At 65.2% G+C, this 93,047-nt stretch carries 77 protein-coding genes, 1 tRNA gene and 1 pseudogene; 39 read left to right on the top strand and 40 right to left on the bottom strand.

All coding sequences use genetic code 11. The annotated features are described in order from the left end of the window. Positions 1 to 44: 44 nt before the first annotated feature. The 4 genes from BN1263_RS04415 to BN1263_RS04430 form a co-directional block, all read right to left on the bottom strand. Positions 45 to 2,237: a TonB-dependent siderophore receptor gene (locus tag BN1263_RS04415; protein ID WP_058979820.1), complete on the bottom strand. Its 2,193-nt coding sequence runs from the start codon at positions 2,235 to 2,237 to the stop codon at positions 45 to 47. Between the two features lie 321 nt (positions 2,238 to 2,558). Further along, on the bottom strand, positions 2,559 to 4,247 hold the full coding sequence (gene mqo / locus BN1263_RS04420) for a malate dehydrogenase (quinone) (protein WP_058979822.1): 1,689 nt from the start codon (positions 4,245 to 4,247) through the stop codon (positions 2,559 to 2,561). Positions 4,248 to 4,475: 228 nt separating this feature from the next. Further along, the gene (locus BN1263_RS04425; protein ID WP_049397619.1) at positions 4,476 to 4,922 is read right to left on the bottom strand and encodes a GNAT family N-acetyltransferase; all 447 of its coding nucleotides are present in this window, start codon (positions 4,920 to 4,922) and stop codon (positions 4,476 to 4,478) included. Positions 4,923 to 5,091: 169 nt separating this feature from the next. Then, positions 5,092 to 5,997 (bottom strand): LysR family transcriptional regulator ArgP, encoded by a 906-nt coding sequence (locus tag BN1263_RS04430; RefSeq protein ID WP_058979824.1) that lies wholly within the window; start codon positions 5,995 to 5,997, stop codon positions 5,092 to 5,094. A gap of 138 nt (positions 5,998 to 6,135) precedes the next feature. Here BN1263_RS04430 and BN1263_RS04435 point away from each other — a divergent pair, with 138 nt between their 5' ends. Continuing rightward, positions 6,136 to 6,771, top strand: a complete 636-nt coding sequence (locus BN1263_RS04435; RefSeq protein ID WP_019659326.1) for a LysE/ArgO family amino acid transporter — start codon at positions 6,136 to 6,138, stop codon at positions 6,769 to 6,771. A 168-nt stretch (positions 6,772 to 6,939) separates the two neighbouring features. Beyond that, entirely contained in the window at positions 6,940 to 8,922 is a 1,983-nt protein-coding gene (locus BN1263_RS04440; RefSeq protein ID WP_058979826.1) for an alpha/beta hydrolase family protein, read from the top strand. 58 nt (positions 8,923 to 8,980) lie between these two features. Here BN1263_RS04440 and BN1263_RS04445 read toward each other — a convergent pair whose 3' ends face one another. Both BN1263_RS04445 and BN1263_RS04450 read right to left on the bottom strand, forming a co-directional pair. Then, complete coding sequence (locus BN1263_RS04445) at positions 8,981 to 10,735, bottom strand: peptide MFS transporter (protein ID WP_058979828.1); 1,755 nt, start codon at positions 10,733 to 10,735, stop codon at positions 8,981 to 8,983. A 79-nt stretch (positions 10,736 to 10,814) separates the two neighbouring features. Beyond that, on the bottom strand, positions 10,815 to 11,987 hold the full coding sequence (locus BN1263_RS04450; RefSeq protein WP_058979830.1) for an acetyltransferase domain-containing protein: 1,173 nt from the start codon (positions 11,985 to 11,987) through the stop codon (positions 10,815 to 10,817). A 173-nt stretch (positions 11,988 to 12,160) separates the two neighbouring features. Between BN1263_RS04450 and BN1263_RS04455 the strand changes: the two genes are divergently transcribed. From BN1263_RS04455 to BN1263_RS04465, 3 genes are all read left to right on the top strand, one after another. Further along, a complete protein-coding gene (locus BN1263_RS04455; protein ID WP_049435318.1) occupies positions 12,161 to 14,125 on the top strand; it encodes an OPT family oligopeptide transporter in 1,965 nt (654 codons plus the stop codon). A gap of 207 nt (positions 14,126 to 14,332) precedes the next feature. After that, positions 14,333 to 16,411: a S9 family peptidase gene (locus BN1263_RS04460; RefSeq protein WP_058979831.1), complete on the top strand. Its 2,079-nt coding sequence runs from the start codon at positions 14,333 to 14,335 to the stop codon at positions 16,409 to 16,411. Positions 16,412 to 16,551: 140 nt separating this feature from the next. Further along, positions 16,552 to 17,796, top strand: coding sequence for a DUF819 family protein (locus BN1263_RS04465; RefSeq protein WP_019659320.1), 1,245 nt, complete (start codon positions 16,552 to 16,554; stop codon positions 17,794 to 17,796). Positions 17,797 to 18,019: 223 nt separating this feature from the next. Here BN1263_RS04465 and BN1263_RS04470 read toward each other — a convergent pair whose 3' ends face one another. From BN1263_RS04470 to BN1263_RS04490, 5 genes are read right to left on the bottom strand one after another with little or no spacing between them, the layout of a single operon-like run. After that, the gene (locus BN1263_RS04470) at positions 18,020 to 18,499 is read right to left on the bottom strand and encodes a hypothetical protein (protein ID WP_058979833.1); all 480 of its coding nucleotides are present in this window, start codon (positions 18,497 to 18,499) and stop codon (positions 18,020 to 18,022) included. A 45-nt stretch (positions 18,500 to 18,544) separates the two neighbouring features. Further along, on the bottom strand, positions 18,545 to 18,805 hold the full coding sequence (gene minE, locus BN1263_RS04475; protein WP_005408532.1) for a cell division topological specificity factor MinE: 261 nt from the start codon (positions 18,803 to 18,805) through the stop codon (positions 18,545 to 18,547). Positions 18,806 to 18,807: 2 nt separating this feature from the next. Next, positions 18,808 to 19,617 carry a septum site-determining protein MinD gene (gene minD, locus BN1263_RS04480; protein ID WP_019659318.1) on the bottom strand — a complete coding sequence of 270 codons (810 nt, stop codon included), beginning with the start codon at positions 19,615 to 19,617 and terminating at the stop codon, positions 18,808 to 18,810. A gap of 37 nt (positions 19,618 to 19,654) precedes the next feature. Then, the gene (minC, locus tag BN1263_RS04485; RefSeq protein ID WP_058979835.1) at positions 19,655 to 20,500 is read right to left on the bottom strand and encodes a septum site-determining protein MinC; all 846 of its coding nucleotides are present in this window, start codon (positions 20,498 to 20,500) and stop codon (positions 19,655 to 19,657) included. After that, entirely contained in the window at positions 20,446 to 21,042 is a 597-nt protein-coding gene (locus tag BN1263_RS04490; protein WP_019659316.1) for a GNAT family N-acetyltransferase, read from the bottom strand. Before BN1263_RS04490 ends, minC begins: the two co-directional genes overlap by 55 nt. 151 nt (positions 21,043 to 21,193) lie before the next feature. Here BN1263_RS04490 and BN1263_RS04495 point away from each other — a divergent pair, with 151 nt between their 5' ends. The 4 genes from BN1263_RS04495 (at position 21,194) to BN1263_RS04510 (ending at position 24,821) form a co-directional block, all read left to right on the top strand. After that, a complete protein-coding gene (locus tag BN1263_RS04495; protein ID WP_019659315.1) occupies positions 21,194 to 22,396 on the top strand; it encodes a sensor histidine kinase in 1,203 nt (400 codons plus the stop codon). Continuing rightward, positions 22,396 to 23,037, top strand: a complete 642-nt coding sequence (locus BN1263_RS04500; RefSeq protein WP_021203109.1) for a response regulator — start codon at positions 22,396 to 22,398, stop codon at positions 23,035 to 23,037. Before BN1263_RS04495 ends, BN1263_RS04500 begins: the two co-directional genes overlap by 1 nt. Before the next feature lie 234 nt (positions 23,038 to 23,271). Beyond that, on the top strand, positions 23,272 to 24,345 hold the full coding sequence (locus BN1263_RS04505; protein WP_021203110.1) for a polyketide cyclase: 1,074 nt from the start codon (positions 23,272 to 23,274) through the stop codon (positions 24,343 to 24,345). Between the two features lie 104 nt (positions 24,346 to 24,449). Beyond that, positions 24,450 to 24,821: a DUF423 domain-containing protein gene (locus BN1263_RS04510; protein WP_019659313.1), complete on the top strand. Its 372-nt coding sequence runs from the start codon at positions 24,450 to 24,452 to the stop codon at positions 24,819 to 24,821. 383 nt (positions 24,822 to 25,204) lie between these two features. On the opposite strand, the gene BN1263_RS04515 is transcribed toward BN1263_RS04510, so the two are convergent. From BN1263_RS04515 to BN1263_RS04535, 5 genes are read right to left on the bottom strand one after another with little or no spacing between them, the layout of a single operon-like run. Next, positions 25,205 to 26,014, bottom strand: a complete 810-nt coding sequence (locus tag BN1263_RS04515; RefSeq protein ID WP_058979837.1) for a M15 family metallopeptidase — start codon at positions 26,012 to 26,014, stop codon at positions 25,205 to 25,207. A gap of 9 nt (positions 26,015 to 26,023) precedes the next feature. Beyond that, positions 26,024 to 26,617 (bottom strand): PH domain-containing protein, encoded by a 594-nt coding sequence (locus BN1263_RS04520; RefSeq protein ID WP_058979839.1) that lies wholly within the window; start codon positions 26,615 to 26,617, stop codon positions 26,024 to 26,026. A 3-nt stretch (positions 26,618 to 26,620) separates the two neighbouring features. Continuing rightward, the gene (locus BN1263_RS04525) at positions 26,621 to 26,800 is read right to left on the bottom strand and encodes a DUF4177 domain-containing protein (RefSeq protein ID WP_019659310.1); all 180 of its coding nucleotides are present in this window, start codon (positions 26,798 to 26,800) and stop codon (positions 26,621 to 26,623) included. Further along, positions 26,797 to 26,976, bottom strand: coding sequence for a type II toxin-antitoxin system antitoxin (locus BN1263_RS04530; RefSeq protein WP_058979841.1), 180 nt, complete (start codon positions 26,974 to 26,976; stop codon positions 26,797 to 26,799). The genes BN1263_RS04525 and BN1263_RS04530 overlap by 4 nt, the downstream gene beginning before the upstream one ends. A 45-nt stretch (positions 26,977 to 27,021) precedes the next feature. Beyond that, positions 27,022 to 27,903 carry an SPFH domain-containing protein gene (locus BN1263_RS04535; RefSeq protein WP_058979843.1) on the bottom strand — a complete coding sequence of 294 codons (882 nt, stop codon included), beginning with the start codon at positions 27,901 to 27,903 and terminating at the stop codon, positions 27,022 to 27,024. Between the two features lie 137 nt (positions 27,904 to 28,040). Between BN1263_RS04535 and purT the strand changes: the two genes are divergently transcribed. Continuing rightward, entirely contained in the window at positions 28,041 to 29,228 is a 1,188-nt protein-coding gene (purT, locus tag BN1263_RS04540; RefSeq protein ID WP_058979845.1) for a formate-dependent phosphoribosylglycinamide formyltransferase, read from the top strand. A gap of 72 nt (positions 29,229 to 29,300) precedes the next feature. Here purT and BN1263_RS04545 read toward each other — a convergent pair whose 3' ends face one another. Both BN1263_RS04545 and BN1263_RS04550 read right to left on the bottom strand, forming a co-directional pair. Next, on the bottom strand, positions 29,301 to 30,515 hold the full coding sequence (locus BN1263_RS04545) for an endonuclease/exonuclease/phosphatase family protein (RefSeq protein WP_058979846.1): 1,215 nt from the start codon (positions 30,513 to 30,515) through the stop codon (positions 29,301 to 29,303). A gap of 38 nt (positions 30,516 to 30,553) precedes the next feature. Continuing rightward, positions 30,554 to 31,309: an arginyltransferase gene (locus tag BN1263_RS04550; protein WP_058979849.1), complete on the bottom strand. Its 756-nt coding sequence runs from the start codon at positions 31,307 to 31,309 to the stop codon at positions 30,554 to 30,556. A 156-nt stretch (positions 31,310 to 31,465) separates the two neighbouring features. Between BN1263_RS04550 and BN1263_RS04555 the strand changes: the two genes are divergently transcribed. Further along, positions 31,466 to 32,026, top strand: a complete 561-nt coding sequence (locus BN1263_RS04555) for an EF-hand domain-containing protein (protein ID WP_058979851.1) — start codon at positions 31,466 to 31,468, stop codon at positions 32,024 to 32,026. 52 nt (positions 32,027 to 32,078) lie between these two features. Here BN1263_RS04555 and BN1263_RS04560 read toward each other — a convergent pair whose 3' ends face one another. The 4 genes from BN1263_RS04560 to BN1263_RS04575 all read right to left on the bottom strand — a co-directional run bounded on the left by BN1263_RS04560 (position 32,079) and on the right by BN1263_RS04575 (position 35,672). Next, positions 32,079 to 33,296 carry an RNA polymerase sigma factor gene (locus BN1263_RS04560; protein ID WP_058979853.1) on the bottom strand — a complete coding sequence of 406 codons (1,218 nt, stop codon included), beginning with the start codon at positions 33,294 to 33,296 and terminating at the stop codon, positions 32,079 to 32,081. A gap of 106 nt (positions 33,297 to 33,402) precedes the next feature. Then, the gene (locus tag BN1263_RS04565) at positions 33,403 to 33,912 is read right to left on the bottom strand and encodes a pathogenicity-like protein (protein WP_049447046.1); all 510 of its coding nucleotides are present in this window, start codon (positions 33,910 to 33,912) and stop codon (positions 33,403 to 33,405) included. A gap of 4 nt (positions 33,913 to 33,916) precedes the next feature. Next, positions 33,917 to 34,816, bottom strand: coding sequence for an acyl-CoA thioesterase II (gene tesB, locus BN1263_RS04570; protein WP_032953622.1), 900 nt, complete (start codon positions 34,814 to 34,816; stop codon positions 33,917 to 33,919). Between the two features lie 79 nt (positions 34,817 to 34,895). Beyond that, entirely contained in the window at positions 34,896 to 35,672 is a 777-nt protein-coding gene (locus tag BN1263_RS04575) for an enoyl-CoA hydratase/isomerase family protein (RefSeq protein WP_019659300.1), read from the bottom strand. A 35-nt stretch (positions 35,673 to 35,707) separates the two neighbouring features. Here BN1263_RS04575 and BN1263_RS04580 point away from each other — a divergent pair, with 35 nt between their 5' ends. Further along, positions 35,708 to 36,154 carry a copper chaperone PCu(A)C gene (locus BN1263_RS04580; RefSeq protein ID WP_058979856.1) on the top strand — a complete coding sequence of 149 codons (447 nt, stop codon included), beginning with the start codon at positions 35,708 to 35,710 and terminating at the stop codon, positions 36,152 to 36,154. 72 nt (positions 36,155 to 36,226) lie between these two features. Here the strand turns inward: BN1263_RS04580 and BN1263_RS04585 are convergent, their stop codons facing one another. The 3 genes from BN1263_RS04585 to uvrA form a co-directional block, all read right to left on the bottom strand. Beyond that, entirely contained in the window at positions 36,227 to 36,952 is a 726-nt protein-coding gene (locus tag BN1263_RS04585; RefSeq protein ID WP_058979858.1) for a hypothetical protein, read from the bottom strand. Between the two features lie 90 nt (positions 36,953 to 37,042). Further along, the gene (locus tag BN1263_RS04590; RefSeq protein WP_019659297.1) at positions 37,043 to 37,450 is read right to left on the bottom strand and encodes an acyl-CoA thioesterase; all 408 of its coding nucleotides are present in this window, start codon (positions 37,448 to 37,450) and stop codon (positions 37,043 to 37,045) included. Next, positions 37,450 to 40,440 carry an excinuclease ABC subunit UvrA gene (uvrA, locus tag BN1263_RS04595; protein WP_058979860.1) on the bottom strand — a complete coding sequence of 997 codons (2,991 nt, stop codon included), beginning with the start codon at positions 40,438 to 40,440 and terminating at the stop codon, positions 37,450 to 37,452. The genes BN1263_RS04590 and uvrA overlap by 1 nt, the downstream gene beginning before the upstream one ends. Before the next feature lie 338 nt (positions 40,441 to 40,778). Between uvrA and rplU the strand changes: the two genes are divergently transcribed. The 3 genes from rplU to cgtA all read left to right on the top strand — a co-directional run bounded on the left by rplU (position 40,779) and on the right by cgtA (position 42,599). Then, a complete protein-coding gene (gene rplU / locus BN1263_RS04600; protein ID WP_005408557.1) occupies positions 40,779 to 41,087 on the top strand; it encodes a 50S ribosomal protein L21 in 309 nt (102 codons plus the stop codon). A gap of 18 nt (positions 41,088 to 41,105) precedes the next feature. Further along, on the top strand, positions 41,106 to 41,369 hold the full coding sequence (gene rpmA, locus BN1263_RS04605; RefSeq protein WP_005408558.1) for a 50S ribosomal protein L27: 264 nt from the start codon (positions 41,106 to 41,108) through the stop codon (positions 41,367 to 41,369). 177 nt (positions 41,370 to 41,546) lie between these two features. Beyond that, positions 41,547 to 42,599: an Obg family GTPase CgtA gene (cgtA, locus tag BN1263_RS04610; RefSeq protein ID WP_058979862.1), complete on the top strand. Its 1,053-nt coding sequence runs from the start codon at positions 41,547 to 41,549 to the stop codon at positions 42,597 to 42,599. Positions 42,600 to 42,766: 167 nt separating this feature from the next. Here the strand turns inward: cgtA and rpsT are convergent, their stop codons facing one another. Further along, positions 42,767 to 43,036 carry a 30S ribosomal protein S20 gene (rpsT, locus tag BN1263_RS04615; RefSeq protein ID WP_005408560.1) on the bottom strand — a complete coding sequence of 90 codons (270 nt, stop codon included), beginning with the start codon at positions 43,034 to 43,036 and terminating at the stop codon, positions 42,767 to 42,769. Between the two features lie 116 nt (positions 43,037 to 43,152). On the opposite strand from rpsT, the gene murJ reads away from it, so the two are divergent. The 7 genes from murJ to BN1263_RS04650 all read left to right on the top strand — a co-directional run bounded on the left by murJ (position 43,153) and on the right by BN1263_RS04650 (position 52,864). Then, positions 43,153 to 44,757 carry a murein biosynthesis integral membrane protein MurJ gene (gene murJ / locus BN1263_RS04620; RefSeq protein WP_144435323.1) on the top strand — a complete coding sequence of 535 codons (1,605 nt, stop codon included), beginning with the start codon at positions 43,153 to 43,155 and terminating at the stop codon, positions 44,755 to 44,757. A 75-nt stretch (positions 44,758 to 44,832) separates the two neighbouring features. After that, positions 44,833 to 45,780 carry a bifunctional riboflavin kinase/FAD synthetase gene (locus BN1263_RS04625; protein ID WP_019659293.1) on the top strand — a complete coding sequence of 316 codons (948 nt, stop codon included), beginning with the start codon at positions 44,833 to 44,835 and terminating at the stop codon, positions 45,778 to 45,780. Beyond that, positions 45,777 to 48,608, top strand: coding sequence for an isoleucine--tRNA ligase (gene ileS / locus BN1263_RS04630; protein ID WP_058979866.1), 2,832 nt, complete (start codon positions 45,777 to 45,779; stop codon positions 48,606 to 48,608). The genes BN1263_RS04625 and ileS overlap by 4 nt, the downstream gene beginning before the upstream one ends. Next, positions 48,608 to 49,132, top strand: coding sequence for a signal peptidase II (gene lspA, locus BN1263_RS04635; protein ID WP_058979868.1), 525 nt, complete (start codon positions 48,608 to 48,610; stop codon positions 49,130 to 49,132). The genes ileS and lspA overlap by 1 nt, the downstream gene beginning before the upstream one ends. Positions 49,133 to 49,159: 27 nt before the next feature. Next, positions 49,160 to 50,110, top strand: a complete 951-nt coding sequence (gene ispH / locus BN1263_RS04640) for a 4-hydroxy-3-methylbut-2-enyl diphosphate reductase (RefSeq protein ID WP_019659291.1) — start codon at positions 49,160 to 49,162, stop codon at positions 50,108 to 50,110. A 184-nt stretch (positions 50,111 to 50,294) separates the two neighbouring features. Further along, the gene (locus tag BN1263_RS04645) at positions 50,295 to 52,178 is read left to right on the top strand and encodes a M61 family metallopeptidase (RefSeq protein ID WP_058979870.1); all 1,884 of its coding nucleotides are present in this window, start codon (positions 50,295 to 50,297) and stop codon (positions 52,176 to 52,178) included. Beyond that, positions 52,175 to 52,864 (top strand): lysoplasmalogenase, encoded by a 690-nt coding sequence (locus tag BN1263_RS04650; RefSeq protein ID WP_058979872.1) that lies wholly within the window; start codon positions 52,175 to 52,177, stop codon positions 52,862 to 52,864. The genes BN1263_RS04645 and BN1263_RS04650 overlap by 4 nt, the downstream gene beginning before the upstream one ends. Positions 52,865 to 52,923: 59 nt before the next feature. On the opposite strand, the gene BN1263_RS04655 is transcribed toward BN1263_RS04650, so the two are convergent. The 5 genes from BN1263_RS04655 to BN1263_RS04675 are packed head-to-tail and all read right to left on the bottom strand — an operon-like array spanning position 52,924 to position 58,958. Continuing rightward, a complete protein-coding gene (locus tag BN1263_RS04655) occupies positions 52,924 to 53,631 on the bottom strand; it encodes a hypothetical protein (protein ID WP_058979874.1) in 708 nt (235 codons plus the stop codon). Further along, on the bottom strand, positions 53,628 to 54,584 hold the full coding sequence (locus BN1263_RS04660) for a hypothetical protein (protein WP_058979876.1): 957 nt from the start codon (positions 54,582 to 54,584) through the stop codon (positions 53,628 to 53,630). Before BN1263_RS04660 ends, BN1263_RS04655 begins: the two co-directional genes overlap by 4 nt. 47 nt (positions 54,585 to 54,631) lie before the next feature. Further along, positions 54,632 to 57,427 carry a TonB-dependent receptor plug domain-containing protein gene (locus BN1263_RS04665; protein WP_058979878.1) on the bottom strand — a complete coding sequence of 932 codons (2,796 nt, stop codon included), beginning with the start codon at positions 57,425 to 57,427 and terminating at the stop codon, positions 54,632 to 54,634. An 11-nt stretch (positions 57,428 to 57,438) separates the two neighbouring features. Next, positions 57,439 to 58,407, bottom strand: a complete 969-nt coding sequence (locus BN1263_RS04670; RefSeq protein ID WP_021202458.1) for a FecR family protein — start codon at positions 58,405 to 58,407, stop codon at positions 57,439 to 57,441. After that, positions 58,404 to 58,958 carry an RNA polymerase sigma factor gene (locus tag BN1263_RS04675; RefSeq protein WP_167692761.1) on the bottom strand — a complete coding sequence of 185 codons (555 nt, stop codon included), beginning with the start codon at positions 58,956 to 58,958 and terminating at the stop codon, positions 58,404 to 58,406. Before BN1263_RS04675 ends, BN1263_RS04670 begins: the two co-directional genes overlap by 4 nt. Positions 58,959 to 59,167: 209 nt before the next feature. Here BN1263_RS04675 and BN1263_RS04680 point away from each other — a divergent pair. The 3 genes and pseudogenes from BN1263_RS04680 to BN1263_RS04690 form a co-directional block, all read left to right on the top strand. Next, positions 59,168 to 60,629, top strand: a pseudogene (locus tag BN1263_RS04680) (autotransporter domain-containing protein); the annotation flags it as partial. 277 nt (positions 60,630 to 60,906) lie between these two features. Next, complete coding sequence (locus BN1263_RS04685) at positions 60,907 to 61,902, top strand: 2-hydroxyacid dehydrogenase (protein WP_058979879.1); 996 nt, start codon at positions 60,907 to 60,909, stop codon at positions 61,900 to 61,902. Between the two features lie 58 nt (positions 61,903 to 61,960). Then, positions 61,961 to 62,036, top strand: a tRNA-Thr gene (locus tag BN1263_RS04690). 224 nt (positions 62,037 to 62,260) lie between these two features. Here BN1263_RS04690 and BN1263_RS19985 read toward each other — a convergent pair. Then, positions 62,261 to 63,943 carry an ATP-dependent nuclease gene (locus BN1263_RS19985; RefSeq protein WP_080398777.1) on the bottom strand — a complete coding sequence of 561 codons (1,683 nt, stop codon included), beginning with the start codon at positions 63,941 to 63,943 and terminating at the stop codon, positions 62,261 to 62,263. Positions 63,944 to 64,297: 354 nt separating this feature from the next. On the opposite strand from BN1263_RS19985, the gene BN1263_RS04695 reads away from it, so the two are divergent. Further along, positions 64,298 to 65,500 carry a site-specific integrase gene (locus BN1263_RS04695; RefSeq protein WP_058979882.1) on the top strand — a complete coding sequence of 401 codons (1,203 nt, stop codon included), beginning with the start codon at positions 64,298 to 64,300 and terminating at the stop codon, positions 65,498 to 65,500. A gap of 5 nt (positions 65,501 to 65,505) precedes the next feature. Here the strand turns inward: BN1263_RS04695 and BN1263_RS04700 are convergent, their stop codons facing one another. Then, on the bottom strand, positions 65,506 to 65,847 hold the full coding sequence (locus tag BN1263_RS04700; RefSeq protein WP_058979911.1) for a helix-turn-helix domain-containing protein: 342 nt from the start codon (positions 65,845 to 65,847) through the stop codon (positions 65,506 to 65,508). Positions 65,848 to 65,996: 149 nt separating this feature from the next. Between BN1263_RS04700 and BN1263_RS04705 the strand changes: the two genes are divergently transcribed. Further along, positions 65,997 to 66,530, top strand: a complete 534-nt coding sequence (locus BN1263_RS04705; RefSeq protein ID WP_058979883.1) for a hypothetical protein — start codon at positions 65,997 to 65,999, stop codon at positions 66,528 to 66,530. Positions 66,531 to 67,264: 734 nt separating this feature from the next. Here BN1263_RS04705 and BN1263_RS04710 read toward each other — a convergent pair. Continuing rightward, positions 67,265 to 67,825: a MarR family winged helix-turn-helix transcriptional regulator gene (locus BN1263_RS04710; protein ID WP_058979885.1), complete on the bottom strand. Its 561-nt coding sequence runs from the start codon at positions 67,823 to 67,825 to the stop codon at positions 67,265 to 67,267. Positions 67,826 to 67,940: 115 nt separating this feature from the next. Between BN1263_RS04710 and BN1263_RS04715 the strand changes: the two genes are divergently transcribed. From BN1263_RS04715 to BN1263_RS04725, 3 genes are all read left to right on the top strand, one after another. Next, positions 67,941 to 68,393 carry a hypothetical protein gene (locus BN1263_RS04715; protein ID WP_058979887.1) on the top strand — a complete coding sequence of 151 codons (453 nt, stop codon included), beginning with the start codon at positions 67,941 to 67,943 and terminating at the stop codon, positions 68,391 to 68,393. Between the two features lie 292 nt (positions 68,394 to 68,685). Beyond that, positions 68,686 to 69,759, top strand: coding sequence for a bZIP transcription factor (locus BN1263_RS04720; protein ID WP_144435322.1), 1,074 nt, complete (start codon positions 68,686 to 68,688; stop codon positions 69,757 to 69,759). 1,521 nt (positions 69,760 to 71,280) lie between these two features. Further along, positions 71,281 to 72,999 carry an AAA family ATPase gene (locus BN1263_RS04725; RefSeq protein WP_058979891.1) on the top strand — a complete coding sequence of 573 codons (1,719 nt, stop codon included), beginning with the start codon at positions 71,281 to 71,283 and terminating at the stop codon, positions 72,997 to 72,999. Here BN1263_RS04725 and BN1263_RS04730 read toward each other — a convergent pair. From BN1263_RS04730 to BN1263_RS04745, 4 genes are all read right to left on the bottom strand, one after another. Further along, a complete protein-coding gene (locus BN1263_RS04730) occupies positions 72,989 to 74,488 on the bottom strand; it encodes a hypothetical protein (RefSeq protein WP_058979893.1) in 1,500 nt (499 codons plus the stop codon). The two genes, BN1263_RS04725 and BN1263_RS04730, sit on opposite strands and share 11 nt — an antisense overlap. Next, positions 74,485 to 75,594 carry a DNA methyltransferase gene (locus BN1263_RS04735; RefSeq protein WP_080398778.1) on the bottom strand — a complete coding sequence of 370 codons (1,110 nt, stop codon included), beginning with the start codon at positions 75,592 to 75,594 and terminating at the stop codon, positions 74,485 to 74,487. Before BN1263_RS04735 ends, BN1263_RS04730 begins: the two co-directional genes overlap by 4 nt. A gap of 966 nt (positions 75,595 to 76,560) precedes the next feature. After that, positions 76,561 to 76,893, bottom strand: a complete 333-nt coding sequence (locus tag BN1263_RS04740) for a hypothetical protein (protein ID WP_058979897.1) — start codon at positions 76,891 to 76,893, stop codon at positions 76,561 to 76,563. Positions 76,894 to 76,906: 13 nt separating this feature from the next. Beyond that, on the bottom strand, positions 76,907 to 77,542 hold the full coding sequence (locus BN1263_RS04745) for a GyrI-like domain-containing protein (RefSeq protein ID WP_058979899.1): 636 nt from the start codon (positions 77,540 to 77,542) through the stop codon (positions 76,907 to 76,909). Positions 77,543 to 77,858: 316 nt separating this feature from the next. Here BN1263_RS04745 and cyoA point away from each other — a divergent pair, with 316 nt between their 5' ends. The 4 genes from cyoA to cyoD are packed head-to-tail and all read left to right on the top strand — an operon-like array spanning position 77,859 to position 81,875. Beyond that, positions 77,859 to 78,899, top strand: coding sequence for a ubiquinol oxidase subunit II (gene cyoA / locus BN1263_RS04750; RefSeq protein ID WP_014646391.1), 1,041 nt, complete (start codon positions 77,859 to 77,861; stop codon positions 78,897 to 78,899). Between the two features lie 2 nt (positions 78,900 to 78,901). Continuing rightward, positions 78,902 to 80,899 carry a cytochrome o ubiquinol oxidase subunit I gene (gene cyoB, locus BN1263_RS04755; protein ID WP_058979901.1) on the top strand — a complete coding sequence of 666 codons (1,998 nt, stop codon included), beginning with the start codon at positions 78,902 to 78,904 and terminating at the stop codon, positions 80,897 to 80,899. Further along, entirely contained in the window at positions 80,896 to 81,534 is a 639-nt protein-coding gene (gene cyoC / locus BN1263_RS04760; RefSeq protein WP_019659274.1) for a cytochrome o ubiquinol oxidase subunit III, read from the top strand. The genes cyoB and cyoC overlap by 4 nt, the downstream gene beginning before the upstream one ends. Beyond that, the gene (cyoD, locus tag BN1263_RS04765) at positions 81,534 to 81,875 is read left to right on the top strand and encodes a cytochrome o ubiquinol oxidase subunit IV (protein ID WP_005415725.1); all 342 of its coding nucleotides are present in this window, start codon (positions 81,534 to 81,536) and stop codon (positions 81,873 to 81,875) included. The genes cyoC and cyoD overlap by 1 nt, the downstream gene beginning before the upstream one ends. 136 nt (positions 81,876 to 82,011) lie before the next feature. Here cyoD and BN1263_RS04770 read toward each other — a convergent pair whose 3' ends face one another. Next, positions 82,012 to 84,072 carry a putative bifunctional diguanylate cyclase/phosphodiesterase gene (locus BN1263_RS04770; protein WP_058979903.1) on the bottom strand — a complete coding sequence of 687 codons (2,061 nt, stop codon included), beginning with the start codon at positions 84,070 to 84,072 and terminating at the stop codon, positions 82,012 to 82,014. A gap of 149 nt (positions 84,073 to 84,221) precedes the next feature. Here BN1263_RS04770 and radA point away from each other — a divergent pair, with 149 nt between their 5' ends. From radA to BN1263_RS04790, 4 genes are all read left to right on the top strand, one after another. Continuing rightward, positions 84,222 to 85,598, top strand: coding sequence for a DNA repair protein RadA (gene radA, locus BN1263_RS04775; protein WP_019659272.1), 1,377 nt, complete (start codon positions 84,222 to 84,224; stop codon positions 85,596 to 85,598). Between the two features lie 112 nt (positions 85,599 to 85,710). Beyond that, on the top strand, positions 85,711 to 87,567 hold the full coding sequence (locus tag BN1263_RS04780; RefSeq protein ID WP_058979905.1) for an ATP-binding protein: 1,857 nt from the start codon (positions 85,711 to 85,713) through the stop codon (positions 87,565 to 87,567). Between the two features lie 49 nt (positions 87,568 to 87,616). Further along, positions 87,617 to 89,923, top strand: coding sequence for a tetratricopeptide repeat protein (locus BN1263_RS04785; protein ID WP_058979907.1), 2,307 nt, complete (start codon positions 87,617 to 87,619; stop codon positions 89,921 to 89,923). Positions 89,924 to 90,015: 92 nt separating this feature from the next. Beyond that, positions 90,016 to 90,480: a hypothetical protein gene (locus BN1263_RS04790; RefSeq protein ID WP_058979909.1), complete on the top strand. Its 465-nt coding sequence runs from the start codon at positions 90,016 to 90,018 to the stop codon at positions 90,478 to 90,480. A 190-nt stretch (positions 90,481 to 90,670) separates the two neighbouring features. On the opposite strand, the gene BN1263_RS04795 is transcribed toward BN1263_RS04790, so the two are convergent. Continuing rightward, on the bottom strand, positions 90,671 to 91,465 hold the full coding sequence (locus BN1263_RS04795) for a cytochrome C assembly family protein (RefSeq protein ID WP_019659268.1): 795 nt from the start codon (positions 91,463 to 91,465) through the stop codon (positions 90,671 to 90,673). 122 nt (positions 91,466 to 91,587) lie between these two features. Here BN1263_RS04795 and ffh point away from each other — a divergent pair, with 122 nt between their 5' ends. Beyond that, a complete protein-coding gene (gene ffh, locus BN1263_RS04800) occupies positions 91,588 to 92,964 on the top strand; it encodes a signal recognition particle protein (RefSeq protein WP_010483267.1) in 1,377 nt (458 codons plus the stop codon). Positions 92,965 to 93,047 lie beyond the last annotated feature (83 nt).

The raw sequence follows: 93,047 nt of genomic DNA on the forward strand, positions 1-93,047 counted from the left end.
CGACGCTACTAGGTGCCGGGCACAGCCGGCCACCCCTGCCTGCCTCAGAACTTCCAGCGCAGGCTGGCCGACACGAAGCGCGGCTCGCCGTAGTTGTTGTAGTCCAGGTTCGCCCAGTAGCTCTTGTCCAGCGCGTTGCGCACGCTCAGCGTCGCCGTCCAGTTGTCGCTGATGCGGTAGTTGGCGTTGAACTGCACCAGCATGTAGGCCGGCTGGTTCACCGTGACCGTGCCGCCCAGCGGGTAGGCAATGTTGTAGCCCTGCACCTTGCTCTGCCACTGCAGGCCGCCGCCAACGCTCAGGCGTTCCAGCGCGCCGCGCAGCTGCAGTTGGGTGTTGAGCTGCAACAGATCCTTCGGCGGGTTGGCGTACAGCAGGTCAGTGGCCGCGCGGGTGACCTTGACGTGGGTGTAGCCGGCATTGACCGTCCAGCCCGGCAGGATCTCGCCGTTGACGTCCATCTCCCAGCCGCGCGCCTTGGTGCCGTTGACGCCGATGTAGGCCGAGGTGCCATCGCTGAGCGAACCCTCCGGCACGCCCATGTCGCGCACCGCGTAGTTGTCCTGCTTGGCCTCGAACACGGCGGCATTGGCGGTCAGGCGGCCATCGAACCACTGCGTCTTGATGCCCGCTTCCAGGTTGGAGCCCTGTACCGGCGCCAACAGGTTTTCGTTGCGGTCCTTGTAGTTCTGCGGATTGAAGATCTCGGTGTAGCTGGCATAGGCCGACACGTTCGGCGTGATCTCGTAGACCAGGCCCACGTACGGAGTGACTTCATCGCTCACCTTGTACGCACCGCTGGTGCCGGTATAGGCGCCGGCAGCGTTGTACGAGCGGCTGAGAGTTTCCCACCGGCTCAGGCGTGCGCCGGCAATCAGCGACAACGGATCGGCCAGGCGGAGGCGGGTGGCCAGGTAGACGCCGCTCTGCGTGGTCTTGGCTACGCGGCGCGCGCCGGTGCGGCGGTAGGTCACTTCGGAGATGTCGCCGTTCCAGTTGTACACGTTGGGAATGTAGTAGCAGCGCTCGCCGCCGCAGCGTGCCCAGTCGTTCGGGAAGTTCAGTGCAAGCGTGTTGGTGGTGCCTTCCAGGTCCGACCACTGTGCGCCAACGGTGAGGTCGTGCTCGCGGCCGAACAGGTCGAAGCTGCCGGTCAGGTAGGCATCGACGTTGCGCCGGGTGTCCTTCGAATCACCGGCGGCCGCGCGCAGGTAGATGCCCGCGCCGGTCACCGGGTCCGGGTTGCCGGTGCCGTACAGGCGCACGTTCTGCACATTGCCGCGGGTGTAGGCGGTGTTGACCTTCAACAGCCAGTTGTCGCCGAAACGCTTTTCCAGGTTGGCGAAGGCGGTGTTGCTCTCGCGCTTCCAGTAGCTCCATTTCGGCGACAGGTTGGTCGAGCGCGGCAGGTGCGCGAAATTGCCCTGGCTGTCGAAGAACGGCACGGTGCCCCAGGTCGAGCCGGTCGGGTTGTTGTCCTGGGTCTGGTAGCCGAGGGTGAGCGTGGTGCTGTCGGTGACGTCGCCTTCTAGTACCGCCATGCCGGCCATCTTGTTCTCGTCGTAACGGTCGTAATACAGGCCACGATCGGTATAGGCGGCGACCACGCGGCTGCGGAAGCGGCCGTCATCGGTCAGCGGCGCAGTCACGTCCGCTTCCATGCGGCTATAGTCCCAGCTGCCCGCGCTGACCGCGAACGAGGCATCGAATTCCTTGCCCGGACGCTTGCGCAGCAGATTGACCGTGGCCGACGGCACACCCGCACCACTGAGCAGGCCGTTGGCACCGCGGATCACTTCGATGCGGTCGTAGAAGGCGGTGTCGTATTCCTGGTTGGTGGACCCGCTGTAAGTGGGGATGCCGTCGACCTGGAAGTCGGTGATGGCGAAGCCGCGCGCGTAGTACAGCGGGCGCTGCGTGTCATAGAAGGACACGCTGACGCCGGTCACGTTGCGCATCACGTCGTTGATGCTGAACAGCGATTCGTCCTGCAGGCGCTGCAGGCTGATCGCAGTGGCCGACTGCGGGGTTTCCTGCAGGGTGATCGGCAGGCGCGTAGTGCTGGCCGGCGGAGCGGACTGCTCGGCACGCACGCTGACCCGGTCCAGGGTCTTGGCATCGGCTGAGCCGTCGGCGGCAGCAAACGCGCTGGGCGCCGCCAGCAGGGTCAACGACGAAAGCAGGGCAGCCGGCAGCAGCGCGCGGCGGGGCAGGCGGTTACGCAGGGTCAAGGACATGGTGGGCTCGAGGCTTGGAAGCGGGGAAGGTGGCGATAGTCGTCCAGTACCCGGGGCGGCGGCTTCGGGCACATCAGGTCCATCTGGGAGGGCGCGGTCACTGCGCAGGGCGCAAATGTAAATAATTCTTAACAACATTACAATTCGTATCAGTGCGCATGGGCGTCCAGGCGCCGGGCACGGCCGTCTGTAGAGCCGAGCCCATGCTCGGCTGCTTTTGGCTGGAGCCGAGCATGCGCTCGGCTCTACACCAGGGAGCCGCCCAAAACGAACGGCCACCCGAAGGTGGCCGTCCGTCTGCATCGAAAGGAACGTGCGGGCTTACAGCGCCTGCAGTTCCTCATTGGCGTTGCGCTTTTCCTTGGCCTGCGCAGGCGCCGTGGCCGCAGCGGGCGATGCCGCGTTCGCATCCACCGGCACCTCCAGATACGGCAGGTGCAGGGTCTGGCTGGTCAGCGTGCGGATCTCGTTGACCAGCGCCGCACTGTCGTTGAGCTTGCGCCCATACGACGGCACGATCTCGCGCAGGCGGGTTTCCCAGCCGGCCTTCATCTGGTCCGGGAAGGCCTTGGCCATCAGGTCCAGCATGATCGGCGGCGAGGTCGACGCACCCGGCGACGCGCCGAGCAGGGCGGCAAGGGTGTGGTCCTTGTCGGTCACGATCTCGGTGCCGAACTGCAGCACCGCGCCCTTCAGCGGATCACGCTTGATGATCTGCACGCGCTGGCCGGCGGTGATCAACTTCCAGTCACCCGGCTTGGCATTGGGGAAGTACTTGACCAGCTCGGCCTGGCGGTCCGCATCGTTCAGGCGCGCCTGGCCCATCAGGTACTGCACCAGGTCCAGGTTGTCCTTGCCCACTTCCAGCATCGGGCCGACGTTGTTGTGGGTGACCGAGGAATACAGGTCCCACCACGAGCCGTGCTTGAGGAACTTGGTGCTGTACAGCGCGAACGGCCCGAACAGCACCACCGGCTTGCCGTCCAGCTTGCGCGCATCCAGGTGCGGCACCGACATCGGCGGCGAACCGGTCTCGGCCATGCCGTAGGCCTTCACGCCATGGCGCGAGGTCACGTCCTGGCCCTGGAAGGCGAGGAACTGGCCACCGACCGGGAAGCCGGCATAGTCCTTCGACTCGGGAATGCCCGACATCTGCAGCAGCTTGAGCGCGGCGCCACCGGCACCGATGAACACGAAGCGGGCGTGGGTGGTGGTCTCGGTGCCGGCCTTGAGATCCTTCACCGTCACGTTCCAGCTCTTGTCGGCGTTCTGCCGCAGCGCGGTCACTTCATGGTTCAGGTGCAGGCTGAAGTTCGGGCTGCGCTGCAGGCCGGCGGTCAGCTGGCGGGTGATCACGCCGAAATTGACGTCGGTGCCCAGCGGCATCCAGGTCGCGGCAACCTTCTGTTTCGGGTCACGGCCTTCCATCAGCAGCGGGGCCCAGTGTTTGATCTGCGCCGGATCCTCGGAGTACTGCATGCCGTAGAACAGCGGATTCTTGACCAGGGCCTGCTGGCGCTTGTGCAGGTAGGCGATGTTGTCATCGCCCCAGACGAAGCTCATGTGCGGCGTCGGGTTGATGAAGTCGCTGGGCTGGCTCAGCCGGCCTTCCTTCACCTGGTGCGACCAGAACTGGCGCGAGACTTCGAACGACTCGGCGATGCCGACCGCGCGCTTGGTCTCGATGCTGCCATCGGGCAGCTCCGGGGTGTAGTTCAGTTCGGCGAAGGCCGAATGGCCGGTGCCGGCGTTGTTCCAGCCATCGGAGCTTTCACCGGCGACGCCGTCGAGGCGTTCGTAGACCTGGATGTTCCAGTCCGGCTGCAGTTCCTGCAGGTAGGTGGCCAGGGTGATGCTCATGATGCCGGCGCCGACCAGCACAACATCGACGGGCTTGTCGTTGCTGGCGGCGGGCACCGAGCGCTGGGTCAGCGGCCAGTACAGGAACAGCGCGGCGGCCAGCAACAGCAGCACGAGCAGGGCGAGAAGAGCCTTGCCAAATTTCTTCATGGGGGCGGGATCGTTGGCGGAGGGGAAGGGGTCAGGATGCGCGTGGGGCAGGGAAAGGGCGTGAAGAAACAACGCCTTGCAGCATCCAAGTGCGATTCTAACCGGATCCGGTCCGTTTTTGATGCAACGCAGCATCCGGCGTTTCGCGCCATCCTCACCCGGTAGCACCGGGTGATACCGGCGAACGAAGCCTTGCCAGTGTCAGGCCATCCCTGGCGACAGCTTCACTCAGACCAGCTCAAGAATCTCGTCACCGGCCTCATCAATCTCGCCGGTCGGGCGCCAGCCCAGGCGCCGGTAGAAGCCATGCGAGCGCGAGCGTGGGTCGGCCGAACAGGCCAGGAACAGGCGTTGGTGGCCGGCATCGCGGGTCAGGCTGACCACGTCCTGCAGCAGCTGGCGACCGAGGCCGCGGCCTTCATACTCGGGCAGCAGGGCCAGCACCAGCACCTCGCCGCTGTCGCGGTCGGCGAAGCAGTAGCCAGCCATGCGCTCGCCCTCCCAAGCGACGCGGCCGATCGAATCGCCCTGGGCGATGCCGGCCGCCCAGCTGTCCTCGGTGATGCCCAGCTCTGCCAACTGCGCGGCGCTGAAGGCGTTTTCGCGGGTGCGCCCGCGCAGGTCGATGCAGGCGGCGGCATCTTCGGGGCGCGCATCGCGCACGGCTATCGGCATACCGGACATCCTTGTAGTGATTGGCCCGCCAGTATCCGCATCACGCATGGACCCGGTGTGGAGGGTTGATGGAGATTGGATGGAGCAAAAAGGGGACGGAGGGGATCAAGTTGTCTTTGCCCGATGTGTCGCTTGGGCCTTATACGACTTAATCCCCTCCGTCCCCTTTTCAGCGCTTGCGCCGGATCAGTGCCGAGGAGGCCTCCAGCACCGCGCGGGTCAGCAAGGCCATGGTCTGCACGTCGCCCTTCCAATGCTGCCAGTACAGCGGCACGTCTTCCCACGCGCGCTGGCGCACGTAGACCAGGCGGCCCGCGTCCAGGTGCCGCTTGACCAGCGGCAACGGATTCATCGTCCAGCCCATGCCGCCGAGGTTGGCCTGCACGAAGGCGCGGGTGGACGGAATCCACCAGGTCGGCGCGGTGCTGGGCAGGTCGTCGCCGGCCATGCGCCGGGCGAAGCGCGACTGCATGTCGTCCTTGCGGTTGAATACCAGCACCGGGGCCTGCGCCAGCGCCTGCGCGGTTACGCCCTTGGCGAAATGGCGCTCGCGGAACTCGGGGGTACAGGTCGCCGCGTAGCGGATGCTGCCCAGCGCGTGGATCTGGCAGCCCTGCACCGGCTCATCCAGGGTGGTCACCGCGCCCAGCACCGTGCCCTGGCGCAGCAGTTCGACGGTGTGGTCCTGGTCTTCCACGCGCAGGTCCAGGGTGGTGCCGGTGCTCTGCGCGAACTGCGAGGCGGCCTGCGGGAACCAGGTCTCCAGGCTGTCGTGGTTCACCGCCACCGGGATGCTTGCCTGGGGCAGGTCCTCGTCGGCCAGGCCCATACGGTGCAGGGCATCGTGTTCGAGCAGGGCGGTCTGCTCGGCCAGCTGCACCAGCACTTGGCCCTCGGCGGTGGCGGTGGCTGGAGTGCCGCGCTTGACCAGCAGGCGGCCGACCCGGTCCTCCAGTGCCTTGACCCGCTGCGAGATGGCCGAGGGCGTGACATTCAGCGACTGCGCGGCGCGGTCGAAGCTGCCTTCGCGGATCACCGCGGCCAGGGCGCGCAGCTGGGCATGATCGATACGCATCGAATTAAGCTCCGCTAATGTTGGTTTAGGAAGTTTAGCTCGTCTTTTTCATGTTGCGGCGCGACAATGGCGCCCGTTCCGGTGCTGTCCGCCTTCGCGAGGCACCGTCTCCCCAAGCAAGTAAAGGCAGTGAATCCCATGTTCTCGGTCATCTCCGCCAGCACCGGCCTCGGTGCCTGGTTCTCTGGTGCAGCTACCGGCATCGGCCTGTTCGCCGTGGTCGGCGCCCAGAGCGCCTTCATTCTGCGCCAGGGCATCCTGCGCAAGCACATCGTGCCGGTGGTTGCCACCTGTGCGGCCATCGATGCGATCTTCATTTTCGCCAGCGTTGCCGGCCTGCGCACGCTCACCTCGGCGCTGCCGTGGCTGACCAGCGCCGTGCTGTGGACCGGCGTGGCATTCCTGGCCTGGTACGCGATGAAGTCGGCACGCCGTGCGATCGCCGGTGGCGGCGGCATGGGCGAGGCTGACAGCGATGACGGCAGCCGCCGCGCGGTGCTGATGGCCGCAGTCGGCTTTTCGCTGATCAACCCGCACTTCTGGCTGGACATGATGGTGATCGGCTCGATCGCCGAGAACTTCGGCAACGCCCGCATGGCCTTCGCCGCCGGCGTGGTGACCGCCAGCTGCCTTTGGCTGACCGCGCAGGGACTGGGCGCACGCCTGCTGGCGCCGCTGTTCACCAAGCCCAGCACCTGGCGTGTGCTTGACGGCACCATCGCCGTGATCCTCAGCATCCTGGCCCTAACGTTGGCGGTGCGCGGGGTCCACTGACCCGGCGCACGCCCCCGAACCCACGTCCTGACTCTCTCTCCAAGGTAGTGGTAACGACGGCACCGGCAACGGTGCCGTCGGTTTTTTCTGCCGATGTGGCGCGGCAAACGGTCACGTGCCTAGAATCGCGCATCCGGACAGGGTGTCCGGGTTTTCCATGGGGGAAGGATGCGCAGGATTGTGCTGGCTGTACTGCTGGGAGCGGTTGTGGGCGCAGCATCGGCGGCGACGCTGGACCTGGATCGCTATCTGCGGCAGGAGTCGTTTACCGACATCAAGATTTCACCGGGGGGCGAGTACATCGCCGCGACGGTTCCGCTGGAGGCCGGGACCGCCTTGGCGATCTACCGCATTGCCGACATGAAGATGGTGGGCAGCTTCCGCCCGCCCCGCAACGATCACGCCCACACCTTCGACTGGGTCAGCAACGAGCGGCTTCTGGTCGGCATGGCACAGAAGTTCGGGGTGCTGGAGCGGCCGACGCCGACTGGCGAACTGTTCGGTATCAATGCCAATGGCAAGGGCGGCGAGCTGCTGGTGGGTTACCGGGTTGCCGACCAGAGCCTGGGTACCAACATCAAGGTCAAGCCGGCGGGCCTGGTGGCCGCGTACCTCAGTGATGAACTCAAGGACGACGACCGCAACGCACTGGTGACGGTAATCCCGCTGGTCGGCAGTTCGCATGCACAGGTCGAGCGCATGGACGTGATCACCGGTCGCCGCAATGCGGTGGCACGGGCTCCCATTCCCGATGCGGACTTCACGACCGATGAGCAGGGCGAGGTGCGTTTCGCGCGCGCTGTCGTTACCGACGGCACGCAGAAGCTCTATTACCGCACGGGCAGCAACAGCGACTGGATCCTGCTCAACGATGAATCCCTGAGCAAGCGCATCGAGCTGCCGCTCGGCTTTTCGGCCGATGGTCGCCTGGCGTACCTGCAGGTCGAGCAGGCAGACGGGCCTGACGCCATTGTGAGCTGGGATCCGCACAGCAATGAGCGACGCACCGTGCTGCGCGATGGGACGGCCGACCCTGCGCGCATCATCCGGCGCCCCGGCAGCCGCGTACCGGTCGGGGCGCTGTTCCTTGGCAGTGCACCGCGAACGGCATTCTTCGATGATGCCTCGGACGAAGCCCGCCTTTACCGCAGCCTCGAAGCGGGCCTGGGCGGAGCGGTCTACATCACCTCCAGCACGCGCGATGGCAGGACGGTGCTGGTGGAAACCTGGTCAGGCAGCAACCCAGGCGATTTCTATCTCTATGACACGGTGGCCAAGAGTGCTCGGCACCTGATCAGCCGCAGCGACTGGATCGACCCTGCGCTGGCCGCGCAGGTGCGTCCGATCAGCCTGAAGGCGCGTGACGGGCGTCCGCTGCATGGTTTCCTTACCGTCCCGCATGGCCACGAGGCCGGTGCGCTGCCGATGGTAGTGGTGCCACACGGAGGCCCGATCGGCGTTGCCGACGATGGCACCTACGACACCGAGGCACAGATGCTGGCGGCGGCAGGCTATGCGGTGTTGCAGGTGAATTTCCGCGGATCTTCCGGCTATGGCCGGGCCCACATGCAGGCTGCGCGCAAGCAATGGGGGCTGTCGATGCAGGATGACGTCACCGATGCCACGCGGTGGGCGATCGACCAGGGCGTGGCCGACAAGAACCGCATATGCATCTACGGGGCCAGTTACGGTGCCTATGCGGCGATGATGGGGGCGGTGCGCGAACCAGGCCTCTACCAGTGCGCGGCCGGCTACGTCGGCATCTACGACCTGCCGTTGATGTACGCCCGCGGAGATATCCAGAGTGATGAGTCAGGCCTGGCCTACCTGCGCAACTGGCTGGGATCGCCCAAGGATCTGGCAGAGCGTTCCCCGGTGAATCTGGCTGCGCAGGTACGGGTGCCGGTATTCCTGGCCGCAGGTGGCCAGGACCAGCGTGCGCCGATCGTGCACAGCGAACGCATGGAAGCGGCATTGAAGAAGGCGGGTTCGCCGGTGGAAACCCTGTACGTCAGGAACGAAGGGCATGGCTTCTATTCGCCTGCCAACCAACGTACGTACTACAGCAGGTTGCTGGCCTTCCTCTCGCGCAGCCTGGGGGGACAGGTGGCCGCGCAGGCCTCGCCTGTGGAAAAAAGCAGCGCGCCCTGAGCACGCCGGGAGCGGCGGATGACCGATCCGCCGCTCCCGGATTTCGCCTGCATCAGGCTTACTTGACCCCGTGCATCATCTTCTTCAACAGCGGCGCGGCAACGAAGGCGGCCAGTGCGCAACCCAGGCCGATCCACATCAGCAGCCAGAACAGGTGCGCGTAGGCACCGGCGGCGGCCACCATGTCCAGAGATTCGCCTTCCGGCACCTCGATCGCGGCCAGCTTGCCGAACAGCGCGGCCAGCGTTTCCGAGAATGCGGTGGCCAGGAACCAGGTGCCCATCATCAGGCTCATCACCCGCGGCACGGCCAGCTGGGTCACCGCCGACAGGCCGACCGGCGAGAGGCACATCTCGCCGCTGGCCAGCAGGAAGTAGGCCAGCACCAGCCACCACACGCTGGCCATCTCGCCGGTGGCGCCCACCTGCTGTGCGGCCAGCGCCAGCGGCACGAACGACAGCGCGCCGATCACCAGGCCCCAGGCTGACTTCACCGGCTTGCCCGGTTCCCAGCCGCGGCGGTCCATCCACGTCCACAGCGCGGCGAAGGCCGGAGCGAGCAGCACCAGGAACAGGCCGCCGAGGTAGGTCAGCGAGCCGGCGGTCTGCGGGATCACCAGGCAGTCGCGCACCAGCAGCACCAGCATCAGTACGACGATGGCGGCGAAGAACGTGCGCGGCGCGGCCGAGCCCGGGCGCCGTTCCGACAGGCGCGCGCTGACCACGAAGCCGAGCGGTGCCAGCAGCAGCGAGAGGATCGACCACGGCAGCGGCGTGCCGCCGGTGATCACCAGCGAGGGCACGATGTCCTTGGTCAGCAGGCGGTCGGTGAAGGTCACCCACGAGCCGTAGGACTGCTCGTACATCGTGAAGAACACCAGCGCCATGAAGATCAGCACCATCAGCGCGATCATCTGCTGGCGCTGCACCGGCGTGCATTTGGTGCCGGTGAACCAGGCGAACCAGACCAGCACGCCGCCCAGCACCACCAGCATCAGCATCAGCGCCAGGCTGATTTCACCGCCCAGCGCGAACGCGCCATTGCCGGCGGCCCACATCAGCCAGGCGACCGGCAGCACACCGAGCACCGCGCACAGGTAGATCAGCCATTCGCGCGGCAGGCCCAGCACCTTCTGTTTCAGCGCTGCCGGCTGCGGCGGTTCGGCGTGGCCCTGCAGGTATTTCTGGCCCCACAGGAACATCGCCAGGCCGGCCAGCATGCCGATGCCGGCCGCACCAAAACCGTACTTCCAGCCATAGGCCTCGCCGAGGAAGCCGCAGACCAGCGAAGAGAACAATGCACCGAGGTTGATGCCTGCGTAGAACAGGGAGAAGCCCGAGTCGCGGCGCGGGTCGTCCTTGGCGTACAGCTTGCCGACGATGGTGGAGATGTTCGGCTTCAGGAAGCCGACACCCATGATGATCAGCGCCAGCGACAGGTAGGTCACCGCCAGCGCCGAGGTGTCGCGCACCACTTCGCCGTTGACCCGGTATGCCGCGTGGCCCTCGAAGGCCATGCCGAGGTGGCCGAGCACCAGCAGGATGCCGCCGAACAGCACTGCCCGGCGCATGCCCAGCCAGCGGTCGGCCAGCATGCCGCCGAACACCGGGACGCAGTACACCAGGCCACCGTAGGCACCGAGCAGGTCCAGGCCGGCCTTGTCGCCGAACAGGTGGTACTTGGTCAGGTACAGCAGCAACAGCGCCTTCATGCCGTAGAAGGAGAAGCGCTCCCACATTTCGGTGAAGAAGCAGACGTAGACGCCCTTGGGGTGGCCCAGGAAGTCGTCGGAAGCGATAGCGGTGGAATTCATCGCGGAATTATAGGCCTGTAGCCTGATCCGCTTTCAGTAGATCCACGCCATGCGTGGATTGCCGGACTGGCCTGGGTGATCACAGGTATCGCAACCACGGCAGATCGCGCCTTCGCGCTTTGAACCGCGCGAACGCCCGCGTCGGCGGGTACAGCACCACCGCCAGCGCACAGGCCACCAGCAGCAGGCCGCTGACCGAATCCAGGGCATACAGCTCGCCATGGGTCGGCCCCCAGGCCGCCAACGCGGCCAGGTACAGCCCCTTCAGTACGTACAGGTGCAGCAGGTAGAAGAATATCGGCGCAGCGCCGATATCGGCCAGCGGCTGCAGTGCCCGCGCCAGCGGCGGCCATTCGTACAGCCGCAGCAGCAACACTCCCACGCCCAGGGTCAGCAGCAGGAACTGCAAGGACGGCGGGTACTTGGTGACGTTGAAGATGCTCAGCCAGGTACGCAGCGTGGTGGCCTGGTACTGCCAGGGCGCATCGCCGTATTCGTTGGCGAACCGCAGCAATGCGAAAAGGGCCAGCGCGCTGACGCCTGCCCACAGCAGCCAGCGCTGGCGCTGCTCCGGCGCGCGCGCGCGGCCGAACCAGGGCCCCATCAGATAACCCAGCGCAATCACCCCGATCCACGGCAGTACCGGGTAGGAGGTTCGCAGGCGCAGCGTGCCAGCCTCGATCCAGTCGCGCTGGTGCAGCACTTTCCACAGCACCGCCAGCAGGCCATTGCCTTGCCCCCGAAGGCCGTCGAACAGGTTGTGCCCGGCCACCACCGCGATTGCCAGCATCAGCAGGGCCGGGCGTGGCAGCCACAGCAGCCCCGCCAGCGCGATCATGCTCAGGCCGATGGCCCAGATCACCTGCAGGTACAGCGTGTCCGGCGGCAGCTGGAAGGTCCAGGCGAAATTCACCAGGGTCAGTTCCAGCACGACCAGGAACAGCCCTCGCTTGAGCAGGAAGGCGGCCGTGGCCCGGCGCGGGTCCGCCTGGCGCTGGCCGTACAGCCAGGCCGAAAGACCGGTCAACAGGACGAACACGGGTGCGCACAGGTGGGCCAGCACACGGCAGGCGAACAGCGCAGGGGAGACCGTGGCTGCGTCCATCGGGTCGCTCACCTGGTGCTGCAGGAAGAAGGTCTCGCGCACGTGGTCCAGCAGCATCAACAGCATCACGGTACCGCGCAACTGGTCGATGGAGGCCAGGCGGGGGAGGGGAAGGGGGCATGCGATGCAGTAACAGCAAGGTATCATTAAGATATAACATATCATTTGCAGTGTGCCCAGCCGGACTTTGCCGGGTCGGTCGATTGCCGGTCCACGTACCGGCCCATTGCGCCGCAGCACACGCCCCCATCCTTTGGCACGCTGGACTTGATGTGCCCTGAACGCTAGCGTGACAGGGATTTTTGCCAGCAGGGGCTTCCATGAACCACGACGCTGCGCCCAAGCAGCTCACCTTCCGCGCTGTGGCCCTGGCCATCGTGCTGGCGGTGGTGCTGTCGGCCGCAAACGCCTACCTCGGTCTGTTCGCAGGCCTGACCATCGCCACCGCCATTCCCGCCGCGGTGATTTCCATGGGCGTGCTGCGCCTGCTGGGCGGTGGCTCCATCCTTGAAAACAACATCGTGCAGACCGGCGCTTCGGCCGGTTCGTCGATCGCCGCCGGTGTGATCTTCACCATCCCGGCGCTGGTGATCATGGGCTACTGGCCGGACTTCAAGTACTGGTGGGTGCTGGGCATCGCCGGCCTGGGCGGCCTGCTGGGCGTGTTGTTCTCGGTGCCGCTGCGTCGTTCGATGATCGTCGAAGACCCGCTTCCGTTCCCGGAAGGCAAGGCTGCGGCCGAAGTGCTCAAGGCCGGTGAGAATCCGGGCCCGGGCCTGAAGATCCTCGGCCTGTCGGCGGTGATCGGTGCCTTCGTCAAGCTGGCCGCGGAAAGCGGCATGCGCCTGATCCCGGACGCCTGGGCCACCTCGGCCTACGTCGGCAGCTCCAAGGTCACCGCCTTCATCGGTACCAACCTGTCGCCGGCACTGCTGGGCGTGGGCTACATCGTCGGCCTCAACGTCGGCATCGTGGTGGTGTCCGGTTCGATCCTGACCTGGCACATCGCCATTCCGATCTACCAGGCGTTCTTCATGAACACCGATCCGGCACTGGCCGCGTCGGTTGCCGCAGCTTCGTCCACCGAGGCGGCGTTCGCCATCTGGGGCGCGAAGATGCGCTACCTGGGTGTCGGCGCGATGCTGATCGGTGGCATCTGGACCCTGATCTCGCTGCGCAAGTCGCTGCTCAACGGCGTCAAGAGTGGCTTTGCCGCCGCCCGCAAGAGCGGTGGCCCGGTGCTGGCGCATACCGAGCGCGATCTGCCGATGAAGTGGATGCTGGTTGCCCTGGTGGCGTTCGTGCTGCCGCTGCTGGCCCTGTACCAGGCCATCGTCGGCCAGTGGCACGTGTCGATCCCGATGACCCTCATCATGATCGTCGCCGGCTTCCTGTTCGTCTCGGTCTCCGCCTACCTGGCCGGCCTGATCGGTTCGTCCAACAACCCGGTCTCGGGCATCACCATCTCCACCATCCTGTTCGCCTCGGCCGTGCTGGTCGTGCTGCTGGGTGCTGACGGCCTCAAGCCGGTCGGTGCCGGCGGGGCGCCGCTGGGCGCGGTGGCCGCGATCATGATCGGTGCGGTGGTGTGCTGTGCCGCCGCCGTCGGTGGTGACAACCTGCAGGACCTCAAGGCCGGCTACATCGTCGGTGCCACCCCGTGGAAGCAGCAGCTGATGCTGGGCATCGGCGCGTTCTCGTGCGCGCTGATCATGGCCCCTGTACTGAACCTGCTGGCCACTGCCTACGGCATCGGCGTGAAGTCCGAGCTGCACCCGAACGCGCTGGCTGCGCCGCAGGCCAACCTGATGGCCTCGGTGGCCAAGGGCCTGTTTGGTGGTGAACTGCCGTGGACCTTCATCGGCATCGGTGCTGTGGTCGGCGCTGCCATCATCGCCTTCGACAGCTGGCTGAAGTCCCGCAACGCGCGCTTCCGCGTGCCGGTGCTGGCCGCCGCCATCGGCATCTACCTGCCGCTGGAACTGATGGTGCCGATCTTCCTCGGCGGCCTGATCGCCCATCTGGTCGAACGCTTCCACAAGGTGCGCGCCGATGACGAAGAAGGCCGCGACCGCGTGCACAAGCCGGGCGTGCTGTTTGCCGCCGGCCTGATCACCGGTGAGGCACTGATGGGCATCGCCATCGCGATTCCGATCGTGGTCAGCAGCCGCGCCGATGTGCTGGCCGTGCCGTTCCACCTGCCGGGCGCACAGTGGATCGGCCTGGCCGTGCTGTTCCTGGTCGGCTGGCTGATCTACCGCACCGGGAAGTATGCCAAGGCGTAAGGGACGGGTAGTGCCGGCCGCTGGCCGGCAATCCCGGAATCCCGTGATACCCCTGGTTACCGGCCAGCGGCCGGCAGTACCGCAAACCCCGCTTCGGCGGGGTTTGCTGTTTATGGCGATTGCCCGCCTGCAGCCATGACCGATGGCCTTGGCAGCCCCGGCCATGCGGGCCTACCATCGGTTTTTTGCCGTCCTGCGGAGACCCCGATGAAACTGCGTCATGCCCTGCTGCCACTGAGCCTGCTGGCCGCCCTGCCCAGTGTTGCCGCTGCCCGTGGCCTGGAAGTCCGCGACATGGTGGCGATGGACCGCGTTTCCGCGCCGGTGCTGACCGCAGACGCTGGCACCGTGGTGTTCGCCAAGCGCAGCGTGGACGCCAACCTGAAGGCCTCCACCGCGCTGTTCGCGCGCAACCTGCGCACCCGCGACGCAGCGCCGCCGAAGCAGATCACCCCGGCCGGCTGGAACGTCAATTCCGCCTCGCTGTCGGCCGATGGCCAGACGGTGTATTTCCTGAGCGCCAAAAACGGCAGCCAGCAGCTGTACGCGCAGCCTATCAACGGTGGTACTCCGCGCCAGCTGACCGACTTCCCGGTCGACGTGGACAGCTACCACGTGTCGCCGCAGGACGACCGCGTGTTGTTCAGCGCCGGCGTGTTCCAGGCCTGCGCCTCGGACCTGGCCTGCACCGAGAAGAAGCTGAAGGAAAAGAAGGACGCCAAGGCCAGCGGCCAGGTATGGGATTCGCTGTTCGTGCGCCACTGGGACACCTGGAACGACGGCCGCCGCAACACCCTGTTCGTCGCTCCGCTGCCCGCGGCCAAAGCCGGTGCAGTCAAGGGCGCCTCGGCACTGAGCGCGACCATCGATGGTGATGCGCCGTCCAAGCCGTTCGGCGGCAATGATGACTTCGCGTGGTCGCCGGATGGCGCCAGCGTAGTGGCCAGCATCCGTGTGGCCGGCAAGCAGGAACCGTGGTCGACCAACTTCGATCTGTACCGCTTCGACGCCGCGGGCAAGCAGGCGCCGGTCAACCTGACCGCCTCCAACCCGGCCTGGGATGCCGGCCCGGTGTTCAGCGCCGACGGCAAGACGCTGTTCTATCGTGCGATGAAGCGCCCGGGCTTCGAGGCCGACCGCTTCGGCCTGATGGCGATGGACCTGGCCAGCGGCAAGACCCGCGAGATCGCGCCGCAGTGGGATCGTTCGGCCGGTGGCATCACCCTGTCGGCCGACGGCACCAGCATCTACACCACCGCCGATGACCTCGGCGAGCACCCGCTGTTCCAGATCGACGTGGCCAGCGGCAAGGCGACCAAGCTGATCGGCGATGGCAGCGTGACCTCGGTCGACGTGGCCGGCAACAGCGTGGCGATCACCCGCAACAGCCTGAAGAGCAACGACCAGGTGCTGGTCGGCCTGCTGCCGGCTGCCGGCCAGCCGATCGGCGAACTGCGCGCGCTGACCCCGGCTGCTGGCGACGTACTCAAGGACGTGTCCTTCGGCGACTACGAACAGTTCGAGTTCAAGGGCTGGAACAACGACACCGTGCATGGCTACGTGGTCAAGCCGCACAACTACCAGGAAGGCAAGTCGTACCCTGTCGCGTTCCTGATCCATGGCGGCCCGCAGGGCAGCTTCGGCAATGGCTGGAGCTACCGCTGGAACCCGCAGACCTATGCGGGCCAGGGCTACGCGGTGGTGATGATCGACTTCCACGGCTCCACCGGCTACGGCCAGGCGTTCACCGATGCGATCAGCCAGCACTGGGGCGACCGCCCGCTGGAAGACCTGCAGAAGGGCTGGGATGCGGCGCTGAAGAAGTATTCCTTCCTCAACGGTGACAAGGCCTGTGCGCTGGGCGCCAGCTACGGCGGCTTCATGGTCAACTGGATCGCAGGCAACTGGAACAGCCCGTTCAAGTGCCTGGTCAACCACGACGGCGTGTTCGACCAGCGCATGATGGGCTACGCCACCGAAGAACTGTGGTTCACCGAGTGGGAGCAGGGCGGCACGCCGTACCAGAAGGCGGCGAACTACGAGAAGTTCAACCCGGTCAACCACGTGGCGGACTGGAAGAAGCCGATCCTGGTCATCCACGGCCAGCAGGACTTCCGCATCCCGGTCGAGCAGGGCCTGGCCGCGTTCAGCGCCGCGCAGCGCCAAGGCATTGAATCGAAGTTCCTGTACTTCCCGGATGAAAACCACTGGGTGCTCAAGCCGAACAACAGCATCCTGTGGCATGACACCGTCAATGCCTGGCTGAAGCAGCACATCGGCAACTGATGGTTGCGGCGCCGCCCTCCGGGGCGGCGCTTCTGTTTCACCATCTGCTTTACCGGTGGGTGCCGACCGTTGGTCGGCACACCTTCCTGATCTGCCGCCAACAGCAGCCGGCCAGCGGCCGGCTCTCCCAGAGCGCCTGCATGCCTTCGACTGCCCTGATCCAGAACGACATCGTCGTCTTCGGTTTGATCGCCGCCACGCTCGGCGCCGTTTTCTGGACCGCCTCGCGCGAGCAGGGCCTGTGGAAACGCTTCTACACCTTCGTGCCGGCGCTGCTGCTGTGCTACCTGATTCCCGGCATCTACAACACCGTCGGCCTGATCGACGGGCAGAACACCAGGCTCTACAACCCGATCGCACGCGACATCCTGCTGCCGGCGGCGCTGATCCTGCTGACCCTGGCGGTGGACATCAAGGGCATCCTGCGGCTGGGCCCGAAGCTGGTGCTGATGTACCTGGGGGCATCGGCCAGCATCATGCTCGGGGCGGTCGTGGCCTTCCTGCTGATGCGCGCCGTGCATCCGGAAACCGTGGCCGGCGACACCTGGGCCGGCATGGCGGCGTTGGCCGGCAGCTGGATCGGTGGTGGTGCCAACATGCTGGCGATGCGCGAAGTGTTCGACGTCAATGCGACCACCTTCGGCCAGTTCGCCGTGGTCGACGTGGGTGTCGGCTATGTGTGGATGGCGGCGCTGATCTTCCTTGCCGGTCGTGCGGCGAAGATCGATGCACGCAGTGGCGCCGATACCTCGGCCATCGATGAACTGAAGGAGCGCATCGCGCGCTTCCAGGCCGAGCATGAGCGCATTCCCAGCCTCACCGATCTGATGCTGATCGTGGCCGTGGCCTTCGGTGGCGTCGGACTGGCACACGCGATCGGTGCGCCCTTGGCGGCGTGGTTCAAGGCAAATGTCAGCTGGGCCGCGCAGTTCAGCCTGGACGCACCGTTCGTGTGGGTGGTGGTGCTGTCGACCACCCTGGGCCTGAGCCTGAGTTTCACCCGCGCACGCAACCTGGAAGGCGCGGGTGCCTCGCGTCTGGGTTCGTTGCTGCTGTACTTCCTGATCGCCTGCATCGGCATGCAGATGGATCTGCTGGCGTTGCTGGACCGCCCGTGGCTGTTCCTGCTCGGCCTGATCTGGATCGCCGTGCACATCGTACTGCTGTGGTGCCTGGGCAAGCTGCTGAAGGTGCCGTTCTTCTATTTCGCCATCGGTTCGCAGTCGAACATCGGTGGCCCGGCCTCGGCGCCGGTGGTGGCCGCCGCGTTCCATCCGGCGCTGGCGCCGGTGGGCGTGCTGCTGGGCACGATGGGCTATGCCACCGGCACCTACCTGGCCTACATCGTCGGTATTACCCTGCGCGCGCTGGCCGGGCAGGGCTGATGGGGTGGTGCCGGCCGCTGGCCGGCAACCTCATGAACCCGTGAAGCATCACCTGGTTGCCGGCCAGCGGCCGGCACTACCGAGCGTTACGCCACTGGCAATCCGCGTTCGATCAACCACGCCTTCGCGTCTTCGGCGTCCTGCTCGAACCGCGCCGAGTGAAAAGAGGGGCGCCGCAAGGTCCGACGCGTCGCCACGCCTGTGGCCAACCGCGCCCGCGGCTTTACGCCACCGGCAAGCCGCGTTCGACCAGCCACGCCTTCGCGTCTTCGGCGTCCTGTTCGAACCATGCCTGTGTAGACCCCAGTCGATACGTGTACCCCCAGGCGTCCATGTCGGCCATCAACCGCGCGCTGCCAACACCCGGCAGCTGCCCGGCCAGCACGATCTGCAGGTAGCAGGTGGCATCTTCCTCGGCCACCGAGTCGGTGGCGTCGGTATGCACCTGCGCACGCCGCTCCGGCGGCAGCACGATCAGGTGGCAGGCTTCGTGCAGCATCGAATGCACGGGCGTGTCGTCGCGCACGTACACGTTGCTGGCGATGATGCCGGCCTCTGGCTCGCCCCAGTAACTGCCGGGAATCGGTTCGCCGGGCGCCACGTGGTGCAGCCGCAGGCCATGTGCGGCGAGCAGGCGCTGCGCGTCGGCGAAGGCGATGTCGCCCACGCAGGTGATGCCCACGGTGGTTGTCGTATCGGTCATGCAGGTCACGCGGCCCCGCCCATGCAGGCACGGGCGGGCGGGGGATCAGGGTTTGTCCGGGCCTTCAGGCAGCGCCACGGAGATGTCCAGCACGTCGTGCTGGCCATCCTTCACCAGGTCGACCTTCACCGCATCGACGTCGATGTTCACGTACTTCTTGATCACTTCCAGCAACTCGCGCTGCAGCAGGGGCAGGTAGTCCGGGCCACCGCGGTGGCTGCGTTCCTGCGCGATGATGATCTGCAGGCGGTTCTTTGCGGTTTCGGCGGTGGTCTTCTTCGCTTTGAGGAAATCGAACAGGCCCATGCTTACCCTCCGAACAGCTTGCTGAAGAAGCCCTTCTTCTCCACGGTGGTGAAGCGCATCGGCCGCTCCTCGCCAAGGATGCGCGCGACAGCGTCCTCATAGGCCTGGCCGGCTGCGGATTCGACATCCAGGATGACTGGCTCGCCCTTGTTGGAGGCATTGAGCACGTCACCCGACTCGGGGATCACGCCGATCGCCTTCAGCCCCAGCACTTCCTCGACGTCGGCAATGCTGAGCATCTCGCCGGTTTCCACGCGCAGCGGGGTATAGCGGGTCAGCAGCAGGAACGCGGGCACGTTCTGCCCGGATTCGGCCTTGTGGGTCTTCGAATCCAGCAGCCCGATGATGCGGTCGGAGTCGCGCACGGAGGACACTTCCGGGTTCACCACCACCACGGCGCGGTCGGCGAAGTACATCGCCAGGAAGGCACCCTTTTCGATACCCGCCGGCGAGTCGCAGATGATGTAGTCGAAGCCGTCGGCGGCCAGGTCCTTCAGAACCTTGCCCACGCCTTCCTGGGTCAGTGCGTCCTTGTCGCGGGTCTGCGAGGCGGCCAGCACGTACAGGTTGTCGAAGCGCTTGTCCTTGATCAGGGCCTGTTTGAGGGTGGCTTCGCCGTGCACGACGTTGACGAAGTCGTACACCACGCGGCGTTCGCAGCCCATGATCAGGTCGAGGTTGCGCAGGCCGACGTCGAAGTCGATCACCGCCACCTTCTTGCCGCGCCGCGCCAGGCCACAGGCCAGGCTCGCGCTGGAAGTGGTCTTGCCCACGCCGCCCTTGCCGGAGGTGACTACGATGATTTCAGCCAAAGGACTTCTCCTGGTTCTGCATTAGTTTGGAGCTGCGTCAGTCCAGCGCAGCGATCTTGACCTGGTCCTGTTCCAGCCATACCTGCACGGCCTTGCCGCGCAGGTTGTCCGGGACATCGTCCAGTACCTTGTAGTGGCCTGCAATGGCCACCAGTTCCGCATGGAAATCACGGCAGAAGATGCGTGCCGCGGTGTTGCCCTGCGCCCCTGCCAGCGCGCGGCCGCGCAGGGTGCCGTAGATATGGATGCTGCCGTCGGCGATGACTTCGGCGCCGGCGCCGACGGTAGCCATCACGGTGAGGTCGCAGTTTTCAGCGTACAGCTGCTGGCCCGAGCGTACGTTGCCCAGCTGCATGCGGCCCGGCTGCGGTACCGCAGCGCCGGCAACCCTGGCTGTCGGCGCGGCCGGCGCCGGCTTCGGTTCGGCGCGCGCTGCGCGGCGCGGTTCCGGAGCGGGCGAGGGCGGGGGCGGCTCGGCCTCGGCTCGCTCGTACTGGGCGCGGAACTTGGCCAGCAGCGGCAGTCCGAGCTGCTGCGAGAGCAGGTCGACCGCGCTGGTGCCATAGGCCAGCGCCACCGGCAGCACGCCGGCGCTGCGCAGGCCATCGACCAGCGCTTGCGCCGTGGCCACGTCCGGTACCTGGCTCAGGCCGCCGAAGTCGAGAATCACCGCGGCGCGGCCGAACAGCTTCGGCGCCCGGGTAACGCGTTCGCGCATTTCCTGCACGAGGCGTTCGACGTCAAGCGTACGGATGCGCAGGTTGGCGATGCCCACCTGGCCGATCTTCAGTTCACCGGCCTGTTCGTAATCGAAATTCACCGCCACGCTCAGGTCCCCGTCGGCCGCTGTGCCTGCGCCGGCAGCTGCCGGGCACGTGTCCATGCCACATCCGGCAGCTTGCCGCCGTAGGTCTCCTTCACCCACGGGTAGCTGCACAGTTCCTTGGCCAGCATGCTGGCGCGCACATCGACCTGCGGCATGGTGTTCTGGCCCAGCTCGCGGAAGCCGAAGCTGCCGTGGAAGAGCAGGGCGGCATCGGCGCCATGGTCGAGGAAGACCTCGCAGGTCATCTGCGGGTAGCGCAGCTCGGCGAAGCTCTGCGCATCGGCATAGAACGCACGGCCGACGCCACCACCACGACGGCGGCTGGCAACCACGATGCGGTCGATATAGAAGAACGGGGCGTCCAGCTGCTGCTTGAACCAGGCAAAGTTGCTGCTGTCGTGCTGGCTGTCGCTGCCGAAGCCGATCAGGAAGCCGGCAAGGTTGCCGTCGCGCTCGGCGACGCGGAAATACTCAGCGGTTTCATAGAACAGGCGCAGGCGGGCCGCATCCAGGGGAAGGATGGCCAGGCCAGCGTTGTTGTTCAAAGCCAGGACGGAATCGAGCTCGTGCTCGCGCACGTCGCGGATGACAATCGACATTGTGACTCCGTGGGGTAACGCGGTTGGTCCGTCAGGGGACCCTGCGCACGATTATTGCATGCCCGGGGTGGGCTGCGGCATGAACAGGGGGGCGCGGATGCATGACTTCCGTGGGAGTGCGCGACGCAGGCCGGGCCCGTAGAGTGCTGGCATGTTGGGAGTCCTCAGCCATACCCGCGTTCTCCGTCTGGCCGGCCTGTTCACCTGGGTCATGGTCGGCCTGCCATTGGCGTATTCGCAGTTCGAGAACCTGCACAGCCGCAGCGATATGGGTGGCTGGGCGATCCTGCTGTTTGTCGCCTACCTGTCCTTCGGCGCGGCCTACTATTGGCTGACCCGCCTGCTGCGCAGCGACAGCGGCAGCCACACCAGCTGGCTGGACCGCGGCCTGCTGCTGCTGCTGACGGTCTCGGCGCTGGGCGTCAGTTTCCTCAGCGGCTCGGGCCTTGGCAGCATCCTGATGATGGTGGCTGCCGGCGTCATTCCGTGGATGCTTTCGGTACGCCTGTGCGTGCTGTGGCTGCTAGTCAGCCAGCTGGCGGTGGCGCCGGTCTATTACCTGCTGCTGCGCTTCCCGCTGTTCGAAGCGGTGATGCAGTCGTTGCTGTACGGCGGCTTTTCCATGTTCATCTTCGTGACCAGCCTTGTTGCGAGACAGCAGACCGAGGCCCGCGACGAACAGCGCAGGCTCAATTCAGAGCTGCGCGCCACCCGTGCCCTCCTGGCCGAGAGCGCCCGCGTCAACGAGCGCACCCGTATTTCGCGGGAGCTGCATGACCTTCTGGGGCATCAGCTGACCGCGCTGACCCTGAACCTGGAAGTGGCAGGCCACCTGGCCGAAGGCCAGGCGCTGGACCACGTGAAGCGCTCGCATGCCCTGGCCAAGCTGCTGCTGGGCAACGTGCGCGAGGTGGTCAGCCAGCTGCGCGAGACCGGTGCCATCGATCTGGCCGCGGCGCTGCGCCCGCTGACCGAGAACGTGCCCTCGCTGGACATCCAGCTGGACATCGAGGATCCACTGAACGTGGAGGACCCGCAGCGGGCCCACGTGCTGCTGCGGTGTACCCAGGAGATCATCACCAACGCGGTGCGCCATGCCGGTGCCCGCCACCTGTGGATCAAGGTGTACCGTGAAGCCCCCGACCAGGTGGTGGTGGAGGCCCGCGACGACGGCGTCGGCGCGGATACGGTCAATGTGGGCAATGGCTTGCGCGGCATGCGCGAGCGACTGCAACAATGTGGTGGCCAGCTGCAGGTCGAGACCCGGCCCGGTGAAGGCTTCCGGCTGCGGGCGACGGTACCGGCAACGGTGCTGGTGGCCGCCCTTACCAAGGTTCCTGAAGGAGTGCGTTGATGATTCGCGTCTGCCTGGTCGACGACCAAACCCTGGTGCGGCAGGGAATCCGCTCCCTGCTGGCGCTCGACGACGGCATCGAGGTGGTGGCCGAGGCCGGCGACGGCCGCCAGGCGGTGGAGCTGATACCGCAGGTGCGACCGGACGTGGTCCTGATGGACATGCGCATGCCGGTGATGTCCGGGCTGGAGGCGCTGCAGGTCCTGTCGCGTCAGGACCTGCTGCCGCCGACCATCATCCTCACCACTTTCGACGATGACCAGCTGGTGCTGGCCGGGCTTAAGGCCGGCGCCAAGGGTTACCTGCTCAAGGACGTGACCCTGGCACAGTTGGTCGGTGCCATCCGCACCGTGGCCGACGGCGGTTCGCTGGTGCAGCCGGCCGTGACCCAGCGGCTGCTGTCCGGCCTGGAGCACATGCGCAACGAGTTTGTCAGCCTGGACCGTCCGGACCCGTTGACCGACCGCGAGACCGAGATCCTGCGCCTCATGGCCAGCGGCTTCTCCAACAAGGAGATTGCCAATTCGCTGGGGGTGGCCGAAGGCACCATCAAGAACCACGTGTCCAACATCCTTTCCAAGCTGGGCGTGCGCGACCGTACGCGCGCCGTATTGAAGGCGTTCGAGCTGCAGCTGGTGTGAGGAAATTCTTTTCAGGACAATGACTTGAGGTCCATTTATGGCCCTCCGGCGGGGTTGCCCCCTACTTCAGGGGCGTCGGTATGCGGTACCCTTCGATTTCTTTGTCCATACAAATACGCAGCCGGCACGGAAACCGGTGCGCCAATCCCGATAAACAATGCCCGCGAAGCCTGCTAGGATTGGCGCTTCGCTTCAATCAACCCGGCCGTGGGATCGGCCCCGGAGACTCTCTGAATGACCCGTATTATCGAGTTCCTGATCGCCTTGGGGATCGTGGCTGGCCTGTTCGTCATCATTGGCGTATGTCTGCCGGGCGAGCGTCACATCACCGAAAGCATCGAGACCAACCGCAAGATGACGATCGTGTACGACACGGTCAGCAGCCTGCGCCGCTTCAAGGACTGGAACCCGCTGGTACTGCGCGATCCCGCCGTTGAACTGAAGCTGTCCGGCCCGGCCTCCGGCGTCGGTGCCACCCTCGACTTCACCTCCAAGGACCTGGGCACCGGTTCCTGGAAGATCACCGAAGCCGAAGAGAACAAGCGTGTTGCGATCGCCATCGATGACGCCACCAAGGGTCACGACAAGATCACCACCTTCACCCTGGAGCCGACCGGCAAGGGTGGCCGTAACGTCAAGATCACCCAGGACTACTCGGTGAAGTACGGCTTCGACCTGTTCGGCCGTTATGCCGGCCTGTATGTCAGCCGCCAGATCGGCGACGACATCAAGATGGGCCTGTCGCGCATGGCCAACATGCTGGCCACCGTCCCGAACGTCGACTACCGCACGCCGGAAGCCCCGCTGACCGATCTGGGCATCGTCGATGTGCCGGCTGAGGACCTGCTGGTCGTCAACGCCGGTAACGTGGACCGCGGTCAGGACACGATCACCAAGTCCATCAAGGACAACCAGGAGTGGATCAAGCGCGTGATGGAGGCCAATGGCCTTGAAGCCGCCGGTCCGTTCCGCATCATCACCACCGACTTCGGCCAGGAGAAGTACGCCTTCGACATCGCCCAGCCGGTGAAGAAGAAGGGTGCTGAAGGTGCCACCGCTGAAGAGCTGACCGTCAAGATCGACGGCGGCGCGCCGGTCAAGTACGTGCATGTGGCTCCGCACCGTTCGGCGCATGCGGCCTACACCGGCCACATGGCGGGTCTGGACGTGGCCCGCAACGGCCTGCGTGCCTGGGCGGTGACCTCCGGCAACGAAGTGATCGACCGTCCGTACGAAACCTGGAAGGACGGCATCGACAAGTCGTTCACCCCGGAAGGTACCTACGACATCTACTGGGCCGTCAAGTAAGCTTCGGCTGACCCATGTAGTGCTGGACACGAAAACGCGCCGCTCATTGCGGCGCGTTTTTTTTTCATCTGGCGCCCGGCAAGGGCGCTGCGCAAGGAGCCCACATGTTCAATCTCGAACGTCGCGCACGTAAGCCTTCGCTGCTGGCCTGCCTGGGGGCACTGCTGGCCGCCGCCTCGATCGGCCTGTCCGCCTATGCATCGCATGGCGTGGCTGATCCGCTGGCGCAGCAGCATCTGAACATGGCGGCGCTGTATGCGTTCGCGCACGGTGCGGTGCTGGTGGCGCTGGGGCCGCGCGCGCAGGGAGCGATCGCGCACCTTGCGCTGTACGTGCTGCTGCTGGGTGTGCTGTTGTTTTCCGGCAGTCTGGTGGGTGGTGCGCTGTGGCAGTGGCCGACGCGGATGGCACCGATCGGTGGCACCAGCATGATGGCCGGATGGGTGTTGCTGGCGATCAATGCGTTGAGGCGGTAACTGAGTCGACGTTGTCGCTTCGATCCATGCAGATGCGATCTGCACCGTTCATGGGCGGTACTTTTCTTTTCGCGCGAAAAGAAAAGTAACCAAAAGAAACGCGCCGCTGGCCGCGAGCCGGTGCTGCGCACCGGTCCCCTGCGCTCCTCGGCCCATCGAGGGACGGTGCGGAAAGCAGCCGAGCATGGCTCGGCTCTACAGAATCGCAAGCACCTCTTCGCCCTCGCCGGACCTGCGGTGCTCGGCTCGCTTGGAGGCGGACCCAACAGCCGCGCGCTGATCCGTTGTAGAGGCTTCGAGCGAAGCGACCGGCTTTTGTCTTTGCTGTCTTGTTCCATCCCGCGGCCAGGCGCTGACCGCTCCAGGCTTTCGCCACGAGGGGCTCAGCCGTTGGCCGGTCTCCAGCACCAGTGCCAGGGTTCGTAGACGATGCCGTGCGGGTTGTCGCGTGGGTAACTCAGATGGAAGCCATGCCCGCCGGCATGCACCTGCAGCCAGGCGAACGCGTCGGTGGCTTCGAACGATTCTTCGGCCGGCGCATCGCCAGGTGTGCCGATGTCCAGCGCGTAGCCGCTGTGGTGTTCGCTGAAACCCGGGGCGGCATTGACCTTCAGGATCTCTGCCACGCTCAAGCCGCGCGCCAGCTTCCGCTCGAAGATGCCCAACTGGTAGGCATGGCTGCGGAAGCCGGAGATGGCGTCCAGCGCAATTCCATCCTGTGCCGCGTGCAGTCGCATCCGCCGCCAGCCCTGCGCGGCGGCACGGTGCAGCCACAACTGGCGGGCGAAGCGGTCGCGGCCGGCGAAGTGCAGCAGGCAGGGTTCGGGTTCGAGCGGCAGCCCGCTGTCGCCGGCATAGCGCTGTGCATCCAGGCCAAGCTGCTGCAGGCGCTGCTGCAACCCGGCGAGCGGCAGCCACTGATCTTCCAGTCCGGCGCCGAAGGGCCGTGCAGCCGCGGCATCCAGCAGTGCCAATGCTTCCTCGACCCCGGGTTCGCGCGGCAGGCGCGGCACCATGGCGTGGACACCCTGCGCCAGTACCACCGCCAGATAGCGGCCATCACGCTTGCGCCGCAGCACCCACTGTGCCTGCGACAGCAGGCGTGCATCCAGGTTGCTGCCTGCACGCAGCAGGTGCGCGGGCCACAGCTCGATGGCCTCGGTGTTGATCAGCAGGGGCGCGCGTCGTTGCATCGCAGCAGCTTACTGCCGTGGCGCCGACGCGGCCACCTTGCGCAGCACATCGAGCAGCGCCTGCGGCCGGTCCACGCTGAGCAGCAGCGTGCTGCCGTCACTGACCGGCAGGGCGAGGACACGCGCACGATCGGTGACCAGAGCGAAGCCCTTGCCGCCCCCGTGCAGGCGGAAGTGGCCGGAATAGAAGCCTGGCACTGAATAGCCATTGGTTTTGACACGGATGCCATAGCGGCGGTCACGCTGCAGGTCGACCACCTCGGCCTGGTCCAGCCGCAGCTGCGCCACCGGGACGCGGCGGCGGTACATCGTCGAGCGCACATCCAGCACGTTGTCGGCCAGTTCCACCCGGCGACGGAAGAATGCTGCGCCCAACCCGATGCCGAGTACCGCGATCACCAGCAGACTCCAGGCGGCACTGCCACCCATCCGGAACCAGGGCGGCGACAACGTTACTTCGATCCAGGGCGCCGTGGCCGGCGCCTTGTACAGCTGTGCGTACACGCACGCTACGAAGGCAGCCAGCAGCGGAAGCACGATCCACAGCACGCGCAACGGCGAGCTCTCGGCCACTTCAAACGTCTTCGGGTCGCTGCCGCCCATGCGTCAGGCCTCCTTCTTGAACACCAGCATCGCCGGGCGCATCGGCGCCGGGATGATGATGTTGACCAGTTCCCAGCCCAGTTGGCCCTGGCGGCTGAGTTCGGCCTGGATGTCCTCGGCCTTGAGCAGGCCCATCATGGACGTCTTGACCTCGATGGTCTGGTAGCTCCAACGCTTGCTCATTCCTTGTCCTCCGACGATGGCGCGGGTCTCGGCAGGCGTCCCGCCTTGCGCAGGGCGTCGCGCAGCACGTATTCGATCTGCGCGTTGAGGCTGCGCAGTTCGTCATCAGCCCAGCGCTGCGCAGCAGCCAGGACGTCGGCATTGATGCGCAGCGGGTAGGCTTTCTTCTCACTCATGGGGGCTCCTGGCGGGGCGGTGGGGCACCCCGTTGCGAGTGTGGCTCAATACAGCGAGCCGGCATTGACGATCGGCTGGGTGCCGCGGTCCGAGCACAGCACGGTGAGCAGGTTGCTGACCATGTGCGCCTTGCGTTCCTCGTCCAGCTGCACCACGCCGTTCTTCTGCAGTTCGGCCAAGGCCATCTCGACCATGCCCACCGCACCAGCAACGATACGCGTGCGCGCGGCGATCACCGCGTTGGCCTGCTGGCGTTGCAGCATCGCCTGGGCGATTTCGGCGGCGTAGGCCAGGTGGCTGATGCGCGCGTCGATCACCTGTACACCGGCATCGGCCAGGCGCTCGGCCAGCTCGTTCTTCAGATGCTGGGAGATCTCGCTGGCGTGGCTGCGCAAGGCCAGCTGTCCATCCTCGTGCTGGTCGTAGGGGTAGCTGGTGGCCATCGCGCGCAGCGCGGATTCGGACTGGATGTGCACGAAGCTCTCGTAGTCGTCCACGTTGTAGACCGCCTCGGAGGCGTCGACCACCTGCCAGACGATCACCGCGGCGATCTCGATCGGGCTGCCGTCCAGCTCGTTGACCTTCAGCTTGCCGCTCTCGAAGTTGCGCACGCGCTGGCTGACTCGGCGCTTGGTATAGAAAGGGTTGTTCCAGCGCAGGCCGTTGTCCTTCACCGTGCCCACGTACTTGCCGAACAGGCTCAGCACCGCCGCCTGGTTGGGCTGGATGGTGTACAGGCCGGCCAGCGTGAACACGCCCAGGACTACCAGCAACGCCCCCAGCAGCATCAGCAGCAGGTTGGGCGAGCCGACGCTGGCCTTGGCGGCCACACCCAGTACGAACAGGGCGGCGCCAGCGAGGGCGACGAGCAGGGCCACGGCCAGCGTGCCGAGGCCGTTGAGCGAAGACAGCGACTTCTCTTTCATGGCGGTACGTCCTTGAGGGTTCGAACAGAAGATATCAAAGTGATATCACTTCCAGGCTACCGTTCGTCGGATGGCATGGCCAGAGGGCGCGGCCAGCTAGAATGCCCATCCGCCTTCACATTGCTGCTGGAACCGCCATGGCCAAGCTTGGAACTCCGTTGTCCCCCTCCGCCACCCGCGTGCTGCTGCTGGGCTCGGGCGAACTCGGCAAGGAGGTGGCCATCGAGCTGCAGCGGCTGGGCGTGGAGGTGATCGCCGCCGATCGCTACGCCGATGCGCCGGCCATGCAGGTCGCGCACCGCTCGCACGTGATCGACATGCTCGATGCGATGGCGCTGCGCGCTCTGATCGCCGAGGAGCAGCCGCACCTGGTGGTGCCGGAGATCGAGGCCATCCACACCGAGACCCTGGTCCAGCTGGAACAGGAGCAGGGCCTGCGGGTGATCCCGACCGCGCGTGCTGCACGCCTGACCATGGACCGCGAAGGCATTCGCCGCCTCGCCGCCGAAACCCTGGGCCTGCCGACCTCGCCGTACCGCTTCGTCGATACCGAGGCCGAGTACCGTGCTGCGGTGGCCGCCATTGGCCTGCCGTGCGTGGTCAAGCCGGTGATGTCGTCCTCGGGCAAGGGCCAGAGCACCCTGCGCAGCGAGGCGGACATCGCCCCGGCATGGGAGTACGCGCAGACCGGTGGCCGTGCCGGGGCCGGCCGCTGCATTGTCGAAGGTTTCATCGATTTCGACTACGAGATCACCCTGTTGACCGTGCGCCATGCCGGCGGCACCTCCTTCTGTGCGCCGATCGGCCACCTGCAGAAGGATGGTGACTACCGCGAAAGCTGGCAGCCGCAGCCGATGTCGGACAAGGCGCTGGCGCGTGCCGAAGAGATCTCGCGCGCGATTACCGACGATCTTGGCGGCTGGGGCCTGTTCGGCGTCGAGCTGTTCGTGAAGGGTGATGAGGTGTGGTTCAGCGAAGTGTCGCCGCGCCCGCACGACACCGGCCTGGTGACGCTGGTATCGCAGGAACTGAGCGAGTTCGCGCTGCATGCGCGCGCCATCCTTGGCCTGCCGATTCCGGTGATCCGCCAGAGCGGCCCGTCGGCATCGTGCGCATTGCTGGCACACGGCGAGGGCGTGCCGTACTTCAACAACGTCGCCGCCGCACTGCAGGTGCCGGACACCGCCGTGCGCCTGTTCGGCAAGCCGAGCGTGCATGGCCACCGCCGCGTGGGCGTGACCCTGGCGCGCGCGGCAACCATCGACGAAGCACGCGCCATCGCGCGTGATGCCGCCGACGCCATCGGCGTCGAACTGCGCCCCTGAAAAAGGAGCGACGACCAACGGTCGTCGCCTACCGAAACCCGGTGCGTACCGACCGTTGGTCGGTACGCTGCTCTACCGCACGTCCACCCACACCAGGTGGTGGTCGCTGCCGTCGGCGATCTTCGCTTCCGGGCTTTCATTGGCTGGCCAGAAGATGCCGCTGCCGACGTATTCGAAACCGGTCGAGGGCAGCACGTAGTCCAGGCGCATGGTGCCAGACTTCGGGCCGAAGTCGCCGGTGGCGTGGAACGGTGCACCCTTGCGCTCGATGCCCTTGGCCGCATAGGCCAGGCTGGTCTGCTCGCCGCCGACGCTGCGCGGGGTGGGGTAGCGCAGCACGCGGGCGTTCTCGATCAGTTCGACGATCGCCTCATGGCGGCCATCGCCATCGACCGGGTCATTGTTGAGGTCGCCGAGGATCACGAAGCGCGCGTCCTGCGCCAGGCCGCCGCACTGGCCCTTGTCGTCGCACAGCCACGGCTTGTCACCCTTGGACAGGTATTCCTGCCACAGGCGCAGTTCGTCGTGGTTGCGCGCCGCGTTGCGCTTCTCCGGACCGTCGAACACCGGCGGGGTTGGGTGCGAGACCAGCGCATGCACCACGCCGGCCGGGGTCTTCACCGGCACGTCCCAATGCGACTTCGACGACATGCGCAGCTGCGACCACACGTGGTCGTTGTAGAAGCTCTGGCCGGTACGCGGATCGACCGGGCGGATCGCACCGGGCATCGCGCTCCACTTCAGCAGCTGGAAGCTGCGCACCTTGGCTTCATCGATCGGGTAGCGCGACAACACCAGCATGCCGTACTGGCCCGGGTGCAGGCCGTAGCCCCATGCATCGTTGCCGCGGCTGCGGCCTTCGCCACCGACCACGCCGTTGTTGTCCAGGTCCAGCCCGCTGGGCACGCCGGTGTTGACCGGTGCCAGGTAGCGGTAGGCGAAGTGCAGCGGCTTGCCGCCGCCAGGCTGGGCCACTTCCAGGTAGCGCTTCTGGAACAGGTCGGCGGCGCGATGGGCGTCGTCGAAGTCGAACTCGTTCAGCAGCACCAGGTCCGGGCGCACCTGCTGCAGCACCGCGGCGATCTTGCGCGCGTGCTCGCTGTCGCCTTCCAGCTCCTTGATCAGGCCGCCGGCGTCATCGGAGTACAGCGAGGTGTTGTAGGTGGCCAGGCGCAGCGCTGCGGACGGCTTTTCGGTCATCGCGGGGGACGTGGCGAAGGCAGGGGCGGTGGCGCCGCAGAGCAGGGCCAGGGCGAGGATCAGGGGATGGCGGCGGGTCATGTTCATGGGCCGTATTGTGCACCCGGCCCGGTGTCAGCGGTTTGTCAGCGCCCGTCCAGATCGTTGTCGAAATCGTGCCAGCGGCGGCCATCGTAGGCTTCCAGCGGATGGAAGCGACGCTTGTAGTCCATCTTCTGGTGGCCGCGGATCCAGTAGCCCAGATACACGTGCGGCAGGCCCTCGCGGCGCGCCCATTCGATCTGTTGCAGGATCGCGAAGGTGCCCAGCCCGCGCGCGGCATGGTCCGGGTCGAAGAAGGTGTAGACCGCCGACAGCCCGTGTTCGGTGACGTCGGTCACCGCCACCCCCAGCAGCTGGCTGGGCTGGCCGTCGTGGCCGGGCAGGCGTATTTCCATGAAGCGGGTGTGCGACCAGCTGCCGATCAGGAACTGCTCGAACTCGTGCGGTCCATGGTCGTCCATGCCGCCGTTGGCGTGGCGGTGGGTGAGGTAGCGGTGATACAGCGCGAACAGGTCGTCGCGGGCGGTGGCGGCGGTGATCCGCACCTCCAGGTCGGCATTGCGGGCGGCGCAGCGGCGCTGGCTGCGGTCCGGAGCGAAGCGCGCCACCGGGATGCGCACCGCCACGCAGGCCTGGCAGTGCGCGCAATGCGGCCGGTAGACCAGGTCGCCGCTGCGGCGGAAGCCCCAGCTCAGTGCCAGCGGATAGAGCGCACCGAGGCGGCGGTCGTTCGGGTCCAGCACCAGGTCGCGTGCCACCCGGTCCGACCAGTACCCGCAGGGGTGCTCGCCGGTCTGGAAAAGTCGCAGTTCGTCGTCTCTGTCGCCATGTATCGCCATGGACACAGCATAGCCCCAGGTTGTCGCAGTGGCGGCGACTGTCCGGCGGATGAATGGAATCGGCAGTAGCGTCAACCGACGTCGCGCCCGGGCGTTGTTGTCCCCCGAGGGTGAAGTGATCACCCCGACGCTGTTCCCATCCCCAGGAGTGACCTCATGATCCGTACCCCCCTGCTGCTGGCCCTGCTGCTGGGCACCTCCGCTTCCGGTATCGCGCTCGCGGCCGACACCCCGACCACGCCCGCGCCGCGCCCGGCCAGGCTGGACACCAACGGCGACGGCGTCATCGACCGCAGCGAGGCCGCCGCCAACCCGCGCCTGGCCGCGAAGTTCGACGAGCTGGACAAGAACAAGGACGGCAAGCTCTCGCGCGATGAGCTGCCGCGCTGGCAGCATGGGCGACGTGGCCACGGCGGTGAGCGCTGGGCCAAGCTGGACGTCAACAAGGACGGCCGCATCAGCCGCGAGGAAGCCAAGGCCGATCCGCGCTTGGCCGCGCACTTCGACCAGCTTGATCTGAACAAGGACGGCTACCTGGACAAGGCCGACCGCGAGCTGCGCATGAAGCAGCATCGTGATGCCTGGTTCGCTGCCGCCGACACCAACAAGGACGGCCAGCTGAGCAAGGCCGAGTTCGACGCCGCCAAGGGCCCGATGCACGGTGGCCCGCGCCATGGCGGTCCGCGCGACGGCGGCGCACCGAAGCCGCAGCGCTGAGGGTCAATGCAGTGAATGACGACAACGCCGGCGGCACTGCCGGCGTTGTCCGTTACAGGCGGCCGCTGCGCATCAGCGAGTACGCCACAAGCGCAATGACCATCAGGTTCATGGCGATGATGGCGGTGCGGCCGTACATCGATTCGAACTTCCAGTTGATGCCGGTTCCCCCGCGCCGCGCCGAATCGCGCGCGATCATCGGCGCCATCACCCGCTGCAGCGTCACCAGGCACTGGTAGTTGACCACGCCCAACCCGACCGCCAGCACCGTCAGCTGCGTCCAGACCGGTGCCTGCAGCAACACAGCCAGCAGGATCGCCAGGCACCAGAACATGCCGGTGGTGATGTTGAGGTAGAGGAAGCGGCGCACATCGGCCCGCTCTGCCGCAGTTTCGGTGTACGACATCAGGAAGCGCCCGCCGAGGTAGCTGCCGATCGCGCCACCGACCACGCCGCCGATCACCGCCCCCCAGCTTTCGGCCGGCAGCACATGCAGCTGGCCCAGGGTGGCGGTCAACGATCCCATCGCGGTGCCTCCGGCAACGCTGGCGCCGCCGAGACCGAGCTTGCTGCCACCGACGCCGACGCCGGTGCCGATCAGGATCGCGGCACTGGCGGTGCCGGGTGCGGCCACCAGCACCATCGACACCACGGCGGTGGCGAATGCGGCGCTTGGTGCACTACTGCGCGCGAATTCGCCGAAGCGCTGCAGCAGGCCTTCGCGCACCAGGGCACGTGCACGCGACAGGCGCTTGCGCACGGCCGCATCGCTGAGCCCGAGCAGGTCGGCGACCTGCTGCGAGCGCTGTCCTTCGCGGTAGTACAGCAACAGGACTTCGCGGCTGTCAGCGGGCAGGGCGGAGATGATGTCCTCGGCGGCGATCTCCTCTTCCACCCGCTGCAGGCGATCGGCCGCACCTGGGGCCGGGTCGGCGGCCATGCCCATCGCCACCTCCGCGGCCTCGCCGGTCAGCGGCCGGCCACGTTGCGCACGCAGCCAGTCGCGGGCCAGGTTGCGGGTGATCTGCCGCAGCCACGGCAGGAAACTGGTCGAGCTGCGCAGCTGGTGCAGCTGCTGCCAGCCCTTCACGAAGGCCTCCTGGGCGATGTCCTCGCTGGCCTGACGATCGCGGGTGATGGCCAGCGCGATGGCGGTAACGGTGTTCTGGCAGGCCAGCACGATGCGGCCATAGGCGTGCTGGCAACCGCTGGCGGCGGCGGGCAGTTCGCGTTCCAGGGTCTGGTCGATCGATGCGGCGAACGTCGTCATGGCGGCGGCTCTCCTGCTGGGATTGTGTCCCATGACGGAGCCGCGCGCCCAATGTGACCAGCATTCTGTGCGGTAGCGCCGGCCAGCGGCCGGCACTACCCGTGCGTCACTTCGAGGGTTGGATGCGGACCCGGACTTCTTCCTCTTCCGGTGCGGCCTGCGGAGCCGGTTGCGTCTGCTGCGGCTGGGCCTGCGGGGCAGGGGCCGGTGCGACCGGCGCCGGGGCGCCGCGATGGCGCAGGCCGATCACCAGCGCCACGCCGGCGATCACCACCAGCAGGGCGATGCGAATGCGCCAGGCCCAGCTGCGGCCACCGCTGCCCTGTTCCGGCGCGTCGCGGAAGGCGAATTCGGCGGTCGGATGGTCGCGGCGGGTGGTGTCGAGCAGTCGCGCCTCGCGCAGGATTTCACGCGCGCGCGGCTGGTCGTCGGCGCGCACGATCCACACCGCTGGGTAGGCGTTGGCGTTGCCCAGGTCGGTATAGCTGAACTGGCCGCGGCGACGGGTCTTGTACGAGCGCCCGTTGGTCACCTTGACGTCGATGCCATGCCCGCGCAGCAGCTCGGCGACGCCTTCGACGGTTTCCACGCGCTGGCTGCTGAATATCTGGCGCATGGGTTTACTCCTTGGCCGGCACGGCAGCGGCCGCGGCCTGGTCGGGAACGACGCGGATCAGGCCTTCCTGCGCGGTGCTGGCCACCAGCACGCCGTTGCGGGTGAAGAACTGGCCGCGGGCCAGGCCGCGCGAATCCTGCGCGCTGGGGCTGTCCAGCGAATACAGCAGCCAGTCGTCGGCACGGAACGGGCGGTGGAACCAGATCGCGTGGTCGAGCGAGGCCATCTGCACGTGCGGGTGGTAGTAGCTGATGCCGTGCGGGAAGGTCGCCGTGCCCAGCAGGTGGAAGTCGGAGGCGTAGGCCAGCAGCGCCTGGTGCAGTTCGGGCGCATCGCCGACCGGTTCGCTCAGGCGCAGCCACACCTGGTGGTAGGGCGGGCGCTTGGGCGGGTTCAGTTCATCGCGCGGGTAGACGTGGCGGAACTCGAACGGGCCGCCACGCGACAGCCAGCGCTGCACCTTGATCGGCAGTCGCTCCAGCACCTCGGCCGGCAGCGGCCGGTTCGGTTCGATGTCTTCCGGCTGCGGCACCTCGGGCATCTTGTGCTGGTGCTCGGCGCCGGTCTCGGCCTGCTGGAAAGAGGCCGCGCAGAAGAAGATCACCTTGCCGTGCTGGATCGCGGTGACCCGTCGCACCGAGAAGCTGCCGCCATCGCGGGTGCGGTCCACGTCGTAGACGATCGGGTGGTCGATGTTGCCAGCGCGCAGGAAATAGGCGTGCAGCGAGTGCACGTGGCGGCCATTGTCGACCGTGGCCTGCGCTGCGGCCAGCGCCTGGCCCAGCACCTGCCCGCCGAACACGTACTTGGTGCCGATGTCGCGGCTCTGCCCGCGGAACAGGTTGTCCTCCAGCCGCTCCAGCGTGAGCAGGTCGATCAGCTCGGAGACGACGGGTTCGGGCATGTCGTTCAAGGGGGCGGCCACAGCAGTGAAGAGGCCCCGATTATACCGGTGCAGGCCAGCCCATCATCGGCACTACCGGCTACTTGCCCAGCCGCGCCACCAGCGCCTGCAGCGCGTTCTGTGCATCCGGGGCGAACCAGGCCTCGACGAAGCGGTCGAGCTGGATCAGGTCCGGGTGCAGCGCCTCGTGCAGGTCGGCGCGGGCGATGGCGCGGGTCAGCAGCATCGGCTGGCGCGGCTGCTTGAGCAGGTTCTGCAGCCAGGCCACGGCACGTGCCACCACCAGGTCACCCTCGGCCAGCTCATCGACCAGCCCGATCTGCAGCGCCTGTTCGGCCGGCACCAGCGAACCGGTGGTGAGCAGCACGCCGGCACGGTGCACACCCACCGCACGCCGCAGCAGGCGCTGGATGCCCTCCGGCGCGATCAGGCCGACCTGCACTTCGTTCAGGCCGATGGCGTACGGCCGCGACGGATCGGCGCTGCGCGCCATCACCCGGTAATCGCAGCACAGGGCCAGCACGCAGCCACCGGCCGGGGCGTGGCCGGTGATCGCGGCCACCACCGGGATACGGCTCTCGGCCAGCGTGCGCACCGCGCCGAAGAAGGCGTTCCAGGTGTCCAGCAGCCTGTGCTTGTCATCGCCGTGCGAGAGCAGGTGCGGCACGTCCATGCCGCCGGTGAAGATGCGCTCGCTGCCCGACAGCACGATGCCGTGCGCGTCTTCGGCCATGGCCAGCTCGATGGCGTGGATCAACTGCCGGCACAGGTCGGTGTCCAGTGCGTTGACCGGCGGCCGCGCCAAGCGCAGCTCGCGGATGGGGCCGTGGTTGATCACCTCGATGAGCGTCGTCATGCTGCGGTCTCGTTGCGAAGAAGGAACCTGGGCGGATGATAACCAAACCATTCGTTGGCGTACTGTGGGTTCTGTGTGCGGCCGCAGCATCGGCTTCAGCGGCCGAACCGGCCTGCGTCACGGTGGAGCAGGGCTGGGCGCGGTTGCCACCGAATCCGGCGATGCCGATGACCGCTGGTTACGGCGTGATCCACAACGGCTGCAGCAAGGCGGTGGCAATCACTGGCGCAGCCAGCAGCAGCTTCGATGATGTGTCACTGCACGAGACCACGATTGTCGATGGCGTCAGCCGGATGCGCGCGATCGAACGCCTGCCGCTGGCGCCGGGCGCGCGTGCCGAGCTCAAGCCCGGCGGCCTGCACCTGATGCTGATGCAGGGCAAGGGCGCGTTGAAGGAAGGCCAGGCGCTGCCGTTGCGGCTGCAGCTGGAAGGCGGCGGCGAAGCGAGTGCGACGTTGACCGTGCGCAAGGCTGTGAAATGAGGCTCGGGTAGCGCCGGCCGCTGGCCGGCAGGACAGGAAATGCCGGTCAGCGGCCGGCACTACCGCAGGGTCTTACGACCAGTCGTACGAGAACAGCACCGTGCGGCTCACCGGCTCATACAGCATCACGATCGCGTCGGCGCCGGTGGCGCACCAGTTGTAGCCAGCGACTTCGGCCACGGCGAAGAACTTGTGGCCATCGTGGCGGATGATCGCCAGTTCGGCATCATCTGGAGCATGCCGGTCGTTGGCGGCGTCGGTGAATTCCAGGGTGAAGGCGGCCGGAATATCGGCTGTTTCGATCCAGTTGCCACAGGAAATCCGTCCACCCAGCGTATCCAGGTAATCGCGCTCGCTGGGCTCGTCCTTGCCATAGCGCGAGTAGCAGGCCAGGCGGCCGTGCGTGGCATGGTAGTCACGCGCCTTGGCATAGCTCTCGCGCATCTGCGCGATGTGTTTCCGCGCGTGCTTGTCATCCACCTGATTGCCGATGAAATAGCCCTCGTTGCCGAGGAAGCGCATCTGGTTGCCGGCGGTCAGCTCGAAGGCGATCCAGTTGGTGCTGGTGAAGTCGTTGTGGTGTTCTTCGGTGGTCTCGCCGATGCAGCCGTCGTACGGCTCGATCGGGCACAGCATCGTTGCCACCTGGCCGGCCAGTTCAGGGCGCAGCAGACCGAGGTCGATCTTCAGCAGCGGCAGCAGATGCTGGGCGAGCCACGCCTGGTCAGCGGGGAAGACATCGGTAGGGAAGGGGACCATGCCGGGCAGCAGGTCGCGCAGTTCAGTCTGGTGGATCATCTCAGTCCTTTGAATGGGATCGGTAGTGCCGGCCGTTGGCCGGCATGCGCGATGCATCTGGAGGTTGCCGGCCAGCGGCCGGCACCACCTTCAGGTGGAAGCGCTGCGGATCGCCTCCGGCAGCGGTGCGCTCCTGCCGGTCTGCGTATCCATCCAGACCACCACCACGTTGCCATCCGAGTACAGCTTCGAGTCGTCCTGCTGGTCGACGATGCGGTGGCCAATGGTCACGCTGCTGTTGCCCAGGCGCTCGACGAACAGCTCGACCAGGATGTCGTTGGGCCACACGATCGGCAGGCGGTAGTTGACGTTGGTCGCGGCCACCACCGGTGCGATGCGGTCGGTCATCGACACGCCTTCCACGCCCAGCATCCAGCGCACGCGCGCTTCCTCCAGGTAGGAAATGTACTTGGCGTTGTTGACGTGGCCCATGCTGTCCATGTCACGCCAGCGCACGCTGATCGGGATGCGGGCCAGGATCTTGTGTTCGCTGCTCATCAGGCGTCCTTCTTCTTGCGGGTCGTCGCGGTCTTGCTGGTCTTGCCGGTGCTCCTGGCAGCCACCGCCTTCTTCGCCGGCTTCTCAGGCTTCAGCTTGCGTGGCGGACGGGCGTCGGGCTTGTTGGCCACCGCAGCCGGTTGCTCCGGGCGCGCGCTGGTGGAGGGCAGCATGCGGGCCAGAAACTGGCCGGTGTACGACTGCGGGCAGGCCGCCACGTCTTCCGGCGTGCCGGTGACCAGGATGGTGCCACCGCGATGCCCGCCTTCCGGGCCCAGATCGACGATCCAGTCGGCGGTCTTGATCACGTCCAGGTTGTGCTCGATCACCACCACCGTGTTGCCCTCGTCGCGCAGCTTGTGCAGCACGCCCAGCAGCGCTTCGATGTCGTGGAAGTGCAGGCCGGTGGTCGGCTCGTCGAGGATGTACAGGGTGCGGCCGGTATCGCGGCGCGACAGTTCCTTGGACAGCTTCACGCGCTGGGCTTCACCACCGGACAGCGTGGTCGCGCTCTGGCCCAGCTTGATGTAGCTCAGGCCCACGTCCACCAGCGTTTCCAGCTTGCGCGCGATCGAAGGCACCGGCTCGAACAGCTTCAGCGCATCCTCGACGGTCATTTCCAGCACGTCGTTGATGTTGAAGCCCTTGTAAAGGATCTCCAGCGTTTCGCGGTTGTAGCGCTTGCCGTGGCAGACATCGCAGGGCACGTACACGTCCGGCAGGAAGTGCATCTCCACCTTGATCAGGCCGTCGCCCTGGCAGGCCTCGCAGCGGCCGCCGCGCACGTTGAAGCTGAAACGGCCCGGCGAATAGCCGCGCGCACGCGCCTCCGGCACCTGTGCGAACAACTCGCGCAGCGGCGTGAACAGGCCGGTGTAGGTGGCCGGGTTCGATCGCGGGGTGCGGCCGATCGGCGACTGGTCGATGTCCACCACCTTGTCGAACAGATCCAGGCCATCAATCTCCCTGTACGGCGCAACCGGGTGCGAGGCACCGTTGATCTCGTTGGCAGCCAGCGAGAACAGGGTATCGTTGATCAGGGTCGACTTGCCCGAGCCGGACACGCCCGTCACGCAGGTCAGCAGGCCCGCCGGAATCGCCAGGTCCACGCCCTTGAGGTTGTTGCCGCTGGCACCGCGCAGGTGCAGCGTCATCTTCGGGTTCGGCGTGTGCCGGCGAGCAGGGATCTCGATCGCGCGCTTGCCGGACAGGTACTGGCCGGTCAGCGAGCGCGGGGTCTCCAGAATGTCCTGCAGGGTGCCCTGGCCGACGATCTCGCCGCCATGCACGCCCGCGCCCGGGCCGATGTCCAGCACGTAGTCGGCCAGGCGGATCGCGTCCTCGTCATGCTCGACCACGATCACCGTGTTGCCCAGGTCGCGCAGGCGGGTGAGGGTGCCCAACAGGCGTTCATTGTCGCGCTGGTGCAGGCCGATCGACGGTTCGTCGAGCACGTACATCACGCCCACCAGGCCGGCGCCGATCTGGCTGGCCAGGCGGATGCGCTGCGCCTCGCCACCGGACAGGGTGTCGGCCTTGCGTTCCAGGGTCAGGTAATCCAGGCCCACATCGACCAGGAAGCCGAGGCGCTCACCGATTTCCTTGACGATCTTCGCGGCGATCTCGCCACGCCAGCCCGGCAGGCTCAGCTCGCTGAAGAACTTCAGCGCCTCGTCGATCGGCAGCACCACCAGCTCCGGCAGTGGGCGGTCGGCCACGAACACGTTGCGTGCCGCCTTGTTCAGGCGCGCGCCGTTGCACTCCGGGCACGGGCGTTCGCTGATGTACTTGGACAGCTCCTCGCGTACCGCCGGCGATTCGGTCTCCTTGTAGCGGCGTTCGAGGTTGGGAATGATGCCTTCGAAGCGGTGCTTGCGCTGGGTGCGGCCGCCGGCTTCGGTGAAGTAGGTGAAGGTGATCGTTTCATCGCCGCTGCCGTACAGCACGGCCTGCTGCACCTTGGCTGACAGGGAGTTCCACGCAGCGTCCACGTCGAACCTGTAGTGCTTGGCCAGCGAGGCGATCAGCTGGAAGTAGTAGGCGTTGCGACGGTCCCAGCCGCGCACCGCACCGGCGGCCAGCGACAGCTCCGGATGCACCACCACCCGCGACGGATCGAAGAACTCGGCCATGCCCAGGCCATCGCAGCCGGGGCACGCACCCATCGGTGCATTGAACGAGAACAGGCGCGGTTCCAGCTCCGGCAGCGAGTAGTCGCAGACCGGGCAGGAGTACTTGGAGGAGAACAGCGTGGGCGAAGCATCGGCGCTGTCCAGGCTCTGCACCGAGGCCATGCCATCGCCCAGCTTGAGCGCCGTTTCAAAGCTCTCGGCCAGGCGCTGCTTGATGTCCTCGCGCGGGCGGAAGCGGTCGATCACCGCCTCGATGGTGTGCTTCTGGCGCAGCGCCAGCGGCGGCACCGCATCGATTTCGTGCAGCTCGCCGTCCACGCGCACACGCACGAAGCCCTGCGCGCGCAGCTGGTCGAAGACCTGTGCGTGTTCGCCCTTGCGGTCACGGATGACCGGGGCCAGCAGCATGTAGCGCTGCTCCGGGTCCAGGGTCAGCACCTGGTCGACCATCTGGCTGACCGTCTGCGCCTCCAGTGGGTAGCCGTGGTCCGGGCAGCGCGGGGTGCCCACGCGTGCGTACAGCAGGCGCAGGTAGTCGTAGATCTCGGTGATGGTGCCGACCGTCGAACGCGGGTTGTGCGAGGTCGACTTCTGCTCGATCGAGATGGCCGGGGACAGGCCTTCGATGTGGTCCAGGTCCGGCTTTTCCATCACGCTCAGGAACTGGCGCGCATAGGCCGACAGCGACTCGACGTAGCGGCGCTGGCCTTCTGCATAGATGGTGTCGAACGCCAGCGAGGACTTGCCCGAACCGGACAGGCCGGTGATCACGATCAGCTTGTCGCGGGGCAGGTCGAGGTCGAGGTTCTTCAGGTTGTGCGTCCGCGCGCCGCGGATGCGGATGAAATCCATCGCCATGGGGGATCCGGTTGTGGGGGCGTTGGCTGGGTGCCGGGCCAGCAGGGAACGGCAATCGGTCAGCCTACCGAGGTGACCAGATGGGGGCAATGGGCGACAATGCCACCCCGGCGTCTCACGTTGTGAGACCGGCCGACAGCTTTGTGTAGGGTCGGGCCATGTGCAGCGGCCTGGACCGCGAACCGTTCAGCCGTGCATGGCTCGGCCTGCAGGGCCGGGCCCGTGGGTCGTTCAGGGGTTGACTTGACCCGCGCCCGCTGATCTGCGTACAATCCCGCTCCTGTCCGCCCTCGATGGCGGCAGTTCAGACCACAATAACTACAGAGGAAGGCCTGGTCATGTACGCAGTACTGGTCACCGGCGGTAAGCAATACCGCGTGGCGCAGGGCGAAAAGCTCCGCATTGAAAAGCTCGAAGTCGAAGTCGGCAGCGAGATCAAGTTCGACAACATCCTGATGCTGGGTGACAGCGATGGCGTGAAGCTGGGCGATGCGCTGAAGGGCGCTGCCGTCACCGCCAAGGTCCTGTCCCAGGGTCGTGCTGACAAGGTGCGGATCATCAAGTTCCGTCGCCGCAAGCACCACATGAAGCGTCAGGGTCACCGTCAGTACTACACCGAAATCGAGATCACCGGCATCGCCGGCTAAGTATCAGGAGAAGCAGTCATGGCACATAAAAAGGGCGTAGGCTCCTCGCGCAACGGTCGCGACTCCAACCCGAAGTACCTGGGCGTCAAGATCTTCGGCGGCCAGGCCATCGAAGCCGGCAACATCATCGTGCGTCAGCGCGGCACCCAGTTCCACCCGGGCACCGGCGTTGGCCTGGGCCGTGACCACACCCTGTTCGCCCTCGTGGACGGCAAGGTGGAGTTCTCGGTCAAGGGCGCCAAGAAGCGCCGCACCGTCAGCATCGTCTCGGCCGACGCCTGATCCAGGCATCGCCGGCACCCGTGCCCCGGCATGGGAGTGCTGCATGAAGAGCCCCGCTTCGGCGGGGCTTTTCGTTAGAGTTGAAGCAAGACCGGCTGGGCCGGGTTACCGGCCCGCGGCCGGCATGACATTCAAGGTGGCGGCCAGCAGGCCGCGCCCATCGCAGGCATCGAAACAATGAAACTGGTAGACGAAGCAGAAATCGAAGTGTTCGCCGGCAACGGCGGCAACGGCTGCATTGGCTTCCGTCGCGAGAAGTTCATTCCGCTCGGCGGCCCGGACGGCGGCGACGGCGGTGCGGGCGGCAGCGTTTACATCCGCGCCGACGAAAACCTGAACACCCTGGTCGACTTCCGCCATGAGCGCATCTTCAAGGCGCAGCGTGGCGAGAACGGCATGGGCCGCCAGGCCTATGGCAAGGGCGGCGAAGACCTGACCATCACCGTGCCGGTCGGCACCGTGGTCATCAACGTTGCCACCGATGAAGTCATCGGCGACCTGACCCGGCACGGCGACCGCCTGCTGGTGGCCAAGGGCGGCCGCGGTGGCCTGGGCAACATGCACTTCAAGAGCTCGACCAATCGCTCGCCGCGCCAGGCGCTGCCGGGCGAGCCGGGTGAGGAGCGCACGCTGAAGCTGGAGCTGAAGCTGCTGGCCGACGTCGGCCTGCTGGGCTTCCCCAATGCCGGCAAGAGCACCCTGATCCGTGCCGTTTCGGCTGCAACGCCGAAGGTGGCCGATTACCCGTTCACCACGCTGTACCCGAACCTGGGCGTGGTGAAGGTGGAGAACCACCGCAGCTTCGTGATCGCCGACATTCCGGGCCTGATCGAAGGCGCGGCGGATGGTGCCGGCCTGGGTGCGCAGTTCCTGCGCCACCTGCAGCGTACCCGCCTGTTGCTGCACCTGGTGGACATCTCGCCGATGGAAGGCGGCGTGGAAGGCATTTCGCCGGTGGAGCAGGTGCGTGCGATCGAACGCGAGCTGGAGAAGCACGATCCGGAGCTGCTGAACAAGCCGCGCTGGCTGGTGCTGAACAAGGCTGACCTGATGTTCGAGGACGAGGCGCAGGCCGCGGCCGAGCAGATCGTCGCCGAACTGGGCTGGAAGGAGCCGTGGTTCCTGGTCTCCGCGCTGGGTCGCGAAGGTACCTTCCCGATCATGAGCCGGATCATGGCGTTCTTCGATCGCCAGAAGGAAGAAGAGCAGGAAGCCCGCGACGCGCAGTAATGCCGTTGTGGTTCCATGCGAAAAACCCGGCTTCGGCCGGGTTTTTTATTTGGTAGTGCCGGCCGCGCGGCTCCGCGGATCGCCCGGACCGCAGGCAACAAAAAACCCGGCCGAGGCCGGGCTTTTGTCTGCAGCCCAACCCCGGAGGGCAGGGCGGCAACGCCGGATCAGGCGGCCTTGAGGGCCTTGATGCGGTCGTTCAGGCGGCTCTTGTGGCGAGCAGCCTTGTTCTTGTGGATCAGGCCACGCGCGCTGAAGCGATCCAGGATCGGCTGGGCAACGGCGAAGGCGGCTTCGGCGCCGGCGGCATCGTTGGCGTCCAGCGCCTTGATCACTTTCTTGACAGCGGTGCGCAGCATCGAGCGCTGAGCCACGTTGCGCGCGTTGCGCACGACGGTCTGCTTGGCGCGCTTCTTGGCGGACTTGATATTGGCCACGGTGGTGGTTTCCTGAAAAATCGGTGTTATGGGAACAGCAAGCTAGCTAGTATGATGGCGTAAGAAATGCACGTCAAGTCGATTGTCAAGAGGGACGCTGAGTGAGTTCACCCAAGTTGTTGCGGGGCCTGCTGTCGTTCAGCAGCATGACCATGGTCTCGCGCGTTCTCGGACTTGTCCGGGACTTCGTGGTGACCACCACGTTCGGCACCAACGCCATCACTGATGCTTTCTGGGTCGCCTTCAGGGTACCCAATTTCCTGCGGCGTTTGTTCGCCGAGGGCTCGTTTGCCACCGCTTTCGTGCCCGTGTTCACGGAAGTGAAGGAAACCCGCAGCCACGCCGAACTGCGCGAACTGATGGCGCGCACCGCCGGCACCCTGGGCGGGGTGCTGATGCTGGTCACCGCACTGGCCCTGATCTTCGCGCCGCAGCTGGCCTCGGTCTTCTCCAGTGGCGTTGATACCGACCCGGTCAAGCAGGGCCTGCTGGTCGACCTGTTCCGCCTGACCTTCCCGTTCCTGCTGTTCGTCTCGCTGACCGCACTGGCCGGCGGTGCGCTGAACAGCTTCCAGCGCTTCGCGATGCCGGCGCTGACCCCGGTCATTCTCAACCTGTGCATGATCGCCGGTGCGCTGTGGCTGGCGCCGCGGCTGGGCGGCACGCCGGAAAAGCAGATCCTGGCGCTGGGCTGGGCGGTGCTGGCGGCCGGCATCCTGCAGTTGCTGTTCCAGCTGCCCTCGCTGAAGGGCATCAACCTGCTGACCCTGCCGCGCTGGGGCTGGAGCCATCCGGGCGTGCGCAAGGTGATGACGCTGATGGTGCCGACCCTGTTCGGTTCCTCTGTGGCGCAGATCAACCTGCTGCTGGACACGGTGATCGCGGCCAAGCTGACCGATGGCTCGCAGTCCTGGCTGTCGCTGGCCGACCGCTTCCTGGAGCTGCCGCTGGGCGTGTTCGGCGTGGCGCTGGGCACGGTGATCCTGCCGGCGCTGGCCCGCCATCACGTCAGTACCGACCGCGAGGGCTTCTCGCGCTCGTTGGACTGGGGCCTGCGCATGACCCTGCTGATCTCGGTGCCGGCCATGCTGGGCCTGCTGCTGCTGGCCGAGCCGCTGATCGCGACCATCTTCCAGCACGGCCAGTTCAGTGCCTTCGATACCCGCATGACCGCGTTGTCGGTGTACGGCCTGAGCTTCGGCCTGCCGGCATTCGCCCTGCTGAAGGTGGTACTGCCGGCTTTCTACGCCCGCCAGGACACCAAGACGCCGGTGCGCGCGGGTGTGGCCGCGCTGGTGGCCAACATGGTGTTCAACTTCGCCCTTCTGGCGGTGTTGTACCAGGTGATGGTGCCGGACGAGCTGAAGGCGCAGGGCGTGATGGCGGCCATCGGCAAGCAGCCGGGCCTGCACCTGGCGCTGGGCATTGCCAGTGCGCTGTCCAGTTACCTGAACCTGGGCCTGCTCTGGTACTGGCTGGGCAAGACCGATGTCTACCGCCGCCGGCCGGGCTGGGCTGGCTATCTGCTGCGGCTGCTGCTGGCCTGCGCGGCCATGGTCGGGGTGCTGCTGGCCCTGCTGCACTGGCTGCCAGGCTTCTCGGCGATGACTGTGTGGGAGCGGATCGGCGCCCTGGCGCTGCTGGTCGGTGGCGGTGGCGCGACCTACACGGTTGCCATGGTGGCGATGGGCTTCCGCCCGCGCGACCTGCGTGGGCATTGATCGTGCGCCGTGACGGCTATACTTCAGGGTTACACCATTGAAGCGGCGGCCCCGGTCGGGCCGGAACGAGAGTTGATGAGCAGGCTGTTCAGAAGCGTGGAGGGCGGGGCGCTGTTCCCCAACGGAAGCGTGGTCTGTATCGGTGCATTTGACGGCCTCCACCTGGGCCATCGTGCGCTGGTGCGCCACGCGGTTGCCCGCGCGCGCGCCTTGGGCGTGGCCGCAGTGGCCGTGGCATTCGAGCCGCTGCCGCGTGAATTCTTTTCCCAGGGCACGCCGCCACCGCGGCTGACCCTGGCCCGCAGCAAGGTCGAGATCCTGCGCGAGCTCGGTGTGGATGCGATTGGACTGTTGCGTTTCGACGCGGCGATGGCAGCGATGCCGGCCGAGGATTTCGTCCACCGGCTGCTGGCCCACCGCCTGGGCGCACGCGAAGTGTGGATCGGCCCGGAGTTCTGCTTCGGCAACCGCCGCCGTGGCGACCTGGCCCTGCTGCAGAAGATGGGTGCTGCACTGGGCTTCACCGCGGGCGAGATCGAAGCGGTGGATCTGCATGGCGAGCGCATTTCCAGCACCCGCATCCGCCAGCTGCTGCAGCAGGGCGACTTCGCCCGTGCCAACGACCTGCTGGGCCGTCCATACGCGATCAGCGGCCGGGTGGTGCGCGGTCGACAGCTTGGCCGTACGCTGGGTTTCCCCACCGCCAACCTGCGGTTCCCGAAGACGCCGGCGCTGTCGGGTATCTACGCGACCTGGGTGCATGGTGTGTTCGACCAACCGTGGCCATCGGTGTCCAGCTTCGGCACGCGGCCGACGGTGGAGGGCGTGGAGCCGCTGCTGGAAGCCCACCTGTTCGATTTCCAGGGTGACCTGTACGGTCGCCACATCGACGTGGAATTCGTCGCCAAGCTGCGCGACGAAGAGAAGTTCAATGATCTGGCGGCGCTGACCGACCAGATGCACCGCGACGCCGAACAGGCGCGCGCCATCCTTTCCGAACATAGATTGCGAGCCACTGCGTGAGCCAGGACTACAAGACCACCCTGAACCTGCCAGCCACCGAATTCCCGATGCGCGGCGACCTGCCCAAGCGCGAGCCGGGCATTCTGGCGCGGTGGGAAGCGCAGGGGCTCTACCAGCAGCTGCGCGACAACGCCGCCGGCCGCCCGCTGTTCGTGCTGCACGACGGCCCCCCGTACGCCAACGGCCGCATCCACCTGGGCCACGCGGTCAACAAGATCCTGAAGGACATCATCGTCAAGTCGCGCTACCTGGCCGGCTTCGATGCGCCCTATGTGCCGGGCTGGGACTGCCATGGCCTGCCGATCGAGATCGCGGTGGAAAAGAAGTGGGGCAAGGTCGGCACCAAGCTCGACGCCGTCGAATTCCGCCAGAAGTGCCGCGAGTTCGCCGAAGAGCAGATCAATATCCAGCGCGTGGACTTCAAGCGGCTGGGCGTGACCGGTGACTGGGACAACCCGTACAAGACCCTGAGCTTCGACTTCGAGGCCAACGAGATCCGTGCGCTGTCCAAGGTCGTGGCCAACGGCCACCTGGTGCGCGGCGCCAAGCCGGTGTACTGGTGCTTCGACTGTGGCTCGGCGCTGGCCGAGGCCGAGATCGAGTACCAGGAAAAGGAATCGCCGGCGATCGACGTGGCCTACGCCGCACGCGATGCGCAGGCCATCGGCCAGGCGTTCGGCGTGAGCGTGCCGGCCGACGTGGAAGTGGCCGTACCGATCTGGACCACTACCCCGTGGACGCTGCCGGCCTCGCTGGCGGTGTCGCTGGGCGCGGAGATCCGGTACGTGCTGGCCGAAGGCCCGGCGCACAACGGCAAGCGCCGTTGGCTGGTGCTGGCTGCGGCGCTGGCCGAGCGCGCGCTGCAGCGCTATGGCGTCGAAAACGTGGTGCTGCACGGTGAAACCACCGGTGCGGCGCTGGAGAACCAGCTGCTGGCGCACCCGTTCTACCCGGAGCGCGAGATCCTGGTGCTCAACGGCGACCACGTCTCCGACGAGGACGGTACCGGTGCGGTGCACACCGCCCCCGGCCACGGCCAGGAAGACTTCGTGGTCAGCCAGAAGTACGGCCTGCTGGACAAGTACAACGCCGGGCAGGTGACCCCGATCGACGGCCGTGGCGTGTACCTGGAATCGACCCCGCCGGCCGGTGAGGTGGTGCTGGCCGGCCAGCACCTGTGGAAGGCGCAGGAGGCCATCGTCGGCGTGCTGCGCGACAACGGTTCGCTGCTGGCGTTCCATCCGATCCGCCACAGCTACCCGCACTGCTGGCGCCACAAGACGCCGGTGGTGTTCCGCGCCACCCCGCAGTGGTTCATCTCGATGGACAAGGCCAACCTGCGCAACGATGCGCTGGCCGCCATCGACACCGTCGGCTGGTTCCCGACCTGGGGCAAGGCGCGCATCCAGAGCATGGTCGACGGCCGCCCGGACTGGACCATCTCCCGCCAGCGCACCTGGGGCGTGCCGATCGCACTGTTCACCCACCGGCAGACCGGCGAGATCCATCCGCGTTCGGTGGAGCTGATGCAGCAGGTCGCCGACCGCGTGGAAGCCGAGGGCATCGACGTGTGGTACTCGCTGGACGCCGCCGAACTGCTCGGCGCCGAAGCGACCGACTACGAGAAAGTCACCGACATCCTCGACGTCTGGTTCGATTCGGGCGTGACCCATGAAGGCGTGCTTGCCGCGCGTGGCTTCGGCAAGCCGGCCGACCTGTACCTGGAAGGCTCCGACCAGCATCGCGGCTGGTTCCAGTCCTCGCTGCTGACCGGGGTGGCGATCGACAAGCGCGCGCCGTACAAGCAGTGCCTGACCCACGGCTTCACCGTGGACGAGCACGGCCGCAAGATGTCCAAGTCGCTGGGCAACGGCATCGAGCCGCAGGACATCATGAACAAGCTGGGCGCGGACATACTGCGCCTGTGGATCGCCTCGGCCGACTACAGCAACGAGATGTCGCTGTCGCAGGAGATCCTGAAGCGCAATGCCGATGCCTACCGCCGCCTGCGCAACACCGCACGCTTCCTGCTCGGCAACCTGGACGGCTTCGACCCGGCCCAGCACCTGCGTCCGCTCGACCAGATGGTCGCGCTGGACCGCTGGATCGTGCATCGCGCGTGGGAGCTGCAGGAGAAGATCAAGGCAGCCTACGACGGCTACAACATGGCCGAGATCGTGCAGCTGCTGCTGAACTTCTGCAGCGTGGACCTGGGCTCGCTGTACCTGGACGTGACCAAGGATCGCCTGTACACGATGCCGACGGATTCGCACGGTCGCCGTTCGGCACAGAGCGCGATGTACCACATCGCCGAAGCGTTCACCCGCTGGGTCGCGCCGATCCTGACCTTCACCGCCGACGAGCTGTGGGGCTACCTGCCGGGCGAACGCGCCGGCCACGTGCTGTTCACCACCTGGTACGACGGCCTGGCGCCGCTGCCGGCCGATGCCCAGCTCAACGCCGCCGACTTCGACCAGCTGCTGGCCGTGCGCGAACAGGTGGCCAAGGTGCTCGAGCCGATGCGGGCAAACGGCGCGATCGGTGCCGCACTGGAAGCGGAGATCACCATTGCCGCCAGCGAGGAGCAGGCCGCGCGCTGGCAGCCGCTGGCCGATGAACTGCGTTTCCTTTTCATCAGTGGCGACGTGCAGGTGCGCCCGGCGACCACCGACGAGGTGTTCGTCAGTGCCCAGCCGACCAGCAAGGCCAAGTGCGTGCGCTGCTGGCACCACCGCGCCGACGTCGGCAGCAACGCCGACCATCCGGAACTGTGCGGCCGCTGCGTGAGCAACGTGACCGGCGCCGGCGAAGTGCGGAGCTGGTTCTGATGGCCGCGTCCCGTCCGCATCCGAACGCGCTGGTCTGGCTGCTGCTGTCGGTGGCCATCATCGGCCTGGACCAGTGGTCCAAGGCCTGGGTGCTGTCCAGCCTCCCGGAGTTCCAGCCGGTGGTGGTCATCGACGGCTTCTGGAACTGGTACCGCACCTATAACACCGGCGCGGCATTCAGTTTCCTGAGCGACGCCGGTGGTTGGCAGAAGTACTTCTTCACTGCACTGGCTATCGCCATCAGCGGCCTGATGGCCTGGTGGCTGCGCGGCACCGCCCGTGGCAACTGGAAGGCCGCGGTGCCGTATGCACTGATCATCGGCGGCGCCATCGGCAACGTGATCGACCGCCAGGTGCACGGTCACGTGGTCGATTTCATCCAGTGGTACGTGGGCAGCTACACCTGGCCCTCGTTCAACATCGCCGATTCGGCCATTGTGGTGGGTGCCATCGGCATCGCCCTGTTTGGCCTGTTCGACGGCAAGTCCGCCAAAAAGGCGGATAATGCCAACCCGAAACCGTAAGCCGGCCGCTGCCGGGAGATTGAACTGATGGATGTGCTGCTCGCCAACCCGCGTGGTTTCTGTGCCGGTGTCGATCGTGCGATCGAGATCGTCAAGCGCGCGATCGAAACGCTGGGCGCGCCCATCTATGTCCGCCATGAAGTGGTGCACAACCGCTTCGTGGTCGACGACCTGAAGCAGCGCGGCGCGATCTTCGTCGAAGAGCTCGACGAGGTTCCGGACAACAATACGGTGATCTTCAGTGCCCATGGCGTGTCCCAGGCGGTGCGCCAGGAAGCCGAGCGTCGTGGCCTGAAGGTGTTCGACGCCACCTGCCCGCTGGTGACCAAGGTCCACTTCGAAGTTGCCCGCCACTGCCGCGCTGGCCGTGACGTGGTGCTGATCGGCCACGCCGGTCACCCGGAAGTGGAGGGCACCATGGGCCAGTGGAACCGCGAAGCCGGTACCGGGCAGATCTACCTGGTGGAGGATGTCGAGCAGGTTGCGACGCTGCAGATCAACCAGCCGGACAACTTCGCCTACACCACCCAGACCACGCTGTCGGTGGATGACACGCGCGGCATCATCGATGCGCTGCGCGAGCGGTTCCCGGCGATGCAGGGCCCGAAGAACGACGACATCTGCTACGCCACGCAGAACCGCCAGGACGCCGTACGCGATCTGGCCAAGCGCTGCGACCTGGTGCTGGTGGTCGGCTCGCCGAACAGCTCCAATTCCAACCGCCTGAGCGAACTGGCCCGCCGCGAAGGCGTGGAGTCGTACCTGATCGACGGTGCGCACGAGATCGACCCGGCGTGGGTGGCGGGCAAGCAGCACATCGGCGTGACCGCTGGCGCCTCGGCGCCGCAGGTGCTGGTCGACGGCGTGCTGGCACGCCTGGCCGAGCTGGGTGCCAGTGGCGTGTCCGAGCTGGACGGCGAGCCGGAATCGATGGTGTTCGCGCTGCCGAAGGAACTGCGCCTGCGCCTGGTCGACTGACCGGGAAAGGCCTCATCCACGCATGGCGTGGATCTACTGCACCGGGCCAGTGTGTGCCGGTACAGCGCGCATTGCCCAGTAGATCCACGCCACGCGTGGATAAGCACATCCATGACCTTTGGCCATGGGGCCCGCCATCGCACAGGCCTAGCATCGGAGGATTCTCCGATGCTGGAAGTTGCCGATGAAGACCCGTGCCCTGGCGATGTCGTTGCTGTTCGCGTTGGCCGCCACGCCCGCGCTGGCGCAGGCCTCGCCATCGGGTGATGCCGCAGCCCCCGGCCTGCTGCGCATCGATGTGGATGCACGTGACCTTGCCCGTCGCATCTTCAAGGTGACCGCCACCGTGCCGGTCAAGCCCGGTCCGGTCACCCTGCTGTACCCGCAGTGGATTCCCGGCAACCATTCGCCCACCGGCCCGATCGACAAGCTGGCCGGCCTGCGCGTGACCGCCAACGGCAAGCCGCTGGCCTGGCAGCGCGACCAGTACAACGTCTATGCGTTCAAGGTGGACGTGCCCGAGGGCGTCAGCGAGATCGTCGCCCACTTCGATTTCCTGTCCTCGCAGGGCGGGAGCCAGGGGCGGGTGGTGATGACCCCGGAAATGCTCAACCTGCAGTGGAACGCCAATTCGCTGTATCCGGCCGGCGTAGATGCGCGCAACCTGCAGGCGCAGGCCAGCGTGACCCTGCCCAAGGGCTGGTCGTTTGCCACGGCGCTGGAAACCGCGCGCCGCGACGGCGATACCGTGGTGTTCAAGCCGATCTCGTATGACCATCTGGTCGATTCGCCGTTGTTTGCCGGCGAGCACTACCAGCGCATCGATCTCGATCCGGGCGCGAAGGTGCCGGTGCACCTCAATGTGTTTGCCGACGAAGCCAAGTCGCTGAAGCCGACCGACGCGCAGATCACGATGCACCGCGCGCTGGTGCAGCAGGCCGACAGGCTCTATGGCGTGCGTCACTACAACCATTATGAATTCCTGCTGGCCTTGACCGATCGTCTTGGCGGCATCGGCCTGGAGCATCACCGCTCCAGCGAGAACAGCGCCGACCCGGGTTACTTCACCGAGTGGGACAGCAACGCGTGGATGCGCGATCTGCTGCCGCACGAGTACACCCATTCCTGGAACGGCAAGTACCGTCGCGGTGCCGACCTGGCCACCGCCAATTTCAACGTGCCGATGGGCGACAGCCTGCTGTGGGTGTACGAGGGCCAGACCCAGTTCTGGGGGCAGGTGCTGGCGGCACGCTCGGGGTTGTGGTCGGCTGCGCAGGCGCGCGACATGCTGGCCAATGTGGCCGCGACCTATGACCGTGGCCGCCCGGGCCTGGCCTGGCGTCCGCTGCAGGACACCACCAACGACCCGACCATCGCCCAGCGTCGCACGCTGCCGTATCGCAACTACCAGATGAGCGAAGACTACTACTCCGGCGGCCAGATGCTGTGGCTGGAAGTGGAAGGCAAGCTGCGCGAACTGAGTGGCAACCGCCGCAGCCTGGATGACTTCGCGCGCGCCTTCTTCGGCGTCGGCAATGGCGACTGGGACGTCAACCCGTACACCTTCGACGACGTGGTCGCGACCTTGAACGGCATCGCGCCGTACGACTGGGCGACGTTCCTGCGCGGGCGCCTGGACGGCCACGGCGCGTTGACCGGTGGCCTGGAGCTGGCGGGCTGGAAGCTGGTCTACCGCGATACGCCGAACGATGCCTACAAGGCGCAGGAGAAGCGCGCCAAGGCCGCATTGCTGGCGTACTCGCTGGGTGCGACGGTGCTCGACAACGGTACGGTCGGCGACGTGATCTGGGACAGCCCGGCCTTCAACGCCGGCCTGGCGCCTGGCATGAAGGTGATTGCCGTTGGCGGCCGCGAGTACAGCAGCCAGCGCTTGAAGGACGCGGTGGCGGCGGCTGCGAAGGACAAGTCGCCGATCGTGCTGCTGGTGAAGCAGTTCGATCGGATCGACACGATGAACATCGACTACCACGGTGGCCTGCAGTACCCGGTGCTGGAGCGCATTGCCGGCAAGCCTGACCGCCTTGCGGAGCTGTGGAAGCCACGATGAAGCCGCGCGCCCGCGATGGCGTGATCCTGCTGATGGCGATCCTGGCCATCGTCGGCACGTTCCTGCACGGTGACGGGCGCTGGCTGCACTGGCTGGCGAAGCCGGCGACCACGCTGCTGATCGCTGCCATCGCCTGGCGGGTGCGTGATCCTGCGCAGCCGACCTACCGGCGCGCGGTGCTGGCCGGCATGCTGCTGTCGTGCGTGGGTGACATCGCGCTGATGCTGCCGATGGACGCGTTCGTACCGGGGCTGGTGGCGTTCCTGCTGGCGCACCTCTGCTACATCGTGGCCTTCCGCGACGGCCTGCGTGCCGGACGTGGCCTGCTCGCCGCCAGCGTCCTGCTGGCGACGTTTGCTGTGCTCAACGTACTTGGCCTGTGGCCGCACCTGCCCGCACCGATGCGCATTCCGGTGCTGGCGTATGTGGTGGTGCTGGCCTCGATGGCGGTGCTGGCACTGGCACGCCAGTGGCGCCGGCCACAGCCGGCTGCCGTGGAAGCCCGAAGCGCCCGCTGGGCCGCGGCAGGTGCAGTGCTGTTCGTGGCCAGCGATTCACTGCTGGCCTGGGACCGCTTCGCCGGCGGTCTGCCGCTGGCCAGCGCGCTGGTGCTGTCCACGTACTACGCTGCGCAGTACGCCTTCGCCCGCTCGGTGAAACAGCAAAAAGGGGACGGAGGGGATTAAGTCGCAATCCGCACCAAGGCACATACGACTTAATCCCCTCCGTCGCCTTTTTGTGCGGCCTATCGGCGGTTCACGCCGCGCAGGGTGCCCTGCGCATCGAACTGCAGGCGCACGGATTCGCGGTCACCGGCCACTTCGTCCGGCAGCCACACCAGCTTGCCGCCCTTGCGCACGATCACATACACGTGGCCGACTTCGGATGCGGGGTTCTGCAGGGCATTGCGCTGTACCTGCAGCGCCTGCGCCACACGCGGTACTGCCTCGAAATCAATGTTGGCCAGAGGTGTGCTGCTGCGCTGTAGGCTGATGGTGGGGGCGAACTGTTGTGGGTTCACTGGATTGCCCTTGCGCCACTGGCCGTGCTCGAAGTGGTAGCTGTCCACGTGCGTTGGTTGCTGGGGGTTGACGAGGTCCAGGTTGATGCGGCCATCGTCGTAGAAGTGGATGCTGTGGAACACCGTCAACCGGTGCCCGGCCAGTGCAGGCATCTGTTCCAGTGCCTGGCGGGCGGCCAGCAGGTAGTCCGCATCGAACAACCGGTTGCTGCGTTCGGGAACCGGCATTGATCGCGGTTCGGGAATCGGGGCGAGCGAAGCGGGCCTCTCGCGCGATGGCGGCATGGTGATCGGCGCGGTCGCGCGGTCAGCCTGCACCGAATGCCCCAGTGTTTCGCCTATCGTCTGCAGCGCACCACCGGCAACGGCGGCGCCAGCCAGCACCAGCAGCACGGCGGAAAATACCACGGGTGTGGAAGGCGGCCGCTTCATACAGCCTCCAGGCGCACATTGCTGCGGTCATCCGGGTCGTACAGCAGCGTGACCTGCTCGCGTGGAACGTTGGCCAGCTCGATCAACGGGATGAAGCGGCGCACGCTCACCTGCTGTATGCCACCTTCTCGGTCGGTATATTCCAGCTGGAACTCCACCTGCGGCTGTTCGTTGAGGTAGGTGCCGGTCTGGCGCACCTTCAATACCCGGGCCTCCACACCGATGCCGCGATACTTCAGCGCGTCTCCGCGGGCATCGGCGTGCAGCAGGCGGCCGAGCAGGCGCAGGACCAGGGCGTAGCCGCACAACACCAGCGGGCACACCAGCAGTGGGTGGCCGAAGGTCAGGAAGGTCCAGCCCAGGCCCTCGCTCTGCAGCCGATAGGCCCACACATAGGCAGCGGCAACGGCTGCGATGCCGAGTGCTGCACCGATGCCGCGTCGCCACAGGCTGGCGACATTCAGTTCGGGCTGGGCACCGTCCAGTACCACGTTCGGGAACGCGCCCGGCACCCGGCTCAGGCGTGCATCGATGTGCCTGCCGACGCCGAAGCGCTGCAGTTGCGGCTTGCTGTCGACTACCAGCAGCTGTTCGCGGATCGGCGTGCCGGACAGGTTCTTGAAGGACAGCTGCAGTTTCCATTGCGCGAAGCCACGCACCTGCACGCCGGTCTGTTCAGCGTGTTCGATCAGCGCATCGCGTGGTTCGCCATCGGCGAGGATCGAGCGAACGCGATGCAGGGCGCGTGGTGGGCCGAGCAGCAGGAAATGCAGGAACGCGAACAGCAGAGCGAGCCATGCAGCGAGCGACAGTGCCAGCAGCAACAGTGCCAGCCACGGTGCACTGCGATCAGCCAGCGCCACCGGCCACGAGGTGCCGAAATAGAGAATGCAGGGGAAGGGCAACGCGAAGAACAGCAGGAACGCGCCCCAGAACCAGAGATAGGCCTTCATGGGGGGAGGTGGCAGACCGGTGGAACAGGCCGCGTAGGTTACTACGCTCAGCGGAACTGCAGGGTAAGCAGGTAGTAGCGGCCGAGCGGATCATCCAGCCCCGGCATCTGCCCGCCATTGCCGACCAGGTAGTTCACCGGTTGCGTGTCGAGCACGTTGTGCACGTCCAGCGCCGCGACGACGCGCGGGCCGAGGCGGCGTGCCAGGTGCAGGTTCCAGCGCAGCTGGCGCGGATTCATGCAGTGGTTCTGTTCGGCCTGATCCTGCGGGCATTCGGCCCCCGGCAGCCAGGCACGGGTGCGACCGACCTGGTTGCCGCGCAGGGCGACGTCCCAGTTGCTGTTCTGCCATTGCGCGTTCAACACCGCAGCCAGCTCGGGTGTCACATGGCCGCGCAGGTCCACGGCGGCCCCGTGGTCACGGCGCCGACGCAGTTCCTGCTGCTTCAGCGCATCGAGTGAGAACAACCATTGGCCGTTGCTGCCGCTGTCGATGCGGTATTCGCCACGCAGGACCCAGTTGCGGGAGGTGGTGCGGCCGATGTTGTCGAACGACAGCCGCAGGCTGCTCAGGTAGCCGTCGTCATCCAGCTCCCAGGTGCTGCGATTCCACACCGCATCGCTTGGCTGCAGGGCGAGGATCTCGTTGCGCAGTTCCACGATGTTGTGGGTCAGCGACAACGAAAACGTGTCGTTGGGTGTCCATGTGCCGGCCAGCGAATGGCTGCGCGATCGCTCGGCCTTCAGTGCATCGTTCTCAACCACGTTGGCCGTGACGCTGCAGCCGCCACTGGCCGTGGCCATTGCACATTCAGGAAGGGCACTGGACACCGGAAGCGTGATCGACCCGAAGTAGCCCGGGGGGCGCCGTTGCTCGAACAGGCTCGGCGCACGGTAGCCGCGTCCGCTGGCCAGCAGGAACGACCAGTGAGGCGTCGGGGTCCAGCGCAGTCCGGCACGTGGCGAGAACGCCATGAAGCCGTCGTCGCGGTCCCAGCGTGCGGCGAGGTCCGCGCGCAGCGTGGGTGCCAGTGGCAGGCCCAGCTCGGTATAGACACCGCTGCTTTGCCGCGACAGGCGGCGTTGCTGCTGCGGCAAACCCAATGCAAGGTCGCCCTGGCTCAGCAGCGCATCCGGATGCGAGGTCCAGCGCTCATGGCGCAGGTCTATGCCGGTCGCCAGTTGCGCATTGCCCCCGGCCATCGCCATCAGCTCACGCTGCACGCCCCACCAGCCCTGCCACTGTGCAGTGCTGCCGCGGTTGCGGATGGATGGGAACAGCGCGTCCATATCGGCTGCCGGCGGCGCGTCGAAGCCGGGAATGAACCTGCGTGCCTGCGTTGCTTCAAGCAGCAGCGCCGTGCGCACCGTGCCTGCCGTGGACAAGGTGACTTCGCTGCGCTGCGCACTGATGCCGGCTTCCCAGCTGCGCCGGCCCTGGTCACGTCCGATGCCGAAGGTGACGTCCGTATCGGTGGCGCGGACCTTGGGACGCACGTTGCCGGCCTCACGCAGCACACTGTTGAAGGTGATGCCCCGCGACACCACCGCAACGGCGGTCGGGCCCAGGTCGAAGCGCTGGCGGTTGTGACTGGCCCGCACCTCGGCATAGGCATAGCGTCCCTCACCCCGTTCGTGCCGGTAGCGCAGGTAGGCCGACGCGGTATCCGAGGCCGGTTGCAGCGAACGCGGCCGGGCGCTGTCGAACCAGCAGCCGTCCTCGCGCCGCTCCAGGGGCGGCTCGCAGCGCCGCGCGGGCACGTACCAGTTGCCCAGGATCGCGCCGATCGGATACAGCGAGGTTTCCGCATGCCAGTCACGCTGGTCACCGGCGACATGCTCGACACGGTGCAGATCGAGACCGGCAAACCAGCGGTCTCCGTTGCCACGCGCGCCGCCCGTGGCGGCCTGCAGGCGGTACTGGCCCGCGTCGCCACGGCTGCTGAGTCCGGTCTGCAGCATGGCTTCGGGCCCATCGGCCTGGTCGCGCAGGATGATGTTGACCACGCCGGACATGGCATCGGCGCCATAGATGGCCGAGGCACCGCCGCGTACCAGTTCGATGCGGTCGACGAAGCTCAGCGGAATGCCGCCGAGGTCGGTCAGCCCACCCTGTTCCAGCGACACCATCGGATAGCGCGGCAGGCGCCGGCCATTGACCAGGAACAGCGTCGCCCGCGGTCCCATGCCATCGAGGCTGGTGGTGGCCGCTGCACCCACCGGCAGGTACTGCGAATCGCCGCCGCGCGAGGTGCTCATGGCAGGATGGCCGTTCATGCCAGGCAGGTGCCGCAGCAGGTCGAACAGGTTGCCGTAGCCACTGCGCAGGATGTCGTCACGATCAATGGTGGTGACCGGCAGCGTGGTCTGCACCGAAGAGCGCGGCAGCCGGCTGCCGGTGACGTGGATAGGAGCCAGTTCCACCTGGTGCGGCGTGTCGGCGGACCTGGGAGGCGGGCGCGGCAGACGCGGGGCGGTGACCGCTGCTGGCGGCTTGGCAGGCTCGGCATGGACCCGCCGCACGACAAAAGCACCCGAGGACGTGCGCAGGATGTTCACCGGCAGGCCGGCAACCAGTTGCTTCAGCGAAACCCCGGTATCGCGCTGGCCACGGGTGCCATCGGTGCGCAGACCCTCCAGTTCACGTGCGTCGAACAGCAGGGCGGTGCCACTCTGCCGGGCCCATTGCTGCAGTGCCGGTACCAGTGGGCCGGCGCCCACGTCGATCGCCAGCGTGCCCGCGGGCGTGCCGGCATCGGCCATCGGTACTGCGGCAACGCCCAGGGCAAGGCATAGCAGGGCCCGGAGCAGCCCCCACTGCAGCGCACCCGGACCTGCCTTCACTGCCGGTCTCCTCAGTATGTGCGGCGCAGTTCCAGCGCGCCATCCGGACGCGTCTGGCCAGCCACGGACCACCCCAGTTCCAGCGCCGACAGCAGTTCCTGCGCATCGCCGGCACGGAAGGTACCGCTCACGGCCAGGCTGGCGATTTCAGGATCGGCGATCACCAGCGGCGTGCGGCCGTAACGGTTCATGCGTTCGACCACGATCGACAGGGGGGTGGCATCGAACACCAGTTGCCCCTGCAGCCAGCCTTCAGCGGCGGCAGTGGAGGAGAGGGCAGGGCCTGGCTGGATACGGCCGGAAGGAAGAACCTGCAGCTGCTGGCCGGGCGCCAGCGTGTGCTGCGCTGCGCCGCTGCTGACTTCGACGGCACCTTCCAGCAGCGCGACCTCGACCAGGCCGTCGCGCAGGCGTTCCACCTGGAAGGTCGTGCCGATGTCGCGGATCGTACTGTCGCCGGCGCGCAGTTGCAGCGCCTTGTTCGACGGTGCGACCTGCAGTTGCAGCCGGCCCTGCTCCAGCACCAGCTCACGATGGCGCCAGCCGAAGCGGGCGCGGAGAGTTGTGCCAGCATCCAGCATGGCGACGCTGCCATCGGCCAGCGTCTGCTGCTGTGGCTGGTGCGAATCATTGGCGTAGACCTGTGGCGTCGGGTTGCCGTCGACGGCAGCCATCCAGCCGATGCCGATCGCCATGCAGACACCGGCAGCAGCGGCCACGCCCGGCAACCAGCGCCGGCGCGGCGGACGCGCCGCGCGTGCCGCAGCGGTCCGCAGCCAAGGGTCAGCCGCAAGCCCAGCGCCCTGCTGGAACAGGGTTTCGGCCTGCACCCAGGCTTTGACGTGGGCCGGATCTTCGGCCAGCCAGTCCTCGAACGCTTCGCGTTCGGCCGACGTGCAGTCCGGGGCTTCCAGGCGGGCTACCCAAGCGCTTGCGCGTTCAAACAGCTGTGCATCATCCCTGTGCGGGGTGCCACTCATTGGCCGTCCCTGTCGTTATGCAGCGGATCCGATCCCAACTCCTGACGCAGGCCCTGCAGGGCGCGGGCGATATGTTTTTCCACGGTCTTGGCAGTAATTCCACAATGCCGCGCGATCTGCGTGTAGCTCATGCCGGTAATGCGGTTGAGCAGATAGACCTCGCGTGCGCGTTCGGGCAGCTTGAACAGGGCCTGCCGCAGCAGGGACAGCATCTGCCCTGACTCGGCCTGGCGCAATGGATCGGGCGAGGAACTGGACGGTTCGTCGCTGCCATCGTGTTCGGCCAGCGGCAGATGCGGCCGCGACAGCGGTGAGCGGCCGCGGTCTGCCAGGCGGTTGCGGGCGATACGATACAGCAGCAGGCGCAGTTCGTCCGGGCCCTGTGCGCGGTAGCGGATCAGCCGCTCCATGCAGTCCTGCGCGATATCCTCCGCATCCTCAGGCCCAACCCCCCGCGTGCGCAGGAACGCGCACAGCGGTGCGCGCTCTTCGCGCACGAACGCGATGAAGGCATCCGCAGGTGCGGGTAGCTCCGGCGCGCGATGGAGCAGGGGAGACGGGGTGGACAGGGCTGGCCTCGACGGTGGGTGGCGAATGCGTCGTCGAGTTTTACGCGACGATGACCGGATGGGGAAGAGTGTGCATCGATCGAATTGCCATTGTGAATGTATTCATTTTCCAGGATCCGTTCCACTGGGGGAGATCATCCCGCTGCGGCGTTGATCGCTCCATCCGCGTGTTGCGGGTGGAGAGAGAACACATGAAGTACTCGACGTTGAGCCTGGCCCTGGCCGGGCTGATGGGCGTTGCCGCCATAGCCGTGGTGGATGACGTCATGGCAACCAATTATCACGTGCAGGGCGATCGCATCTTCCTGAGTGGAGATGTGACCTACGCCGACGCGGTGTCCCTGCCGGCATTGCTGGCCAAGGCACAGGCCGAAGGCCGGCCGGTCCGTGAGGTGGTGCTGCGTACGTCCAATGGTGGCGCGTTGATCGCCGGGGAGTGGCTGCAGGGCATCATCCGCACCTCCGGGCTGAACACCATCGTGTCCGGCAATTGCATCTCGTCCTGCTCGATCATGCAGTCCGGCGGCGTCGAGCGCTATCTGGCCGGCGATCTGCCGCTCATCGACTCGGTGCAGATCCACGCAGCCAGCAGCGGCGGCAAGGTGATCTACACGCCGTCGCCGCGCATGACCCAGATCTATAGTGGCAACTACGGTGGTGGCATGGATGCCGGGCTGCTGCACAAGGTCATGTATGAAGTGGTGAAGCCGAACGGCCTGCTGGTGTTGCGCGATCCGGCACGCGGCACCGGTCCCTCGGTCACCTTCGACCCCGATGGCAGTGGCAGCAAGCTGTAGTCGTTCCCCGGCCAGGACATCTACAGCAACAGGATCATCACCGCGAACGGGTACCGCGATCCGGGCGACACCCTGAACGTCACCGCCAACGTGACCGGTGACATCAATCCCGGCTTCCTGCGCACCGGACGCCAGCTGCAGGCATTCGTCGACGACGACTTCACACGCTGGAATGCCGACTGGCGATCCACCTACATCAATGTCGCACAGAGCATCTACACCGCATCCAGCCGCGGCCCGCAGGGCATCGGTGCGCTCTCGGTGCAGGGTTACCTCAGTGACCCGGACATCCAGGGCCTGTTGCTGTCCAAGCTGCGGCTGGCTGATCTGGATGTCTCCACGCTGGACAACGCCATGGCCAGCGATGGCTCTGGTTTCACCGGAGATGTGCGCGCGCTGGACGTGGGCGGCTACCTCGATGCGACGTACGCGCGCGGCTATCTGTCGGCGGCCGTGCGCTACACCGATCTGCGGCATGAGACCCGTCGCAGCATCGGCGGTATCGATGGCCTGCAGCAGCCCCTGCGCGCGAAGTACAGCAACGATGCGATCTCCGCACGTGTTGAACATGCGTTCTCGTTCACCACCGGCAAGGGCCTGGTGATCCAGCCGTTGCTGCCGGTGGTGGATTACGCGCGCACTTCGGCCACGCGCTTCAATGAAGGGGAGGGCGCCGGAGCACTGATCGGTCGCAGCGGCAGCCTGCCTGGAGAGCATCCGCGTGGGTGCGGGCCTGCAGCTGTTCAAGACGTTCGAAGGCAACAACGGCGAGCGCATCACCCCGCGCGCCCGGGTGGTCCGGCAGAAGGAGCCGGGTGATTCGCAGGCCCGTTACAGCACCGGTTTTGCTGCAGCACCGGACCTGGTGTTCGGCGCCAGCAGCCAGGCGGTGGGCGAGCAGGTGCTGGCCTGGAACCTGGGCATGACCAGGTTCCAGGCCAGCGAACGGTTGTCGATCATGGCCGACCATGTGGGTGAGCGCCGCGACGGGCAGATCCAGAACGGCGTGATGCTGGGCCTGGGCTACAGGTTCCAAGTGGCACCCGGCACCGGCGATGACGGCATCGCCGGTGCCATCCCAACGCGGGCGCTGCTGCGGTATGGTCGGTATGGCATTCCACCCAGGCCCATCCATGCAGATCGCCGTCTTCAGTGCCCGTCCCTACGACCGCCGCTTCCTTGGTGAGGCGAACCAGCGCGATGCGGCTGGGGACGGATTTGCGTTCGTGTACTTCGATGTGGCGCTGGACGTGCACACGGCGGCGCTGGCGCAGGATTGCGCAGCCGTATGCGTGTTCGTCAACGACCGCCTGGATGCGCCGGTGCTGCACACCCTGCATGCGGTGGGGGTGCGGGCCGTGCTGCTGCGATGCGCAGGTTTCAACAACGTGGATCTGGCCACCGCGAAAGCGCTGGACCTGTTCGTGGCGCGGGTGCCGGCCTATTCGCCCGAAGCCGTGGCCGAGCATGCATTGGCGCTGGTGATGACCCTCAACCGGCAGACCCATCGCGCCTACAACCGCGTGCGCGAGGGCAACTTCATGCTCGATGGCCTGCTCGGGCGAACCCTGCATGGCCGCACCGTCGGCATTGTGGGTACCGGCAAGATCGGCCTGGCCACTGCGCGCATCTTCAAGGGCATGGGTTGCACGGTACTGGGGCATGACCCGTATCCGTCGCCGGCCTTTGCCGCGGTGGGCGACATGGTGGGGGTGGACGAACTGCTGGCGCGCGCCGACATCGTGTCGCTGCATTGCCCGCTGACGCCCGAGACCCAGCACCTGATCAACGACGCGTCGCTGGCGCGGATGAAGCCAGGCGCGATGCTGGTCAACACCTCGCGTGGGGCACTGGTCGATACCCATGCGGTGATCCGCGCGCTGAAGTCGCGCCGGCTCGGCCACCTGGCCATCGACGTCTACGAGCAGGAAAGCGCGCTGTTCTTCCAGGACCTTTCCGGCGAGATCATCGACGACGAGGCCTTCCAGCGCCTGATGACCTTCCCCAACGTGCTGGTGACCGGCCACCAGGGCTTCTTCACCGTGGAGGCGCTGCAGGAGATCTCGGCGATCACGCTGAGGAACCTGCGGGACTTTGCCGAGGGGCGGGTGTGTGCGAACCGGGTGTAGCGGGCTGAGCCGGGTGGATTGACCGCCGGGGCGCCCAGCCCGTAAAATCGCGGGCTCCGCCGGAATAGCTCAGTTGGTAGAGCGGCGCATTCGTAATGCGTAGGTCGCAGGTTCGACTCCTGTTTCCGGCACCAGTTGCAATGAAAAGCCCCGGCCTTTGGCCGGGGCTTTTTGTTTGGGCGGATGCTGGAGCTCTTTGATGGTCAAGGAGTTCGCGAGGATTGGACTGAGGACTATGAGTAGCTGCCATTGCGGATGCATCTTTTCCATGGCGCCGATGGCCTCAACTTCGTTGATCAAGCGGCTTCAGGTTCACTTAGCCGAGGATCTCAGACGTATCGCTGGATAGGCCCTGTTTTCAAATCTTCACAAGTCTCTCCAACGCAGCAATCAATGCGATAATGGACCCGCTCTTATGTTCATGAAGTGCGTTATTGGGATTTTTCTCAACGCACTTAGCAACGACATATTTCGCCTTTGTCAAGATTGCTTCGGTGCAGGGCTTCCCTTGGTCCGCGAACGTGCTTTTTAGTCTCGATGACCACTTCTGATTCCCTCGAAACCTAGGCGAGTTGAGGTCCACGCCGAATTCTTCGAGTACCGCTGCGGTGTACGTTTCCACGCTTATGACATCCTCGAACTCGGACTCCTGAAAGCCCTCACAAGTGGTGAAGGTTGTGGTGGCGAGTGAACAAAGGTTGTCAGCGCTCGCCTTGTCAAACGAATCTTTTCCTGCTCGATCATTGTCAAGAAGGATGTGCGTACTGCACAGGGAGTTGTGCAGTAACGATAGTTTGTATGAAAGATTCCCGGCTCCTCCCAATGGATCGATGATCAAAAGGCTATCTTTCAGGGCAGATTGGAGTTTTTGGCTCCGGGCACCAAGTATTGCCTTGACTGCGATAGCGTCTTCAATGCCTTCAACTACCAATGCGTAGCTGGCATTCGTCAGATTGTCGGATGCCTTGATTCCAAGAATATCTCGAACGGCTTTGACTGATTTTGCTGGCTTTGCACCACCCTCTGAAACTATTACATTCGCGGCAATTCTGTTTCGATCAACGAAAAGTGGGTTGTGGGTGGTGATGACGACCTGCGATTCAGAAGCTAGGCTTCGGAGGATCTCGTTAATCTGATGGATCGCTCCGGGGTGTAGATGGGATTCGGGCTCCTCAATCGCAAGGATAGAGGCACCGGTGGCTGCATTTTTTCTTGAGTTCTTCAGCAGGCCGAGCGCCGCTAAGCTCTTAACTCCGTCGCCTTTAAATTCAATGCTAGTCGGTGTTCCGTCATCTACAACAACGTTAATGCTTCGTCTAAGGAAAAACCTTCTCTCGTCCTCTGAAATCTCAATGCTCACTGATCGAATGCTGGGCAGGAACTCCTTCAAGGGAGCTTCCACTCGAGCGGCGATTGCGTTCAAGGCTGGTTGTTGAATTTCGGAAATTGCGCGAAGTGCGTTTGTGTAGGCCGGATCATCCTCTAGTGTGCGAAGCTCAGCGGCCAGCATCTCTCTGATCAGCTCGGTGGTCTCTCGATCAGTTCGGATGGCTGGTATGTAATTGAAGGTGATTCTGCTGGCAACGAATTTAGCGATCCTCGCGGACTTTTGAGTGAGCGTCTTCGTTCCCCTTCCGGTCTTGACGACTCTGAAATCCGGCTCCTCGTTAACGCCGATTGCGATCTCAAGTGGAAGCGTGCCGTTAAGATTGACTCCTATCTCATTCTTGAATTCAAGAATTTCTTCTGCGTTAAGTGAAAAGTCCAAGCGGAATGTAGTCTGCTTGGGACCTCGGCGATTCTGCGCTTGTATCGGAAAGTCTCGCTTCCACTTGTAGTCGTGTGCGCCGTAGCTGCGACGAAATCCTGTTCTGCTTCTGGAGTGGTCGCGAAGGAGAGACATCGCTGTGTCTAGCGCCCTAAGAATATTCGACTTCCCCTCGTTGTTCTTTCCAACGAGCACGGTAAAGTCTGAAACGTCAATTGTGTGAGATCCGGAGATGCTCCGGAAGTTGCACACAGTGAAGTTTGTAAGTTGCATTTGCCAGCCGCTCCTTGGATGGATGAGTGGTGTTTAGAATTGGATGGTTTGAGATTTGACGGCTGTGCTGTGTGTCCCAGAGTTTTTATGGGCATATGGGGTGCGCACATGCTGCCGTAAACGCTGCAGGAAGTCCGTAAATGCATTTGATTGGGTCGAAATCTTGCTACGTGTTCCGTTCTTTCTCAACATGCTATCGGCCTCGGCGCCGTGCTCTGAACCCATATCGTTCTTATGACGAGTACTTGCTGACCTGCTTCCCTCTTGCGACCGGTTACGGACGATCCGCATCCAGACATCCCCTCGCATCCTGTCCTAAATTGGCCTTATCGCCACTTACGGACCTCCCGCCCGATGTCATCCGCCCTTACCAAGCGCATTGTTCTCACAGCAGAACCCCGAGATCGCCCCTACGAGCTCAGGGACGCTCAGGTTCGCGGCCTGATCCTGCGAGTGCAGCCCTCGGGCCACAAAGCTTGGATCGTCACCTGGGCGCACGGTAAGCGTCGTACCTTGGGGTCGGTCGAGCACTTGACGCTCGACCAGGCCCGGGACCAAGCCCGTCAAGCAGTTGCTGAGTACGTTCAGTCTGGGCTGCCCGCGCTCGCGAGGTCGAAGCCCACTAGCTGCACCCTCGAAGCGCTGCTCAACGATCACTTCGAGCCTTGGGCCGTGGCTGAGCTCAAGGGCGGTCGTCAGTACCCAGACCGCATTCGATCAGTGTTCCCGTGGCTGTTAGGCCGTCAGATCATCGAAATCGACGTGCCCACGATGGAGCGATGGTGGCGCGGGCGTGTCACTGGCCCCGATGCCGTCACCAAGGCTACTGCAGCGCGCGACTTCGCTTGCCTGCGGTCTGCCTTGTCGCGGGCTGTGGAGTGGAAGCTGATCGAGACTAACCCCCTCATGGGAATGCGTCAGCGGTCAGCAGCTAGCCGCAAGGTGGTTCGGTTCCTGTCCCCGGACGAAGAAGCAATGCTTCGGGCTGCGTTGGCAGCACGCGATCTAGCCGGGGTTGAGGGGAGGGCCAATGCAAACGCTGCCCGTCGCCGCTACCGACAGGTCGTCTTGCCTGACTTGCCGATGGACGGGTATGTCGATCACCTGACCCCGGTGGTCCTTACAGCCATCAATACCGGCATGAGACGAGGTGAGCTGCTGTCGATGACATGGGCTGATATCAACTGGGAAGCAAAGATGCTGACGATCCAGGCGGAGAACGCCAAGTCCGGTAGGCAGCGTCACATCCCGCTAAACGTCGAAGCCATGGAAGTTCTGCAGCGTTGGGCTAGGCAAGCGGGCGAGCGCCGTGCGGGGAAGGTCTTCGACGTGACCGACATCAAGAAGGGATGGGGCAAACTCATAGCCGATGCCCGCATCGAAGAGTTCCGGTTCCATGACCTTCGGCATCATTTCGCATCACGCTTGGTGCGGGCAGGCGTGGACCTGAATACCGTGCGGGAGCTTTTGGGACACGCAGACATCACCATGACTCTTCGTTACGCCCACTTGGCCCCGGACACACTGGCGGCGGCTGTCGCCAGGCTGGCGGCGTAAGAGCGCTAGCCCCTCTGCGCTCCAGCCAAACGCTCGAGCTCTTCCCGCATCCTTTGGCGCTCCCCAGAGGGAAGCTTGGCGAAAGCCAAGATCGCCGCAGCTAGGTCATCGTCCTCAGCGAACAGGTAGGCGACCGGTACATCCAATGCCTTGGCCAACTCTGCAGCCTTGGTCATGTCAGCTTGATTTCGTTCGCGCTCGTACCTGTTGATCAGCACGGCACCACGGTTCTTGTCCTGGTCCTTATCCACCAACGCCCCCAGCGCGCGCTGGGACAGCCCGCGCAGTGCTCGAGCTTCGGAGAGCCGCTTGGAAAACGTTGCAGTAATGACAGTGGGCGAGGGCACGCGGAGGTAACGGTCTGTGAACCTGCAGCAGCATGGGCCATATACCTGATCAGTAGAAGCCATTACCATATCAGTATATGGCGTTGTGCGAGGTATGACTGGCCGCATGGGGTGGCCGGGCCCGTCAGCGCTCAGTCGGGGACGTTGGGATGAAGAACCGGATTACGCATGTTGCCGTCATGTCGTTGGTGCTGACGGCTGTTGTTCCCGGGGAGGTGGTGGCTCAACAACAGCGGTCTTACGACCGTTTCAAGGATCGAACCTTCTACGAGGCCAAAGTGGAGCTATCGGAGCTGTCCAAGACCAGCAGGGGCATTTCTCTGAGCCTGCAGAGCGTGGTAGACGGAGACCGCGCTGTTACGAAGTCGGACTCTTTCACTGTTTCGGCCATCGTCACCTTCAACATGTCCTATGACGTTCGCTGTGCCGGTACAAGCTTTGACATGCTCGTGGACGGAAGGGCTGTTTCGCTTCCCAGCGACATGCCCGCCTTCAATCGATACGAGTACGCCATTCTTTCGTTCGGCAAGAAGATGACCTTGGCAGAAGCAGGGGCCTTCACCGGTGCCAAGAGGATCGAGGTCCGAGTCTGCGATACCGAATACAGCCTGGACGATGAGCAACGCGCTGCACTGCGTGATCTGGTCAAGGACGCTCAGGTGGGTAGTTCAACGGGTGGCTGATGTCGGAAACCCTCGCACATCCAATCATGGAGGAGAGAACATGCAAACCAGCGATTCAGCAATCAATCTCTATCAATGCCCGGCTTGCCGTGCTGCCATCCCCTCGGGTAGATCATCCGCGAAGTGTCCTAAGTGCTATGCGGACCTGCCCAAGGCAATTGTTGAATCGAATCGCGCTACCGCGAGCGCAGGGCAGGAGCTTGGGTCTGCGACGTTGTGCGTGGTGTTGGGCCTAGCTGGGCTTGGGATCGGGCTCTACTTCCTGATCAACCCATCAGCAAGCGGCTACAGCCACATAGCGAACATGCACGCGCTCGCTGTGGGACAAGCTCTGACCGTCACTGGGGCTGTCTTGCTTGGGTTCGGCATTCGCCCTCGATAACTTGCTCGCTAGCTTGGTCGGGCCCGTTGGCAGAGATGTCAGCGGGCCTTTCGTATGTGCCAATGTCTGCGATCTGGGGCCATCTTCTATTGAGGATGTTATCCGTAGTCAGAAGCGTACTGGCACGCCCTGCCGCGCGATGTGGGGCGCTCCGTCGACTATGCACGCAGGGGTGTAGCTGCTCAGTCCGACGAGCGCTATGACGCGATTGATTGGCATTGCTGACGCTCCTATCAAGCAGAAGGTCAGGATCATCCGCATCCAAGTCGCGAAGTCCTAGGTGGTACGCGGAGAACGCAGTGCCTGCCCGACGAAGTGGAAGCGAGGTACGGACAACTCCATACAGGCATGCTTAGTCGAACCGGGCGCGCGCTCGCGAAGCAGCAGCCCTCGATTCCTCCTGATGCTTCCCTACTGCGATCTTCGTTTCCTTCTTCGACAGTGTGCGCATGTAAGCAACCCTGCGCCCCTCATCCTGTTCATGCGTACGAATCAGGTTCAGCTTAGCCACGGTCTCTAGGAGCTGCTTCTTCGCCGTGGGCGAGAGCGCCTCGCTAAGGCCGTCGAAGGTGTCCTCCCAAGCGACCGATCCTCCGGCCAACATCGAGCGACCTAGCTTCGTAGTGGCAAGCGCTTTAGAGCGTTCATTCAGCGACTTTTCTGTCACAAGGCCGTCGCGCTTCATGCGGCAGACGAGCACCGACATTGATCCGGGTGTTGTGTTGATCATCCTAGCAAGACTGGCACGGGTCATCGGATACGCACTTCCGACTTCTGTCCGGGCAATCGCATCTAGTGCCAGGAAAGCTGAGGTAGACAACTTGTATGTCTTCAAGCGGGCCTCGAGATCGCTCGAGAGCCCGTTGATCAAGATCATTAGCGCCTTGAATTCGGCGTGCGGCAGTTGGCTCATGCCACATCCTAAGGTGGTGGACTGGTTGAATTCAATGGGTCCGCCACTTACTTGCTTGGCAACCTTGTTTCCAGCGACGGCAATTTCGCGGTCGCTAGCAACTAGGACAACTACCATGCGCAAGCACAACAATATCGATCGTTCCACCCGCCTCTTCGCTGCGCAGCGTGAGGGCAGGGAAGCGCTGCACGCCGCGCAGAGCGCAATTTCTGAAGCGATCATGGGCGGTGAGCAGCTGGTTGCGGATAAGGCTTGCGAAATCCATCGCGCCTCCACCTACAGCGAGATGACTGCATTCGAGGCCACTACTGAGTTTGCGAACATGCTGCAGCGCTACATCGGGGCTACTGACCGTCGCTTCGACCTGCGCGTATGCGATGCCTCGATGTTCCGTGCGATCTGGAAAGCTCGCCAGATGGTTGACATGACCGGTATCAACTACCGCGACTACGTTCAGCGTGCTGTGACCTACTTGCGCCACTGCGGCAAGAAACGCATCACTCCTGCAATGCTTGTCTCTGCTGAAGTACAGCTGCACGTGATGGAACTCGACGCCGTCAGTCGCTGAGGCCCGAGCCGGTAGCGGCCCTTGGCGACCATGTTGGGTGCGGAGGGGCCCCTCCGCGCCTAACGGCACTAAGGAGCGTGATGGCTAGGGATGGCCTGGGACCAGGTGAAGTTCAGGCTGTCACATTTGGCGATAGCGCCATCCAACCGCTTGGGGGCCGTTCCCTCATCCAATCCATTGCGCGCCCGCAGCGGAAGCGTCCGGGCGCGCCGTGCGCTAGTGAACATCAGAAGACCGGTGATTTCATCGGCCCGGTCGGTATAACACTGTCTTTATCGAGGAGGGCAGGAGAATGGCTAGGAACAAAGAGTCAGGCGCGACGGGCGGGAAGGCAAAGGTAAAACGGCCTAATCCGGCCCGAAAGAAGGCGTCTGCGAAGAACATGATGGAGGCGCAGAGCAGGGATGCCTCGTATCAGCGCGCGCTGAAGTCGGCTGATCCCGTGGAGCGACAGGTGGGAGAGCTGGTCTTCCAGCGCACGTACATCGATAAAGGCTTGCTTGCTAAAGAGGCATTGTTGCTGCGCAACCGTTGGATCGGGAACCGCTACATGTCCCCGGTGCAGGCCACGCAGGCCTTCACGGAGGCATACACCGCCGCGTACCGTGCTGCTTGGGCGCGCCACTTTGACCTTTCCGAAGCGCCGCATAAGCAGCCCTGTGCGCCAAGTCTCGCATTGAACGACAGGGCGGTTATTACCAGCTTGTGGCGGGCCCGTCAGAAGGCTGACGAACTGGGAATGCCGTACGATCTGTTCTGCGAGGTCGTCATGGAACGATGGATCGTGGGCCGGAAGGCGAAGCGCCCACCATTGCCAAACCAGCTGATTTCCGGGAAGTTGTTCGGTGCATGGATGCGAGGACATCCGACCTGGGCTGAAGCTAGTGAACGGTTGTTCTTACCCGCTTGGGATCGGCGCTTCTTTATGGAGCCGTCTGGAGAAGATCCCGTGCATGCTGCGGCAATGCGAGCATTGCGTGCCGATGTGTTGCATGCAAAGGACCGTTCCGCCCAATTGGCGCGATATCTTGGGGCTGGTGGACCGCTGACAGAGGCGCGTGCCAAGGCGATGTTTGAAGCAGATATGGTCCGGGATGCGCTAGCGATGGTCGCCGTGCCTGCTGAGGTCAACGAAGCGCCTGAAGGATACGTTCCGGCGTGCATCGGCAATCGTAACGACGTGCGGGATATGCCGTGTCACAATTGCCCATTCGCCGTGCAGTGCTCGAGCGTAAAGCGGAAGGTGACACGCGCGCTGAACGCGGCAGGCGCCTCTGGCGATCCCCGTGCGGACAGGAGGCGTGAGCAGAACCGGAACAGCCAGCGCAAGCATCGCGAGGAGCAACGGCGAAAACTGGCTGCATAGCGAGCGCCAATAAGGTCTTATGAGCGCAAGCGAGCTCGCTTGTCAGCAGCCCCATAAGAGCTATAAATCAAGAGCAACTACCTTCTCTTTGAGAAGGTAGATATTTATTGGGATGCCAACGTTGATGTCCCGTGACTGGTCCCATCGGTACTCGGGCCTTCGGCCCTCGCACCTCGGGTCCAGATGCGCGCCCCTTCGGGGACGCGCAGAAAGCTATAGCCGGGGTTCAGTAGAGAGCGTGCGCCGGAGATGTCGAGGGGGCTTGTAAGCCCCAGTCTTGAATCCCACCGGTGTTTGCGTAGGGGTGTCGCTGGCCGGTCCTGCGTTGCGCTCAGCGAGCTTCTGGTGAAGCCTGGTGTGCATCCTGCAGGCCGCTTATGAGCGCAATGTCCCGGCGATCACTGTGATGTTCAGATTGCTCGCCCACGTATGCAGTGTTTATGGCGAACCACATGACACATGGTCGATTCGATGGCTACTCGGATGGTCATGTCGATTGTCGTAAACCGCAGTCCTCATTGATCGACGCCGCAACTGGCCTCGAGGTTGCATGGGGGGGGGCTTGGCCGTGTAAGCGCGCTTCGAAGATCCTGGAGGCTGGGGTATAGCTCATACAAAGCGCTATCAAAGTCCATGTGCCCTGAACTTGACAAGCAACACGCGGGCGGCGGTGCATGAGCTTGCGCCTGCAACCGCAATGCATGGTGGCCTTGTATGAAGCGTACGGTGGTGTTCGGCCTTGTAAGGGCGGTAAAGAATGTGTGCCCTTCAAGTCTCATCCCCTGCGACCGATATGCTCAAGGATGCATAAAACAATCACCGGGACGGCTACATGGATCGTTGGACGTGGATGATGGTAAGGATGTATGCGCCCGCACTTGGGGCTTTGGCGCTAGGGTTGCTGCTGATGCTGCCGTTGGGAGCGCTCCGAGAGAGTCCGGTGCTTGCAGGGGTGTATGCGATGGTGCGATGGCTCCCGGCGTTGGCTATCGCGGTATCGGTCACCCTTGCACTTATCGCTACTCTAAGGCTTTGGCGCTGGGATCAAGGGCGCAGCGGTTTGGTTTGCGAATGCGGTGGCTTGCTGGGACGGGAGCGTCCTGGGCGTTTCGGTGCATATCGAAAGTGTCTCGCCTGCAATCGCAACATCAATGAGAAGTACTACACGTAGGTTCGGTTCCCGAGACCGGGTCTAAACGAGCACTGGTTCTTGCCGTTGGCCGATGCTAGGCGCACAATCAAAGTGTCGCGGCGATTCATTGACGAGTAGCGCCCCCACGGTGCACTGACATGGAAAGCCCCTGTGGAACTCGCCCGAGAACAAGCGTCCCAAGCGAATTCCCTGGTGCCAGAAGAGGGCGAAATCTTTCCCCCTAATGGCCCTGCTACTGGGGTGGCTCAGGACCGTCTACGAGGAAGTCGTCGCCAAGCTCGTGTGGTGGACTGCCACTGTGAATAGCGATTCGTTCAGCGTGCCAGTAGAATCCACTCTCAAATACAAGGTTTCATGAGGGGTAAGTCTTGGCGTACATTTCCGCCGGCCAGTTGGCTCGTTCGCTCGAAAAGCTGCAGCCGTTTCATGCCTTCTACGGTGTCACCTTCCTGTCGATGAAGGAGACCGGCGTAGGCGTTGGGACTGCGTCGGTGTGGGGAGGGGCCCAAGAAGAGGCCTTGCTTCGTCAATACTTCGCTCCCGCCGGTGCCCCCCCGGACAAGCCATATTGCGTGCCTTTTGGTCGCAAAGACCCCGAGTCTTGGTACTGGAAGAACTCTAAGTATTCCGGGGGCACACTGCAGCGAGCTCGCACCACGGACAACTACCGCGAAGCTCTTGAGCGACCCACCAACAGGGAATGGGCGTTCACGGCGGACTATCTGGACAAGCTCGAAGGCCTGCTACCGGATGGCTCCGGCGGCCAGAAGCTGCGCATTCCGGTGTTCGACTTGGCCGCTTGGCTGTATCGCCACGAGGACCTGGGTACCTCACTTGATGATGTCGAAACGAAGTTTCGGACTGAGTTCAAACTTAACGACGACGAGTACGCCAGGCTTTTCGACGCGTCTCGCCCGCCAGTCGCGCAGTACTTCTCGCCCGTAGCCATCACTGAGGAGGAGCTGGCGCAACTGATTCATGGCGTTCCGCCTGGACCGTCGATGCTGGGACGCACGGAGGCGGACCTTCTGCAGCACATCGAGCATCACATAATCCGGTTGGAGGGGCTGACGCTGCCGACCGAATTCGTACGCGGCTTCTACGGTGCGCTGCTCGCCCAGCGATTCGTCGTATTAGCTGGTCGTCCCGGGACGGGTAAGACCGCCTTCGTGCGTGCCTTCGCAGAAGGGCTGAACACGTTCTTCGCTAACGCGGTCTCGCTCATTGATGTCAGTGTGGGTAGCGACTTCTCCGAGGCGGACGTCCTAGGTTACGAGAAGATTTCAGGCGGCTTGGCCGCCACGGAACTGAGCCGCAAGCTGTTCCTGTCCGAGCGCCCGCGTGATATCTACGTGGTGTTGTTGGACGAGATGAACCTCGGTCAGATTGACCGCTACCTCGCGCGACTGTTGCCTGCCATCGAGAGCGATGCGAAGGTCGAGCTGCCTGGTCACGGTTCGCCGAGCCAGTTTCCGCCAGATGCGTTCGTGGTCGGCACCGCGAACTCTTTCCTCGAAGAGTCAAGCCGCGCACCTCTCAGTAGCCCCGTCAAACGGCGCGCGAACATCATCGAGATGCCGAACGCACTTGGGGAACTCGTTGCGAGCGACGACCGACCGAAGTTCGACCAAGCTTGCGTCGACATGCTGAAGCAGAGCAAGGCACGCGTCGATAAGAGGACCCGAGACGGCCTCGGGAGTGTTTTCGACAGTTTCCGCTCGCAACGGCTGGCCATTGCCCTGACTCCAGGTTCGGATGTGCGCTCCGCAGCGTTCGGCGACCTGCTGTGGAACATTTGTAAAGCATGCGCCGGCAGCGACTCGACGTCGCTTACGTTCGGCGTCGTCCAGGACGTTCTCGACTACGTGGCAATGTCTGGCCGGCCATGGCGGGCTGCGCTGAGCGAGCAACTCGCCCAGAAAGTCGTTCCGCAGCTGAGCGGGCCGAGTACGGTCTGCGAAGAATTGCTTGCCTTCACTGCGAAGGTCGACGCTGGGACCGGAGACTTCTCTGCAGCCACAGCCGCGCTTGAGGCACTTCTGCGCACCAAAGACCTAGGGACCGGCCATGTCCTATTCAAGTACTGACCAGCTTTAGGGCATTGCGCACGTAACAGTGGACGGCTTCTGCACCGCCGGCCTCAGCAAAATGACCGGCCCGAATCGGTAGTTCCAGCAGCGAGTTGCCCTCGGCAGCAATCAGGTGGGCAGCCGGCGCCGGACCGGGAAAGATGATGCCGCCCGACTTGGCCGCGAAGCTGTTTAGGTAGCCCTGCATCTCGAATAGATCGGGCTGGGTGGCTCGGGTCGCTCGCGCGTCGACTTTGAACTTCGCGTCGAGCAGTACTACTGAGCCGGTTGCGCCGACCAAGAGGACGTCGGGCCGCTCGTCTGCGGGCCTGCCCGCGGCATCGCGCCAGGAGCTCAGCACCTCGGTCGGTGGCTTGGTGTCAAAGAAGAGTCTCCAGTCGTCAGAGCTCATGGACCACCCATGTGGCGACCGCTTGCGCAGGTCTTTGTCGTGCGATGAGTATGCTAGACCGAGGGCATTGCCGACCACGTGGGCCACGAACGTCTGATACACCTCCCACACGTCTTTAACGTTCGCACGAACCGATCTGGCGAAGTCCGTACTGTCTGCGATGTCTGCCCCATACTCGGCATGGAGGTCACGCATGCGCCCGTACCGCTTATCGCTTCGCTGAGTGGTACTCGGTAGTACTGTGACTGGCTTGGCGCCAGGCCGCACGAGGAGGTTCCTAAACACGGGGAGGGACCGAAGCGACTTCAAGAGTTCGGCGAACCCTTGAACCTCGGTCCTCACCGCCGGTGCAACTACTGTCTTCAGGTCCACGCACTGCGCCGCGAGCACCTGCAGGAACGCCGCAATCTGCGCATGCTCTTCGATCTGCTTTTGCCGCTCTCTTGCATGCACGGCAACGCGAGACGGCCAGTAGCTGACCCCGCCGACTTGGATGGGGCCGCCGTCCGCACGTTCGAGAAGATGGTGCTTCTCTCGCAGCAACCGACTCGTCTGAGCCACCGACAGGCCTTGGCTACGCAGAGACACTTCGGTGGACAGCACGCTGGATACGGCTGGACGGTCGTTGATAGAGCGAACTAGGCGCTCAATCTCCGGCAGCCGGTCCCGCAGCCAGGCGAAGTGAATCTGAGGGAGGCGTATTTTTCGCGTCGTCCCGTTGGCAGCCATGTAGGCAAACTGTCGGCGGTATCCGAAGTAAGAGCTCGCGCACACCTCTGCCATCGAACGGACCTCGTCCCACGTCGCTTTGGCGGTGCTGGTCCGGAAATCGTAGGTGTGCGTCGCACCGGCCACCCATATGCTCAGGCGATGGAAGCCGACTTGGTTTGTCAGGTCCGTGCTCCACACCGCCAGCTTGGCACCTTGATGCCAAGAAATGGGAAGCAGTACGTCGTCGAGCTGGACGATTGGACGGCTCGAAGCCATCACGGACCCGAAGATCGTGCCTTCCTGAACCTCGACATCACTGTCCCCTGGACGCAGCTCCATCGTCATTCCAGCCTGTTCAAGGCGGACTGCGACCGGCAGCGTCATGGAAGATCCTTCGCCGTCGCGAGCTCTCCGAACTCCTCCTTGATTCGCATAGCGGCGAATTCTGCGTACTCCTGCTTGAGTTCGATGCCCACCGCGTGCCGCCCACTTGCCAAGGAAGTGACCATGGTAGTCCCCGACCCTACAAAAGGATCGAGCACGGTTCCACCCTCGGGGCAGCCGCAGGCAAGGCAACGGTCAACGAGCTCACGAGGATACGGGGCGAAGTGGGAACCGGGGTTTTCTGGTCTGGCGATGATTTTCCAGATGTCCTCCTCACCCTGCAGCGCATTGCGGTTGAAGAAGTACTTCGGCCCCTTTGAGAAGATAAAGATATTCTCGTGCGTGCGCCATGGCCGGTCGCGTGCGGTAGGCTCAGGCAGTGTTCCTGGGCGCTGCCAGATGACAGAACTGCGAAGCGTCCATCCGTCATCTTGCATGGCGAGCGCGACTCGCCAAGGGATACCAATGAGCGACTTACGCGGGAGACCTAAGCCTGGACCGTCAACTGCCCGCAGATGCTTACGCATCATGTTGCGGCCGTTATGCTTCTCATCGGAGCCATGGGGCTTGCCCTTGGCCGAGTAGTACGTGTCTCCAAGGTTCAGGAACAACGTGCCGTCAGGTGTGAGCGACTTCTTGACTTTCGAGAACACCTCGACAACCGCATCGACGTATCCCTGGATAGTCGATTCGTGCCCAATCTGCCCGTCTACTTCGTAATCGCGCTGCCAGTAGTATGGGGGGCTGGTCACCACGCAGTTGACGCTCTCAGCAGGCAATTTGGCTGTCGCGGCGTTCACGTCAGCGTGAAGGATGCTCCAGCGCAGCTCTTCTCTCGTCGTTCCGCTTAGGACGCGAACCTCGGCACGCGCGTCGACAACAGCAGTCGAATACTTCGCAGAGCCCTCAAACTCTCGTGATAGCAACGGCTCAGCGACTTCAGCACCGCACATCCGCTTGACGGCACTTTCCGGCACACGAACCTGGCCTTGCGTGCCAATGCGAAACGACTGAAGCTCTCCGCTCCGGATGAGACGACGCACTGTGCTCAGGGAGACTTTTAGGTGGGCTGCGACCTCTTTGAGGGTAAGGTTGGCTTCAATCACTTCTTGTGTTCCGACGGCGAATTGTGTTCAAAACTATTCATGGGTTGCCATTATGGTTGTTTTTGCCGTCATCGCAAGCCATTTCATCTTCGCGCCCTGTACTTGATCTCGGAGACGCCGAAGCGTCAGCCGATGTCCATCCCGGGAGCACTAGGTAGGCGCGCATCTGCGGATATAGCGAAGAGTTGCCCATCACTTGCGCATCAGCGTCTCGGGCGGGCTCGGGCAGCTCACTGGCGGCGCAGCGTCGTGCAGGCGTACTAGGCCAAGGTTGATAGTGCAAGCAGCATCGGCCTGAACGGGCCCATAGATGGGAGCCTCCCTGGTGATGGTGTCGCCCTTCTTGCGAACGACACGGACGCGGACAACGTTCTGGGTGACGACCTTGACGTTGGCCTGTGCCTGCTGCTCACGGATGGCACAGGCCGGCAGGGCTTGTTGCTGGACGGGCGATGCCGTGCCTTACTGGCTTACCTGCCACTTACCGTGCTTTGGGGCTAGGTCAAATTGTTGATCTGCAAGGGGGGAGCGCAAGGTGGTAGTGCATAAGATATGCGACGCTCCTCGGCATGGGGTTTTCAGCGACGAAGTGCCCCTATAGATAAGGAGTGTCCTCATCCTCGTCCGCATCTGGGACTGGCGGGGTGGAGGTGTCCTCAGCTCAAGGCTTAGTTGGCGCTTACCGTCAGCCGGGCCAGTTCCGGTCAGTCTCCGGAGCAGCCCCCCTGGCAGCTGCCATGCGAGCTCCCTGCAGCGTGTCGGTGGCAACGGTCCATGCCGGTCCGCTCGGTCGGAGTTGGTCTGTTCAATCAGTTGTTGGTAGCTTGTATTGCTAGCACGGGGTGCTAGGCTGGGTTCGTAATGCGTAGGTCGCAGGTTCGACTCCTGTTTCCGGCACCAGTTGCAATGAAAAGCCCCGGCCTTTGGCCGGGGCTTTTTGTTTGGCCGATTGGCGGCGCGACGCCATCAACGCCGCGCCATCCCCGCATCCTTCGCCAGCCACCACGCCAGCTGCCGGAGATAACCACCCGCTGCTCCCGCCAATGCGCCGATCAGCAGGCGTGCGAGCACTCTGGTCCCGCGGCTGGCCCGCTCGCGTACCCATGGCAGCACCGCGACCACCTGCGCACCCAGCAACAGCATCAGTACGTCCAGTCCCGACGCATCCACCAGCGGCAACAACGGCAGCAGATCCGGATTGCAGGCCAGCACGATCACCAGCGTAGCCCCAAGCACGGCCATCAGCCGGCGCCCGGCGGGCAGGGTGGTCCAGCGCAGCAGTCGTTCGATCATGCGCATGACGTTCCTCGGGTCATGCGCGAGAACCCTCGTCAGGCCCAACCGCCCGCACCGGTTGCCGCAGCACGGTCTTCAATCTCGCCGCGTCGGTCTTTCGCGGATCACTCAGGTAGATCTCATGGTGGGGGCCGGCAAAGGTGTAGCCCAGCGAAGGCATCAGCTCGTCGTGCAGATGAGCCAGGATCGGGCCTTCGTCATCGTAGGCGCCCACATGCAGGGTCTGCAGGCAGAGGCCTTCCTCAAGCACCCTATGACGAAGGCCAGCCGCTGTCTCGCCCAGCTTCTTCGTCGCCTTGGCGATGGCGGTTTCCAGTTGCCCTGGGCTGATCCCATCCGGCGTACGGATCATCACCGTCCACGACCACTCCTCCTTGCGGCGTGCCACAAAGCTCGCCGGGTCGTCGGCGGTCCAAAGCGCTTCCAGCGGCGGCACTACGTAGTCCCGGCCCTCGGCCTTCAGCGCGAACTTCAGTGCATAGCTCACTGCATACAGCCACTGCACCGACTGCAGGTAAGCCGGGGCGCTATTCGGGTCGCCGCGGCCGTCGATCATCAGGTAAGGCAACGGCGGCACCTCCACTTGGACGAACCGGCCTGCCGGGGGCTGGTACAGCGCCCGGTCGCGCTTCTTGAAGTCGATCTTGTCCATGGCGTCCCTCCTGCCTGGAGCATCCCATGTTCCTGTCTGTCCGCGCACCTGAATCTGTTCAGGCGACTTTGCCGAGCGCGGCGGATCACCGGCCGATGCCATCGTGCGTGCGCGGTGCGACAACGTGTCGCAGCCAGAATCGGGCCTTTCCTGCGCTCGATCAATGTCAATGCCTTTCTTAAATGATGGGTGACGGCCTAAAATTGAAAGGCTGACTCGACCCCACCTGCCTGCCTGTCTTCCGGACCGGTGGGACCGGCTTTGGCCGGAACAGGCAGGGACGGGGAACGGCATTCCCTCGCAATTGGATCGACCGATGATTCCGTTGAAAACCCTTGGGCGCTGGTTGCGCCCGGGCCTGCTGCTGTCGTTGCTGGTGATGCTCACCGGCTGCGATGCCGTGGCCATCCTCAGTCCGAAGGGCCAGATCGGCCAGGATGAGAAGACCCTGCTGATCACGGCCACCGTGCTCATGCTGCTGGTCGTCATCCCGGTCATCATCATGACCCTGACCTTCGCGTGGAAGTATCGCGCCTCCAACACCAAGGCCCGTTACGAGCCGAAGTGGTCCCACTCGACGGCGATCGAGGTGGTGGTGTGGTCGATCCCGTGCATGATCGTGCTGGTGCTGGCGGTCCTGACCTGGCGCTCGTCGCACGCACTGGATCCGTACCGTCCGCTGGATTCGGACGTCAAGCCGGTCACCATCGAGGCGATCTCGCTGGACTGGAAGTGGCTGTTCATCTATCCGGAAGAGAAGGTGGCGGTCGTCAACGAAATCAAGTTCCCGGTCAACACGCCACTGAACTTCAAGATCACGTCCGATTCGGTGATGAATGCGTTCTTCATCCCGCACCTGGGCAGCATGATCTACTCGATGGCTGCGATGGAGACCAAGCTCCACCTGATCGCCAACGAGACCGGTGAATTCCCGGGCATGTCTTCCCACTACAGCGGCGCGGGCTTCGCCAAGATGCACTTCACCGCCTACTCGGTCACCGATGCCGAATACCGCCAGTGGCTGGACCAGGTCCGCGCCGGCGAGCAGACCCTGGACAAGGCCTCGTTCAAGGCCCTGGGCGAAGCACGCAACGCCGAGTGGTATCCGGTCACCTACTTCGGCAAGACCGAAGAAGGCCTGTTCGACTGGGTCATCGCCAAGCACATGGGCGACAACAAGCATTACGGCATGAAGCACTCGCATGCCGGTGCCGCCGCTGCCGACGCCGCCACCCATGAAGCGCACGAGGGCCACGCCCCCAGTGATGCGCATGATTCCAAGGAATCGGGTGAAAACCTGGATGCCAACGAACACGAACACGCAGGCCATGCCGGCCACGCGGGTTCGGGAGAATGAACATGTTGGGAAAACTCTCTCTTGAGTCGATCCCCCACGATCCGATCGTGCTGACCACCCTGGTCGGCGCGGTGCTGGGTGGCCTGGGCGTCGTCGCCCTGATCACCAAGTTCAAGCTGTGGGGCTATCTGTGGAAGGAGTGGTTCACCTCGGTGGACCACAAGAAGATCGGCGTGATGTACCTCATCGTCGCCTTCGTCATGCTGCTGCGCGGCTTCTCCGACGCCATCATGATGCGCACCCAGCAGGCGCTCGCCGTCGGCGGGTCCGAGGGCTACCTGCCACCGCACCACTACGACCAGATCTTCACCGCCCACGGCGTGATCATGATCTTCTTCGTGGCGATGCCGCTGATCACCGGCCTGATGAACCTGGCCGTGCCGCTGCAGATCGGTGCGCGTGACGTTGCGTTCCCGTTCGTCAACTCGCTCAGCTTCTGGCTGTTCGTGGCGGGCGCGGTGCTGATCATGCTGTCGCTGTGGATCGGTGAGTTCGCCGCCACCGGCTGGCTGGCGTTCCCGCCGTTGTCGGGTATCGAATACAGTCCAAGCGTCGGCATGGACTACTACATCTGGGGCCTGCAGGTGGCGGGTTTGGGTACCACGCTGAGTGGTATCAACTTCTTCATCACCATCCTGAAGATGCGTACCCCCAGCATGAAGCTGATGCAGATGCCGGTGTTCACCTGGACTGCCCTGGTGACCAACGTGCTGATCGTCGCTGCCTTCCCGGTGCTGACCATCACCCTGGTGCTGCTGACCCTGGACCGTTACCTGGGTACGCACTTCTTCACCAATGACGGTGGCGGCAACGCCATGCTGTACATCAACCTGATCTGGATCTGGGGTCACCCGGAGGTGTACATCCTGGTCCTGCCGGCGTTCGGTGTGTTCTCCGAAGTCATCGCGACCTTCTCGCGCAAGGCGCTGTTCGGCTACAAGGGCATGGTCTACGCCACCGCCTGCATCGGCGTGCTGTCGTTCATCGTGTGGCTGCACCACTTCTTCACCATGGGCTCGGGTGCCAACGTCAATGCCTTCTTCGGCATCACGACGATGATCATCTCGATCCCCACCGGCGTGAAGATCTTCAACTGGCTGTTCACCATGTTCCGCGGTCGCGTGCACTTCACCACCCCGGTGCTGTGGACGATCGGCTTCATGGTCACCTTCGTCATCGGCGGCATGACCGGCGTGATGCTGGCGATCCCGGCCATCGACTTCGTGCTGCACAACAGCCTGTTCCTGATCGCCCACTTCCACAACGTCATCATCGGCGGCGTGGTGTTCGGCATGTTCGCCGGCATCACTTACTGGTGGCCGAAGATGTTCGGCTTCCGCCTCAACGAGTTCTGGGGCAAGTGCGCGTTCTGGTGCTGGTTCATCGGCTTCTACGTGACCTTCATGCCGATGTACGTGCTGGGCTTCATGGGCATGACCCGTCGCCTGCAGAGCACCGTCAACCCGGCCTACGAGCCGCTGCTGCTGATCGCCGCCGCAGGTGCCTTCATTGTGGGTGCCGGCATCCTGTGCCAGATCATCCAGGTGGCCGTGTCGATCCGCGACCGCAAGAAGACCGTCGACCTGACCGGCGACCCGTGGGATGCCCGTACGCTGGAGTGGGAAACCTCCTCGCCGCCGGCCTTCTACAACTTCGCGACCCTGCCGGACGTCACCGAGCTGGACGATTTCTGGGAACGCAAGCAGCGTGGTGAAGCCTGGCCGAAGCCGGCCAAGTACACCGACATCCACATGCCGCGCAACACCGGCACGGGCGTTGTCATCGGTGCCTTCAGCCTGGTGTTCGGCTTCGCGATGATCTGGCACATCTGGTGGCTGGCCATCGTCGGCTTCGTCGGCATGATCGCCACGTTCATCTACCGCACCTTCGACCAGGACGTGGACTACTGGGTCCCGGCCGCCGAGGTGGAACGCATCGAGAACGCACACCGCAAGCACCTGGAAGCCCAGGGCCTGGTGAAGTCGGAGCTGAAGGCATGAGCACCAATACCTCGACCCTGAGCCACGGGCACGCCGCACACGCGGCGGCCCATGGCCATGACGACCACGAGCACCACGACACCGGCGGCAACACCGTCTTCGGTTTCTGGGTGTACCTGATGAGCGACTGCCTCATCTTCGCCTCGCTGTTCGCCACCTACGTGGTGCTGGCAGGCGGTACCGATGGTGGCCCCACCGCGAAGGACCTGTTCGAGCTGCCGTTCGTGGCGTGGGAAACCGCGCTGCTGCTGACCTCGTCGCTGACCTTCGGCCTGGGCATGATTGCCATGCACCGCAAGCAGATGGGCCAGATGTACCTGTGGCTGGGCATCACCTGGCTGCTGGGCTTCGGCTTCATGTGCATGGAAGTGTGGGAGTTCCAGCATCTGATCCATCAGGGCTACGGTCCGGACCGCAGTGCCTTCCTGTCGGCGTTCTTCGCCCTGGTCGGTACCCACGGCCTGCACGTCAGCGCGGGCCTGCTGTGGCTGCTGGTGATGTTCGTGCAGCTGAAAAAGTACGGCCTGACCGCGACCAACAAGACCCGCATGGCGTGCCTGAGCCTGTTCTGGCACTTCCTGGACCTGATCTGGATCGGCGTGTTCTCCGTCGTCTACCTCAATGGAGCGCTGTAATGGCACATGACAACCATGCACACGACCACGGCACCGGCGGCGAAAGCCACGGCAGCGTGAAGTCGTACCTGATCGGCTTCGTGCTGGCGGTGGTGCTGACCGTCATCCCGTTCTGGATGGTGATGTCGGGCGATTTCTCGCGCACCGTCAACGGTGTGGTGATCGCGGTCACTGCGGTGCTGCAGATGCTGGTCCACCTGGTGTTCTTCCTGCACCTGGACCGCTCTTCCGAAAGCCGCTGGAACGTCAACGCTGCGGCCTTCACCGTCGTGGTGATCGGCATCATCGTGATCGGCACCCTGTGGGTCATGCACAACATGAACGTGCACATGATGCACTGACGTCCTCGCGACGTTGCCACGCAGAAAGGCCGCCCTCGGGCGGCCTTTCTGTTTGTCGCGCCCACCGGGAATGCCACGCGCGGTGGTAGTGCCGGCCGCTGGCCGGCAATCGCGGGAAGCCGGCCAGCGGTCGGCTCTACCCTGCCACCCGGCGCAGGAACTCCTCTGCCTCCATCGGCCGGCCCAGGTGGTAGCCCTGCAGCTGGTCGCAGCCCAGCTCGCTCAGGTACTCGCGCTGCGCCTGCGTTTCCACGCCTTCGGCCACCACCTGCAACTGCAGGGTGCGGCCCAGCGCAATGATCGACGACACGATGGCGGCATCTTCGTCGTTGCATTCCAGATCACGAACGAACGCGCGGTCGATCTTCAGTTCGGTGGCCGGCATGCGCTTGAGGTACAGCAGGCTGGAATAGCCGGTGCCGAAGTCGTCGATGGCGATGTGCACGCCCATCGTGGTCAGGTCGTTAAGGATGGCCAGGCTGGCATCGACGTCCTTCATCGCGGTGGTCTCGGTGATCTCCAGGGTCAGCCGGGCCGGTTCGATCCGATGCCGCTGCAGTACTTCGCGCACGCTGTCCAGAAGCGCCGGCGAGGCGAACTGCAGCGGCGACAGGTTCACCGCCATCGACCAGTCTGCGTGGCCGGCGTCATGCCATGCCCGCAGCTGCGCGCAGGCCTGGTCCAGTACCCAGTCACCGATCGGCAGGATCAGGCCGCTGCGTTCGGCGATCGGAATGAACACGTCCGGTGCCAGCAGGCCCAGCTCCGGGTGCTGCCAGCGCAGCAGCGCTTCGGCGCCGGTGGCCGGTGCGCCCGCGGCCGGGAATTTGGGCTGGTAATGCAGGATCAGTTCGTTGCGGGCGATGGCCTTGCGCAGGTCCTGCAGCAGGCGCAGCTGGCGATTGGCACTGAGCTGCATCGAGGGAGTGAAGAAGGTATAGCCGTTCCGCCCGGTTTCCTTGGTGTGGTACATCGCCGCATCGGCGTGCGCCATCAGTTCGCGCTCATTGCTGGCGTCGTCCGGGTACAGGGCGATGCCCAGGCTGGCGCTGACCTGCAGCTCGGCTGCATCCAGCAGGAATGGTTCGCCCGCCGCCGCGATGATCCGCTCGGCGACCACCACTGCATCGTCGGGAACATCGATGGCCAGCACGATCACGAACTCGTCGCCGCCGAGGCGGGCGAAGGTGTCCTGTGGCCGCAGCAGGCCGCCGATACGCTGCGCCACCGCCACCAGCAGGCGATCTCCCAGCTGGTGTCCGTACGCATCATTGACCGCCTTGAAGCCGTCCAGGTCGCAGAACATCACCGCCACCGCCTGGTTGCGCCGCCGCGCCTTCTCGATGGCCTGCTCGATGCGGTCCTGCAGCAGCATGCGGTTGGGCAGCTGGGTCAGCGGGTCGTGCAGGGCGGCCTGGATCAGCTTGTCGTTGGCGTGTGCCAGTGAATCGGCCAGCAGCCCGGTGCGCACGCGCATCTGCCGGTCGAACAGCGAGGCGACCAGGGCTATACCCAGTGTGGCCACGGTGGTGACGATCACCAACACCGCCAGCCAGCGCGTGTCGATGCCGCCGCTTCCCACCGCGCCACAGATGCTGCCCTCCGGGAAGCGCGCTGCGGCCATGCCGGTGTAATGCATGCCGACGATGGCCAGGCCCATCACCAGTGAGGCAAGCAGGCGCAGGCGCGTGGTGTTGCGCTGTTCGGCACGTAGCCGGAAGGCGATCCACAACGCCGCACCCGCAGCGCCGATGGCCACCGCAATGGAGGCGGCGAACCAGCCCGGGTGATAGTCGATGCCCGGCTGCATGCGCATCGCCGCCATGCCCAGGTAGTGCATGGTGGCGATGCCCAGGCCCATCAGCACGGCCCCGGCCAGCAGCCGGCGCCAGGGCAGGCTGGGCCGCGACACCAGCCACAGCGCATAGGCCGAGGCGCCGATCGAGACCGCCAGCGAGTACAGGGTGATGCCAAGGTCGTAACCCACCGGAATCGGCAGGTCGAAGGCGAGCATGCCGATGAAGTGCATCGACCAGATGCCCAGGCCCATGGCCGCCGCGCCCCCGGCCAGCCACCAGCGGGCCACGCGACCCTCGGCCGTGGCCAGGCGGCCGGCCATGTCCAGCGCCGTGTACGAAGCAAGAATGGCCACCAGCAGGGAGATGGCGACCAGGCTCTGACTGTAACTGCCAGTCATGTTGAATCCAGAGGGAGAGGGAGGGGCGCCCGCAAGGCGCACGCCCGCGACAGCTATCGGCGCGGGTGGACGGGACTTGAGCGGTCGCAGCAGCTGCGACCTGGCTCGGCTATCCTGCCACGCCTGTTCCCATTGCTGGAAATCATCCGATGGCAAAAGCCCGCACCGCCTACGTCTGCAATGAATGCGGCGCCGAATTCAGCAAGTGGCAGGGGCAGTGCACCGAGTGCAACGCCTGGAACTCGTTGTCGGAGATCGTGCTGGAGAGCGCGGCGGCGGCCAAGGCGCCGGCCTCGCGGCGGGCCGGCTGGGCCGGGAAGATCGACCCGCCGAAGATCACCGCGCTGAAAGACGTGGAGCAGACCGAGCATCGCCGGGTCTCCACCGGCATCGGCGAGTTCGACCGCGTGCTGGGCGGCGGCCTGGTCGAAGGCGCGGTGGTGCTGGTGGGCGGCGACCCGGGCATCGGCAAGTCGACGCTACTGCTGCAGGCGGTGGCGAAGATGGCCGCTGAACTGCCAGTGCTGTACGTCACCGGCGAGGAGTCGCTGGCCCAGGTGGCTGGCCGTGCGCATCGCCTGGAGCTGCCGCTGGACGGCGTCAATGCGCTGGCCGAGACCGGCGTCGAGTCGATCCTGCAGCACGCGGCCAAGGCCGGCCCGCGGCTGATCGTGGCCGACTCGGTGCAGACCCTGTGGACCGAAACGCTGACCGCGGCGCCCGGCTCCGTAAGCCAGGTGCGCGAGAGCGCGGCACGGCTGGTGCGCTTTGCCAAGGAAACCGGCACTGCGGTGTTCCTGGTCGGCCACGTCACCAAGGAGGGCGGCATCGCCGGCCCGCGCGTGCTGGAGCACATGGTTGATGCGGTGCTGTACTTCGAAGGCGAGAGCGGCAGCCGCTTCCGCCTGTTGCGCGCCTTCAAGAACCGGTTTGGTGCGGTGAACGAACTGGGCGTGTTCGCGATGGGGGACAAGGGCCTGAAGGAAGTCTCCAATCCATCGGCCATCTTCCTGTCCGGCGGCAGCACCCATCAGCCGGGCAGCTGCGTGATGGTCACCCGCGAGGGCACGAGGCCCCTGCTGGTGGAGGTGCAGGCGCTGGTCGATGCATCGCCGCTGTCGAACCCGCGCCGTGTCGCGGTCGGCCTGGAGCAGAACCGCCTGGCGATGCTGCTGGCGGTGCTGCATCGGCACGGCGGCGTGCTGGTCGGCGACCAGGACGTGTTCGTCAACGTGGTCGGCGGCATCCGCGTGCAGGAGACCGCCGCCGACCTGCCGGTGCTGCTGGCGGTGCTGTCCTCGCTGCAGGACCGGCCGCTGGCGGAAAAGACGATTGCCTTTGGCGAGGTTGGCCTGTCCGGCGAGATCCGCCCGGTGCCCAATGGCGAGGACCGCCTGCGCGAGGCGGCCACCCATGGTTTCAAGCGCGCCATCGTGCCCAAGGCCAACGCGCCCAAGGGCGGCTCGGTGAAAGGCATGGAAGTGATCGCGGTGGAGCGGCTGTCCGAGGCTATCGACGCGGCATGATGCCGTCTCTGCAAGCGTCAATCACGGCAACGGTCAGCTTCCTTGTGCTAGTTTTTCCCGCTCGACGAAGACGCCCTCTGGCGTCTTTCCGTGCCCAGGAGTAAACGATTACATGCAGGACACCGCGCTCACCGCCCCCAACGCCGAGATCCGTCGCGCCGGGGTCGATCTCAATGGACTGATGACGGTGCTGGGCAAGCACCTGTATTCCACCCCGGTGGTGGCGCTGCGCGAACTGGTGCAGAACGCGCACGACTCGATCATCCGCCGCCGCATCGAACAGCCCGGCGTCGCAGTGCCGTCGCGCATCTCGGTGCAGGTCGATGCCGGTGCCGGCGTGCTGCGCATCTCCGATACCGGTGCCGGCCTGACCCGCCAGGAGATCCACGATTACCTGGCCACCGTCGGCGTCGGCTATACCCGTGGCCTGCGCCAGGGCGGCGAGGACGATGAGGGCCTGATCGGCATGTTCGGCCTCGGGTTCCTGTCGGCCTTCGTGCTGGCGCGCCGGGTCAGCGTGCGCACCACCTCGTACCAGACCCCGGACCTGGGCCATCTATACGTGTCCAGCAATGCCGAGCAGTACACGGTAAGCGAAGTACCGGCACGTGCGGTCGGCACCGAGGTGGAGCTGGAGCTGCATCCTGATTTCCTGCCGCTGGCCAACGAGGCGCGCCTGCACGAGGTGCTGGGCCGCTACTGCGCGCTGCTGTCCGAGCCGATCTTCATTGGCGCTGCGACCGAGGCGATCAATCCCGAGCCGCCACCGTGGCGCGATCAGGGGGATGTTGCCGTGCATCCGGTGCAGGCCCGCCGCCAGGCGCTGCAGTTCGCCGCGCGGTTCGAGCATGATTTCGAGCCGATCGTCACCGTGCCGTTGCGTGCCGATGGCAACAGCGATGCCACCGGCCTGCTGTGGGTGCAGGACGGCGCCACCTATGGCACCAGCGACAACCGCAACCTGTCGGTGTTCGTGCGCGGCATGCTGCTGGATGACGACGCGCGCGACCTGCTGCCGCCGTGGGCCGGTTTCATCGGCGGGGTGATCGAATCCTCGCGGTTGACGCCCACCGCCAGCCGCGAAGACCTGCAGCGCGATGACCAGTACCGCGCGGTGCAGCATGCACTGCTGGAGGCGCTGATCGACGGCCTGGCCGACGTCGCGAAACAGCAGCCGGAAGCCTGGCGGCGCGTGCTGACCCGCCACAACGAGGCCCTGCTGGGTGCGGCACTGTGCGATGAGCGCCTGTTCGAACTGCTGATGGAGCATGTGCGGGTGCCGACCTCGCAGGGCGATCTGCCGGCCAGCGCGTTGCCGGCGCGCGGTGCCGTGCATGTCATCCTCGACAACGGCGGTGGCTTTGAAGAGATGCTGTTCCGCGCGATGGGCGTACCGGTCGCGCATGGCCATCGCTACGCGGTGGTGCCGTTCCTGCGACGCTGGGCACAGGCCAAGGGCCTGCGCCTGGTCGAGCTGGGTACCGAGCAGGGCAACCGTGCGCTGTTCCGCAGTGATGACAGCCTCGACGAGGCGCAGCTGGCCTGGCTGCGCGAACAACTGGGTGACGGCGAACAGTTGCTGCCGGCACGCTTCAGCCCGGAGGCGCTGCCGGTGGTGGTGGTGCCCGACCGCGAGGCCGAGCTGAAGCAGCGGCTGGAAGACGACGAGAACGACAAGCGCGTCTCGATGGCCGCGCTGCGCCTGGCGCGCCAGTTCACCGCGCGCATCGAATCGCGCGCACCGTCGCGGCTGTATCTCAATCTCGACAACCCGGCGGTGCAGGCACTGCTGCGCGCCCAGCGCGAGGGCCACCCACAGGCCGAGGCTGCGGCGCGCCTGCTGCGCTCGCTGAAAATCATCGTCGCCGCGCAGGGCCGCCCGCTGGCACGCACGAACGCTACGCCCGGCCCGGATCTCAACGGCGCCTTCACCGACATCGCCGGCGCCCTGCAGCAGATGCTGCGCTGAGCACTGCACCTTCTCATCCAGCCTTCGCTAGACAGGAGTATTCATCCCCATGGACATCTGGAACTGGGTCGAAAAGCTGCAGGGTGACCTGCGCCAGGCCGGCCAGGCGCAGAACGCGCACCTGCTGAACCGTCTCGCCGACGAGGTCAGTGAACTGCAGATCGACCGCGTCGATGCGCTGCTGCCCGAGGCGCGCGCATTGGGCAAGGCGTTGGACAACCCGTGGGTTGACGTCTATGTCGGCCACTGGGCGCTGCGCAACCGCGTCGGCAACCGCGTGGAAGGCGAAAGCGCACTCGGCGAAGCCGTAGCGCTGTTTGAACGCGCGCACCGCGAGGACACGCTGGAATGCCCGCAGTCGATCTGCGTGACTCAGGACCTGGCCGCCTGCTACGGCAACATCGATGGCCCGGGCTGGGTGCCCGAGCGCATCGAGGTCTGCGATGAAACACTGGGTCGCATCGACCCGAGCTGGGCCTGTTTCCAGTGCCTGAGCTGCGAGAAGGCCGATGCGCTGCTTGATGATGGCCGTGGCCAGGCGGCACTGGATTACCTGCAGGTGCAGGCCGATGCCGTGGAGGCCTGTGGCAAGGAAGTGTTCGACAGCTTCCCGGAGATGCAGATCAAGATCCTGCTGGGCATGGGCCGTGCCGATGAGGCACTGGCGCTGATCGAAAAGCGGGAGGCCGAAGTTGCTGCGTCCGGAGAGTACGAGCCGGCCAACTGCACGGTGCCGCGCCGCCTGTCCAAGGCCTGGGCGCTGGCCCAGCTGGGCCGCGACGAAGAGGCGCTGCAGCAGCTGGTGCCGTGGAGCGAGCTGACCCCGAACTATTGGCGGTTGTGGGCGAACACCGCCGCCGCGCTGTGCCAGCGTGACCCGGCACGCAATACCTGGGATCTGGGTACGCGCTTCAATACGATCATCGAACACTTCGCGCGCGTCGGATCGCATCGCCTGCTGATCGAAGTGGCAGCGTTGAGCCTGGAGCTGGCGCTGCAGCGCGGTGCGCGCTGGGTCGCGCTGCGCCAGTTGGAACTGGCCCGCACCCATCTGGCGCAGCTGCGCCAGGACCGTGGTGCCGCGGCCCTGGTGGCCGGCCTGGCCGCGCGCATCGAGGCATTGCCGGACGTCGCGCCGCTGCCGGTGCCGGCCGGCGAGCTGCTGGCATGGCTGGACGCGCAGGGCGAACAGAACCAGGCGCGCGACCCCGAGCGCGAGGCGCAGTGGTTGCTGCAGGCGCATGCCGAGCTGCCCGATGACGAGGCGCTAGCCGAGATGGCGGCCTCGGCGCTGAACGCCTGCGGCGCGCAGGCCGAAGCGCGAGCGCTGCTGTGGCGGTTCGTACGCAGCCATGCGCAGAACGATGGCCCCGCGGCCTACACGCTGATGCGCTGGCTGGCCGAGCAGGGGGACGGCGACGGCCTGCGCCAGTTGGCCGAGGTCTACCGCAGCAGCGTGCCGGTGTTCGCGCACTGGTGCGAGGTGCAGCGCGCACGCCGCGTGTCCGACTGGCCGGCGCTGGAGCAGGCGGCCCGATCGCTGCTGGAACTGTCTCCGGGCTCGCACGGCGCGCGCGGCACGCTGGCGCGCATGTACATGGACACCGGTCGCTTCAGCGAAGCGCAGGCGTGCTATGCACAGCTGGTGGAGCTGCTGGAGGAGCCCAATGCCGCGCATTGGGACCACATGAGCGCAGCCAGCGCGGCGCGCGACTGGGACGCCGTGCGCCGCTCGGCGGCGGCGCTTGGCATGGAATTGTCCAGCCAGGAAGGTGTGGTCGAGGAGCCATGGGGCTGGGTGATCATCCGCAGCGAAGAGAACGGCGAGCCGATGGAGTACTACGCCCGTCGCAGCGGTCCGGTGACCGCGCGCATCGTCGAGAACGCGCCGTCCAACCGCGCCCAGCAGGTGGGCGACTGGGTGGTGTTCGATGCCGCGCTGGTGCATCCGGCACCCGAGGAGGAGGAAGCTCGCGAGCATTTCATCCCGACCTACTCGCAGGTGCATGTGCTGGAGCGCGGCGGCTTCGCCCGCAGCTGGATGATCGATGGCGCGCACCCGGGCGAAGAGGCCTGGAACACCTTCGTCGAGGCGGCCGAAGCACAGGGCTGGAAGGTGTGGTCACACAGTCGACCGGACTACACCGTCACCGACCCCGATGTGGAGGAGGGGACGCTGCCGGGCCTGCTGTTCACGGTGGCCCAGCCGCAGGACCATGCACCGCTGGCACTGCACCGCTTCCTCCAGCAGCAGACCGCGACGTGGCCGCATCCGCATTGCTGGCTGCGCCTGGCTGAAGCCTGTGACCAGGATCGCCAGCCGCATCTGGACGTGATCGAGCGTTACGGGCTGTAAGCCGGGTACCGGGTAGTGCCGGCCGCTGGCCGGCAGCACCGGGATATCCTGTAGTGCCGGCCAGCGGCCGGCACTACCTCAGGGAAAAATACGTGCGAAAGACAGGGATGTTCGTGATCGCCGGGGTGCTGCTGGCCCCTACCGCACAGGCTGCACCCGCCTGTCAGGAGCCTGCGGCTGTCGCCCGCGCTTTCTACGAGGCGACGACCGGCAACGGTGACCTGCTGGAGCCGCCGGCCGCGCTGGTCAGCGTGGCCTTCGGCAAGGCGCTGCGTGATGAGCGCGCCTGCCAACAGCGCGAGGAGGGCATCTGCACGATCGATTCCGATCCGTGGCTGGATGCGCAGGACGGCGACATCGAAACGCCGGTGCGCTATAGCTGGGAAGAGGCGTCGGCCACCGCCGGCCAGGTTGAGATGCGCTACTCGGTGTGGAAGAAGGCTTACCTGCCCCCCCTGCCGATGGTGCGCCAGGGGCAGGGGTGCTGGCAGGTTGATGTCATCCTCACCAACAGCGGTCGTTCGGTCCGGAAAATCCTGGCGCAGCCGATTCCCTGACCGGCGGCAGCGTCCGCGCATTGCGTGCTGCCGGCCAGCGGCCGGCACTACCAGGGTGGGTGGGGGCGGCCGGTGGCCTGCAGTACCGGGGTGGGTGGGAACGGCCGGTGGCCTGCAGTACCGGGGTGGGTGGGAACGGCCGGTGGCCTGCAGTACCGGGGTGGGTGCCGACCGTTGGTCGGCACACGGCCTATCGCGTATGCCCGAACACCAGCTCGATCACGAACTGGCTGCCGAAGAACGCCAGCAGCAGCAACAGCATCGCCGCCAGCGTCCAGTGCACCGCCTTCATGCCGCGCCAGCCGTAGCGGCGGCGGCCGATCAGCAGCACGCCGAACACGATCCACGACAGCACGCTCAGCACGGTCTTGTGCACCAGCTTCTGCGCCAGCAGGTCATCGACGAACAGTACGCCGGTGACCAGGGTCAGGGTCAGCAGCGCGAAGCCGACGGTGATCACCCGGAACAGCAGCGACTCCAGGTCAGCCAGCGGTGGCAGCGCGCGCAGCCATGGCCGGAACTCGCGGCGGCGCAGCGCGCGCTCCTGCAGCCACAGCATGATCGCCAGCAGGGCGGCGATGCTCAGCGTGGCATAGGCCAGCAGGGCCAGCCAGGCGTGGCTGGCCAGGCGCCAGCCCAGCACCTTGCTCGGCTCGTGGCCGTAGCCGTGGTAGGCCAGCAGCAGCACGGCAGCCAGTGGGAACACCACCACGCCCAGCGCCGACATCCGCCCGCGCGCGCCGACCAGCGAGGTCAGCCAGGCCATGCCCAGGCCGACCAGCGACAGCGCGGCGAAGAAGTGCATGTCCGGCCCGCCGGTGGTACGCATCGCCACCATCACGTGGTAACCGCCATGCAGCAGCATCGCCGGCAGGGCGGGCCACAGCCAGGTGGGCGAGCCGGTGGTTTCATCGCGGCCGAGCGCGCGCACCAGCAGGGCACTGGCAGCCAGGTAGAGCAGGACGGCGATGAGAACGATTGTCATCGTTGCAGTTTCGCATACCCCTGTGATGCTGGCGACGGCCCTGTGGTCGCAGTCCGGGGCGACGGCCGGACCCGTTATACTGTCTGCCTTATTGTCCCCCGCTTTCAGACAGGTTGCGCCGCATGTTCGAGTCCCTGACCCAGCGCCTTTCCGGCACCATCGAGCGCCTGCGTGGCCGTGGCCGCCTGACCGAGGAGAACATCCGCGAGGCGACCCGTGAAGTGCGCATCGCACTGCTCGAAGCCGACGTTGCGCTGCCGGTGGTGCAGGCGCTGATCGAGCGCATCAAGGTACGCGCAGTCGGCCAGGAAGTGCTGAAGTCGCTGACCCCGGGCCAGGCCCTGATCAAGGTCGTGCGCGACGAGCTGACCGCCGTGATGGGCGCCGAAGCCAGCGACCTGAACCTCAACGTTCCCGCTCCGGCCATCATCCTGATGGCAGGCCTGCAGGGTGCCGGCAAGACCACCACGGTTGGCAAGCTGGCCAAGCACCTGAAGGAAAAGCGCAAGAAGAAGGTGATGGTGGTGTCGGCCGACGTCTACCGCCCGGCCGCGATCGAGCAGCTCAAGACCCTGGCCGAGCAGGTGGGCGTGCTGTTCTTCCCGTCCAGCGCCGACCAGAAGCCGGAAGCCATCGTGCGCGCGGCCATCGACGATGCGCGCAAGTCGTTCGTGGACGTGCTGCTGGTCGATACCGCCGGCCGCCTGGCCATCGACGAAGCGATGATGGCCGAGATCAAGGCCCTGCACGCGGCGGTGAATCCGGCTGAAACGCTGTTCGTGGTCGACGCCATGACCGGCCAGGACGCGGCCAACACCGCCAAGGCCTTCGGCGATGCGCTGCCGCTGACCGGCGTGGTGCTGACCAAGACTGACGGTGATGCCCGCGGCGGCGCCGCGCTGAGCGTGCGCTACATCACCGGCAAGCCGATCAAGTTCGTCGGTGTGAGCGAGAAGCCGGAAGGCCTGGACGTGTTCCATCCCGACCGTATCGCCAGCCGCATCCTCGACATGGGCGACGTGCTGTCGCTGGTCGAGCAGGTCGAGCAGCAGGTCGACAAGGACAAGGCGGCCAAGCTGGCCGAGAAGGTCGCCAAGGGCAAGAAGTTCGACCTGAACGACATGCGCGACCAGCTGGAGCAGATGCAGAACATGGGTGGCATCGGTGGCCTGATGGACAAGCTGCCGGGCCTGGGCAACATCCCCGATCATCTGAAGCAGCAGGTCAGCCAGGGCAAGGAAGTGCCGCGCATGATCGCCATCATCAACTCGATGACCAAGAAGGAACGGCGCAACCCGAACCTGCTCAACGGCTCGCGTCGCGCGCGCATTGCCAAGGGCTCGGGCGTGACACCGGCCGACGTCAACAAGCTGATGAAGCAGTACATGCAGATGGAAAAGATGATGAGCAAGATGGCCGGCGGTGGCATGAAGGGCATGTTGCGCAGCATGAAGGGCATGATGGGCGCCATGGGTGGCCGCGGCATGCCGTTCCGTTGATGACGGCCCCGGTCGCAGTCTGATGTAGCGCTCGAGCCCACGCTCGGGCGGCGGCGCACAGTCGCCGCAGCAGGCCGTCAGGC

The organism is Stenotrophomonas thermophila, assembly GCF_001499715.1.
GTDB classification, from domain to species: domain Bacteria; phylum Pseudomonadota; class Gammaproteobacteria; order Xanthomonadales; family Xanthomonadaceae; genus Stenotrophomonas; species Stenotrophomonas hibiscicola.

What these genes read in the sequence shown, in the direction of transcription:
- BN1263_RS04520 (WP_058979839.1), bottom strand. Translation starts at nt 26,617, where the DNA reads ATGGGCGGCAGCGACCCGAAGACGTTTGAAGTGGCCGAGAGCTCGCCG.
- ffh (WP_010483267.1), top strand. Translation starts at nt 91,588, where the DNA reads ATGTTCGAGTCCCTGACCCAGCGCCTTTCCGGCACCATCGAGCGCCTG.
- BN1263_RS04535 (WP_058979843.1), bottom strand. Translation starts at nt 27,903, where the DNA reads ATGAAAGAGAAGTCGCTGTCTTCGCTCAACGGCCTCGGCACGCTGGCC.
- BN1263_RS04500 (WP_021203109.1), top strand. Translation starts at nt 22,396, where the DNA reads ATGATTCGCGTCTGCCTGGTCGACGACCAAACCCTGGTGCGGCAGGGA.
- BN1263_RS04740 (WP_058979897.1), bottom strand. Translation starts at nt 76,893, where the DNA reads ATGCGCATGATCGAACGACTGCTGCGCTGGACCACCCTGCCCGCCGGG.
- BN1263_RS04745 (WP_058979899.1), bottom strand. Translation starts at nt 77,542, where the DNA reads ATGGACAAGATCGACTTCAAGAAGCGCGACCGGGCGCTGTACCAGCCC.
- BN1263_RS04585 (WP_058979858.1), bottom strand. Translation starts at nt 36,952, where the DNA reads ATGATCCACCAGACTGAACTGCGCGACCTGCTGCCCGGCATGGTCCCC.
- BN1263_RS04705 (WP_058979883.1), top strand. Translation starts at nt 65,997, where the DNA reads ATGAAGAACCGGATTACGCATGTTGCCGTCATGTCGTTGGTGCTGACG.
- BN1263_RS04670 (WP_021202458.1), bottom strand. Translation starts at nt 58,407, where the DNA reads ATGAGTGGCACCCCGCACAGGGATGATGCACAGCTGTTTGAACGCGCA.
- radA (WP_019659272.1), top strand. Translation starts at nt 84,222, where the DNA reads ATGGCAAAAGCCCGCACCGCCTACGTCTGCAATGAATGCGGCGCCGAA.
- BN1263_RS04655 (WP_058979874.1), bottom strand. Translation starts at nt 53,631, where the DNA reads ATGAAGCGGCCGCCTTCCACACCCGTGGTATTTTCCGCCGTGCTGCTG.
- BN1263_RS04730 (WP_058979893.1), bottom strand. Translation starts at nt 74,488, where the DNA reads ATGACGCTGCCGGTCGCAGTCCGCCTTGAACAGGCTGGAATGACGATG.
- BN1263_RS04695 (WP_058979882.1), top strand. Translation starts at nt 64,298, where the DNA reads ATGTCATCCGCCCTTACCAAGCGCATTGTTCTCACAGCAGAACCCCGA.
- BN1263_RS04425 (WP_049397619.1), bottom strand. Translation starts at nt 4,922, where the DNA reads ATGCCGATAGCCGTGCGCGATGCGCGCCCCGAAGATGCCGCCGCCTGC.
- BN1263_RS04710 (WP_058979885.1), bottom strand. Translation starts at nt 67,825, where the DNA reads ATGAGCCAACTGCCGCACGCCGAATTCAAGGCGCTAATGATCTTGATC.
- BN1263_RS04720 (WP_144435322.1), top strand. Translation starts at nt 68,686, where the DNA reads ATGGCTAGGAACAAAGAGTCAGGCGCGACGGGCGGGAAGGCAAAGGTA.
- BN1263_RS04780 (WP_058979905.1), top strand. Translation starts at nt 85,711, where the DNA reads ATGCAGGACACCGCGCTCACCGCCCCCAACGCCGAGATCCGTCGCGCC.
- BN1263_RS04465 (WP_019659320.1), top strand. Translation starts at nt 16,552, where the DNA reads ATGCCTTCGACTGCCCTGATCCAGAACGACATCGTCGTCTTCGGTTTG.
- cyoB (WP_058979901.1), top strand. Translation starts at nt 78,902, where the DNA reads ATGTTGGGAAAACTCTCTCTTGAGTCGATCCCCCACGATCCGATCGTG.
- BN1263_RS04555 (WP_058979851.1), top strand. Translation starts at nt 31,466, where the DNA reads ATGATCCGTACCCCCCTGCTGCTGGCCCTGCTGCTGGGCACCTCCGCT.
- BN1263_RS04495 (WP_019659315.1), top strand. Translation starts at nt 21,194, where the DNA reads ATGTTGGGAGTCCTCAGCCATACCCGCGTTCTCCGTCTGGCCGGCCTG.
- cgtA (WP_058979862.1), top strand. Translation starts at nt 41,547, where the DNA reads ATGAAACTGGTAGACGAAGCAGAAATCGAAGTGTTCGCCGGCAACGGC.
- minC (WP_058979835.1), bottom strand. Translation starts at nt 20,500, where the DNA reads ATGGACACGTGCCCGGCAGCTGCCGGCGCAGGCACAGCGGCCGACGGG.
- BN1263_RS04715 (WP_058979887.1), top strand. Translation starts at nt 67,941, where the DNA reads ATGCGCAAGCACAACAATATCGATCGTTCCACCCGCCTCTTCGCTGCG.
- BN1263_RS04560 (WP_058979853.1), bottom strand. Translation starts at nt 33,296, where the DNA reads ATGACGACGTTCGCCGCATCGATCGACCAGACCCTGGAACGCGAACTG.
- BN1263_RS04445 (WP_058979828.1), bottom strand. Translation starts at nt 10,735, where the DNA reads ATGAATTCCACCGCTATCGCTTCCGACGACTTCCTGGGCCACCCCAAG.
- BN1263_RS04785 (WP_058979907.1), top strand. Translation starts at nt 87,617, where the DNA reads ATGGACATCTGGAACTGGGTCGAAAAGCTGCAGGGTGACCTGCGCCAG.
- cyoC (WP_019659274.1), top strand. Translation starts at nt 80,896, where the DNA reads ATGAGCACCAATACCTCGACCCTGAGCCACGGGCACGCCGCACACGCG.
- BN1263_RS04530 (WP_058979841.1), bottom strand. Translation starts at nt 26,976, where the DNA reads ATGAGTGAGAAGAAAGCCTACCCGCTGCGCATCAATGCCGACGTCCTG.
- BN1263_RS04455 (WP_049435318.1), top strand. Translation starts at nt 12,161, where the DNA reads ATGAACCACGACGCTGCGCCCAAGCAGCTCACCTTCCGCGCTGTGGCC.
- cyoA (WP_014646391.1), top strand. Translation starts at nt 77,859, where the DNA reads ATGATTCCGTTGAAAACCCTTGGGCGCTGGTTGCGCCCGGGCCTGCTG.
- BN1263_RS04440 (WP_058979826.1), top strand. Translation starts at nt 6,940, where the DNA reads ATGCGCAGGATTGTGCTGGCTGTACTGCTGGGAGCGGTTGTGGGCGCA.
- lspA (WP_058979868.1), top strand. Translation starts at nt 48,608, where the DNA reads ATGGCCGCGTCCCGTCCGCATCCGAACGCGCTGGTCTGGCTGCTGCTG.
- BN1263_RS04770 (WP_058979903.1), bottom strand. Translation starts at nt 84,072, where the DNA reads ATGACTGGCAGTTACAGTCAGAGCCTGGTCGCCATCTCCCTGCTGGTG.
- BN1263_RS04470 (WP_058979833.1), bottom strand. Translation starts at nt 18,499, where the DNA reads ATGACCGATACGACAACCACCGTGGGCATCACCTGCGTGGGCGACATC.
- BN1263_RS04525 (WP_019659310.1), bottom strand. Translation starts at nt 26,800, where the DNA reads ATGAGCAAGCGTTGGAGCTACCAGACCATCGAGGTCAAGACGTCCATG.
- tesB (WP_032953622.1), bottom strand. Translation starts at nt 34,816, where the DNA reads ATGCCCGAACCCGTCGTCTCCGAGCTGATCGACCTGCTCACGCTGGAG.
- BN1263_RS04505 (WP_021203110.1), top strand. Translation starts at nt 23,272, where the DNA reads ATGACCCGTATTATCGAGTTCCTGATCGCCTTGGGGATCGTGGCTGGC.
- BN1263_RS04415 (WP_058979820.1), bottom strand. Translation starts at nt 2,237, where the DNA reads ATGTCCTTGACCCTGCGTAACCGCCTGCCCCGCCGCGCGCTGCTGCCG.
- BN1263_RS04660 (WP_058979876.1), bottom strand. Translation starts at nt 54,584, where the DNA reads ATGAAGGCCTATCTCTGGTTCTGGGGCGCGTTCCTGCTGTTCTTCGCG.
- uvrA (WP_058979860.1), bottom strand. Translation starts at nt 40,440, where the DNA reads ATGGCGATGGATTTCATCCGCATCCGCGGCGCGCGGACGCACAACCTG.
- BN1263_RS04795 (WP_019659268.1), bottom strand. Translation starts at nt 91,465, where the DNA reads ATGACAATCGTTCTCATCGCCGTCCTGCTCTACCTGGCTGCCAGTGCC.
- rplU (WP_005408557.1), top strand. Translation starts at nt 40,779, where the DNA reads ATGTACGCAGTACTGGTCACCGGCGGTAAGCAATACCGCGTGGCGCAG.
- BN1263_RS04685 (WP_058979879.1), top strand. Translation starts at nt 60,907, where the DNA reads ATGCAGATCGCCGTCTTCAGTGCCCGTCCCTACGACCGCCGCTTCCTT.
- BN1263_RS04545 (WP_058979846.1), bottom strand. Translation starts at nt 30,515, where the DNA reads ATGAACATGACCCGCCGCCATCCCCTGATCCTCGCCCTGGCCCTGCTC.
- BN1263_RS04645 (WP_058979870.1), top strand. Translation starts at nt 50,295, where the DNA reads ATGAAGACCCGTGCCCTGGCGATGTCGTTGCTGTTCGCGTTGGCCGCC.
- BN1263_RS04435 (WP_019659326.1), top strand. Translation starts at nt 6,136, where the DNA reads ATGTTCTCGGTCATCTCCGCCAGCACCGGCCTCGGTGCCTGGTTCTCT.
- minE (WP_005408532.1), bottom strand. Translation starts at nt 18,805, where the DNA reads ATGGGCCTGTTCGATTTCCTCAAAGCGAAGAAGACCACCGCCGAAACC.
- BN1263_RS04575 (WP_019659300.1), bottom strand. Translation starts at nt 35,672, where the DNA reads ATGACGACGCTCATCGAGGTGATCAACCACGGCCCCATCCGCGAGCTG.
- BN1263_RS04490 (WP_019659316.1), bottom strand. Translation starts at nt 21,042, where the DNA reads ATGTCGATTGTCATCCGCGACGTGCGCGAGCACGAGCTCGATTCCGTC.
- BN1263_RS04580 (WP_058979856.1), top strand. Translation starts at nt 35,708, where the DNA reads ATGATAACCAAACCATTCGTTGGCGTACTGTGGGTTCTGTGTGCGGCC.
- BN1263_RS04510 (WP_019659313.1), top strand. Translation starts at nt 24,450, where the DNA reads ATGTTCAATCTCGAACGTCGCGCACGTAAGCCTTCGCTGCTGGCCTGC.
- BN1263_RS04650 (WP_058979872.1), top strand. Translation starts at nt 52,175, where the DNA reads ATGAAGCCGCGCGCCCGCGATGGCGTGATCCTGCTGATGGCGATCCTG.
- purT (WP_058979845.1), top strand. Translation starts at nt 28,041, where the DNA reads ATGGCCAAGCTTGGAACTCCGTTGTCCCCCTCCGCCACCCGCGTGCTG.
- BN1263_RS04515 (WP_058979837.1), bottom strand. Translation starts at nt 26,014, where the DNA reads ATGCAACGACGCGCGCCCCTGCTGATCAACACCGAGGCCATCGAGCTG.
- ispH (WP_019659291.1), top strand. Translation starts at nt 49,160, where the DNA reads ATGGATGTGCTGCTCGCCAACCCGCGTGGTTTCTGTGCCGGTGTCGAT.
- BN1263_RS19985 (WP_080398777.1), bottom strand. Translation starts at nt 63,943, where the DNA reads ATGCAACTTACAAACTTCACTGTGTGCAACTTCCGGAGCATCTCCGGA.
- rpmA (WP_005408558.1), top strand. Translation starts at nt 41,106, where the DNA reads ATGGCACATAAAAAGGGCGTAGGCTCCTCGCGCAACGGTCGCGACTCC.
- BN1263_RS04550 (WP_058979849.1), bottom strand. Translation starts at nt 31,309, where the DNA reads ATGGCGATACATGGCGACAGAGACGACGAACTGCGACTTTTCCAGACC.
- BN1263_RS04460 (WP_058979831.1), top strand. Translation starts at nt 14,333, where the DNA reads ATGAAACTGCGTCATGCCCTGCTGCCACTGAGCCTGCTGGCCGCCCTG.
- BN1263_RS04625 (WP_019659293.1), top strand. Translation starts at nt 44,833, where the DNA reads ATGAGCAGGCTGTTCAGAAGCGTGGAGGGCGGGGCGCTGTTCCCCAAC.
- BN1263_RS04450 (WP_058979830.1), bottom strand. Translation starts at nt 11,987, where the DNA reads ATGATACCTTGCTGTTACTGCATCGCATGCCCCCTTCCCCTCCCCCGC.
- BN1263_RS04430 (WP_058979824.1), bottom strand. Translation starts at nt 5,997, where the DNA reads ATGCGTATCGATCATGCCCAGCTGCGCGCCCTGGCCGCGGTGATCCGC.
- BN1263_RS04590 (WP_019659297.1), bottom strand. Translation starts at nt 37,450, where the DNA reads ATGAGCAGCGAACACAAGATCCTGGCCCGCATCCCGATCAGCGTGCGC.
- BN1263_RS04565 (WP_049447046.1), bottom strand. Translation starts at nt 33,912, where the DNA reads ATGCGCCAGATATTCAGCAGCCAGCGCGTGGAAACCGTCGAAGGCGTC.
- cyoD (WP_005415725.1), top strand. Translation starts at nt 81,534, where the DNA reads ATGGCACATGACAACCATGCACACGACCACGGCACCGGCGGCGAAAGC.
- mqo (WP_058979822.1), bottom strand. Translation starts at nt 4,247, where the DNA reads ATGAAGAAATTTGGCAAGGCTCTTCTCGCCCTGCTCGTGCTGCTGTTG.